Origin of the sequence: Wenxinia marina DSM 24838, from assembly GCF_000379485.1 — a bacterium.
In the GTDB taxonomy this organism is placed as follows: Bacteria; Pseudomonadota; Alphaproteobacteria; order Rhodobacterales; family Rhodobacteraceae; genus Wenxinia; species Wenxinia marina.
Genome location: NZ_KB902279.1, coordinates 55,585 through 137,670 on the forward strand (window position 1 = coordinate 55,585; position 82,086 = coordinate 137,670).

An 82,086-nucleotide genomic window follows, 5' to 3' on the forward strand; every position below is an offset into this window, starting at 1 on the left:
ACGTGAAGGCGATCCTCGCGACCGGCGAGCTCGGCACGCTGCGCAACGTGGCCCGCGCCAGCCTCGTCTGCATGATGGCCGGCGCCGACTTCATCAAGACCTCCACCGGCAAGGAGAGCGTGAACGCCACCCTGCCCGTCAGCCTGACGATGATCCGCGCGATCCGCGACTACGAGGCCCGCACCGGCGTGAAGGTCGGCTACAAGCCCGCCGGCGGCATCTCCAAGGCGAAGGACGCGCTGACGTACCTCACCCTCATCAAGGACGAGCTCGGCGACCGCTGGCTGCGCCCCGACCTCTTCCGCTTCGGCGCCTCGTCGCTGCTCGGCGACATCGAGCGGCAGCTGGAGCACCACGTCACAGGCGCCTATTCCGCCGGCTGGCGCCACGCGCTGGCATGAAGCGGAACGACACGCCGATGTCCCGCCCGGCGGAACGCCGGGCAGCCCCCGACCGCCCCCCCGGGCGGGGGCTTCTCCCCCGCCCGCGGCCGGGGGCCGCCCTCCGCACGAGGTCCTGCCCATGACCATAAAGGAAATCTTCGACAGCATGGAGTACGGCCCCGCCCCCGAAAGCGCAAAGGAAGCGCTCGCCTGGATCGAGGCGAAGGGCGGCATGGCCGGGCCGTTCGTGAACGGCAAGTGGGGCTCCTTGCGCGCCGACATAGAGAGCCGCAACCCCGCCACCGGCGAACGCCTCGCGGGCCTGACCAAATGCACCGCCGCCGAGGTGGACGCCGCGGTTAAGGCCGCCCGCAAGGCGCAGCCCGGCTGGTGGAAGGCCGGCGCCCATGCCCGCGCCCGCATCCTCTACGCCATCGCCCGCGGCATGCAGAAGCAGTCCCGCCTGCTGGCGGTCATCGAGACGCTCGACAACGGCAAGCCGATCCGCGAGAGCCGGGACATCGACGTCCCCCTCGCGATCCGGCACTTCTACCACCATGCCGGCCTCGCCCAGCTCCTGGAGTCCGAACGCCCCGGCATGGTCCCCCACGGCGTCTGCGGCCAGATCATCCCGTGGAACTTCCCGCTCCTCATGCTGGCGTGGAAGATCGCCCCGGCGCTGGCCGCCGGAAACACGGTCGTCCTGAAGCCGGCCGAATATACCTCCCTCTCCGCAATGGTCTTCGCCGAGATCTGCGCCGAGGCCGGCGTACCCCCCGGCGTCGTCAACATCGTCACCGGCGACGGCGAGACCGGCGCGGCCCTCGTCGCGGCGGAGGTCGACAAGATCGCCTTCACCGGCTCCACCGAGGTCGGCCGCCGCATCCGCGAGGCGACGGCGGGCCGCGGTATCCCGCTCACGCTCGAGCTGGGGGGCAAGTCGCCCTACATCGTCTTCGACGACGCCGACCTCGACAGCGCGGTCGAGGGCCTGGTCGACGCGATCTGGTTCAACCAGGGCCAGGTCTGCTGCGCCGGCTCGCGCCTGCTGGTGCAGGAGGGCGTGGCCGAACGGTTCTACGACAAGCTGACGACGCGCATGGACCGGCTGCGCGTCGGCGACCCGCTCGACAAGTGCATCGACGTGGGCGCGGTGGTCGACCCGGTGCAGCTGCGCGCGATCACCGAGATGGTCGACGCCAACACCGAAGGCGAGGTCCGCCGCGCCAACGTCCCGATGCCCGCGAACGGCTGCTACTACCCGCCGACGCTGATCACCGGCCTCAGCACCTCGTCCCCGCTGATGCAGGAGGAGATCTTCGGCCCGGTCCTCGTCTCCACCACCTTCCGCACCCCGGACGAGGCGGTGGAACTGGCGAACAACACCCGCTACGGCCTCGCCGCGACGCTGTGGAGCGAGAACGTCAACCTCGCCCTCGGCGTGGCGCCGCGGCTGAAGGCCGGGGTGGTCTGGGTGAACGGCACCAACATGTTCGACGCCGCCGCCCCGTTCGGCGGCATCCGCGAGAGCGGCTTCGGCCGCGAGGGCGGCTGGGAGGGGCTGGGCGCCTACCTGCGCCCCGACCGCCGGCCATCCCGCCTGAAGCCCGTCGCGCCCTACACCGGCGAAGGCGCGCCCCCGGCCGGCATCGACCGCACCGCCAAGCTCTACATCGGCGGCAAGCAGGCGCGCCCCGACGGCGGCTATTCCCGCGCCGTCCACGGCCCCAAGGGCGCCCTCCTCGGCCACGTGCCGCTGGCGAACCGCAAGGACGTGCGCAACGCGGTCGAGGCGGCGCACGCCGCGAAAGGCTGGTCCGGCACCACCGGGCACCTGCGGGCGCAGATCCTCTACTACCTGGCCGAGAACCTGTCGGCCCGGGCGGACGAGTTCGCGCGGCGGCTCAAGGACATGACCGGCGCGTCCGGCGAGGCCGAGGTCGAGGCGTCGGTCCGGCGCCTGTTCACCTGCGCCGCCTGGGCCGACAAATTCGATGGCGAGGCGAAGGGCGTCCCCCTCCGCGGTCTCGCGCTCGCCCTGCGCGAGCCGGTGGGCGCGATCGGGATGCTGTGCCCCGACGAGGCCCCCCTCCTCGGCCTCGTCTCGACGGTGGCCCCCGCGATCGCGATGGGCAACCGCGTCGTCGCGGTGGCAAGCGAGCCGTTTCCGCTCGCCGCCACCGACCTCTACCAGGTGCTGGAAACCTCCGACGTCCCCGCCGGCGTCGTGAACATCCTCACCGGCAGCCATGCCGAGCTGGCGCCGACCCTCGCCGGCCATCTGGAGGTCGACGCTGTCTGGAGCTTCTCCTCCACCGACCTGTCGGCCGGTATCGAGAAGGCCAGCGCCGGCAACCTCAAGCGGACCTGGGTCGATTACGGCCGCGCCCGCGACTGGAGCGGCCCCGAGGGCGAGGGCCGCGCCTTCCTGGACGCCGCGACCGAGGTGAAGACGGTCTGGGTCCCCTACGGCGAGTGATGCTTTCCGAAAGCGGAAAGCGCCTGCCCCCCGACCTCTGGTCTCCCGATGCCTGACGCCGCCCTCCACCTCGACGCGACCTTCCGCGCCCTCTCCGATCCCCGCCGCCGGGCGATGCTGGACCAGCTGGCGGCCGAGGGCCCGCGCACGGTCAGCGAGATCGCCGCCCCCGCCGGTCTGGCCCTGCCCTCGGCGGTCAAGCACCTGGCGCAGCTGCAGGAGGCTGGCCTGGTGGCGTCCGACAAGACCGGCCGGGTGCGCACCTTCCGCCTCTCGGCCACCGCCTTTGCCGACCTGGAGAGCTGGGTCGCGATCCGCCGCCGCCGGGTGGAGCGGCAGCTGGACCGGCTCAGCCAGATGCTGACCGAGGACGGGTCCGAATGACCGAGACCGCCCACCACACCTTTACCGTCCCGCGCCACCTGCCCGCGCCGCTCCCCCGCGCCTGGCGCGCCTTCGCGGATGCGGACACCAAACGCCGCTGGTTCGCCTGCCACGCCGACTGGCGGACGGTCGAGTACGCGCTCGACTGCCGCCCCGGCGGACACGAGCGCAGCCTGGTCGTGACCCCCGCGGGCGGCCGCCACCTGATGGAGGCGACCTACCTCGACGCCGTGCCGGAGGCGCGCATCGTCTACGCCCACGCGATGAGCGTGAACGACGCGCGCCTCTCCGCCTCGCTGGTCACCCTGACCTTCGAGGCCGAGGGCGCGGCGACCCGCCTCATCTGGACCGAACAGATCGTCCTGCTCGACGGCCGGCAGGACCTGGATGAGCGCATACACGGCACCCGCCTCGGGCTCGACGCTCTCGGCGCCTGGCTCGCCGCCTGACCGCCGCGTCCCCAAGACCCGCCCCGGAGTACCCCCGCCGCGATTCGACGGAGGGTCAAGGACGCGCGCAGCGCGCCGGCGAAGCCGGGACTCCTTGACGCTCCGGCGAATCGCACAAACCATCGAACAGGCGCGTTCAGGGCACACCTGCCCCTGAACCGCCTCCCCAGCAGAGTCCGGACACCCGCCCCCGGGGACCCGGCCGCGGCCGGAGCGCCCCGGAGGGGATGGCGGGCGGGGCGATGCGGGCGCCCGTCAGGCGCCCCGCGAGCGTCATCCGGCGTCCCCGCTCACCGACGCCGCCAGCTGCGCAGCCAGCTCTGCATGCCCGCCCGGCGCTCCGCCAGGGCGGCGTCCGCGTTGCGCAGGGACGGGTCGATCCGCGCCCGGCGGAGGCGCTTCCAGCGCACCCGGATCGCCCACCAGATCGCGATCAGCACCACGATGATCGCGATGTTCAGCCAGGGGATCAGCGTCACGTCCGGATCGTCGATCGGCCGGACGCCGACCGCGTTCGGGAACGCCGTCAGGAACGGGATGCGCCAGCCGTAATGGGTCATCACCACCCATTGCGGCGCGTCCCGGGTGGAGACGAGGTCGCGCGCCTCGGCCTGCAGGTTCGACGAATCGAACTTGAAGTAGGGCGGCCAGACCCCGGTATCCTCGTTGCGGTAGACCATCACGTCGCCGTCCCGCTGGACGGTGTCGATGAAGCGCACGTCCCGCTCCACCATGCCGCCGTCGGAGGCGGCGCCGCTGTCGGGGGAGGCCCAGAAGATCGAGTTCTCGCCGAACTGCTCCAGCTTGATCTCGACCCCGGTGACGTAGACGATGTCCCGCTGGGGCAGCGTGTAGTGCAGGAACAGCACCACGACGAGAAGGACCGCGAGCCGGATCGCCCACCAGATGTAACGCAGCATCAGGGCACTCCTCAGTAGTAGTTCACGAGATAGATGATCCCGGCGACCACCACGGCCGGCACCACGTAGATGCCGAGGATCAGGCGCTTCTTCAACGACCGGTCGTACTCGACCATGCCCGCCTTGACGAAACTGTCGCGGTCGCCGATGCGGCCGCGCTCCTCCCAGAGCAGCTCCAGCGTCTCGCGCCGGCGAGCGCGCGACCACAGCGAGACCGAGACGTAGATCACCGACAGCACGACGAGGCCGAGCGCGAAGAGCCGGACCAGAGCGAACATCTACCGCCTCCCTATCGCGCCCCACGGCCCCACGGCGGAGATCCGGGCGGCGAGGTCGTCCTGTCGTCCGGCCGGCGTCCCGCCCCACGGCGAGGGGGCGGCCCCGCCCGCGCCGGCGCGCAGCCGGTCGCCGCGCCCGTCGCCTGGATCGTCCATCCCCGGCTCGGCGCCGAAGAGGGCGCGGCGGGTGCCGGCCTTGTCCATCATGTATTCGTTCTGCAGGAACTGCGCCACATAGGTCTGCTTGCCGGCGGGCCAGCCGGCATAGGCGCGGTAGAACGCCTCCTTGTGGCAGATGAAGAGCTGCCGCACGTCGAGCGGCGCCAGCTCGGCCAGCAGCATGTTCACCAGGTCGCGGTCCGGCCCCGCGGCCCCGCGGAGGGTGTAGAAGTAGGCCGGATGCTCGGACGTGATCGTGGGCCACGCGCCATCCGCCCCGGCCCAGCGCGCGAGCGCGGCGAGGCCCTGCCATTCCTCGGGCAACGTGCCCGCGTGCCGCCGCGCCCAGGCGCGCAGGTCGCGCCGGGTGGCGCCGGTCAGGTCCTCGCCCGAGGCGGCGGCGACCTCGGCGACGATGAAGTCCATCTTCTGCTGCAGGATAGCGGCCGCGTCGATGCCGCGGGCGTCGACGATCCCCTCGACCAGCTGGTTCTCGATCAGCGTCCGGGCGATCCGCGTCCGGTCCTCGAAGCCCATCGCGCGGCCGAGCGGCAGCTCGCCCAGCGCCTCGGCGTCGCCGGGCGTGACCGCGAAGGGCCGCTGCGCCTTGCGGAACAGGTACAGGCCGCCGAAATGCGCGGTCCAGAAGTTCTCCTGCTCGAACGTCATCCGCTCCAGCGTCACCGGGTTGCGCGTCAGGTCTCCGGTCTCGCCTGCGAGCGAGATCATCTCGGCGATCAGCACGTCATCCCACCAGGCGTCCGGCTCGCGGCGGAAACGGGCGATGCGCTCCTCGAGCTGCCGGGCGCTGGCGACCGTGCCGGCGGCGGTGTCCGCCTCCACCGTGATCCGGCCGATCTTGAACAGGTCGGCGGGGCGGGCGACGCGGAACACGGTGTCCGCCAGCTCGCCCGCCACCGCGTCGCGGGCGGTCAGCCCGAACAGCTGCGCCTCGTTGCCTTCGATGAACTGCCGCAGGATGCCCCGTGAGGTGGAGAACTGCGCGTTCAGGAGCGGCGCGGACTGCTGCTCGGTCGTCAGCAGGATGAACTGCCGGTTCACGCCGCCCGGATTGAGGTAGAGGTCGTCCCCCAGCTCGTCCCCGATCTCGGGCGAGAAGCCGGAGATGTCGATGTGGAACTCGTCGAGCGCGGTGATCCGACCCGTGAGGTGCTGCATCGCCCGGCGGTAGCGCTCGACCAGCACGGGGCTGTCGATGCGCACCAGGTTGCCGAACATCAGCCCCTTCTCGACCAGCAGGCCCAGGCCCGTCGCCATCACCAGGTCTCCTTCGTCCAGGTCCGGGGGATGCCCGCGATCGACAGGAGCATGATCGGCGCCCAGATCAGCGCCGAGATCAGGCCGAGTCGCAGGAAGTGGAAGACGCCTGCCGCCGTCCCCTCCTCGAACAGCATCGCGAAGGGCACGCCCTGCCAGACATAGAGCGCGATGAAGTAGACCATGCCGAGGGCCAGCATGATCAGCGTGGCCACGAAGGCGAGGATGAACAGCGGCCGCACCCCCTCGGGCCAGACGAGGCTGAGCAGCTTGGGCACCAGCCAGCCGGTGAAGGCCAGCGCCACCGCGGGCCAGATGAGGCCGGAGGCGAAGGCGTCAGCCATGGATGTAGGGTGGGTGAAACCCACCGTCCGCGGCGGCGGTCGCGTGCGTCCATCCCGAGAGGCTCGCGCCCGGGACCGCGAGGTCCCGGGTCAGGCCCGGGACGGGATTGCGCCGGGGGCGACCCGCCGGCCATGAAAACCCGCCCCGGCCCCCGAGCCGGCCCGGGACGGGATTGCGCCGGGGGCGACCGGCCCGCCAAGAAAACCCGCCCCGGCCCCCGAGCCGGGGCCCCGACGGTTCCAGGTCCCGCGTCGGGACGTGGAGGATGCGGACCGCCCTCAACGTTCGCGCCCCCTCTGCGCCAGGTACCGCCGCTTCGCCTCTTCCGTCAGCCCGTACTCGCGAACCATCCGGGCGATGGCCTCCTCGTCCGACTTGTCGGCGTAGCGGAATTCGCTGTCGGCGTAGCGGTTGATCTCCTGGATCACCATCTCGGTCGTGATCGGCACCCGCAGGTCGGCGATCATGGCCTTCTTTGTGTCGTAGTCCTTGAAGAGGAAGAGGTCGGGCTTCTCCATCCACTCGTCCGGCAGCTCGAAGTCCATCGCCCGGACCTTGATCGCGTCGGTGATGTTCTTGATCGCGCGGCCGGTGAAGCGCCTGTCCGCCTCCTGGATCCCCTTCAGGTACGTGCCCAGCTTGGCGATCGTGTCGAGCGGGCCGACCTCCTGCGCCACCTTTTCGAACACCTTCACCAGCCCCTCCTCGTGGGGGCGGTTGTGGCTCTCGAACGAGGCCGCGACCGCCTTCTCGATCTGTTGGGCGGCGAACAGCTCGTGATCGCCGACCGGGATCGCATGGTTCTTCCCCATCAGGAGCGCCAGGATGTCGATGTAGTCCGCGCGGGTCTGCGGCCCGTCCACCAGGAACCGCCCCCCCGCGCGCTGGCGCAGGGCGTCGTCCACGTTCTCGGGGTAGTTGGAGAACATCCCGAACGTGCAGTTGCCGCGCACCACCGTGTTGGCGCCGGCGAAGGCGTCCATCAGGACGGCGGTGATCTCCAGCTGGCCCGCGCTCGACTGCCGGTCGCCGCGCTTGCCGGCGAGCATGTCGATGTCGTCCACGGTGCCGAAGCCGATGACGGTCGGGTCCATGACGTTGTCGATGAAGGCGCGGGCGTTCTGACCGGACTTGCCCTGGTAGCTGTCGATGTTGTCGGTGGACAGGTTCTGGTAGCGGAACGGGTAGCCCGCGTTCTCGCAATAGCCGTGGATCAGGCCGGCCATCATCTGGATCAGCGTCGTCTTGCCGGTGCCCGGTGCGCCGTCGCCCATGAAGGTGAAGATGAAGCCGCCGAGCTCGGCGAAGGGGTTCAGCCGGCGCTCGAAATCGTAGGCCATCAGCATCTTGGCGAGGCGCATCGCCTGGTACTTGGCGATGTGGTTGCCGACGACCTCGTGCGGCTTCTTGAAGGTCATGGTCAGCGTGCTGCCCTTGCCCTTCGTCGCCGGCTCGAAGCCGCGGATCGTCAGCCCGTCCGCCTCGACTTTCCACGCCGCCCCGGTGAACGGCGCCAGCCGCCCGGCGGTGGAGGCGCGGGCCGCGACGCGGCCCATCAGCGCCTCGGCGAAGGCGAGGACGGTCGCCGCCATCCGCGGCTCGGTCGTGCCGAAGGCCGCGAGATCCTTGTCCAGCTCCCACAGCGCGCCGTGCAGGGCGAGCTGGGCATTGTCGGTCAGCACCTCCTCGACCTCGCCGATCTCCACCTCTTCGCCGCCATGGGCGGACAGCAGGAACGCGGCGGCGTTGGCGAAGGTGTGGAGGACGGCGAGCGCCTCGGCGGTCAGCAGTTCGGAGAACTCGGTCTGCCTGTCGCCCGGCAGCCGCCCCTCGAGGTTGGCGCGCTTCAGATCCGACAGGCCCGTCCGCTCCGAGAACGCCTCGCCGATGGCGAGCGCGATGGCCAGCGCCCGGCGCAGCCCGGTCTGCACCGCGGCCAGCGTCGGAGTGACGAGGCCGTCCGAGCCCTCCACCGCCTCGATCCGCTCCAGCACGCGCACGCCCTCGGTCCGCACCTGCCGCCGGGTGACGAGGCCCGGCGTCGTCGACCGGAACGTCCGCCGCGTGCCGATCCCGGGCGAACGCTCCGCCACCGGCGCCGCCCCGCCCTTGGCGATCCGGGGCGCGTGGTCGAACCCCTCCAGCATGGCGAGCGCGGCGGGGTAGTGCTTGCGCACGTCCTCCTCGCGCAGTTCCATCAGGTCGGAGGTCTGGCTCATCGGGGCCTCTTTTCCTCGTGGCTCATTGCACCGTCTCCGAAACGACGACCCGCTGCCACGGCCGGCCGTGGGTCTGCATCCGCCAGACGAGCGCCTCGCCGTTTGCGCCCTCGCAGACGCGCACGACGTCGACGCCGAAGAGGGCGCCGCCGCGGGCCTTCTCGATGCAGGCGGCATCCGGCGCGGACCGAGGGCCGCCGAAGGCGGGGTCGAGCGGCTGGAAGGCCCGGGTCTGCAGCCACGTCGCGACGGCGGCGTAGCCCTCGTCGGCGCGGGCCGCGACTTCGGGCGCGGTCGGCTGGACGACGCCGACGCACCCGGCGAGCGCCAGGGGAAGGGCCAGCGCGCCCCTCACCGGTAACTCACCACGCGTCCCGAGGGCGCCACGACGAACTTGCGCACGTCGCGAAAGCCGGGCGGGTTCAGCCCCGCCAGCGCCTGGAACGGCCGCTCGGGCAGGATCACCGCCCGCTCCATCGAGGTCGCGCCGGTGTCGGCGCCGCGGCCCGCGAAGGGGTCGAGCGCGAAGATCTGTCGCTCCACGGTGCCGAACCAGCCCGAGCGCGCCTGCTCCACCCGTTCCGACACCAGCTCCTCGTCCGTCCAGACGAGCGCCCAGTCCTCGCCCTCCGGCGCCCGCGCGGCCGCGAGCACCTCGCGGATCGGCCCCTCCTGACGGGTGAAGGCGTGGGAATACATCGGGCCGATATGGATGCGGCGCAGCTTCTTGGGGTGCAGGTCGTCGAAATCCTCGTCGAAGCCCTTGGCGATGGTCAGCAGCTTCAGCCCGCCCACGGCCTGCGCCATCAGGTGCGCCTGGACCTCGGGCCAGCGCCTCTCGTCCTTGGGCAGGCCGACGCGGCCGGTATCCTCGACCTCCATCAGGTAGATCTCGGGCAGGTTCACCTGCCCGTCCCAGACCGCCCAGGTGATCAGGAACCGCCGCCGCTCCACGCCACCGGCCCCGTCGTTGCCCAGCCATTCGGCCGTCGGATCGTTCCGGGCGAGGAACAGGCCGCCCTTCACCAGCTCCTCGTAGTACAGGCGCTGGGACAGGGCGAACTGCAGCTTGGTCGGGATCTGCCGCTCGCCGACGATGGTGCGGACCATGTCGTCCTTCAGCTTCTCCACCGAGGGCATGGCGCGCAGGTGGCTCTCGGCCTGCAGCGTGTCGTTGGCGAGGACGAGGATCTCGGACAACACGGGAAACCCGCTCTCGATCCGGTCGAAGGTCAGCTTGCCGGCATGCGCCCAGCGGCCCGAGAAGTGGTACTTGTGCGCCAGCGCCCGGAAGGTGAGGTTCAGGCCGATCAGGTAGCGCGCGACCGCGGCGACCTCCTCACGGGTGAAGCGCCGCTCGGCCTCCATCCGCCCCGCGACGCGGCCGAGATGGCCGGTGATCGCGCGGAACTTCTCGAAGTACCGGCGGGTGACGCGGGTATCCTCGAGCTGGAAGTGGTCGAGCGGGCGGATCTCGGCGGGCACGTCTCAATCCTCGGACAGCGAAATCTGCGCAGGTTTCGCGGGCGGAAACTGCGCAGCTTCCGTTCCGGAAATCACGCGATTTCCGGGCACGATTTCCGCTTGGAAATCGCGGCGCGTGACCACCGCGCTCACGACGATCCGACGTCGCCCGTGCCGTAGGCGTTGGCGTCGTGCTTCTCGACGATCTTCTGGAACCGACGGGCGAAGCGCTCGTCCGCCTTGGCCTTGGCCTCCAGCACCTCGCGGGCGAAGACCATGTGGTCCTCGTGCGCCTCCATCATCTCGGCCATGCGGGTGTTGGTGGCGCTGCCGATCGCGGCCATCGCGGTCTGCGCCTCCTGGTCGGTCTTGACACCGATCTCGTTGATCCGGTGCGCCACGTCCTGCTGCTGCGCGGTCTTCAGCGACTTCGACAGCGCGTCGTACAGGACCACCCGCTGCTGGGTGTCGGTCTTCAGCTTGTTGATCAGGACCATCTGCGTCGCCGCCTGGTTCTGCAGGCTGTCGATCCAGGTCTTGCCCTTCTCGATGTAGCGCTCGAGCGTCTGGCTCTTGGCCAGCATCACCTGCTCGGCCTGCACCTTCTCGTTGTAGTCGGCATTCAGCTCGGCGAGCTGGGTCTCCAGCTTGGTCCGCGCGGCTGCGTCCTGCTCGACGCTGATCCTGTTCTCCAGCTCGATGATGCGCGGATCCATCGCGGTGATCTCGGCCCGGACCGCCTCCAGCTCGCCGACCGTGCTCTCGCGGTCCACCAGCGTCGACTGCAGGTTCGTCTCCACCCGCTCCTTCTGCTCGTTCAGGAGGGCGAGCTGGTTCTCCAGCAGCTTCACGATGATGTCGGACTTGCTGATCAGATCCTGCAGCTTGTCGTCGATGCTGGCGGTGCGCATCCGCTCCTGCCGCATCGAGTCGGCCTTGGCCTGGCTGAAGATGCCGATGAAGCTCTCGAGGCCGGTCTTGGACCGCATCTCGTCGAAGTCGCGGCTGAAGCCGGCGGTCACGTCGTCGAGGCCCATGATCAGCTCGGCGATGTTCGCGTTCATGAGGTCGGTATGCTGGTGCACCTCGTCGAGCGACGCGTTCTCGATGTCGATCGTCACGTCGGTGCCCTGCGCCATCTTGGTGCGCGCCGTCTCGATCCGGCTGGTCAGCTCGGCGATCTTGGACTGCGCCTCCGCCACCTGGGTCTGGCTCTCGCGGATCTGGGCATCTAGGTCGGCCATCTTGAAATCGCTCCCTCGCGGAAATCGCCTGTCTCGAACATGGGGGACCGTAGGCCAGTCTGCAAAGGGCGTTAAGGCCGAATCTGGCCGGCGGTGGGGAATTCCCGACCGGGGTCGCGGCCGTTGCCGAGCGCGTGGGCAGGGGCCATCCTGACGGCGCGCCGACTTCAGAGGACCCGCCGATGACCGACCGCCTCCTGCCCCTGACCACCGAAGCCGCCGAGCCCGAGACGTCGCGGCCCGACCGGTCCCGCGTGATCTCCGGTGACCCGGTTCACACGACATGGACGCTGGACGAGGGCGGCGGCCTCTATGCCGGTGTCTGGCGGTCCACCCCCGGCGCGTGGCGGGTGGTCTATGACGAGTGGGAATACTGCATCCTGCGCGAAGGGCGGTCGGTCGTCACCGGCGACGACGGCTCGGCCCTGCGGCTGGGCCCGGGCGACGCGGCGGTGCTGCGGCCGGGTTTCTCGGGTGTGTGGGAGGTGGTGGAGACGACGCTCAAGGATTTCGTCGTCCGGCTCCCCTGAATGTGCGAACCGCCCGCGCGGGGGGGGGCGCGGGCGGCTCGGGACCTCGCCGAAGGTCCGGTTACTGGCTGGCGAACGGGCTGGCGATCGCCGGCTGGGCCGCGGGCAGCGTCCCCGCGACGGGGGTCGCGCCGATCGGCTCGCCCTCCACGACGCCGTCGAAGATGTCGCCGTGGCGGGCGTTCTGCTGGGCCACCGCGGCGTACACGTCCTCGGGGTTCAGGCGGACCGGCGGCAGCGTGCGGCCGCGGTTGGCCAGCGCCTCTCCCTCGATCCGCACCGACTCCTCGTAGGTGCGCACGACGACGGTGGTGCCGTTCGGCACCCGCTCGTACAGGTCGATCACGTCGTGGTTGAACATGCGGATGCACCCGGCCGACCCGGAGTTCCCGATCGAGCTCATGTCGTTGGTGCCGTGGATGCGGTAGAACGTGTCGCGCCCGCCGCGGTACAGGTACAGCGCCCGCGCGCCGAGGGGCGAGGACAGGCCGCCCGGTATGCCGTTCCGGAACGGGCCGTACACGTCGGGCTCGCGCCGCAGCATGTTGGCCGTGGGCGTCCAGCCCGGCCACTCGGCCTTGCGCTGGATCGTCGTCGTGCCCGACATCCCGAGGCCCTCGCGGCCGACCGCGATCGGGTAGCGGATCGCCTGCCCGCCGGGCTGCACCCAGTACAGGAACTTGGCGTGGGGATCGATCTCGATCGTGCCCGGCGGCTGGGTGCCCGGATACTGCACGACGGCGCGGCGGTTCACCCCTTCAAGGTATTCCGGTGGCACCGGCGGCAGGCGGAATTCGCCGTCCTGCAGGACGCCGTAACCATCGACGATCTGGCTGAAGGGGATCCCGTTCACCGTCTCTTCGGCGACGGGCGCGTTCGAGACCGGGGCGGCGCCGCACGCGGCCAGCAGCGGCACGGCGAGCGCGATGAGCGAGAGGCGGACCCGGCGCGAGGCCGGGAGCAATTTATGGAACATGGGGCGGCAGCCTGAATGAAGTCTGTACGTTCGACGACAAGCGTTAACACATGGGCCCGGTTCCCGAAAGGCGACGACATCCGTACCGGCGAGGTGCCGCCGCCACCGTGTCGCGGCGGCGGCGAGGTGCGATGTGCGTCAGCTGGCCGAGCCGGTCTTGTCCGCGGTCGCGGTCTGGAAGTCTGACGCCGCGTGCCGCTCGCGCAGCTGCTCGGACGGCTCGCCCCATTGGCGATTGACCATCCTGCCGCGCTGCACGGCCGGCCGGGCGTCGATTTCCTTCGCCCAGCGCAGGACGTTCCCGTACTCGTGCACCGACAGGAACTCGGCCGCGTTGTAGGTCCGTCCGAGGACCAGGCTGCCGTACCACGGCCACGTCGCCATGTCGGCGATCGTGTACTCGTCGCCGGCGAGGTAGCGGCGGTCCTTCAGCTCCCGGTCGAGCACGTCGAGCTGGCGCTTGGCCTCCATCGCGAAGCGGTTGATCGGGTATTCGAACTTCTCGGGCGCGTAGGCGTAGAAGTGCCCGAAGCCGCCGCCGAGGTAGGGCGCGGAGCCCTGCAGCCAGAACAGCCAGTTCAGCACCTCGGTCCGCGCCGGGCCGGAGGCGGGCAGAAAGGCGCCGAACCGCTCGGCCAGGTGCACCAGGATCGACGCGCTCTCGAACACGCGGACCGGCTCCGGCCCCGAGCGGTCCATCATCGCGGGGATCTTGGAGTTCGGGTTCACCTCCACGAAGCCCGAGCCGAACTGGTCGCCCTTGCCGATGTCGATCAGCCAGGCGTCGTACTCGGCGTCGTGCCCGGCCTCCAGCAGCTCCTCGAACATCACGGTGACCTTCACCCCGTTCGGCGTCGCCAGCGAGTACAGCTGGAACGGATGCTCGCCGACCGGCAGCTCCTTGTCGTGGGTCGGCCCGGCGACGGGGCGGTTGGTCGAGGCGAATTGGCCGCCGTTCTCCTTGTCCCAGGTCCAGACGGCGGGGGGCGTGTAGGTGTCGGCCATGGCAAGTATCCTTCGGGTGTTGTCCGGCGCCAAGTGGTAGCGCCCGCCCGCCGGGGCGCAAGGCGCGGGAGCCGTGACAGGCGGCGGGCGCGCGGGCTAGGGTCGGGCGCATGAGACTGGACGGCAGGACCGCGATCGTCACCGGCGGCGGCTCGGGCTTCGGCGCCGGCATCGCCCGCGCCTTCGCGGCCGAGGGCGCGACGGTGCTGATCGCCGACCTGAACGGGGGCGCCGCCCGGACGGTCGCCGACGGGATCGGCGGCCACTGGACCGAGACCGACGTCGGCGAGGACGCGTCCGTCGCGCGGCTCGCCTTCGAGGCGTCGGACCGGCTGGGCGACGTCGATATTCTCGTCAACAACGCCGGCATCACTCATTTGCCCCAGCCGCTGGAGGAGGTGAGCGAGGACGACTTCGACCGCGTGCTGCGGGTGAACGCCAAGTCGGTCTACCTGACCGCCCGCCATTTCGTGCCGGCGATGAAGGCGCGGGGGGCCGGCGCGATCCTCAACATCGCGTCCACCGCCGGCCTGTCGCCGCGGCCGGGCCTCAACTGGTACAACGCCTCCAAGGGCTGGATGATCACCGCGACGAAGACGATGGCGGTGGAGCTGGCGCCGGCGGGCGTGCGGGTCAACGCGCTCTGCCCCGTGGCGGGCGAGACGCCGCTGCTGGCGTCGTTCATGGGCGGCGACACGCCGGAGAACCGCGAGCGGTTCCTCAGGACGATCCCGCTGGGGCGGTTCTCGACGCCGCAGGACATGGGAGCGGCGGCGGTGTTCCTGTGCTCGGACGAGGCGTCGATGATCACCGGCGCGGCGCTGGAGGTGGATGGCGGGCGCTGCATCTGAGGCGGCGCGCGGGCGGCGATGTCCGGCCGGAGTATTTGTCTGCAAGATAGGGGAGCAGGCGGGATGGAACCGGGGCCGAGGAACCTGATTACCGACGTCGCGGGGCTGCGGGTCGGTAATGCCTCTGATGCCGCGCTGAAGTCGGGCGTGACGGTGCTCACCGCCGACGCGCCGTTCGTGGCGTCGGTGCACGTGATGGGCGGGGCGCCGGGCACGCGGGAGACCGATCTGCTCGACCCCGACCGGACGGTGCAGGAGGTGGACGCGCTGGTCCTCTCCGGCGGATCGGCCTTCGGCCTCGGCGCGGCGGAGGGGGTGATGGCGGCGCTGCGCGCGGCGGGGCGCGGGGTGGCGGTCGGGCCGGCGCGGGTGCCGATCGTCCCGGCGGCGATCGTGTTCGACCTGCTGAATGGCGGCCGCAAAGACTGGACCGACAGCCCCTACCCCGCCCTCGGGCGGGCGGCGTTCGAGGCGGCGGAGGCGGACTTCGCCCTCGGCACCGCGGGCGCCGGGACCGGAGCGACGAGCGCGACGCTGAAGGGCGGGCTCGGCTCCGCCTCCTGCGTGCTGGCCTCGGGCGTGACGGTGGGGGCGTTGGTGGTGGCGAACCCGGTCGGGACGGTGACCGACACCGCCGGCCGGTTCTGGGCAGCGCCGTTCGAGGTGGCGGGCGAATTCGGCGGCCTCGGCGCGGCGGGGCCGGCGCCCACGATGCCGCCGACCAAGATGGGACCGGCGCAGAGCACCGTCATCGCCATCGTCGCCACCGACGCCCGGCTGACCAAGGCTGAGGCCCGCCGAGTCGCCGTCGCCGCCCATGACGGCATCGCCCGCGCCGTCCTGCCGTCGCATACGCCCGCCGACGGCGACCTCGTCTTCGCCCTCTCGACCGGCGCCACGGACCACCCCGCCGAGGCGCTGTGGGCGATCGGCCATGCCGCGGCGGTCTGCCTGTCCCGCGCCATCGCCCGCGGCGTCTGGCTGGCTGCGCCGGCGCCGGACGACCCGCTGCCGACGTGGACGGAGAGGTTCGGCGCTGGACGGGGAGCGGCGGGCGCTTAGGTTCGGCGGCAAAGCCTGAGGGAGATCCGCCATGCTCGACCAGACCACCGACCTTAAGGGTATGCTGTCCCGCCCCGACCTGCTGTGCGAGCGGGCGTTCCTCGGCGGCGAGTGGGTGACGGCGGAGAGCGGCAGGACCTTCGAGGTCCGCAATCCCGCCCGCGGCGACGTCATCGCCAACGTCCCCGACCTGTCCCGCGGCGAGATCGCGCGCGCCATCGACGCCGCCCACGCCGCGCAGAAGGACTGGGCCAGGAAGACCGGCAAGGCGCGCGCCGCGATCCTGCGCAAATGGTACGACCTGATGATGGCCAATCAGGAGGATCTGGCGATCCTGATGACCGCCGAGCAGGGTAAGCCGCTGGCCGAGAGCCGGGGCGAGGTCGCCTACGGCGCCGGCTTCGTCGAGTGGTTCGGCGAGGAGGCCAAGCGCGTCTACGGCGAGACGATCCCAGGCCACATGGAGGACAAGCGCATCCTCGTCCTGAAGCAGCCGATCGGCGTCGCGGCCGGGATCACGCCCTGGAACTTCCCCAACGCGATGATCGCCCGCAAGGTCGCCCCCGCCCTCGCCGCCGGCTGCGCGTTCGTCTCGCGGCCCGCCTCGCTGACGCCGCTGTCGGCCCTCGCCATGGCGAAGCTGGCCGAGGAGGCGGGCGTGCCGGCGGGCATCCTGTCGGTGGTGACGACGACCTCGTCGTCCGAGGCGGGCAAGGAGTTCTGCGAGAACCCCAAGGTGCGCAAGCTGACCTTCACCGGCTCGACCGAGGTGGGGCGCATCCTGCTGAGGCAGGCCGCCGAGCAGGTGATGAAATGCTCGATGGAGCTGGGCGGTAACGCGCCGTTCATCGTGTTCGACGACGCCGACCTCGACGAGGCGGTGAAGGGCGCCATCGCTTGCAAGTTCCGCAACAACGGCCAGACCTGCGTCTGCGCCAACCGCATCTATGTGCAGGCGGGCGTCTACGACGCCTTCGCGGAGAAGCTGAAGGCGGCGGTGGAAAAGCTGCACGTCGGCGACGGCCTGTCGGACGGCACCGACCTCGGCCCGCTGATCGAGCCCGCGGCGGTGGACAAGGTGCAGGAGCACCTGAAGGACGCCCTCGGCAAGGGCGCCGCGGTCCTCACCGGCGGCGACGTGCACGAGCTGGGCGGCCAGTTCTTCCAGCCCACCATCGTCACCGGTGCCACGCCGCAGATGAAGGTCGCGACCGAGGAGACGTTCGGCCCCTTCGCCCCGCTCTTCCGGTTCGAGGACGAGGACGACGTGATCCGGCAGGCCAACGACACGATCTTCGGCCTCGCGGCCTATTTCTACGCCCGCGACCTCTCCCGCGTGACGCGGGTGCAGGAGGCGCTGGAATACGGCATCGTCGGCGTGAACACCGGCCTGATCTCGACCGAGGTCGCGCCCTTCGGCGGGGTCAAGCAGTCGGGGCTGGGCCGCGAGGGCTCGCGCCACGGGATCGAGGACTACCTCGAGATGAAGTACGTCTGTCAGAGCGTGTGATGCAGGTCGGCCGCCCGACGCATCGTCGGCACATGCCGGCCCCCTGCCCGCTCAGGACCCGCGTGACGTTTCGCGGCCGCGGACCTATCTAGTCGGCCGTTGCGATTCGCCCGGGAGGCCCTCGTGGCCAAGAGACGCACCTTCGCCGTGATCGGCCTCGGCACCTTCGGCTCGGTCGTGGCGACCGAACTCATGCGGTTCGGCAACGACGTCATCGGCATCGACATCGACCGCAAGGTCGCGAGCGACCATGCCGAACAGCTGAGCCAGTCGCTGATCCTCGATTCCCGGGACGAGCAGGCGCTGCGCGAGGCGGGCGTGGGCGACTGCGACGCCGCGATCATCTCGATGGCGACCGACCTCGAGGCGTCGATCCTGACGGCGATGAACCTCAAGCTCGTCGGCGTGCCGGTGGTCTGGGCCAAGGCGCTGAACCGGACCCACCACCGCATCCTCGCCAAGCTCGGCGTTGACCGGATCATACATGCGGAAGAGGAAATGGGCCGCAACGTGGCCCAGATCCTGCACAATCCGTACATCCGTGACTATGCGGCCATCGGCAACGGCTTCCACGTCGTGAACTTCGACGTGCCCGACTCGCTGGAGGGCAAGACGCTGGCCGACATCGCGATGCTGAACCGCCACGACGTCCGCCCCATCGGCGTCATGCGCGGCACCGACTGGCTGGGCGCCGGCGACTGCGCGGCGCCCCTGCGCGAGGACGACCGCCTGATCCTCCTCGGCACGCGATCGAACCTGCGGGCCTTCGCCGAGACGCTCTGACATGGGCCGCGCCGCCAGCCGCCGGTCGATGCGCCGGCTGCCCCCGCCGGCCCTGCTGGCGCTGATGTACCTCACCGTCATCGCGATGGGCACGGTCCTGCTGTCGCTGCCGGTGGCGCAAGAGGTGCCCGTTAGCCTGCTGACCGCCTTCTTCACCTCGACCTCCGCCGTCACCGTGACCGGCCTCGTCACCGTCGACCCCGCCTCGACCTTCACGCTGTTCGGCGAGATCGTCATCGCGGTACTGATCCAGATCGGCGGCCTCGGCCTGATGACCTTCGCCGCGTTCCTGCTGCTGACGCTCGGCATCTCCATCGGGATGCCGCAGCGGGTGATCCTGTCCGAGGAGCTCGGCTCGGCCAGCCTCGAGGGGCTGATGCGGCTGGCCAAGCTGATCCTGACCGTGGCGCTGGTGGCCGAGGCGGCGGGCACGGCGATCCTGGCGACCGAGTTCGTGCCCGACCACGGCTGGGCGCACGGCCTGTGGCTGTCGCTGTTCCACACCATCTCGGCCTTCAACAACGCCGGCTTCGCGCTGTTTCCCGACAGCCTGATGGGCTACAACACGCACCCGGTCGTCTCGCTGTCCATCGCCGCGATGTTCATCCTCGGCGGCCTCGGCTTCGTCGTCCTCGGCGACATCGCGCAGGCCCGGTCGTGGCTGCGGCTGTCGCTGCATTCCAAGCTGATGCTGGTGGGGACGGCGTTCCTGCTGATCCTCGGCTTCGTGCTGATCGCGCTGCTGGAATGGAGCAACCCGCTGACGCTCGGCGGCCTCTCCCCCGCCGACCGGCTGGTCGCGGCGTTCTTCCAGTCGGCGACGACCCGCACCGCGGGCTTCAACTCCATCGACATCGGCGCGATGGGCAACGCCTCGACCGTGCTGATGATGGTGCTGATGTTCATCGGCGGCGGCTCCACCTCCACCGCCGGGGGGATCAAGGTCACGACGGCGATCGTGCTCCTGCTCGCCACGCGGGCGTTCTTCCGGCAGCGGCAGGAATTCGCGATCTTCGGCCGCTCCCTCGGCCTCGTCGAGGTGATGAAGGTGATGGCGCTGACGACCGTGTCGCTGGGCGTCGTGGCGCTGTCGATCTTCCTGATCGCGATCCACTGGCAGGGGTCGATGTTCGACCTGACGTTCGAGGTCGTCTCCGCCTTCGGCACCGTCGGCCTGTCGCGCGGCGCGACCTACGACCTGACGGCGCCGGGGCAGATCCTGATCTGCTTCGTGATGTTCGTGGGCCGGGTCGGGCCGCTGACGCTCGGCTTCTTCCTCGCGATGGCGGCGCAGCCGCGGGTCGCCTACCCCAAGGGGCAGATCTACCTCGGCTGACGTTGACCTTCTCCGCCCGCGCCGACAGGGTGGCGCCCGGCGCGACCTCCGCGCCTGCCGGAAAGCCCCCGATGACAGCCACCAGCCCGGCCGAGCGGTTCGGCCCCGAGGCCCGCACCACGCTCTACTACGCGACCATCCTGTCGACGATGGGCGTGGTCACCGGCTATGGCGCGATCTGGCTGGCGGCGCAGGGGCTGAGCTCGGCGCAGATCGGGTGGATCAACGCGGCGCCGGTCTTCGTGATCCTATGCCTGAACCTCGCCGTGGGGCGGATCGCCGACCGGGCGTCGGACTGGCGGGGCATCATCGTCGGCTGCGCGTGGGTCGCGGCGATCGTGCCGGTCGGCCTGTACCTCGTGGAGGGGTTCTGGCCGATCCTGCTGGTCTGGACGGCGACCAGCGTCGCCCTCGGCGTGTCGATGCCGGTCTCGGACGCCGCGACGCTGAAGATGACCCAGCGGCGGGGCACCGAATACGGGCCGATCCGCGCCGCCGGCACCGTCGGCTACCTCGTCGCGCTCGTCATCATCGGCTACGCGGCAGAGGCGTGGGGCACGGCGGCCTACCTGCCCGTCTTCCTCGCCTTCGCCCTCTCCCGCGCGCTGACCGCCCTTGCCCTGCCCCGCTTCCGCGCCGCCCCGGGCGAGGACATCCGCCCCGGGCCGAGCACGCTGCGGGAGATCCTGCGGCCCTGGTTCGTCCTGCCGCTCCTCGGCGCGTCGGTCGTCTTCGGCTCGCACATCATCCTCAACATCTTCCAGGCGCTGCTGTGGGAGCGGCAGGGCATCGCGCTCGGCACGATCGGGCTGCTGATCGCCTTCGGCGCGGTGTGCGAGACGCTGATGATGCTGTTCTGGGGCCGCGTCCGGCGGATGGCGCCTGCCCGTTGGCTGCTGGCCGGCGCCGGGACGGTGGCGGTGCTGCGCTGGATCGCGATGGCCTTCGCGCCCGAGGTGGCGTGGCTGTGGCCGCTGCAGGCGCTGCACGGGATCACCTTCGGGGTGACGCTGATGGCCTCGCTCGCCTTCGTGAACCAGCACACGACCGAGCGGATCGCGGCGCAGGCGCAGGGGTTCTTCATGATGCTGCAGCAGGGCATGTCGGTGCTGGCGCTGACCGGCTTCGGCGCTCTGGCCGACGCCTTCGGCGCGGCGAGCTACTTCGCCTCGGCGGTTTTCGCCTCGCTCGGCGTCTGCCTCGTCCTGATCTCGCTGAAGCTGCGGCCGCCCGCCGGCTGACGCTACAGCACCACCCGCGCCGGATGGCCGAGATGGCGCATCACCTCGCCCGCCACCGCCTCGCCCGACAGGCGGGCGCCGCCGCAGGTCTGGATCAGCGGGCCCGCCAGATGCTCGCCCGAGCACCACAGCCGCTCTCCGATGGACTGCGCCAGCACGCCCCGCGCCGCCGCCTTGCCCGGCCGCGCCGCGGCATAGGCGCCGCGCACCCAGCGCTCGCCCGACCAGTTGGTCATGTGGCCCGCCGTGACCGCCTTGCGCACGCCGGAGCCAAAGATCGCCGCCAGCCGGTCGGTCGCGAAGTCCACCGCCGCCGCCTTGCCCGCCGCCTCCACCTCCCAGGCGAAGTCGCCGCCGACGAAGCCGACCATGAGGTCGGTGTCGAAGGGAAAGCACAGGAAGAACACGTCGTGCCGCGCGTGCCGCTCGATCAGCAGGTCGTCGAAGGCCTGCAGGCCGAAGCGGTCTCCTTCGATGCGCAGCGGTATCTTCGTCAGCAGCCCCATCGGCAGGTCGAACGCGGCTTCCAGATGCGCGGGCGGCAGGCGCGGGGTGAAGAGGATTTCCTCGAACGCCAGCACGCCGGGCGAGACGGTCAGTATCGCCGCCCTGCCCCGGACGCTGCCCCACTCGCCCGCGACGCGCACCCCGGTCCCCGACCAGTCCACCTCCCGCACCGGACAGCCGGTCCGCACCGGCACGTCCGCGCCCCAGCGGGCGACGAGGGCGCCGAAGCCCTCCTTGGTGAAGTAGTTCGGGTCGAGGTCGGCCGCGGCGTTGAAGTCGGCGATCGAGATCTCGTCGTCGTCCTGCGCGAAATCCATCGGCCCGCCGAACGTCGCCGCCGCCCGCAGGGCGTGGCAGGCGTGGATGACCGAGGACAGCCGGTCGTCCGGCCCGTCATGGGCGGCGATGGCGGCGGCGAGCGCCTCCTCCGCCGCCTCCATCTCGGCGATCTCGGCCTCGCTCGCCCGCCGGTCGCCGAAGTACAGGTGATCGACGCCCATGTCGTGCACGAACAGCGTCCAGTCGTGGGCGTGGGCGTCGGCGAGGAAGGGATTGCGGTCGCCCGCATGGAGCCAGGCGCAGCCGATGTCGAAGGGCATCCCGAACCAGTCCGACGTCGTCCAGGCGCGGCCACCGATCCGGTCCATCGCCTCCAGCACCTGCACAGATTTCCCTTCGGCGATCAGCCGCTTCGCCGCCGCCAGCCCCGCCGCGCCCGCGCCGATCACCACGACATCCACGTCGGTCATGTGCGTCCCCCTGAAAATCGCCTGAACCAAGGAGGCGAAGGTGCCGCAGGGGAAGCGGTCTGCCAAGGGGTCTGAGGAGTTGGAGGGAGGGCAGCGGCTGGCCGGGGTCAGACACTCCTTTCAGCGCCCCTCCGCACGACGGTGATCGTCGCGCTGGTGGTGAAGAAGCGTCTGGCCGGGGGGCGGCCACACGCGGCCCGGGCCGCTGGCGCGGCTGTTCCGGGCGCAGCGGGGCGCAAGGGTCGAGCGAGGTCCCGGCTCGGAGCCGGGACGGGAATGTCGTGTTCGAACGCGCCAACAAGGGCTTGGGAAGTTTCCAAAGCAGACCCGCCCCGGCCCTGAGCCGGGGCCCCAACCGACCGGGCGGGACGCTACCGCCCCCTACCGCCGCCCTTCCCGGATCCACGCCGCCAGGATCAGAACCGACGCCACCAGCAGCCACGCCCAGGCCGGCAGGAACGGCCTCACCGACAGGTCGGCCGTGATGTAGGCGCCCCGCGGCGTCACGCCGATCCAGCCGCGGCCGGCGGCCGGCCGGCCCTCGCGGACCTCGCGCAGGTCGAACGCCCCGTCCGACAGCGTCAGGACGCCGCCGTTCGTCGCCTCGGCCACCGGCGTCAGCAGCGCGCCGTCCGCGATCGTCTGCTCGAACTCGCGGGGGGCAGCGGGGCCGAGGGCGATGACCGTCTCCTGCTCGCCGTCGGTCAGGCGGTAGAGGCCGATCTCCGGCGCCTCCCACAGCGCCTCGAACCGGCCGGGCGAGACCTCGTCCAGCGACAGGACCGTCTCGGTGCCGTCGGGATGGGTCACCGTCACGTCCGGCGCCTCGCCCGACAGGGTCCGGCGGATGATGCGCATGGTCTGTCCCACCGGCTCCACCCACAGCGCCTCTTCCTCCAGCTCCGGCTCCTTCATCATCCAGTGCGCGAGCCGCCGCAGCAGCTCCAGCTGCGGCCCGCCGCCCTCGTAGCCGCGGTCCCAGAGCCAGGAATGGTCGGACGCGAGCAGCGCCACCCGCCCCTCGCCCACCCGGTCGAGCACCAGGAGCGGCGCGTCGTCCCGGCCGGCCATCACCGTGGTCACGTCGGGGAGCAGCTCGAGGTCCACCTGCCGGAACCAGCGGCCCCAGCCGGGGGTGCCGTCCTCGGCGGGCGGGGTCGCGGCGAGGTCGGGCAGGCCTTCGGTCACCGGATGCCGCTCGCCGATGTCGGTGAGCGTGGGGGTGAAACCCTCTTCCACCACCCGCGCCGTGGGCATCGCCGGCAGGATCGCGGACAGGGGCGAGCGGTAGATCGATTCCGCGCTCGCGAACTCCGGCCCCGCGGCGACGAGCACGGCGCCGCCGTTGCGGACATACTCGGCGATGTTCTCGAGGTAGAGCGAGGGCAGGATGCCGCGCCGCCGGTAGCGGTCGAAGATGATGAGGTCGAACTCGTCGATCTTCTCGACGAACAGCTCGCGCGTCGGGAAGGCGATCAGCGACAGCTCGTCCACGGGGACGCCGTCCTGCTTCTCCGGCGGGCGCAGGATGGTGAAGTGCACCAGATCGACGCTCGCGTCCGACTTCAGCAGGTTCCGCCAGGTCCGCTCGCCCGGATGCGGCTCGCCCGAGACGAGGAGGACGCGCAGACGATCGCGCACGCCGTTGATCTGCACGACGGCGGCGTTGTTGCGGTCGGTCAGCTCGCCCTCGATCACCGGTGTCTCGAACTGCAGGACGTTCATGCCGCCGTGGGGCAGCGTCACCGGCAGCTCGATGTCCTCGTTCAGCGGCACCCGGAACGGGATCGGGTTGCCGCCGTCGATGGCGATGGTGAGGTCAGCCATCTCGCCGGTGCCGGGCGCGGCGCCCTGGTCCTCGATCCTGAGGGTCAGGCTGACGGGTTCGTTCAGGATCGCGAAGGCCGGCGCGTTGCGCACGACGAGGCGGCGGTCCCAGTCGTCGGGCTCGCCGGTCAGCAGGACGTGGGCCGGCGCCGGCAGCGGAGGCACGCGCTGGAGGTCGTGGATGCGGCCGTCGGTGATGAGGACCACGCCGGCGAGACGGCCCTGCGGTTCCTCCGCCAGCGCCTCGGCGAGGCCGGTCATCAGGAGCGTGCCGCCGTCGCCCTCCGCATCGCCGACGCGGACGACGCGCAGCTCGGCCGCGTCCATTGCGGCGACCTCGGCCTCCAGCCGCGCCAGCGCCGCCTCGGCCTGGTCGGGGCGGCCGGCAATGCGCTGGCTCGCGCTCTCGTCCACCACGGCGACGACGATGTTCGTCAGCGGCTCGCGGTCCTCCTGCTGCCAGGCGGGATTGGCGACGGCTAGGATCAGCGCGACGAGCGCGATGCCCCGCAGCCACCAGCCGGACAGGCGGCGCCACGCGGCGAACGCCACGAACAGCAGCGACGCGCCGGTCAGGACCCAGACTGCCAGCCACGGCAGCAGCGGATCGAAGATCACGCTGCCGCTCATGTCGAGGCCCCGATTTCCGCGCGGAAATCGTGCACGGAAACCGCGCGGTTTCCGTGGTCAGGCGTCCCCCGCCCGCTCACTGCCCCAGCCTTTCCAGCAGCGCCGGCACGTGGACCTGGTCGCTTTTGTAGTTGCCGGTCAGCACGTGCATGATGAGGTTCACGCCGAACCGGTAGGCCATCTCGCGCTGCCGCTCTCCCGCCATGCCGCGCCCCACCGGGAACAGCCACTGCCCCGACTCGTCCACCGCCCAGGCCGCGGCCCAGTCGTTGCCGCCGATGACCACCGGCGTCACTCCGTCGTTGAGCTCGCGGAACGGCATCCCTTCGGCCAGCGCGGCGTCGGCGGGCGCCGATTCGACCCAGATGTCGCGGCTGTTGAAACGGCCGGGAAAGGCCTGCAGCAGGTAGAAGGTGCGGGTCAGGACGTGATCCTCGGGCAGGGGCTCGATCGGGGGGATGTCCAGCGGCCGGGCCAGCGCCTGAAGGTGCCGCCCCTCGGGCGTGGACGAGCCGAAGCCGCCGAGGTCGGCGTCCCGCGTGTCGAACAGGATCATCCCGCCGCCGCGGAGGTAGCGGTTCAGGCGCTGGTAGGCCTCGCGGCTGGGGATCGGCTGATCCGCGGTGACCGGCCAGTAGAGGAAGGGGAAGAAGGCCAGCTCGTCGCGCTCGAGGTCGATGCCCATCGGCTCCGCCGGCTCGATCGACGTCCGGGCGTAGAGGACCCGGCCGAGGCCGCGCAGGCCCGCCTCGGCGGTCGCGTCCACCTCCGGATCGCCCGTCAGGACGTGGGCGAGGACGACGTTGCTCGTCGCCTCGATGGCGAAGGCGTCGAGGTCGGCGCTTGCCGTTTCAGAGTCCGGCGCCGCGGGCGCCTCGCCCTGCGCCCGCGCCGGCCCCGCCGGGGCCAGCATCAGCGCCAGCAGCACGACCGCCGCGCCGCCCGCCGCCCGCGGCCCGCGCAGGCGGCCCGACAGTGCCAGCGAGGCGAGGACGTCCAGCATCAGCAGCGCCGCGGCGCCGACCAGTAGCCAGCCCTTCAGTGGCAGCTCGCGCACCACCGCCAGCCCCTCGACCGCGATCCGCGCCGGCCAGGACGCCGGGCCCAGCGTCGCCTCGGGGCCGAGGACGTTGACCGCGATCCGCCGCTCCTCGCCGGCATAGAGGCCGGGCGGCAGGTCCGGCCCCGGCTCCGGTTCGGCCAGCAGCGCGCCGTCGATGCCGGGCATCGTGTCGGCGTCGAACAGGCGGCCGTAGGCGTCGAGCAGCTCCTCCGGCGTCCAGACGGTGCCCTCCAGGTCCTCCGCCGAGGGCCGGGCGCCGCGGGTCGAGATCGCCAGACGCTCCAGCATCTGCACGAAGAGGCCGGACAGCGGCAGGGTCGACCACTCGGCGTTGGCGGTGACGTGGAACAGGACGATCTGCCCCTCGCCCGCCGCCTCGCGGGTGACGAGGGGGGTGCCGTCGGTCAACTGCGCGATCACCCGCGCGGCGAGCGTCGGGTCGGGCTGCGCCATCACCTGCGCCGTCACCTCGACGTCGTCCGGGATGGGCAGGCCGAAGAACGGGCTCTCCTCCGGGAACGGGGCGAGCGTCTTGGGCTCCCCCCAGCTCATCGCGCCGCCGACGGAGCGGCCGCCGGCCCGCAGGCGCACGGGCATCAGCGGGTCTTCGGCCTCGCGGCCGACGTCGGACGAGGCGAGGCGCGGCCCGGCGAAACGGACGAGCAGGCCGCCCCCTTCGACCCACTCGCGCACCGCCTGCGCCTCGCCATCGGCGAGCTGGGCGACGTCGGCGAGGATGATCGCATCCGGATTGGCGGGCAGGATGTCGGTCAGCGGCCCCTCAATCAGGTCGGCCGTCGGCGCCAGCGCCTCGCGCAGGTAGTAGAGCGGCGACAAGAGCTCCAGCCCCTCGCGGTCCGAGCCGCCGTCGATCAGCGCGATCTCGCGCCGGCGCAGGCTGTCGTCGGCGAGCGTCACGGCGCCGGCGGAGCGCTGGCCGACGATCTCGAACCGGGTCACGCGGTTGCGCAGCTCGGGCGGCAGGTCGAAGGCAGCGTTCGCCACCGGCTCGCCGGGGGCGAAGTCGGCGGCCGCGGTCTCCAGCTGGCGCTCTATCCCGGCGGGGTCGAGGCCGAGGGCCGCGACCGTCACCTGCGCCTCGGGGCCGACCGGCGTGCGGATGACCGGCAGGTCTACCGTGCCCTCCTCGTGCAGCGCGGGCCGCAGGCCGAACGTGGTGCGCGGCGACTGGAAGACCCGGACGGCGCCGTGATCCTCGAACGCGGCGAGCAGCGCCTCGCGGCTGTCCCGCTCCAGCCCGTCGGACAGCCAGATCGTGTCGAAGTCGCCCTCCAGCGCCTCGGCCCACGCGGTGGCCGCGTCGCCGGGCGCCCACGGCGCGGGTTCGAGCCCCGCCAGCGTCTGCTGGGCGGCGCGGGCGTCGGTGAAGACCGGCGGCCCGGACGGCGGCTCCGTCAGGATCGCGACCGCGGCCGGCCGGCCGTCGGCGGCGGCCTCGTCCAGCAGCGTGGCGATCCGCTCGCGGCGGGAGGTCCAGTCGCGGGCATCGGCCCAGCTGCCGTCGGCGACGATCAGCACCGGCCCGGTGCCGCCGGCATCGGCGCGGGGGTTCAGGATCGGCCCGGCGAAGGCGAGGATGACCAGCGCGACGGCCAGCATCCGCAGGAGCAGCAGCCACCAGGGCGTGCGGTCCGACTGGCTGTCCTCGTCGCGGAGGCCGAGGAGCAGCGCGACGCCGGGAAACCGCCGCCGGATCGGCGCCGGCGGGACCGCGCGCAGGATCAGCCACAGGATCGGCAGCGCCGCGAGGCCGAGCAGCAGCCACGGCGCGGTTAAGCCCAGGGGGCCGAGCGTCAGCATGGGCGCGCCCCGCTCACCGCCGCCGCTCCAGCGCGTTGTAGATCCACAGAAGCGCCGACGCCGCGCTCTGGTCCGTGTGGTGCACCAGGACCTGCCAGCCTGTCACGCGGCCCAGCACCGTCATCCGGTCCTTCCGCTCGGCCAGCCGCTCCAGGTAGCGGCCCCGCAGGTCGCCCGCCTTCAGCGTCTCGTGCCGGATCGTGCCGCCCATCGATTCGAAGATCGTCCGCCCGTCGAAGGGGAACGCCTCCTCTGCCGGGTCGAGGACCATGACCAAAGCGCCCCGCACCTCGCGGTCGGCGGCGCGGCCCAGCGCCTCCTCCACCGGCTCTGGCGGGCCGAGGAAATCCGACAGGAACAGCGCGCGCGAGTGGGCCGGCGCGCTGCGGGTCTCGGGGACGCCGTATTCCCCCTCCCCCGCTTCGGCCAGCAGCGCGGCCATCCGCGCCACCTGCGCCTCGCCACGCCGCGGCGCCAGCTCGGGCCAGGCCAGCCCGACGCGCTCGCCCGCACGGCTCATCAGGATCGCGGCGGCCAGCGCCAGCGTCCGCGCGCGCGTCGCCTTGGTCGGCAGGTCCTTGCGGCTGGCGAAGTCCATCGACGCCGCGCCATCGGCCCAGACCATGACGGACTGCGCGATCTGCCATTCCTTGTCCTGCACGAAGGTCGTGTCGGACCGGGCCGAGCGGCGCCAGTCGATGGCGCGCGTCTCGTCGTGGTCCATCGCCGGGCGGTACTGCCAGAACGTATCGCCGAGGCCTGCCCGCCGCCGCCCGTGCTCGCCCAGGAGGACGGCCGCCGCCAGATGCTCGGCCTCGGCCAGCAGCGGCGGCAGCGGCGCGGCGAGCGTCTCGGCGCCGGCGCGAAGGGCGAGCGGGTCGCTCACGCGGCGGCCCTTGCCCTCGTCACCTCGCCCGCGATGCGATCGATCAGCTGCGGCAGGCTCTCGCCCCGCGCCCGCGCCGCAAAGGACAGCGCCATCCGATGCTGCAGGACCGGCCCGGCCAGCCGGAACACGTCCTCGGGCGACGGCGACAGCCGGCCCGAGATCAGCGCCTCGGCCCGGACGGTCAGCATCAGCGCCTGCGCCGCCCGCGGCCCCGGCCCCCAGCTGACGCTCTCGCGGACGTAGGCCGGCGCGGTCGGGTCGGACGGGCGGCAGGCGCGCACGAGGTCGAGGATCATCTCGACGATGGTGTCGCCGACCGGCATCCGCCGCAGCACCTGCTGAGCCTCGATCAGCTCGGCCCCGGTGAACACCGCCTCGGACCGTGCGTCCTCGGTGCCCGTCGTGGAAAGAAGGATGTCCCGCTCGGTCCCGCGCTCGGGGTACGGCACGTCGATCTGCACGAGGAAGCGGTCAAGCTGCGCCTCGGGCAGCGGATAGGTCCCCTCCTGCTCGATCGGGTTCTGGGTGGCGAGGACGTGGAACGGCGCGCCGAGGGGCCGGTGCTGCCCGGCGATCGTCACCTCGCGCTCCTGCATCGCCTGCAGGAGGGCCGACTGGGTGCGCGGGCTGGCGCGGTTGATCTCGTCCGCCATCAGGAGCTGGCAGAAGATCGGCCCCTCGATGAAGCGGAACGCGCGCGAGCCGTCGGCGGAGGTCTCGAGCACTTCGCTGCCAAGGATATCGGCCGGCATCAGGTCCGGCGTGAACTGGATTCGGTTCGCCGCCAGCCCCATCACGGTGCCGAGCGTGTCCACGAGTCGCGTCTTGCCGAGACCCGGCAGGCCGATCAGCAGGGCGTGCCCGCCCGAGACCAGCGCGGCCAGCGTCAGGTCGACCACCCGGTCCTGCCCGATGAAGCGCCGCGCGATGGACGCGCGGGCGGCGCTCAGCCTGTCGCCGAGCCCCTCGATGGACGCGACCAGATCGGCGTCGGACATGACACGGCTCCCGTTCCTGCTACCCTTGCGACGAGAGAAACAGATACAGACGCCCGCCACCATGGCAAAGACACCAAGCCGTGAGACATCCGCGACCACGGGCGCGACCGCCGACGGGATCGCCGCCGCCGCCCGAAAGGCAGGCCGCCGCGGCCCGCCGCCGGTGCACCTGTGGGATCCGCCCTTCTGCGGCGATCTGGACATGCGCATCGCGCGGGACGGCACCTGGTGCTACCTCGGCACGCCGATCGGGCGCGAAGGGCTGGTGCGGCTCTTCTCGTCGATCATCCGCAAGGACGGGGACGATTACTTCCTCGTGACCCCGGTTGAGAAGGTCGGGATCCAGGTGGAGGATGCGCCGTTCGTCGCGGTCGACTTCGAGCCGGTCCCGGACGGTCTGCAGTTCATGACGAACGTCGGCGACCGCGTGGTGGCAGGGCCGGACCACCCGATCCGCGTCGTGCGCGACGCGGCGACGGGGGAGCCCAGCCCCTACGTCCTGGTCCGCCACAACCTCGAGGCGCTGATCGACCGCAAGAGCTTCTACCGGCTGGTGGACCTCGGCGAGGTGCGACCCCATGACGGGGCCGACTGGTTCGGCGTGGTCTCGGGCGGAGTGTTCTTCCCGATCATCCCGGCGGACGAGCTGCCCTGATCCGTCCTGCACGGACTGCCGCTTTTCTCGCCGAACGTCGCCCTGCGCGAGGCACCGTCGCAGGACTTCGCCCACCTGCCGAGAGGCGAGGGCTGCGGCGGTTGCACCGCCGCGCGCGCCGCGGCAGGAATTGCGCCGCGTCTGGTGCGAGTTCCCATGAAGTTTGCTGCGAATCTGACCACCCTCTTCACCGAAACGCCCTTGCTCGAGCGGCCCGCGGCGGCGGCCGGGGCGGGGTTCGCGGGGGTGGAAATGCATGATCCCTACGGGGTGGCGGTGCAGGACCTGCGCGACCGGCTGGTCTGGGCCGGTCTGCCGGTCTGCCTCTTCAACGCGCCGCCGCCGAACTACACCGGGGGCGAGCGGGGCTGGGCCGCCGTTCCCGGTCTCGAGACGCGGTTCCGGCGCGATCTCGACCGCGCGCTGCGCGTCGCGCAGGTCCTGAAGTGCCCGCGCCTGCACCTGATGTGCGGCGCGGCGGAGGGCCCCGAGGCGCGGGCGACGCTGGTGCGAAACCTGCGCCACGCCGCTACCTCCGGGCGGGGCACGGCCTTCACGATCGAGGTCATCAATCGAACCGACCGCCCCGGCTGGTTCCTTGCCGACTTCGACCTCGCCCTCGACATCCTGGTCGAGGTCGGCGCACCGAATGTCGGGCTGCAGTTCGACACCTGGCATGCGCAGCGCATCACCGGCGACCTCGCCGCCACGTGGGAGAAGGTGCGTCCCGTCGCCACCCACGTGCAGATCGGCGCCACGACCGACCGGGGCGAGCCGGACGCGCCGGTGCTCGACTTCCTCCATGCCCTCGGCGCCGAGGGGTGGGACGGATGGGTCGGGGCGGAATACACGCCGCGCGGCGCGACCCGCGACGGCCTCGGCTGGATGAGCGGGTTCCACTGACGCATGCTGACATCACCCTGTCAGCGGGGGTGTGCGACGGTCTCTCATCGCCAGCCAAGGAGACGCGACATGGCCGCCTTCACCGCCGTCTGGACCGAGATCCCGGTCACCGACCTCGACGCCGCCGCCCGCTTCCACGAAGAGGTGTCATCTCGGCCTCGCGCTGCTGCAGGTAGGTGATCGCCTGGTCGCGGGTCTCCTGCATTCACCGCAGCGTTGGAGCGCCCGACCGCGCCCAGACGCTGCTCCGGGCCAAGAGGGACCGGACGTTGCGGGACTATTACGAGTGCGAGGGACGGCTCTGACGCGCGGTCAGGTCGCTTCGAAATCGACCGTCACGATGGTCCCGCGCAGCGCCCGGTTCACGTCGAGCGTGGCGCCCAGCGTCTTGGTCAGCGCGACGATGATGCTTCCGCCGACGCCCGAATGGGACTTGTCGCCCGTCGTGTCCAGCTCGCCGTCCTCGTGCTCCGCCCGCTCGCGCTGGCCCTCGACGCTCATCGATTCGTAGGGCCAGTTGCTGTCCTCGGGCAGGCCGACGCCGTCGTCCTCGACCGACAGGCGCACCCCCCCGCCGGTCAGCTTTTCGAACCGGACGCGGATGAAACCGCTCTCCCGTCCCTCGAAGGCATGTTCCAGCGCGTTGGTCAGCAGCTCCGACAGGAGCAGGCCGAGGCGGGCGGCCTTGTCGACGGGGAGGTCGATCTCCTCGCAATCGACGTTGACGCGGATCGCGCTGCGCCCCTCCAGTCCCGCGATGGCCGAGGCGATGCGGCTGAGATAGGCGCCGGTGTGGATCGTCTCCCCCGCCTGCGATGTGGAACTGGTGGCGAACAGCTCCTCGTACAGCAGGCTCAGCGCCTCCACCCGCCGGCCGACCGCCCGCAGGGACTCGGGCGTGACCTTCCGGGTCGCCTGGATGCGGATCATGCTGACGACCATCGACAGGTGGTTCTTCACCCGGTGCTGCAGCTCGCGCAGCAGGTCCAGCGACTGCCGGTCCTGCCCCGTGTCGTCGTCGATCAGACGCTGCACACCGAAGTGGGTGGTCACCTCGCCCGCGTCGTCGGTGATCGGCGAGATCAGGAGCTGGTTGCGGAACGCCGTCCCGTCGGCCTTGTGGTTGGTGATCTCGACCTGGAACTCCTCGCCCGTGCCGAGCTTGCGGCGGATGTCCTCCACCGCCTCGCGCTCGGTCCTCTCGCCCTGCAGGAAGCGGCAGTTCCGCCCGATGGCGAATTCGCGACTGTAGAGCGTGATGCGCTGGAAGCCGTCGTTCACGAAGGTGATGGGATTGTCCTCGGCCCGGGCGTCGGTGATCACGATCCCCAGTTGCGCGCAAGAGGCGCTTCGCGCCGCCTGGCTGGCCTGCTCTTCGTCCATCTCCGGTCTCCTCGCCCCGCGCGAAATGGAGGGGAAATTATGCCGTTGACGCATGAAAGAGCAACCTTGCGGTTCATCCGGAAACGTACAGACGTCGCTGCCGCAGGGGTAAGTCAGCGGCAGCTCTGGCGCGGCGGTGGCGAACGCGGCCGGCTAACGGGTCAGCGACTGCGCCAGGCGCATCAGCTGCACCGCCTCGGTGCGGTAGCCGAACGGGTCCTCGCCCCGGTTCGCGTTGGCCAGCGCGATGGCCTCGTCGTAGCCCCAGTCGCCCAGGTAGTCCGACCCGCGCAGCAGCTGGCCGAAGCCGGCGATGGCGGCGGCGAAGGCGGCCTCGGTGTCGGGCGCGGTCACGGCCTCTCCGATCGGCGTCTCCATAAGGCGGCTGACGTCCTCGCCCGGCGCCTTCCAGCGCAGCCGCAGGAAGCCGAGCTCGCCCTCGGCCCCCGCGACCTGCTCGGGCTGGTAGCGCAAGGGGTCGGACAGCCGGGCCGGCGAGCCGACCGGCGTCACTTCGTAGAGCGCCGTCACCGAGTGCCCCGCCCCCAACTCGCCCGCGTCCACCGCGTCGTTGTTGAAGTCCTCGCGCCGCAGCGCCCGGGTCTCGTAGCCGATCAGCCGGTACTCCGCGACCTCGGCCGGGTTCCACTCCACCTGCACCTTCACGTCGCCGGCGATCGGGAACAGCGCGCCGGTCAGCTGGTCCACCAGCACCTTCTGCGCCTCGTTCAGCGTGTCGATGTAGGCGGCCGTGCCGTTGCCGTTCTGCGCCAGCGCCTGCATCACGGCGTCGTCAAGGTTGCCGCGCCCGAAGCCGAGGACGCTGAGGTACGTGCCGCTGTCCCGCTGCCGCTCCACGTACTCCGTCAGGCCGCCCGGCTCGCTGACGCCGACGTTGAAGTCGCCGTCGGTGGCCAGGATCACGCGGGAGACCTCGCCCTCCGCCGCCATCTCCTCCGCCACCCGGTAGGCCTGCTCCAGCCCGCCCTGCCCGTTGGTGGAGCCGCCCGCCGCCAGCCGGTCGAGCGCGGCGAGGATCGTGGAACGTTCGCCCGCCGGCGTCGCCGGCAGCGCCAGGCCTGCCGAGCCGGCGTAGGTCACGATCGCCACCTCGTCCTCGGGGCGCAGGTTGTCCAGCATCAGACGGAAGGACTGCTTCAAGAGCGGCAGCTTGGACGGATCCTCCATCGAGCCGGACGTGTCGATCAGGAACACCAGGTTCAGCGGCGGCCGCTCGGCGACGGCCGGCATCTCGCCCTGCAGGCCGATGCGGACGAGCTGCGTGTCGGTGTTCCACGGCGTCTCGAACACGGTCACCGTGGGGCGGAAGGGCGTGTCCGCGTCCGCGTCCGGCGCGGGGTAGTCGTAGGGGAAGTAGTTCACCATCTCCTCGACCCGCACCGCGTCGCGCGGCGGCAGCTGGCCCCTCGTCAGCGAGTTGCGGACGATCGCCCAGGACGCCGTGTCGACGTCGATGGAGAAGGTCGAGACCGGCTCCTCCACCGTGATCTTCACCGGGTTCGGCGCCTCGTTCGCGAAAGGTTCGGTGTCGGGCCGGGGCGGCGGCGCCATCTCGGGCGCCGGCGCGACGAGGCCCGCCACTGCGTCGCCATCGGCCTGCGGGGCGGTGGTCATCGCCGCGCCGCCGGGGGGCGCGACGCGCTGCATCACCTGCGGCGCGGGCGCGACGGCCGGCGGCGGCGGGGCGACGTCGGCGAGGCTCTCCTCGGCCGCCTCCGCCTCGGGCATCCGACCTCGGGGGGCGGCCTCCGGCGCGGCCTCGTCGGCCGGCGACGGCTCCATCGCAACGACCGGCGCGTCGGCCGCATCGTCCGCTTCAGCGTGCGTCTGCGTCTGCGTCTGCGCCTCCGGCGCCGGCGGCGCGGCGGGATCGGGCTGCAGCACCAACTCCGGCGTCTGGGGCCCGCCCAGCACCCCGGGCGCCGGGCGCCACAGGTCCTGCCCGGCGGGCGTCAGCAGCAGCCCGCAGGCGACGAGGGCGGTGGTGGCGGTCAGCCTGCCCCGGGTGGTGATCGCGTTCAGCATCCGTCTCACTCCTGGCCAGGCCCCCGCGTTCGGGGCCTCGGCGGTGAGACGGGAGGGATCCCGCGATCCTTGGAGCCGGTCGAAATTCTCCTGCGCCAGCCGCAGATGCGCGGCCCGCACGGCCGGGTCGGGCCGCGGCGTCGCGTCCGCGACGGCATCCTTCAGCGCGTCCAGATCGAAGTCGTCGTCACCCGGAGGGCTCATGCCTGCTCCTCCTCCTTCATCCGCTTCAGGCGCTTCTTCGCCTCGGACACGCGCCAGCTGACCGTGCCCTCGCTGATCCCCAGCACCTCGCCCGCCTCGGCGTGGGTGAGGTCGTCCAGGATCAGCGCCAGCGTGTCGCGCAGGTCGTCCGGCAGGCGCCCCAGCGCCGCCATCAGCCAGTCGGTCCGCGCCGCCGCCTCGTCGTTGCCGGCGCGCCGGTTCAGCTCCCAGTCGCCCCAGCCCTCGGCGGCCTTCGCGTGGACCGTCCGGCGCCGCCGCCGGTCGTGCGCGGCGTTCACCATCACCCGCCACAGCCATGTGGTGACCTTCGCCGCCCCGCGGAAGGAGGCGAGCTTGGCCGGCAGCGCGGCGCAGACGTCCTGCGTGAGATCCTCGGCCTCGGCCCGGCTGCCGGTCAGCCGGAAGGCCAGCCGGAACAGGCGGTCGTAATGCCGCTCCAGCAGCGCGGCGAAGGCCGCGCGGTCCCCGCCGGCCGCCGCTCTGGCGAGGCTTTCGTCCGTGGTGTCCATCAGCATCACGGTTGGTGGGACGCCGGCCAGCCGTCAATCCTTGGCCACAAGCGCAAGAATTTGCATCCGGCCGATGTCGATTGCGCTTGAAAGGCCGGTCCCGCCGAATACAACTTATAGTTGTGTCACCCGCGGATGCCTCACCATGAAACACGCCGCCGCCCTTCTCGCCGTACTCGCCGTCATCATCCTGTCCGTGACGTTCTACGCCCGCGGCTATCCCGGTGCCCTCGGCCTCGGCCTGATCGCAATCGGCGCAGCGGCAATCTTCGCCGGCCTGAACACGCCGATGCGCGACGAAGAGGACGTCGCGGAAGAGGAGGTGCGCCCGATCCGCGCGATGGCGCGGTTCGACGGGAACGCCGCCCCCCGCCGCGCCCGTATGCGCCGGCTGGACATGATGTCCCGCCGCCGCGCCGCGCAGGAGCGGGCCCGCGGCCAGCCCCGGCGCGAGAGCGCCTGACACGTCCCTCCCGGCCGACGCTGCGGAACAAAGCTTGAACCTGCGCCGGCGCGTGGCATCTTCGCGCCCATGAGCGCCCTGCCCCCACGCTTCGCCGACTGGTTCGCCTCGAAGGGCTGGACGATCCACCCGCACCAGGCCGACATGCTGGCGCGCGCGGACGCGCCGTCGCTGATGCTGATCGCGCCGACCGGCGGCGGCAAGACGCTGGCCGGGTTCCTGCCGACGCTGGCCGAACTTGCGGACGGCGGTCACGAGGGGCTGCACACCCTCTACGTCTCGCCCCTGAAGGCGCTGGCCGCCGACATTCGCCGCAACCTGCGCACCCCGGTGGAGGAGATGGGCCTGCCGATCCGGATCGAGGACCGGACCGGCGACACCTCCGCCCACGCCAAGAGACGCCAGCGCGCCGACCCGCCGCACATCCTGCTGACCACGCCCGAGAGCCTGGCCCTCCTCATCAGCTACGAGGACGCGCCGCGGATGTTCGCCGGCCTGCAGCGCGTCATCGTCGACGAGATCCACGCCCTGGCCGAGAGCAAGCGGGGCGACCAGCTGATGCTGGCCCTGTCCCGGCTGGAGGCGCTGGCGCCGGGCCTGCGCCGCGTCGGCCTGTCCGCCACGGTCGAGGACCCCGCCGGCCTCGCCGCGCAGCTGGCGAAGGCGCCGGACCCGTGCGAGATCCTCTACGCCGACCCCGGCCCGCCGCCCGACATCTCGATGCTGGTCACGGAGGAGCGGCCGCCCTGGGCCGGCGGCGGTGCCGCCTACGCCATCCCCGCCGTGCTGGAGGAGGTGAAGCGCCACACCACGACGCTGATCTTCCACAACACCCGCGCCCAGGCCGAGATCTTCTTCCACCGCCTGTGGCTGGAGAACGAGGACGCGCTGCCCATCGGCATCCACCACGGCAGCCTCTCCCGCGTCGCCCGCGACCGGGTGGAGGCGGCGATGCTGGCGGGCGAGCTGCGCGCCATCGTCTGCACCGGCACGCTCGACCTCGGGATCGACTGGGGCGACGTGGATCTGGTGATCCAGATCGGCGCGCCGAAGAACGTCAAGAAGCTCGTCCAGCGCATCGGCCGCGCCAACCACCGCTACAACGCCCCGTCCAAGGCGCTGATCGTGCCCGCCAACCGCTTCGAGGTGATCGAGTGCGTCGCCGCGCTGGAGGCCGCGCGCGCGGGCGAGCTCGACGGCGAGCCACGGGGCCGCGGGCCGCAGGACGTCCTCTGCCAGCACATCCTGATCCGCGCCTGCGCCGGGCCGTTCCTTGCCGACGACCTCTATGCCGAGGTCCGCACCGCCGGCGCTTACGCCGACCTGACCCGGGCCGAGTTCGACGACTGTCTCGCCTTCGTCGCCACCGGCGGCTACGCGCTGCGCGCCTACGACCGCTGGCAGCGGCTGAAGCAGGGGCCGGACGGGACGTGGTCCCTCCGCGACCCCCGCGCGACCACGCGCATCCGCATGAACCTCGGCACGATCATCGACTACGACAACGTCGACGTGCGGATGCGCGGCTCGCGCCAGATGCTGGGCGAGATCGAGGAAGGCTTCGCCGCCACACTGCATCCCGGCGAGACGTTCCTGATCGGTGGCCAGGTCGTCCGCTACGAGGGCCTGAAGGAGATGATCGTCGAGGTCTCGCGCCGCGCCGACAAGGAGCCGCGGGTCGCGACCTACGGCGGCACCAAGTTCTCGACCACGACCGAGCTGCAGCACCGCATCCTCGCCCTCATCAATTCGGACGACTGGTCGGATCTGCCCGAGCACGTCCGCGACTGGCTGTGGCTGCAGCAGGACCGCAGCCAGATGCCGCAGGCCGACCGCATCCTGGTTGAGAGCTTCCCGTTCGAGGGGCGCGCCCACACCTGCCTGCATACCTTCGCCGGCCGCAACGCGCAGCAGACGCTGGGCCTCCTTTTGACTCACCGGATGGAGCAGGCGGGGCTGCATCCCTTGGGTTTTGTCGCGACGGACTACGCGACGCTGATCTGGGGGCTGGACGAGGTGACGGACCCCGCGCCGCTGCTGTCGCGGGAGGATCTGACGGACGGGCTGGAGACCTGGCTGTCGGGCAACGCGGTGATGAAGCGGACCTTCCGGAACGTCGGCATCATCGCCGGCCTGATCGAGCGCAACCTGCCGCAGTTGAAGAAATCAGGCCGGCAGGCCACGTTCTCCTCGGATATCCTCTACGACACGTTGCACAAATACGACCCCGACCATCTCCTCCTGCGGATCACCCGGGACGAGGCGCTGCGCGGTCTCGTCTCCTTTGGCCGGATCGAGGAGATGCTGGGCCGCACCGCCGGGCGGGTGGATCACGTGCGGCTCGAGGGGCCGTCCCCGCTCGCCGCGCCGATGCTGCTGGAGCGGGGGCGCGTGCCGATCGAGGGCGCCGGCAGGCAACGGCTGATGGAGGTCGAGGCGGACCGCCTGCTGCGCGAGTCCGGCCTCGGCGCGCTATAGGCGCAGGACCCTTGCCCTCCCCGGCCCTCCCGGCCTAGGAACGCAGCATGAACACGCTCGACTTCCCCTTCGCCGGCCGCACCCTCACGGCACTTCCCTCCGGGGCGCTGTGGGACCGGGCGGCGGGATGGCTCTGCGTGTCGGACCTGCACCTCGGCAAGTCCGACCGCGTCGCGCGGCGGCTGGGGCTGATGCTGCCGCCTTACGAGGTGGCCGAGACGCTGGACCGCCTCGCCGCCGACCTCGCCGCCACGGACGCCCGCACGCTGATCTGCCTCGGCGATTCCTTCGACGACCTCGCCGCGGCCGAGGCGCTGGACGAGACGGATCGCCTCCGCCTCCTCGGCCTGCAGGCCGGGCGGCGCTGGATCTGGATCGAGGGCAACCACGATCCGGGGCCGTCCGGTCTCTCGGGAGAGCACCGGGCGGAGCTGTCGGTGGATGGCCTGACCTTCCGCCACATCGCGACGCCCGCCGCCGGCCCGGAAGTCTCCGGCCACTACCACCCCAAGCACCGCGTCGGTCCCGAAAGCCGCCCCGCCTTCCTGTTCGACGCCGACCGGCTGATCCTGCCGGCCTACGGCACCTATACGGGGGGCCTGCGCGCCACCTGTGCCGAGCTGTCGGCCCTCTTCCCCGGCCCCAGCTTCGCGATCCTGACCGGCCCGCGCCCCGTGCTGGTGCCGGTCACCGCCGGCACCGCCCGCCGGCAGCACCCGCCCCGGGTCCGGCCGCTCCGCCGGGCGGGCTAGCGCGGACTAGGCGGTCAGCCCCTCGGGCTCCGGCAGGCCGTTCGACCGGCAGCACGCGGTCAGCGTATTCGCCAGCAGGCACGCGATCGTCATCGGCCCGACCCCGCCCGGCACCGGCGTGATCGCGCCCGCCACCTCGGCGCAGGAGGCGTAGTCGACGTCGCCGACCAGGACGTTCTTTCCGTCCCGCTCCACCCGGTTGATGCCGACGTCGATCACCGTCGCGCCCGGCTTGATCCAGTCGCCCGGCACCATCTCGGCCCGGCCGACCGCCGCCACCACGAGGTCCGCCCGCCGCACCACGTCGGCGAGGTCCTTCGTCCGCGAATGTGCCACCGTCACCGTGCAGCTGTCGCCGAGCAGCAGCTGCGCCATCGGCTTGCCGACGATGTTCGACCGCCCGATCACCACCGCGTCCATCCCCGACAAGGAGCCGTGCAGGTCGCGCAGCAGCATCAGGCATCCGAGCGGCGTGCAGGGCACCATCGCCTTCTGCCCCGTCGCCAGACGGCCGACGTTGAAGATGTGAAAGCCGTCCACGTCCTTGTCCGGGTCGATCGCTGTGATGACGTTCGATTCCGACATGTGCTTGGGTAGCGGCAGCTGCACCAGGATGCCGTGCACGGCCGGATCGGCGTTCAGCCGGCCCACCAGCTCCAGCAGCTCCGCCTCGGAGACCGAGGCGTCCAGCCGATGCTCGAACGAGGCCATCCCGACCTCCTTCGTCATCTTGCCTTTGGAGCGGACATAGACCTGGCTCGCCGGGTCCTCGCCGACCAGCACGACCGCCAGCCCCGGCACGATCCCGTGCTCCTCCTTCAGCCGCGCCACGTGCTCCGCCACGCGCCCGCGCACGTCCGCCGCGAAGGCCTTGCCGTCGATCACCCGAGCGCCCATCGCCCTGCCCCTCTCATGTTGCCTGAAATATCCCCGCCGGAGGCAGCCGGCGCCCGTGGCGCCGGCCGGTCGAGGGGGGCTCGATGTCCCCCGAGGCCGCCCTCGCTCAGAACAGGCCCTCGATCTGGCCCGCGTCGTTCAGCCGGATCGTCTCGGCCGACGGCACGCGGGGCAGGCCCGGCATGGTCATGATCTCGCCGCAGATCACCACGACGAAGCCCGCTCCCGCCGACAGCCGCACCTCGCGGACCGGCACCGAATGATGCTCCGGCGCGCCGCGGCGGTTGGGGTCGGTGGTGAAGGAATACTGCGTCTTGGCCATGCAGATCGGCAGGTTGCCATAGCCCTGCTCCTCCCACGCATGCAGCTGGTCCCGCACCTTCTGGTCGGCCAGCACCTCGTCGGCGTGGTAGATGCGGGTGGCGATGGTCTCGATCTTCTCGAACAGCGGCATCTCGTCGGGATAGAGCGGCGCGAACTGCGACGAGCCGGACTCCGCCAGCTGCACCACCTTCTTCGCGAGATCCTCGATCCCCTCGGACCCCTTGGCCCAGTGCTTGCACAGGATCGCCTCGGACCCCTGCGCCTTGACGTAGTCCTTCACCGCCTGCACCTCGGCGTCGGTGTCGCTGACGAAGTGGTTGATCCCGACGACCACGGGCACGCCGAAGGATTTCACATTCGCGATGTGGCGGCCGAGGTTGGCGCAGCCCTTCTTCACCGCCTCGACGTTCTCCTTGTTCAGGTCGGCCTTGCCCACCCCGCCGTTGGCCTTCAGCGCGCGGCAGGTGGCAACGATCACCACCGCGTCGGGCGCGAGGCCGGCCTTGCGGCACTTGATGTTCATGAACTTCTCGGCGCCGAGGTCCGCGCCGAAGCCGGCTTCCGTCACCACGTAGTCCGCCACCTTCAGCGCCGTCGTCGTCGCGATCACGCTGTTGCAGCCGTGGGCGATGTTGGCGAACGGGCCGCCATGGACGAAGGCGGGGTTGTTCTCCAGCGTCTGGACGAGGTTCGGCTGCATCGCGTCCTTGAGGAGCACCGTCATCGCGCCATCGGCCTTGAGATCGCGGGCGTAGACGGGCGTGCGGTCGCGGCGGTAGGCGACGATCATGTCGCCGAGGCGCTTCTGCAGGTCCTTCAGGTCGCGGGCGAGGCAGAGGATCGCCATGACCTCGGACGCGACCGTGATGTCGAAGCCGGCCTCGCGCGGGAAGCCGTTGGCGACGCCGCCGAGCGAGGCGGTGATCTGCCGCAGCGCCCGGTCGTTCATGTCGATCACGCGGCGCCAGACGATGCGCCGGACGTCGATGTCCTGCTCGTTGCCCCAGTAGACGTGGTTGTCGATCATCGCGGCCAGCAGGTTGTGGGCGCTGGTGATCGCGTGGAAGTCGCCGGTGAAGTGGAGGTTCATCTCCTCCATCGGCACGACCTGGGCGTAACCGCCGCCCGCCGCGCCGCCCTTCATCCCGAAGTTGGGCCCGAGCGAGGCCTCGCGGATGCAGATCGCCGCCTTCTTGCCGATCCGGTTCAGCCCGTCGCCGAGGCCCACGGTCGTCGTCGTCTTGCCCTCGCCCGCAGGCGTCGGATTGATCGCGGTGACGAGGATCAGCTTGCCGTTCGGCCGGTCCTGCACACCGTCGATGAAGGCCTGGCTGACCTTGGCCTTGTCGTGGCCGTAGGGCAGCAGGTCGTCCGACGGGATGCCCAGCTTGGCGCCGATCTCCTGGATCGGCCGCTTGGACGCCTCGCGTGCGATCTCGATGTCGGTCTTGTGGCTCATCGCTTCTCCCCTCGGCCCGCGCCGTCCGTTTGGCGGGTGTGATGCCCCGGTTTCTGCCCCCTTGGCGAGGGTGGAGAGGGCCGGATTGCGACGGTAATCGCGCCGGAATCGGCGGCCGCCGGGAAATCGCGGTTCCGATCGGAAACGGCGTCCCGGTCAGGACCGTACACACGCGATCCGACCCGCCCAGGTCCGGAACCCGCGTCCGCGACTGCGGTTGATTCCGCACACGGGCCGGCCGCGGCACCACGTGCGTGGCGGCCGGCAACTTCACACCAGACCCTTTCGGTCCGCTGCGGCGGATCGGACCGACCAGACGGGAGGACCGACCCCATGCACAAGACCCACACCACTGCCACCGCCCTCACCCTCGCCCTTGCCGCGACCGGCGCACTGGCGCAGTCGGCCGAGACGCCGGTGAGCCCGTTCTGCGAGGCCGCCTTCATCCAGGGCGACACTGATTCCGACGGCTACATCTCGCCCGAAGAAGCGGCCGCCATCGCCAGCGGCGCCTACGAGAACATCGACGCCGACGAGGACGGCACGATCACCCGCGACGAACTCGCCGCCTGCACCGAAGCTGCGGCCGAGGCGACGCTCGCCGCGACCGACGATCCCGCCGCGGGCTTCGACGAGATGGACAGCGACCGGAGCGGCCAGATCGAGAGCGGCGAGATCGTGGCGCAGCTGCGCAACCTCGAGGCCTCCGGCGGCGCGGCGACGACCGGCTGGGCCGAGGCGTTCGTCATGCTGCCGGGCGGCGACACGGCGGCGGCGGACGACGCCGGCGACGCCGGCACGGAGATGGCGGACGCCGGCGCCGAACAGACCGCAGACGCCTCCACCATGACCGACGGCACGACGATGCAGGCCGAGCAGATGGCCAGCCGCCTCGGCCAGGCCCTGCGCCTGCTGGACGCGAACAACGATCAGGGCCTCAGCCGCGAGGAATGGGAAGCGCGCGGCGCGGACCGCGAGCAGATGATCGAGGCCGAACTGGACCGCATGTTCGGCAGCCTCGACACCGACGCCTCGGGCGACATCAGCCGCGAGGAGTACATGAACGCCGCTGACGCCCGCATGGGCCGCGCGACCGAACAGACGGCCGCCGACGGCGGCGCCGAGGCCGGTGGCCCGATGCCGGTGATCTACTACTACGTCCTGCGCTGAGCGGCGGCGCGCGGCACCAGCGCGACGGCCCACACGAGGAGGAGGGCGAAGACGAACTCCGCCCCCTCCTCGACCAGCGACAGCGACTTCACGACCTCTGGCCCCAGCTCGATCCCGAGCGGGGCCAGTTTCCTGTCGGCGCCGTCGATGCTCTTCGATCCGACGCCGAGGACGATGGCGACCGCGAGGCACCACGCCCAGGCGCTCCCGGTGCGAAGGCCGGTGGCGAAGGCACGCCGTCCCCGCCGCACCCACCGCACGAACGCCCAAAGGGCTACGGCGACCACGACAAGGCCGATCGCCTTGTGGGCCAGCGGGTTCGGCCCCCGGTAGAGATCCGACTTGAGGATTCCGTCGGCGAGGAAGGCCTTGTCGAGGTCGAGCTCTCTCCCCGCGAGGCCGATCAGCAGCACCGTCACCGCCCATCCGGCGCCGAGCGCGTGGCTTGGCTCCCGTGCCACCCACAGCAGCAGCGTCGCGACCAGCGCGGCAAAGCTCGCCCGCTCCAGCGCCCCGGTCTCCGATGTCAGCGGATCGCCGAGGCCGAGCGCCGCGGCCCCGCCCACCCACAGGACGAGGACCAGCGTGAGCGCCGCCGCGGTCAGCCGCGCGGTCCGGTCGCTCACGGCTGCCACGCCCGCTGTGCCGGCACGTGCAGCCGCACGGCGTCGCCGACGCGAAGCGTTCCCGGCCGCTCCACCCACGCCGTCACGCCGCGGCGGCCCTTCGCCGCCGCCTTGAACGCCTTGCCCTGCCCGCCCGTGGCCTTCGTCATCGTCACCGCCGGCTCCTGGCAGGGCAGGTTCTCCATGTCGACAACGAGGGTCGCGCCATCCGGCCCCTGCAGGCGCGAGGACGGCGGCAGGTGCGTCAGATCCGGAATCCCCTCGATCACCACCGAGGCGCCGACCCAGGCATAGTCGATCCGCTCCATCCCCAGCTCCGCCGCGACGGCCGCCATCTCCTCGACCGAGACGACGCACAGCTGCCGGACGTTGGCGATCTCGGTGCCCCTCGGGTGCTGCGCCGTCACGCGGCTGCACGAGGGCCGGGTGACGCCGGCATGGACCTCTCCCTCGTAGCCGCCGAAGCCCAGCGGCATCTCGTCCAGCGGGGCGCCGGTGATGACGAGGTTCTCCACCGGCACCGGCTGATAGCCGAGCCAGGCGATGCGGCCGACATGGTCGGTGGGCTCCAGTGCGGGCATGGGGGCGACTCCTCGACGATCCGGCCGGCACACTGCGCGGACGGCCCGCGGGACGCAAGGCGGGGGCGGACCGGCAGCGCGCCCCGCGCGGCAGCGTCGTCGCGATGGAGCCGCCCGCGCCCGGCGGGGCCGATCGCGGCGATCTGCGCAAGGCCTGCACGAGCCGCGGCTTGTCCGGCTGCGACGCCGCGGTAGGCTGGGGCTCACGGACACCATCCTGACCGAGGCCCCGATGATGCAACGCACTCCCTTTCGTCCCTGGCTCTGGGGCGGGCTCGCCGGCCTGCTGCTGATCCCGCTCGCCGGGATGCAGCTGTCGGCGGAGGTCGACTGGACCGGGGCGGATTTCGCCCTCGCCGCCCTGCTCCTCGCCCTGCTCGGCCTCGCGATCGAGGCGGTGCTGCGCCTGCCGAGCGCCGCGCTGCGGGTCACGGCCGTCACCGGCGTCGTCGCCGGCTTCGCCGTCCTCTGGGGCTGGCTCGCCACGATGTAGCAACGACGAAGGGCCCGGCGCTATGCCGAGCCCCTCTGGTCGTGTCTCACCTGGCGATCAGGCCGTCGGTTCCGGCTCCAGCCCGCCGTCGCCGGCCTTCTTGCGACCGCCGGTCTTGGGAATTGCCGTGACCGAGGCGCCGGACGAGGGCGGCGGGGTCGGGTCGGCATCGTCGTCGCCGCGGTTCAGCGGCTCGCCCGCTATCACGCGGGTGATCTCGCTGCCGGTCAGCGTCTCGTATTCCAGCAGGCCCTGCGCCAGCCGCTCCAGGTCGTCGCGGCGGTCGGTCAGGATCTGCTTGGCCCGGGCGTAGCCCTCGTCGATGATCTCCTTCACCTTGTCGTCGATCATCTTCTGCGTCGCGGCCGAGTGGCTGGCGCCGCCCTGGTAGGAGCCGAGATAGCTCTGCTGCTCGTTCGCGTAGTCGACGTAGCCGAGCTCGGGCTCGAAGCCGAACTGCGTCACCATCGCGCGGGCGATCTTGGACACCTGCTGGATGTCGGACGCGGCGCCAGAGGTCACGTTGTCCTTGCCGAACACCAGCTCTTCCGCGACGCGTCCGCCCATCGCCATGGCGATCTTGGACTTGTACTTCTGCAGCGAAACCGACAGCTGGTCCCGCTCCGGCAGCGACAGCACGAGGCCGAGGGCGCGGCCGCGCGGGATGATCGTCGCCTTGTGGATCGGGTCGTGCTGCGGGACGTTCAGGCCGACGATGGCGTGGCCGGCCTCGTGGTAAGCGGTCAGCTTCTTCTCGTCCTCGGTCATGACCATGGACCGCCGCTCGGCCCCCATCATGACCTTGTCCTTGGCGTTCTCGAAATCGATCATCGTCACGAAGCGCCGGCCCACGCGGGCGGCCATCAGCGCAGCCTCGTTCACCAGGTTGGCGAGGTCGGCGCCCGAGAAACCGGGCGTGCCGCGGGCGATGATGCGCAGGTCGACGTCGGGGCCGAGCGGCACCTTGCGGGCGTGCACGCCGAGGATCTTCTCGCGGCCCTTGATGTCGGGGTTCGGCACCTGGACCTGGCGGTCGAAGCGGCCGGGGCGCAGGAGGGCAGGGTCGAGCACGTCGGGGCGGTTGGTCGCCGCGACGATGATGATGCCCTCGTTCGCCTCGAAGCCGTCCATCTCGACCAGCAGCTGGTTCAGCGTCTGCTCGCGCTCGTCGTTGCCGCCGCCGTAGCCGACGCCGCGCGAGCGGCCGACGGCGTCGATCTCGTCGATGAAGACGATGCAGGGCGCGTTCTTCTTGGCCTGCTCGAACATGTCGCGCACGCGGCTCGCGCCGACGCCGACGAACATCTCGACGAAGTCGGAGCCGGAGATGGTGAAGAACGGCACGCCCGCCTCGCCCGCGATGGCGCGCGCGAGCAGCGTCTTACCGGTTCCCGGCGGGCCGACCAGCAGCGCGCCCTTGGGGATCTTGCCGCCGAGGCGCGAGAACTTCTGCGGGTTGCGGAGGAACTCGACGATCTCCTCGAGCTCTTCCTTGGCCTCGTCGATGCCGGCGACGTCGTCGAAGGTCACGCGGCCATGCTTCTCGGTCAGCAGCTTGGCCCGGGACTTGCCGAAGCCCATGGCGCCGCCGCGGCCGCCGCCCTGCATCCGGTTCATGAAGTAGATCCAGACGCCGATCAGCAGCAGGAACGGCAGCAGCGACAGGATGAAGGTCGTGAAGGTCGACTGTTCCTGGCTGCGCGCCTGCACCGGAATGTTCTCGGCGATCAGCAGGTCGGTGATCTGCGCGTCCTCGGGCTTGATCGTCACGTAGTCCCGGCCGTCGGTGCCGCGATAGCGCACCTCCTCGCCGTCCAGGGTCACCTGCGCGACGTTCCCGCTCTCCACCGCCGCGACGAAGTCGGAGTAGCTGCGGGAGTTCGAGGCCATCGACGACTGGCCGCCGGAGAACAGGTTGAAGAGCGCCAGGATCAGGAGGAACAGGACCACCCAGAAGGCGATGTTGCGCGCGTTACCCAAAAGCTTGGCTCCCTCCGAAGGTTCACGCGCGGGGGACGGTCCGTCGTCTCCCGGCGCGGCTGGCCACAATGTAAGGATCGGGGCCCGATCTTCAATGCGATAGCAGCACGTCGGGAAAAGGGCCGCGCGGCGGCAGAAGCCGGACGATGTGCGCCGGGCCGTGGCCGAGGGGGGCGCAGGCGACGAGGCGGCCGCCGGCCCAGACGGACGGCAGTCCGCGGAGCGTCTCGCGGGGTGGCCGCACCACGGGGAGCGCGAGCTGCGCGAGGCCGGCCTCGCCGAGGGGGCGGACCTCCATCCCCCTGATTTCGCTGCCCGACAGGTGCCAGCGCCGGTCCCAGGTCGCGCCATCGTCGCCGACCGTCGCCACCTCGTCCGCCACCGCCTTCGGCTCCCGGCAGACGAAGAGGCGATCGCCGCGGGCGATGCCCATGCCGCCGTGCAGGACCACCGTCCCGCCGGCGAGCCAGCGGTCCGCCGCGTCCTCCAGAGCCGCTCCGCGCGGGCGGTACTCCGCCGACGCGACATGACCCAAGGCCGCGGCGAACAGACGCAGCCGCGTGTCGGCGTCGAGCGCCGCGAAGCCGTCGCGGTCGAAGACCAGCGTCCCCGCCGCCAGCGGATCGGGCCGCAGCAGCGCCCGCGCCGCCTCGACCGCCCGCCGCTCCAGCGCCTCACGGGCGCGGCCCATCCGGGCGGCGGTGGCGGCGAGCCCCTCGGCGGTCACCCCCTCCTCCGCCAGCATGGACAGGGCGCGGCGGACACGGACGCGGTCGTAAGCCGGATCCTCGTTGGTCGGGTCGTCGACGAAGGGGATGCGCAGGGCCTTGAGATAGTGCCGCAGCTCGGCCCGCGAGGTGTCGAGGAGGGGGCGGACCACCTCCCACCCTCCTTCCATAGTCGCGGGCCGCGGCGGTCCGGCCGGAACGTGGATCGGGTGCAGGCCCGTCGGCCCGGGCACCCGCCGCCGTGCCGCCATGCCCGACAGCCCCTCCACCCCCGAGCCGCGGGCGAGGCGCATCAGCACCGTCTCCGCCTGGTCGTCCCTCGTGTGGGCGAACAGCACGTGCCGACAGACGCCGCGCCAGCGCCCGATCAGCTCCAGCCGCGCGCGCCGGGCCCGGTCCATCAGGTTGCCGCCCGCCGGCCGGTCCTCCCATCGCAGCACCGCGTGCGGCAGGCCGAGGCCGCGGCACTCGTCCGCGACCAGCGCCGCCTCGGCCGCGCTCTCGTTCCTCAGGCCATGATTCACGGTCGCGACCCGCAGGCGGACGCCGTAGACGCGCGCCCATCCGGCGGCGAGGTGCAGCATCGCCATGGAATCGCCGCCGCCCGAGACGGCGAGGCCGATATCCTCGGGAAAGTCGGGGCCGAGAAGCGCGCCCATCGACCCGGCGAAGCGGCGCGGCAGGTCGATCCCGCCGCGGCCTGCCTCAGCCGCCACGGCGCCGGATCACGAGCAGGACAGGCTCGTCATCATCGCCTGCGCCTGCCCCTCGGCCGGGCTGCCGGGGAACCGGGTGCCCACCTCGTTGAGCGTGATGCAGGCGTCCTGCACCTGTCCAAGCTGCGCCAGAGTGGCGCCGAGCTTGTAGAGCGCGTCGGGCGCGGTCGAGCCGTCGGGCGCGCCGGAGAAGGCTTCGAGGTAGGCGCGTGCGGCGGTTGTCAGGTCGCCCGTCGCCTCCAGCGCCTGGCCGCGGAAGTAGAGGGCCTGCGCCGACAGCGGGCCGCCCGGATAGTTCGACACGAACTGGCCAAAGAGGTCCGCCGCCTCTGCCGAATTGCCCGCGTCGAGAGCGGCCTTGGCCGCATCGAAATCCGCCTGCTCGTTCACGGCGAGCGTCGGACCGTCCGACGGCGGCGGCGCCTCGGGCTGCGGGATCTGCGCCTCGATATCCACTCCGCCGAGGCTGGGCGTGTCGCCGAGGGCGCCGATTTCGCAGCCGGGCTCCAGCTCGCAGATGCGGAACTCGAGGTCGCCGATCCGGTTCGTCCCGTCGGTCACGACGCGGTTGATCCGGTAGTCCAGCTCCTCGGCGCGGCTGGTGAGTCGCTGCACCTGCGCCTCGAGCGCATCCAGCCGCTCGAGCGCCGTGTTGCCCGTCGCCCCGGCCTGCGGCGCGCCGGTCGTGTTCAGCTCGGACCGAAGGGACTGCAGGTCGGCGTACACGACCGCGAGCTGCTGGCGGATGTCGGCCAGCGTCGACTCCTGCGCCCGCGCCGCCAGCGGCAGCGCCAGCGCGGCGGACATCGAAAGCACCCCGAGGAGTCTCATCCGCCCGCCCGCCATCACGAGATCGTCGCGATGGAGATGACCGTGACCGCCCGGCGGTTCTGCGAATAGCAGCTTTCGTCCGAGCAGACGGCGACGGGCCGTTCCTTGCCATAGCTGACGGTGCGCAGCCGGTTCGCCGGGACGCCCTGCGAGATCAGGTACTCGCGCACCGCGTTTGCGCGGCGGTCGCCGAGGTTGATGTTGTATTCCCGCGTGCCCTGCTCGTCCGCGTGCCCCTCGATCACCGCGAGGTAGTCGGAGTTGGTGAGCAGCCACTGCGCCTGCTGGTTCAGCGTCGCGCGGGCCTGGTCGGTCAGCGTCGACTGGTCGACGACGAACAGGACCCGGTCGCCGATCGTCTGGTTGAAGTATTGCGGGCTGCGCGGATCGTTCGGGCCGAGGGCCGAGGGGTCGAGCGCACCATTGCCGCCCAGCGTCTCGACGCCGCCGGCGCCGGGGCCGCCGGCGCCGTCCGCGAACCGGTCGGGCCGGGTGCAGGCACTCAGTCCCATTCCCGCGATCAGCGCCGCCACAACCACGTATTTCATGCCCACCACCCTCTTTCGTTGGCCCGGTCTCGCCCCGGGAACAATGCTAGCACGCGCCTCCCGGCGCCGGAAGAATCACTTCGCCGTCAGTTCTGCAGCGGTCCCCAGGACGCGTCCGAGGCGAAGCCCGGCGTCGTCACCTGCCGCAGGTTCCGCCCCGAGATGTCGACCGAGTACAGCGACGGTCCGCCGCTCGCCCCTTGCGTCTCTCGCGTGAACATCAGGACCCGCCCGTTCGGCGCCCAGGTCGGGCTCTCGTCCAGGAACGAGGTCGTCAGCAACCGCTCTTCCGAGCCGTCGGTGCGCATCACGCCGATATGGAAGCGTCCGCCCTCTTGGTTGGTGAAGGCGATGAGGTCCCCTCGCGGCGACCAGACCGGGCTGCCGTAGCGCCCCGCGCCGAAGCTGATCCGCCGCGGCTCCCCGCCCGAGGCAGGCATGATGTAGAGTTGCTGGGAGCCCGAGCGGTCGCTCTCGAAGACGATCTGCGAGCCGTCGGGCGAGAAGGACGGCGACGTCTCGATCGACGCCGCGTCGGTCAGGCGCGTGTGCTGCCCGGTGGCGAGGTCGGTGATCCAGAGGTCCGAGTTGCCGCCCGACGAGGCGGAATAGATGACCCGGCTGCCGTCCCGGCTGAACCGCGCGGCGATGGCCAGCTCGCCCGGCGCGGTCGGTACGGCGCGGGCGCCCGGCGCCGCCACCTGCAGCAGGTTGATCGCCGGATTGCCGCTGGCGTAGCTGGTATACAGCACCCGGTCGCCCGAGGGCGAGAAGCGGGGGCTAAGCACGATCGACGAGGAGTCGGTCAGGTACTGCAGGTTCGCGCCGTCGTAATCCATGATCGCGAGGCGCCGGGCGCGGTCGTCCTTGGGCCCGCTCTCGGACACGAAGACGACGCGGCTGTCGAAGTAGCCGCTCTCGCCGGTGATGCGCGAATAGACCTGGTCGGCAACCTTGTGCGCCATCCGCCGCCAGCCGTCGACGGTGCCGGCCAGCTGCTGTCCGGCCCCCAGTTCGGCGCCCGAGAAGACGTCGTACAGGCGGAACTTCACGACGAGGCTGCCGCCGTTGACCGACACCGCCCCAGTGATCAGCGCCTGCGCGTTGATCGCCCGCCAGTCGGGATAGGCGACCGGAGTGGCAAAGCTCGCCGGGCTGGAGATGAAGGCCGAGGACGGGATCTCGCGGAACAGGCCGGTGTTCGCCAGGTCCTGCGCGACGAGGCGGCTGATGTCCGCGGCCACCTGCTCGGCCCCCGGCGTCTCGGCCTCGAAGACGGGCACGGCGAAGGGGATCGGTTCGATCACGCCGTCGGTGATCTCGATCCGCAGGGGACCGTCCTGCGCGGTCGCGGGCGCGGCGAGGAACGCCGCCGCGATCAGGGCCATCGCCAGGCTGGAAAGTCTCTTCAGCATCGTCGTCCTCGTCGCGGCCGGTTTCGGCGGCCTTATGGGTCGTTGCGGACAATACGCAAGCGCGTGCGGTTCGGGTCCGGCAAAGAGTCGCGCGGATGTGGACTGCGCGCTTTCGGCCACGCCGTTCCTCACCGGATCCGCATCTCGCTGGGGTTGAAGGTCATCTCGACCATGCGCCACTGCTCGAACTTCTCGGGCGGCAGCGGGAAGCCGTCGGCCTGGCAGCGCAGGATCGCGCGCCGGGCGGACTCGAACGCGGCGGTCGCGGCCGCGCCCGACTCGCTGGAACCGATCATCGCGATGGAGCCGTCCACGCGGCCGCTGCGGTCGAGCGCGAAGGCGACGGTCACCGTCACCCGCGACGCCTCGGACCCGACGTCCACGTTCCAGCAGCGCTGCACGGCGATGCGGAAGGCGTCGCGCTCGGCGCCGGTCATCGGCGGGCCGGGGTTTGTCGTCGGCGAGGCCGGCGCCTCGGCCTGCCCCGCCCCGGCGGCGAGCGCGTCGGCCAAGGCGTCGGCCACCGCATCCGCCGCGGCGTTCTCGGAACTGGCGGTCTCGGTCTCGGCCGGCGCGGCGGGCTCCGCCGGCGCCTCCGGTTCGGCCGGTGCCTCGGCGACGGCCGGGCGCTCGGGCCGGACCGGCGGGCGCGGCGCGATGGTGGGGGCGAGCGGCGGCGCCGACGCCGGCTCCTCGGCCTCGGTCACGATCTCGGTCGTCGCCTCCTCGGGGGCGGTCGGCTGCTCCACCGGCTCCTCGATCACCTCGGCAGGCTCCTCCGCCGGCTCGGCGGTCTCCTGCACCACCGGGTCGGGGGCGGCGTCGGGCGGCGGCGCGGGCGCGGCCTCGGGCGCGACGCGCGGCGCCGGGCGCGGCACGGGGCGCGCGGCGATCTGCGGCAGCGGCTCGGACGGCGGGACGGCCTCCTGCGGCTGCGGCGCGGGCGGGGCGGGATCGGGCGGCGGCGGGGTCAGCTCGGGCGGCGTGTCGACCACCTCGGCCGGCGGCTCCGGCGGCGCCGGCGGCTCGGGCGGCGGCAGCTCCTCGGCCGGGGCCTCGGGCGGCGGCTCGGGCGGGGGCGCCTCGGGCGGCGGGCTCTCGGCCTCGGGCGCGGGCGCCTCGGGCGCGGCCTCGGACGGCGGCGCGGCGAGCGCCTCCTCCGGCTCGGTCACCGGCTGCGGCGTGGTGGCGGCGACGAGCTGGGCGTATTCCTCGCCCGAAACGACCGAGACCTCGGTCACCTCGAAGTCCAGCGGCTCGTGCGACAGCCCCCAGCCCATCAGCAGCCAGCCGATGAGCCCGGCATGTCCGGCGCCGGAGATGTAGGTGCCGACGGTCGCCATGGCCCGCTCAGCCGTCCGTGGCCGGGGTCTCGAGATCCGTCACGAGGCCGATGTTGGTGAAGCCGCCGGCATTGAGCAGGCCCATGACCTTGGCCACGGTGTCCCACGAATTGTGCCCGTCGGCGCGCAGGAAGATCCGGTCCGACGTCCGCTCGGCGGCGATGGCGCGCAGCCGGTCGACCAGTTCGGCCTCGCCGACCTCGGTCGTCTGGATCAGCACCACGCCCTCACCGGTGACGGTCACGGTCAGCGGCTCTTCCTGATCCATCGGCAGCGCGTTGGCCTGGGTCTGCGGCAGTTCCACCGGCACGCCGACGGTCAGCAGCGGCGCCGCCACCATGAAGATGATCAGAAGCACCAGCATCACGTCGACGAACGGCGTGACGTTGATCTCGGCCATCGGCTGGCTGCGCCGGCGGCGCCGGCGGCGCTTGCCGCCCCCGTCGTCCGCCGCCTTCATCACGCCCGCGCCCATGTCAGCTGTCCAGCTGGCGCGAGAGAATGGTCGCGAACTCGTCCGCGAAGGCCTCGTAGCCCGAGACGATGCGGTCGCTGTCGGCCGACAGCTTGTTGTAGAAGATGACCGCCGGGATCGCCGCCAGCAGGCCGAGGCCGGTCGCCAGCAGCGCCTCGGCGATGCCGGGCGCGACGACGGCGAGGTTGGTGTTCTGCTGCTCGGCGATCTCGATGAAGGCGTTCATGATGCCCCAGACGGTGCCGAACAGGCCGACGAACGGCGCGGTGGAGCCGACGGTCGCCAGCACCGGCAGGCCGCGCTGCAGCCGTCCCGCCTCCTTGGCGATGGCGACGTCCATGGAGCGGTCGATCCGCGCCTGCGCCCCGGCGATCAGCCCGCCGTCCTGGCGATGCGAGCGCCGCCATTCCGTCATGCCCGAGGCGAAGATCTTCTGGCTGGACCCGGTCGGGTTCGGCCCGATCTCGTCGTACAGGCCGTCCAGCGGCTCGCCCGACCAGAAGGAGCGGTCGAACACCGCCGCCTCCCGGCGGGCGCGGCGATACTGGATAAGCTTGTCGACGATGACCGCCCAGCACCAGATCGAGGCGGCGATGAGAAGGATCATCACCAGCTTCACGGTGATCGTCGCGCGGGCGAAGAGCGCCCACATCGTGTAGTCTGCTGCTGCGTCCATGGCCTGCTCTGATACCGCGGGGCCTCTGGCGGGCCCGTTGCGGGGCTCAATACCGGAAGTCGCGCGGGAAATCCAATCCGCTCGCGTTCACGGACGCGTTTTGTCGCCGAGCCGCGGCGCCCCCGCCGCGGCCAGCGCCGCCGGCAGGCGCACCGGGCGCCCCGACGGGCCGAGGCAGGCGAGCGTCACCCGCGCCGCGAACAGCGTCCGGCCGCCGCGCAGCACCCTCTGCACCAGCACCGCCCGCGCCGGACCCACCGCCTCCGGCACCGTCTCCACCTCGAGGAGGTCGTCGTACCGCCCGGGTGCGACGTAGTCCGCCTCGATCCGGACCACGGCGAAGACCTGCCCGGCGGCGCGCAGCGCGACCTGGTCCACGCCGAGCGCGCGGACCCACTCGCTGCGGGCCCGCTCGATGAACTTGAGGTAGTTGGCGTGATAGACGATGCCGCCGACGTCGGTGTCCTCGTAATAGACGCGCAGCCCGAAGCGGTGGCTCATCCCGCCGTCACCCGCGCGGCGAGGCGGAGCGCGAAGGCCGGATCCCGCGCCGCCGGCGGCAGGACCGGATCGTAGGCGGCGCGGATCACCGCGGCGATCTCCGGCCGCAGCACCGTCCTCCCCTCCGGCGTCAGCGCCAGCGGCGAGACCTCGGCGAAGGCGCGGTCGGACCACAGCAGCGCCACCTGCACGGCCTGCCCCAGCCCCAGGTCCTCCGCCGGCTGCGCGGCCAGCGCGCCGTCCATCCGCAGGAAGACGAAGGCGGCGCGGATCGCGCCCGCCTCGTCGAAGCGGAACATCCGGTACTGGCTCGCCCCCGCCGCGCCCAGCCGGGCCACCAGCGCATCCAACCCGCCGACGAGGCGGTCGAGGTTCGGCACGCCGAGCAGCTCGTCCCAGTCGCGGCAGAAGAACACCATGAGGTTGGCGCCGAGCTCGGGATCGGTCCCGGCCATCGGATGCCCGGCGAGCGCGAACACCGCCTCGAGCGCGCCCTTCAGCACCGGCAGCGCCTCCTCCTCGACCCCGAACACGACCGGCGTCACCGGCCGCCCCCAGCGCGCGAAGAGGAAACCGCCCGCCTCGCCCGTGAACAGCCTCTCGATCTCGTCCGCCCCGACCATGCCCCCCGCCTAGTCCGCCCCGCCGCCGGGGTAAAGCGCCCCTGCCGCGCGGGCGGTGCGTGCCGATCTCCGGCGCGCCCCCCGAGGCCGGGCGCCCCTTCGCGATTCGGCGGAGGGTCAAGGACGCGCGTCAGCGCGCCGGCGAAGCCGGGCGAAGCTCCTTGACGCTCCGCCGAATCGCATGACGCTCGAGGGAGGCGCGTTCAGGGCACACCTGCCCCTGAACCGCTTCCCAAGCAAAGGCGGCCACCCCTCCACCAAAACGACGTCCGAGGCGAGTGCCCTGCAGCCGGGGACGGCGGGCGGGGCGATGCGGCGCCGAAGGCGGGCGCGAGCGCCGCACGGCGTCCCTACTCCTCGAACAGCGACCCCTGCCCCGGCGCGCGCGGCGCCTCCAGCCCCAGGTGACGCCAGGCGCCCTGTGTCAGCATCCGGCCGCGCGGCGTGCGCTGGATCAGGCCCTGCTGCAGGAGGTACGGCTCGATCACCTCCTCCAGCGCGTCGCGCGCCTCGCTGAGGGCTGCGGACAGCGTCTCGATCCCGACCGGCCCGCCGCCGTAGCTCTCGGCGATCAGCGTCAGGTACCGCCCGTCCGCCCCATCGAGGCCGATGGAATCGACCCCCAGCCGCGTCAGCGCCCGGTCCGCGATCTCGCGCGTCACCGTCCCGTCCCCTTCGACGATGGCGAAGTCCACCACGCGCCGCAGCAATCGGCCGGCGATCCGCGGCGTGCCGCGGGCGCGGGCGGCGATCTCGTGCGCGCCGTCGGGCGAGGCCGGCGCGCCGAGCAGGCGGGCGGCGCGGGTGACGATCTCGTGCAGCTCGCTCACCGTGTAGAACTGCAACCGCGTCGGGATGCCGAACCGGTCGCGCAGCGGCGTCGTCAGCAGGCCGAGGCGCGTCGTCGCGCCGACCAGAGTGAAGGGCTGCAGCTCGATCCGCACCGTCCGCGCCGCCGGCCCCTCGCCGATCACGAGATCGAGCTCGAAATCCTCGAGCGCGGGATACAGCACCTCCTCCACCGCCGGGTTCAGGCGGTGGATCTCGTCGATGAACAGCACGTCCCGCGCCTCGAGGTTGGTCAGGATCGCGGCGAGGTCGCCCGCCTTCGCAAGCACCGGCCCGCTGGTCATCCGGAAGTTCACCCCCAGCTCGCGCGCCATGATCTGGGCCAGCGTCGTCTTGCCCAGGCCGGGAGGCCCGAAGAACAGCGTGTGGTCCATCGCCTCGCCCCGCCGCCGGGCGCTCTCGATGAAGACCTTGAGGTTGGCGCGCGCCTCCGCCTGCCCGATGAACTCGTCGAGGGACTGGGGGCGCAGCGCCTTGTCGGCGCCATCGGCCTCCTGCGGCGCGGGAGAGACGGGGCGGTCGGACATGTCGGTCATGGCTTAGCTTCCCGCCGCCGCGAATGCCACGGCCTCATCCCTTCGGCGCCAGCAGGCGCAGGGCGGCGCGGATCAGCGCCGCGGTATCGGCGTCCGGGGCTGCGCCTGCCGCCTCGGCGACCGCGCCCGCCGCTTCGCCGGGGCCGTAGCCGAGGTTGGACAGCGCCGACAGCGCCTCGGCCTGCGCCGCGCCGCCGCCCTTCGCCGGGGCGGGCCGCGGCGGCGCCGGGGTCTCGACGAGGTCCGCCTCGGCGTCCGGCCGGGGCGCACGCGCCGCCGGTTCCAGCCCGCCCATGGCCATCACGCCCGGCGCCTTGTCCTTCAGCTCGTTCACCACCCGCTGCGCGGTCTTGGGCCCCACGCCCTTGGCTTTCGCGATCCCCGACCAGTCGCCCAGCGCGATCGCCCGTCCCACGCCGTCCGGCCCCAGGGCGCCGAGGATCGACAGCGAGGCCTTGGCGCCGATGCCCTGCACGCTCATCAGCAGGCGGTGCCATTCCTTCTCGACCAGCGTCGGAAAGCCGAACAGCTGCAGCAGGTCCTCGCGCACCAGAAGGTCGGTCCACAGCGACACCGCCTCGCCCACGCCCGGCAGCGCGGCCATCACCCGGTCCGAGACGAAGACGACGTAGCCGACGCCCCGCACGTCGATCAGCACGTGGTCGGTGCCCCGGTATTCCAGCCGCCCGGCGATCCGCCCGATCATCCGCCCGCCCTCAGGAGCGCGGCCGACAGGTGGCCCGCGGACTGCAGGTGGTGCGCGTGGCACAGCGCGATGGCGAGCGCGTCCGCCGCGTCCGGCCCGGCGATCCTCACCCCCGGCAGCTGAAGTTTCACCATGTGCTGGATCTGGCGCTTGTCCGCGTGGCCGACGCCGACCACGGCCTTCTTCACGGCGTTCGGCAGGTACTCCCCCACCGTGAGCCCCGCCTCGGCCGGCACCAGCAGCGCGACGCCCCGCGCCTGGCCCAGCTTCAGTGTGCCGACGGCGTCCTTGTTCACGAAGGTCTGCTCCACCGCCGCGGCGGTCGGCGCATGCTCGGCCAGCACGGCCTTGAGCTGGCGGTAGAGGGCGAGGAGGCGGACCGACAGGGGATCCGTCCCCTCGGACCGGCACAGGCCGTTCGCGACGTGCCGGATGCGGGGACCGTCGACGTCGATCACGCCCCAGCCGAGCTGCCTCAGCCCCGGGTCGATGCCCATCACCCGCATGCCTGTCCCTGCCCGGTGTTGCCCCGTTTGCGCCACGCTAGCACAAACCGCGAACATTCGGAAAGAGGCGAGTTTCCGACGCTTTGCGGGCGGGGAGCGTCAGGGTCGCGAACGGACGGCCGGAAAGCGACATTCCGGCCGCCGATGACGACACCGCCGGAGGCGGATTCCTGCAATGATTACGGCGGTTTGAGGCCCAAACGAGACATGCGTTTCCAGAATGGGAGGCATGCCGGAATCGCGCTTCTCAGGGCATCGCGCGCCATCTAGATGCGCGCAATCCCGCCATTGGGACGGACCGGTTCGCCGGTCCCTCCCGCCAGTATCAGGACAGCCGCCATGGCCCATATCGAGCTTCCCCGGAACATCGCCGTCTCCATCGCGGCCGGCCGCGCCGTACGCACCGCCTACGACCTTCTCGACCGTCTGGTCGAATCGAACGACGCCCGGATCACCCGCTCGGCGCTGTCGAAGCTTTCGGCCCACGAGCTCGACGACATCGGCCTGTGCCGGGGCGACATCGACGCCATCGCCGCCGCGTCCTCCCGCCGCTTCTGACCTCAGCTCGTCCCGGCCGGGGACGACAGAAGGGCCGCCCCGGAGATGTCCGGAGCGGCCCTTTCATGTTGACCGAGCGTGAGAGGCGCTTGAGGTCGGCGGCCTGCGCCGCCTTAGAGGAGGTCGGTGACGACGCCCGCGAGGGCCTGCGTCACCGGGTCGAGAGCCATGACCCAGGCTCCGCCCTTCTCGACGAGGGTCCCCGAGGCAAGGGCGTCGACGCGGGCGGTATATTCCTCGGTCCCGAGTGAAACCAGGAGGAAGGTCTTGAAGGCCAGCGCGGCGAGGATGACCCCGAGGAAGCCGCGCAGGGGAAAGGCGGGACCGCGCCGGCGCGGGACCATGACGACGAGACCGTCCCTGTTCATCCTGCCGGCATAGCCGTTCTGCCGGATCCGCGAATGCTTGCGGCTCAGGCTCTTCAGGCGCTGGTCGAATGTGACAGCAGACTCGTCCATCTTCGGTTCCGTCCGTCGAGGCCCCCACCTCTTGCCACGAGGGTATCCCGCCGAAATGTGGCGGATTTTGGGCGGAGGGCCCGATTCAGACCGCGTTTACCGCATTCATTCCGCATTTCTGACGAGGAGCAGCGTGGTCCAGTCGCCAATCTCCTCGCGCCGCGCCTCATTGAACCCTGCACGTGCATAAACCTGCAGAATCGACTCCGCCTGCTCGGTCAGCAGGCCGGACAATATGGCGAGGCCGCCGGGGGCGATGCGCCGCGCCATCGCCGGCGCCAGGGCGATCAGCGGGCCCTTGAGGATGTTGGCGAGGACGAGGTCGTAGGGCCCGCCCTCCGACAGGCGCGGTCCGTCGAAGCCGGCCGCCTCCTCGCACAGGACGCGCCCGACGAGGCCGTTCGCCGCCACGTTCGCCTCCGCCACCTCGACAGCGACCGGATCGACGTCGCCGGCGAGCACCGGCGCCGCGTCGGGCCAGACGGTCGCCGCCGCCATGGCGAGGACGGCGGTGCCGCAGCCGACGTCGGCGATGGCGCGGAATGCCCGCCCCTCCGCGGCCAGGCGATCGATGGCGCGCAGGCAGCCGAGGGTCGTGCCATGGTGGCCGGTCCCGAACGCCATCGACGCCTCGATCAGCAGCGGTACGACGCCGTCCGGCACCTTGTCCGCGTCGTGCGCGCCGTGAACGAAGAAGCGCCCGGCCGCGACCGGCGCCAGCTCGCGCCGGACGTGGGCGACCCAGTCGCGCTCGGGCACTTCCGACACGGCGAAGGGCCGCGCCCCGTTGGACGCCGCCAGCAGGTCGAGAGCCACCGCATCCGGCGCCTCCTCGAAGTGCAGGCCGACCTCGAACAGGCCGCGGCCGTCCTCGATCTCGAAGACGCCGACGCCGAACGGCTCCATCGCGTCCTCGGCCGCCTCGGCCAGGGCCTCGGCCGCCGCCTTGCCCGTCGTCGTGGTCGTCGCCGTCCAGCTCGCCATTCTCGTCTCCATCGATCTGCCCGGTCCTTGGGCCGGTCGGGCGGCGGCGTCAATCACGTCGCGGTGTGCGGGGAACGGGATGCGGCGCGGAACGTTCCGGGAACGAAATCCGATGGAGGATCAGATGTCCGACCAGACCGACCACAGCCAGGATCTGCCCGGCAACCCCGAGAAGCCCGTCGACGAATGGGTCACCGGCGACGAGCCGATGACCGGCGCGCAGGCGTCCTACCTGCGCACCCTCTGCCACGAGGCGGGAGAGGAGTTCGACCCCGACATGACCAAGGCCGCCGCGTCCGAGAAGATCGACGCCCTGCAGGAGCAGACGGGCCGCGGCACCTGACGGCCAGCCGGTCCCCGACGGCGCGCCGAGCGCCCGGGCCCCTTCCGCGGGGTCCTGCCGCCGCGTCCTCGCGGCAGGACCCTGCCCTCCGGGGAACAGCGCGACCCAGGGAACAGCGCGAGCGGCGGCACGCCGCAAACGCGCCTACCCCCCGGCCTGCAGCACGATCTCCACCTGCCGTTCGCCCTCGCCGCTCCGAAGCGTCATCTCGACGCTGTCGCCCACCGCGTGCCGGTCGATGACGGCCAGAAGGTCGTCCAGCGTCGGCACCGGCTCGCCGTCCACGGCCGTGATGACCTCGCCCGGGATCAGGCGGCCGTCGCGCGTCATCTGCGCCGGCTCCACGCCCGCACCCGCGGGCGCGTCGAGGATCAACACCCCGTCCAGCCCCTGCCGATTGGCGGCCGCGTTGATCCGCGCGTCGAACAGGAACCCGAGCGACGGCGGGCTGTAGCTGCCCGTCTCGATCAGCTGCGGCACGACGCGTATCACGGTTCCGACCGGCACCGCGAATCCGATCCCGGCATTGGCGCCCGAGGGCGAGAAGATTGCGGTGTTCACGCCCACCAGCTGCCCCTCGTTGTCCAGGAGGGGACCGCCGGAATTGCCCGGATTGATTGCCGCGTCGGTCTGGATCAGTCCGCGGATCACGATCCGCCCCTCACCGAGATCGCGGTCGAGGGCCGAGACGATGCCCCGCGTCAGCGTCCAGTCCAGCCCGAACGGATTGCCGATCGCCAGCACCCCCTGCCCGACCTCGAGCGATCCGCTCTCGCCGAGGGGGAGGGGCGCCGGCAGATCCTCGCCCTCGATCCGCAGAACCGCGAGGTCATGAGTTGGATCGCGGCCGACGAGGCGGGCGTCGAAGGTCCGCCCGTCGGCCAGTGCGACGACCGCCGCGCTCGCCCCCTCGATGACGTGGTTGTTCGTCACCACGTGGCCCCGGTCGTCCCAGAAGAAGCCGGAGCCGGACCCCAGGGGCTGCGTCCCCGTGCGCAGCGTGAACCGGTCGCGCACCGTCGCGCTGGTCGAGATCGAGACCACGCTGTCGCGGCGGGCGCGGAAAACGGCGATCGTCGCCGCCTCGGCCTCGGCGCCCTCGGGCCTCACGGCGATCGCGGCCGGCGGCGGCGGCGGCGGCGCGTCGGCCTCGCCCGGCAGCCGGCGCCCGATCTCGACGCCGAGCCCGAGGCCGAGTCCCAGCGCGATGATGGCGGCGAACGTGACGAGAGCGCGCTTCCAGGGGTGGGTCCGGGCCATCTGTTATCCTCTATCGACCGGCTCCGGTGTTACGCCGCGAGCGCACGAGCCGAAACCCTCCGCGCTGGATTCGCAGGACGCGGGTGCTAGGGTTTCGGCCAACCGATATTGGAGCACCAGATGACGCTTTTCCCCTGCCTCGCCCGAAAGATCGCCGCGCCCGCCCTGCTGGCCCTCCTCGCCGGCGGCGCGAGCGCGCAGCAATGCGGCAACGACGCCTCCGGCTTCGAGCGCTGGAAGGCCGAGTTCGCGCCCGTCGCCCAGGCCAGCGGCATCGGCCAGCGCGGGCTGCAGGCGCTGGCGAACGCGCGCTACAGCCAGGCGACGATCAACGCCGACCGCAACCAGCGCGGCGTGCGCTACGCGCTGGACGACTTCATCCGCATCCGCCTCGGCAGCCTCGACAGCTTCGCCGCCCAGGCCCGGCGCGAGCGCGACCGCAACCCCGGCTTCTACCAGCAGCTGGAAAGCATCTACGGCGTGCCCTCCGGCATCCTCCTCGCCATCCACGGGATGGAGACCGGCTTCGGCCGGATCACCGGCAACGAGAACGTCGTCTCCTCGATCCTGACCGTCGCGTACGATTGCCGCCGCTCCGACTTCTTCCGGCCGCACGCCATCGCCGCCCTGCGGCTGGTCGACCAGGGGATGAATCCCGGCCAGTCCGGCGCCGCCCACGGCGAGATCGGCCACATGCAGTTCCTGCCTGGCAACGTGCTGCAGTACGGTCAGGACGCCAACGGCGACGGCCGGGTCGACCCGACCAACCTGACCGACGCGATGGCGACGGCCGCCAACTTCCTGCGCCAGAAGGGCTGGCAGCCCGGCCAGCCGTACCAGGAAGGCACCGCCAACTTCCGCGTCCTGAACGAGTGGAACGCGGCGACCGTCTACCAGCAGGCGATCGCCCTCGCCGCCGCCCGCATCGACGGCTGAGCCGACGCGGGGGCGCCGCCCGGCGCCCCCGCTCCCCTCCGGCGGCCCGGTCATGGGTCGTGATCGCGCCGGGCCGGGATCCGTCCCCGGACTCCCGACCAATCCGCGCCGAGCCGGTCCGGCCCACTCCTCCTCCGCCCCCTCCCCCATTGCGCTGCCTCCGGTCCTGGTGTTCGTTGCGTCCGACCGAGGAGGAGGACACCCATGACCACCCGACTGACCCGTCGTGCCACGCTCGCCCTGGCCGCGGCCTTCGCCGCCGCGCCCGCCCTCGCGCAGGACGGCTGGCCGTCCGGCCCGCTGCACGTCTATGTCGGCTTTCCCGCCGGCTCCTCGCCCGACACGCTGGCCCGGATCGTCACCGAACCGCTGGCCGAGCGGCTGGGCCAGCCGGTCGTGATCGAGAACAAGCCCGGCGCGGGCGGCGTGATCGGCATCCAGCAGATGCTGGCCAATGCCGGCGACGGCCTGACCTTCGGCACCACGATCAACGGCCCGCTCACCACCGCGCAGCGCACGATGGACGACACCGGCTACGACGTGGACGCCGACATCGTGCCGGTCACGCTGATCGCGACCTCGCCGCTGGTGCTCGTCGTGAACGCGGAGTCGGACATCACCGACCTGCAGTCCTTCATCGACGCCGCCGGGGCCGAACCCGAGGCGCTGGCCTACGGGTCGGTCGGACAGGGGTCCGGCGCGCATCTCACGGCCGAGCTCTTCGCCGACGAGGCGGGGGTGACGATGCTGCACGTCCCCTTCACCAGCTACGCCGAGGTCACGACCTCGATCGCGGGCGGCGAGATCGACGCCGGCTTCATGGCGCCGTCCGCGGCGCTGCCGCTGGTCGACGGCGGGCAGCTGCGGATGCTGGGCATTACCTCGGCCGAGCCCTTCGCGCAGGTCCCCGACGTGCCGGTAATGGCCGGTCGGGCGGGCCTGCCCGAGGATTTCCGCGCCGAACTGTGGAACGGATTCGTCGCCCCCGCCGGCACCGACGCGGCGATCGTCGAGCGGCTGACGACCGAGATCAACGACATCCTCGCCGATCCGGCGGTGCAGGAGCAGCTTCTCGCCATCGGCTGGGTCGCGGCGCCGGGCACCCCGGCCGAGATGGAAGAGCGGATCGCGGCGGACACCGAGATGTGGGGCGGCGTGCTCGACCGCATCGAGGCCGCCGAATAGCGTAAAGCGCGACAGGTGAAGCGCGACTGGCCGGACATCTGGGGCGGGCTGGCGCTCGCCCTGGTCGGGCTCGCCGCGGCCGGCTGGGCGTGGGTCCACTACGACCCCGGCACCTTGAGACGGATGGGGCCGGGCGCGTTCCCGCTCGGCCTCGGCCTCGCGCTCGCCGGGCTGGGGGCCGCGATCGCCGTGCCGGCCCTGCGCCGTGCCGGCGCACCGGTGAAGCCCGAGCCGTGGGCCGCGGCCTGCGTCCTCGCCGCCATCCTCGTCTTCGGCCTCGGCCTGCGGCCCTTGGGCCTCGTGCTGGCGACGGCGTCGGCCGTGCTGATCTCGACCCTTCCCGCCCCGCGGCCGGGCGCGGTCTGGCGCCTCGTGCTGGCCGCTCTCGTCACGGCGCTGACGGTCGTCCTGTTCCACGTCGGACTGCAGATGACCCTGCCGCTCTGGCCGCGGCTCTGAGGTGAGTACCTGGGACGGCCTTCTGACGGGCTTTGCCTTCGCGCTGCAGCCGGGCGTCCTGATCTACTGCCTGCTGGGCGTCACGCTCGGCACCTTCATCGGCGTCCTGCCCGGGATCGGGGCGATGGCCGCGATCTCGCTGCTGCTGCCGATCACCTACTACATCAGCGCCGAGGCGGCGCTCATCATGCTCGCCGGCGTCTACTACGGCGCCCAGTACGGCGGGGCGGTCTCGTCGATCCTGCTGCGGCTGCCGGGGACGCCGCAATCGGCGGTGACCGCGCTCGACGGCTACCCCCTCGCCCGGCAGGGCCGCGCCGGGGTCGCGCTCTTCACCTCGATGATCTCGTCCTTCGCCGGCTCGGTGATCGGGATCGTGGTGCTGGTCCTCCTCGCCGGGTGGCTGAGCCGGGCGGCAGTCGCGTTCGGCGCGGCGGACTACGCGGCGATGATGGTCCTCGGCCTCGTCGCCGCCTCCACCATCGGCAGCGCGCATCCGGCCAAGGGCTTCGCGATGATCGTCTTCGGCATGCTGCTGGGCTGCATCGGGACGGACGTCAATTCCGGCGTGCAGCGCTTCGTCATGGGACGGACCGAGATGCTGGACGGGATCAACCTCGTCGCGCTGGCGATGGGCCTGTTCGGCGTGGCCGAGGTGATCGGCAACGTCCGCGACCCCGACCGCCAGGCCGTCGCCGGACGGATCGGCCTGCGGGCCATGGCGCCGGAGCGCGACGACCTGAAACGCATGCCCCTGCCGGTCCTGCGGGGCAGCGCGCTGGGCAGCTTCTTCGGCGCGCTGCCGGGGACCGGCTCCACCCTGTCCTCCTTCCTCGCCTATGCGGTGGAGCGGCGCGTCGCCCGCCGGCCCGAGCGCTTCGGCCAAGGCGCGATCGAGGGCGTCGCCGGCCCGGAGGCCGCCAACAACTCGGCCTCCATCACCGCCTTCGTGCCGACGCTGACGCTGGGCATTCCGGGCGATCCGATCATGGCGCTGATGCTGGGCGCGCTGGTGATCCACGGCGTGCAGCCGGGGCCGATGATGCTGGAGACGCGGCCCGAGATGTTCTGGGGCCTCGTCGCCAGCTTCGGCATCGGCAACCTGCTGCTACTGATCCTGAACCTGCCGCTGATCGGCATCTGGGTGTCGCTGCTGCGGATCCCGTTCCGCTGGCTCTACCCGGCGATCCTGATCTTCGTCTGCCTCGGGGTCTGGTCGGTGCGCGGTCTGACCTTCGACATCGTGATGGTCGCCGGCATCGGCCTCGCCGGCTACCTGCTGGCGCTCGCCCGCTTCAACCCGGCGCTGCTCCTGCTGGGCTTCGTCCTCGGCCCGCTGATCGAGACCAACCTGCGCCGCGCCCTGCTGATCTCGCGCGGGGACCCGATGGTCTTTCTGGAGCGTCCGATCTCGGCCTTCTTCGTCGTCGCGACGGCGGGGCTTCTGGTCTATTCGGCGATCCAGGCCTGGCGGCGGCGGGAGACACCCGAACCGGGCGGGGCCAGCGCCGACGGGCCGTGACGTGCCGCGACGCTCGGATACTGGTGCCCGCGGCCGGACTCGAACCGGCACGGCCGAAGCCAGGGAATTTTAAGTTCCCGGTGTCTACCATTCCACCACGCGGGCGGGCCCGTCCGCGATAGCATGGCGGCGCCCGGCGCGGCCAGCGGTTCAGATGTCCTCGCCGGGCAGTTCGATCAGCATCGCCCGCTCGCCCAGCCACGGGTTCAGCGCCAGCGCGGCGCGCAGCGCCGCCTGCCCCTCGTCCATCCGGCCGAGGCCCATCAGCGTCAGCGCCCTGCCCGACAGCGCCGCCACGTGGTCCGGGTTGAGCGCGAGAGCGGTGTCGAGGTCGTCCAGCGCCGCCTCGTAATCCTGCACCAGGAAGGCCGCGAAGGCGCGCTGGTTGTAACCCTCGGCGTAGTCGGGACAGTAGTCGACGAGCCTGCCGAACAGCGCGCGCGCGGCGAGGAAATCGTAGGACTCGCGCCGCTCCATCCCGTCGTCGAGAAGCGCCTGCGCGGCCTCGTCCGGCGCGGCGGTCCAGAGCCGCCACAGCTCGTCCATCAGCACCCGCGCCTCGGCCTCGTCCGGCGCGACGGCCAGCCGTTCCAGCAGCGGCGCCGCGTCCGCGGTCAGGTCGGAGGCCGGCGGACACTCGGCGAGGGCCGGGGCGGCGAGGACGCAGAGGGCGAGGACGAGGCGCATGACGGAAAGTCTGTACGCCGCTGACCCTCCGTCAAGTCACGCCCCGGTGAGAGGCGCCGGCGCCCCGCCCTCCTTCACCGCCTGCATCGCCACGTAGGTCGAGGTCCCCGACACGTGCGGCAGGGTCGAGATCCGCTCGGCCAGCAGGCGCCGGTAGGCGGTCATCGACGGCGTGCGCACCTTCAGGAGGTAGTCGAACGCGCCCGCGATGAGATGGCACTCCTCGATCTCCGGCGTCTTCGTCACCGCCGCGTCGAAGGCGGCCAGCGCCGCCTCGCGGGTGTCCGACAGCCTGACCTCGACGAACGCCACGTGATCGCGGCCCAGCGCGATCGGATCGACGATGGCGCGGTAGCCGCGGATCACGCCCGCCTTCTCCAGCCGTCGCAGCCTCGCCTGGGTCGGCGACTTCGACAGCCCGATCCGCCGCGCCAGCTCGGTCGCGCTGATCCGGCCGTCGGCGGCGAGCGCGTCGAGAATCCGGCGGTCGAAGGCGTCGAGCTCGAGAGGTCGTTCGGCCAATTTCACTTCCCATTTCGGTTCGATCGGGCCGCCGTGCGCGAATGAGAGGGCAGATCGCCCGCCCGATCCCGCGTATCATAGTCCGACCCGCCAGCCAGGGACCAGCCCGAGGGACCGACACATGCCCCGCGATGCCGACTACGACCTCCGCGCCCTCGTCGACGCCCACACCCTCGCCGACGAGACGGCATGTCTCGACCGGCTGACCGGGGAGGCGGACCTCGACGCGGATGCCCGCGCCGCCATCACCGCCCACGGCGCCGACCTCGTCCGCCGCATCCGCGCGAACAGCCGCCCGGGCCTGATGGAGGTGTTCCTCGCCGAGTACGGCCTCTCCACCGACGAGGGCATCGCGCTGATGTGCCTCGCCGAGGCGCTGCTGCGGGTGCCCGACGCCGAGACGATCGACGCGCTGATCGAGGACAAGATCGCGCCGTCCGACTGGGGCCGTCACCTCGGCCATTCCTCCTCGTCCCTCGTCAACGCTTCCACCTGGGCGCTGATGCTCACGGGGCGCGTGCTGGACGAGGACCGCCCCGCCCCGTTCCGCGCGCTGCGCGGTGCCGTCCGGCGGCTGGGCGAGCCGGTGATCCGCGCCGCCGTGGGCCGGGCGATGCGCGAGATGGGCCGCCAGTTCGTCCTCGGCGAGGATATCGGCCGCGCGATGACCCGCGCGAGCGCGATGGAGGCGAAGGGCTACACCTACTCCTACGACATGCTGGGCGAGGCCGCCCGCACCGAAGCGGACGCCCGCGCCTACCACCTCGCCTATTCCCGCGCGATCTCGGCCATCGCCGGCGCCGCCACCCACGGCTCGGTCGCCGCGAATGCCGGCATCTCGGTCAAGCTCTCCGCCCTGCACCCCCGCTACGAGGTGGCGCAGAAGGCCCGCGTGATGGACGAGCTGGTGCCGCGCCTCTCTGCCCTCGCCGGCCTCGCCCGCGCCGCCGGCATCGGCCTCAACGTCGACGCCGAGGAGGCGGACCGCCTGTCGCTGTCTCTCGACGTGATCGAGGCGGTGCTGGCCGATCGCGGCCTCCGCGGCTGGGACGGGTTCGGCGTCGTGGTGCAGGCCTACGGCCAGCGCGCGCCCTTCGTCATCGACTGGCTGCACGCCACGGCCGGACGGCTGGACCGCCGCATCATGCTGCGCCTCGTCAAGGGCGCCTACTGGGACGCCGAAGTGAAGCGCGCGCAGGTCGAGGGGCTGGACGGCTTCCCCGTCTACACCTCCAAGCCCGCGACCGACGTCAGCTACCTCGGCTGCGCCCGCAAGCTGCTGCGCATGACCGACCGCATCTACCCGCAGTTCGCCACCCACAACGCCCACACGGTTGCGGCCGTCCTGCACATGGCGCAGGCCGAGGGCGTGAGCAGGGACTCGTTCGAGTTCCAGCGCCTGCACGGCATGGGCGAGACGCTGCATCAATTGGTCCGCGACGCCGAAGGCACCCGCTGCCGCATCTACGCCCCCGTCGGCGCCCACGAGGACCTGCTCGCCTACCTCGTCCGGCGCCTGCTGGAGAACGGCGCGAACTCGTCCTTCGTGAACCAGATCGTGGACGAGGACGTGCCGGCCGAGGCGGTCGCCGCCGACCCGTGGGAGGCTCTGGGCCGCCCGCGCCCCTTCCCGGCCGGGCCGGACCTCTTCGGCACGCGCCGCAACTCCGCCGGCTGGGACCTGACACACGCGCCGACGCTGGCGGCGCTGGACGAGGCCCGCGGTCCGTGGCTTGCGGCCCGCTGGGACGCGGCGCCGGTCCTGGCGACCGGCGCACAGGATCATCCCGCCCCGGCCTCCGAGCCGCGGCCCCGGCCGATCGGGGCACCGGGTCGGGCCCGGGGCGGGGACACCGAGGACGCCGGAGAAACACCCGCCCCGGCCTCAGATCCGGGACCCCGGCCGGGCGAGGCCCCGGGTCAGGCCCGGGGCGGGGACACCGACGACGCCGGAGAAACGCCCGCCCCGGCCCCCGAGCCGGGGCCCCGCGCGGTCGTAGCGCCAACACCCGTCTTCTCCCCCACCGACGGCACAAAGGTCGGCACCGTCCGCACCGCCACCCCCGCCGACGTCTCCGCCGCCTACGCCGCCGCCCGCACCTGGGATGCCCCCGTCGCCACCCGCGCCCGCATCCTGCGCGCCGCCTCCGACGCCTACGAGGCGCACGCGCCCGAGCTCTTCGCCCTCCTCGCCCGCGAGGCCGGCAAGACCCTGCCCGACGGCGTCGGCGAGGTGCGCGAGGCCGTCGATTTCCTGCGCTACTACGCCGCCGAGGCCGAACGGGCCGGCGACCGTCCCGCCCGCGGCGCCTGGGCCTGCATCAGCCCCTGGAACTTCCCCCTCGCCATCTTCACCGGCCAGATCGCCGCGGCGCTGGCCGCCGGCAACGCCGTCCTCGCCAAGCCCGCCGGCCAGACCCCGCTGATCGCCGCCCGCGCCGTCGCCCTGCTCCACGAGGCCGGCGTCCCGCGTGACGCCCTCCAGCTCCTCCCCGGCGGCCCCGACGTCGGCGCAGCCCTGACCTCCGACCCCCGCGTCGCCGGGGTCGCCTTCACCGGCTCCACCGCCACCGCGCTGAAGATCCGCGCCGCCCTGGCCGACTACGCCGCCCCCGGCACCCCGCTCATCGCCGAGACGGGCGGCATCAACGCGATGATCGTCGATTCCACCGCCCTGCCCGAGCACGCCGTCCGCGACATCGTCGCCTCCGCCTTCCGCTCCGCCGGCCAGCGCTGCTCGGCGTTGCGCTGCCTGTACGTGCAGGAGGACATCGCGCCGAAGCTGCTGACGATGCTGAAGGGCGCGATGAACGAACTGGCGCTCGGCGATCCGTGGGATCTGTCGACCGACGTCGGCCCGGTGATCGACGCCGCCGCGAAGGCCGGCATCGACGAGTGGGTCGCCCGCGCCCGCGCCGAGGGCCGCGTGATCCACGAGCTGCCGGCGCCCGTCGCCGGCACCTTCGTCGCCCCCGTGGCGATCCGCGTGCCCGGCATCGCCGCGCTGGAGCGCGAGGTCTTCGGTCCGGTCCTTCACGTCGCGACCTTCCGGGCGGAGGAGCTGCCGCGCGTCGTCCGCGACATCAACGCCACCGGCTACGGCCTGACCTTCGGCCTGCATACCCGGATCGACGACCGGGTGCAGGAGATCGTGGACAGCGTGGAGGCCGGCAACCTCTACGTGAACCGCAACCAGATCGGCGCCGTCGTCGGCAGCCAGCCCTTCGGCGGCGAAGGCCTGTCCGGCACCGGCCCCAAGGCCGGCGGCCCGCACTACCTCCCCCGTTTCGCCGCGCCCGCCCCCGCCGGCGCCGCCGCTGCATGGGACGACCCCGCCGACCCGGCCAACCTGAACGCCCGCCTCGCCGCCGCCGCGGCACGGCCAGCGCCCGAGACCGTCCCCGTCACCCTTCCCGGCCCCACGGGCGAATCGAACCGTCTCTCGACCCACCCCCGGCTGCCCCTGCTCTGCCTCGGCCCCGGCGCCGCGGCGGCCGAGGCGCAGGCGACCGCGGTCGAGGCCCTCGGCGGGCGGGCCGTCCGCGCCGGCGGGACGATCCCCGCAGAGGTGCTGACCGATCTCGTCCCCCTCGGCGGTGTCCTCTACTGGGGGGCCGAACCCGAGGCCCGCGCGTTCGAGCAGGCGCTCGCCCGCCGCGATGGCCCGATCGTCCCCTTGATCACCGCCATGCCCGACGCCGCCCACGCCCTGCTGGAGCGGCACGTCTGCATCGACACCACCGCCGCCGGCGGGAACGCCGCCCTGCTCGCCGAGGTCTCCGCCCCCGCCTGACGCAAGGGCGGCCGGGGCGGAGCGTCGGCCGCCGGCCCCGGAGGAGCAGGCGCGGGACCGGCACCCCTCGCACCCTCCGCACGATCGCGACGCCGTCCTCTCCCTCCGTCCCGAGCGGCCGCCAGGTCGGGGGCGACACGGTCTCCCGACGCTCCGGTGGCACCGCCGGGACCGGCCCGGGTATCCCCTGCTCCCCGCGCCCGGTGGCATCGGACTCCCAGCCCGGCCGCCCCCCGGCCGCCCCCCGGCCGACCGCCTCGGCCCGTCCGCCTTGCGTCCCGCCCCGAATGCCTCGTCTCCCCCCGGCGCCTCGGCCAGAGGCTCCATGCAACCGACCGGCTTCGCCCCTGCTGGCTCCTATCTTGCCCCAAATACCTCCGGGGTCCGGGGCAGCGCCCCGGGTCTCTCCGCCCGCGCGACCCTCCGGCACACGGCGCCGTCGCAATCGCTGGACAGAGCCCCCCCTTCCGGCGAAGGTCCGGGCCATGTTCCCGATCCGCGACCACAACCCGTCGAGCCGCTTCCCGTTCGTCACGGTCGCGCTGATCGCCATCAACGTCGTCGTCTGGCTGTGGACCGTTGCGGTCTTCACCGACGACCGGGCGCTGTGGGGTCTGTACCGGGACTACGCGCTGATCCCGGCGCTCCTGTCGAACGGCGAGGGCTGGCTCGGCCTCGTCACCTCGACCTTCCTGCATGCAGGGTTCTGGCACCTCGCCGGCAACATGCTGTTCCTGTGGATCTTCGGCGACAACCTCGAGGACGAGTTCGGCCATGTCGGCTTCCTCGCCTTCTACCTCGCCGTCGGCGTCGCGGCGGGGCTGGCGCAGTGGCTGTCCGAGAGGTGGTCGCCGATCCCGACGGTCGGCGCGTCCGGCGCCATCGCGGGGGTCATGGGCGCCTACCTGCTGTTCTTCCCGAAGGCCAAGGTCGACGTCCTGATCATCCTCGTCATCATCTTCCGGATCATCCCGGTCCCGGCCTGGCTGATGCTGGCGATCTGGTTCGGCATCCAGTTGCTCGGCGGCTTCGGCGCGCAGGCGGAATCGGGCGGCGTCGCCTACTGGGCGCACGCGGGCGGGTTCGTGGCGGGATTCGTGCTGGCCCTGCCGATCTGGCTGCGCCTCGGCGGGCCCGGCTTCTGGAGCCGGACGGAGGGGCACCCTCCGCACCCGGACGCGACCTACCCGGCGTCGAACATCCCCGTCGTGCGGCGCCGCCGCTGAGCCGTCAGGCGTCGCGGGCGCGGATCACCCCGGCGAAGCCCTCGAAGATCTCGGGGTTGGCGCACAGGATCGTGCCCGAGCCGATGGGGTCGTCGCCCTTGCGCACCGCCTCGACGTAGCCGCCCGCCTCCTGCACGATCAGCAGGCCCGCGGCGATGTCCCACGCGTTCAGCTCGCGCTCCCAGTAGCCATCGTACCGCCCCGCGGCCACGTAGGCGAGGTCGAGCGCCGCCGCCCCCCAGCGCCGCACGCCCGCGCATTCCGGCATCAGCCGCGCCAGGTCGGACAGGGACGCCGGCAGCGTCCGCTTGCCGGCGAAGGGGATGCCGGTCGCGAAGATGCCCTCGATCATCCGCCGCCGCCCCGACACGCGCAGGCGCCGGTCGTTCATCCAGGCGCCCTGACCCTTCTCGGCCCAGAACAGCTCGTCCTTGGCCGGGTCGTAGACCACGCCCGAGACGATCTGGCCCTTGTGCTCCAGCGCGATCGACACGGCCCAGTGCGGGAGGCCGTGCAGGAAATTGGTGGTCCCGTCGAGCGGGTCGACGATCCAGCGGCGCGTCGGGTCCTCGCCGTCGACCGGGCCGCCCTCCTCGCCGAGAAAGCCGTAGGAGGGGCGCGCCTCCATCAGCATCTCGCGGATCACCTCCTCGGCGCGGCGGTCGGCGCGGCTGACGAAGTCGCCGGGGCCCTTCGACGAGACCTGCAGGTTCTCGACCTCGCCGAAGTCCTTGACGAGGCCCCGGCCGGCGCGGCGCGCGGCCTTCATCATCACGTTGAGGTTCGCACTGGCGGCCATGCTCGTCGTCCCGTCGGAAGGTCAGGCGCGCCGTATAGGGGCTGGGCAGGGGGCGGGCAAGGGCGGGGCGCGGGGGGCCCTGCGGCGCGGGCGTCCGCCTGCCGGGAGCCGGGCGAGCGCCGGCCCGCGGGGTGGCGCTCCCGACGGCGCGGTCGTGGCACTCTATCGCGCCGCCCCGGACAACCTCGACCGTCTCGCAGGGGGCGAGGTAGCGCCGGCCCGGGGGGCGGGCCGGCGCCCGCCCGGCGGCTTCGCCTCGGTTCCGGGCGGCGAGCGCTGGCGGCGGCCCTGCAGCGACACCGTCGGCGCGGTCGCAGAACGTCCGTCGAGACGTATCGCCCCTCACCCCACCCCTGCCGGCGCCCTCTGCAGCTTCACCGCCTCCTGCCGGGCCAGGCGGATCAGGTGCGCCATGAACGGCCGTCCGGTATCCTCGGCCCGCGTCGCCACGTACAGCCGCCGCGTCAGCCCCCCGTCCGTCAGCCGCCGCGTCACGTAGTCGCCCGACGCCCGCACCTGCCGCAGCACCCAGTCCGGCAGCACGCTGACTCCGCGATTGGACGCGACCAGCAGCAGGATCACCGCCGTCAGCTCCACCTGCCGCACCGCCGCCGGCTCCACCTTGGCGGGCGTCAGCAGCTCGGTGAAGACGTCCAGCCGCGCCCGGTCGACCGGGTAGGTGATCAGCGTCTCGCCGCGGAAGTCCTCGGCCGCGATCCACTCCTTCCGCGCCAGCGGATGCGACGCGGCCGAGACGAAGGTCGGCTCGTAGTCGAAGAGCGGCGTGAAGTCGGTGTCCGGCAGGTCCTCGGGGTCCGACGACACGACCAGATCCACCTCCTCGCGCCGCAGCGCCGGCAGCGCGTCGAAGGCGAGGCCGGGACGGATGTCGATGTCGACGTCGGGCCAGGATTGGCGGAACCGCTCCAGCACCGGGAACAGCCATTCGAAGCAGGCATGGCACTCGATCGCGATGTGCAGCCGCCCGGTCTTGCCGGTGCGCAGGCCCGCGAACTCGGCCTCCAGCGCCGCCACCTGAGGCAGGATGCGCTCCGCCGCGTCCAGGAGGCGCCGCCCCGCCGCCGACAGCTTGAGCGGCTTGGACCGCCGCACGAACAGCTCCACCCCCGCCTGCTCCTCGATCCCCTTCACCTGATGCGACAGCGCCGACTGGGTGATGTTCAGCACGTCCGCCGCGGCGCTGAGGCTGCCAGTGTCGTGTATCGCCTTGATCGTGCGCAGGTGCCGGAACTCCAGATGCATCTTGCGGTACGCCTCATGATCGTCGTGAAGTTTATGAGTTTGTCTCACGCTGCACTGCATGAAACAAGTCGGCAACGCCCGGCGTTCGCCGGCAGACCCCCGATGCAGGTGCCCGCCATGACCCGACCCGCCCTCTCGTTCGAGTTCTTCCCGCCGAAGAACATCGAGGGCTCGTTCCGCCTCTGGACCTGCGTGCAGACGCTGGCGCCGCTGGCGCCCGAGTTCGTCTCCGTCACCTACGGCGCCGGCGGCACGACGCGGGAGCTGACCCACGACGCGGTCACCGCGATCCGCCGCACCACCGGCCTCAACGTCGCGGCGCACCTGACCTGCGTCGACGCGACGAAGGACGAGACGCTCGCCATCGCCAACAACTACGCCGAAGCGGGCGTGACCGAGATCGTGGCGCTCCGCGGCGACCCGCCGAAGGGCTCCGGCGGCTTCGCCGCCCACCTCGAAGGCTTCTCCGGCTCGGTCGAGCTGATCGAGGCGCTCGCCGCCACCGGCCGGTTCACCCTGCGCGTCGGCGCCTACCCCGAGAAGCACCCCGAGGCCGCGGACCTGAAGGCCGACGTGGAGCATCTCAAGCGCAAGATCGACGCCGGCGCCTCGGCCGCGATCACCCAGTTCTTCTTCCAGGCGGACACGTTCCTGCGGTTCCGCGACGCCTGCGACGCCGCCGGCATCCGCGCCCCGATCCTCCCCGGCATCCTGCCGGTCGAGAACTGGTCGGGCGCCCGCCGCTTCGCCGCCGCCTGTGGCACCTCGATCCCGCCGTTGATCGCCGAGGGCTTCGACCGGGCCGAGGCGCAGGGCGCTGCCGACCTCTACGCCACCGCCGTGGCGACGCAGCTGTGCGACAACCTCCTGACGGAAGGCGTGGAGCACCTGCACTTCTACACGCTCAACCGGCCCGAGCTGACGCGCGACATCTGCCACGCCCTCGGCATCGTCCCGAAGGTGGAGCTGCAGCGCGTCGCCTGATGCCGCCCCTCCCTCTCATCGAGCCATAAATATCCCGGGGGGGAGCGCGGCACGCGCGTCGGGGGGCAGCGCCCCCCGCGGCTCCGGCCGGACCGGCCGGAGCCGACGCCTCGACCGGTCCCCCGGCTTGCGGGTCGCCGGCGGGCCGGCCACAGTCGGCGCGAGCCACAGGAGCCCCGCCATGACGCGCCCGATCGGCACCCTCGCCCCCGAGGAACGGGCCGCGATGAGCGGCCTCGACTTCATGCGCGCCGTCGTGGACGGCACCGCGCCGCAGGTGCCGATGCACGTCCATCTCGGCTTCACCCTCGTCCGTGCCGACCCCGGTCTCGCCGGGTTCGTCGGCGCGGCGACCGAGGAGTGCCTCAACCCGATGGGCGGCGTTCACGGCGGCTGGTACGCCAGCCTCCTCGACAGCGCGATGGGCTGCGCGCTGATGACGACGCTGCCGCAGGGCACGTCCTTCACCACGCTGGAATTCAAGCTGAACATGATGCGGGCCGTCCGGCCGGGAGACCCGGTGACCGCCGAGGGTCGCGTCATCCACGGCGGCCGCCGCACCGCCGTCGTGGCGGCGGAAATCACGGCCGAGGGCCGCACCGTCGCGGCGGCCACCGGCACCTGCCTGATCCTGAGCTGACCGTCCCGCCCAGGGGGCGGGCGCGGCCGACCGTCAGGCCGCCGCCTCGTTCAGCAGCGACCAGACCCGCAGCGGCGTCAGCGGCATCGCCACCTTGCCGGCGAGGCCCCGCGCCGCCACCGCGTCGGCGACCGCGTTCGCGACCGCCGCCATCGCGCCGACCGTTCCCGCCTCGCCGCAGCCCTTCATGCCCATGACGTTGTAGACCGACGGCACGGGCACCGAGTGGAAGGCGACCCAGGGCATGTCGTCCGACCGCGGCATCGCGTAGTCCATGAAGGTCGCGGTCAGAAGCTGCCCGGTCTCGTCGTAGACCCCGTGCTCCATCAGCACCTGGCCAAGGCCCTGCGCGACCCCGCCATGCACCTGACCTTCGGCCAGCATCGGGTTGATGAGATTGCCGAAATCGTCGACGACGGTATAGCGCTCGACGGTGACGACGCCGGTCTCCGGATCGATCTCGACCTCGGCCACGTGGGCGCCGTTGGGGAACGAGCGGGCCTCCAGCTTGCCGACCGCTGTCTGCGTCAGCAGCTCCTCGCGCCCCCTGGCGCGGGCCATGTCGGCCACGTCCAGCATCGTCGGCGTCAGGTTCGAGCCGGGGATGCGGAAGCGCTCGTCGTCGAAGGTGATCTCGCCCGCATCCACGCCCTCCTCCTCGGCGAGGAAGGCCGAGAATTCGCGCACCATCTTGTCGACCGTCACCAGCGTCGCGTTGTTCTGCACGGTGACCGAGCGCGAGCCGCCGGTGCCGCCGCCGGTCGGGATCAGGTCGGAATCGCCCTGCACCACGCGGATCCGCTCCATCGGGATGCCGGTATGATCGGCGAGGAAGCGGGCATAGACCGTCTCGTGCCCCTGCCCGTTCGACTGGGTGCCGACTCGGATCTCCACCCCGTCCTCGCCGAAGACGACGGTCGAGGTCTCGGACGGATCGCCGAGAATCGACTCGATGTAGTAGCTAAGGCCGACGCCCCGCAGCCGCCCCCGCGCCTCGGACGCGGAGCGGCGCTGATCGAGCCCGGCCAGGTCCGCCTCCTCCCGGGCGCGGTCGAGGAGGCGCGAGAACTCGCCCACGTCGTAGGTGGTGCCGGTGGCGGAGGTATAGGGAAACTGGTCGGGGCGGATGAAGTTGGTCCGCCGCAGCTCCCACGGGTCGACGCCGAGCTCGCGGGCGGCGTTGTCCATCGACCGCTCCAGCACGTAGATCGCCTCGGGCCGGCCGGCGCCGCGATAGGCGTCCACCGGCGCGGTGTTGGTGTAGACGCCCGTCACCTCCAGCCGCGCGAGCGGGATGTCGTAGGTGCCGGGCATCACCTTGGAGAACAGCTCGGTCTGGATCATCTGTGCGTAGTTGGAGTTGTAGGCGCCGATATTCGACACCGATTCAACCTTGTAGGCGACGATCCTGTTGTTCTCGTCGAAGGCGAGGGTGGAGGTCGAGGTGAGGTCGCGGCCGCCGTTGTCGGTCAGCATCGCCTCGGTCCGGTCGGACATCCAGCGCACCGGGCGGCCGACCTTTTCGGCCGCGAAGGCGACGAGGAACATCTCGGGATAGGGCGAGCCCTTCATGCCGAAGCCGCCGCCGACGTCGGGCGTGGTCACGCGGAACTGCTCGGGGTCGCGGCCGAACCACTTGGCGAGATCGCCCTTCGGCCCCCAGACGCCCTGCCCGTTGACGCAGACATGGATCCGCCCGTCCGCCGCCTCGGCCCAGACGCCCCGCGGCTCCATCGAGTTGACGATGATCCGGTGGTCGGGGACGTCGAAGCGCACCACGCGGGCGGCGCCCGCGATGGCGGCCTCGACCGCGTCCTTGTCGCCGAGGCCGTAGGTGAAGGCGCGGTTCTGCGGCGCCTCGTCGTGCAGCTCCTCGCCCCCGGTGGCGAGGGCGACGTGGGCGGGCAGCTCGTCGATGTCGAGCTCGATCAGCTCGGCCGCGTCCTTGGCGGCGATCAGGCTGTCGGCGACGACCAGCGCGATCGCCTCGCCGACGTGGCGCACCTTGCCCTCGGCCAGCATCGGCCGCTTGGGATCCGCGCCGCGGGTGCCGTCGGGCTGCCTGACCTTGGTCGCGCCGATGCCGCCGGTCAGGCCCGCCTCGGTCAGGTCCGACGCGGTGACGATCAGATGCACGCCGGGAGACTCGGCCGCGGCGGAGGTGTCGATGCCGTTGATCCGGCCGTGGCCCACTGTCGAGCGAAGGACATAGGCGAACAGCGCGTCCGCCGGCGCCATGTCGTCGATGTAGCGACCGGCCCCGGTGAGGAACCGCGAATCCTCGACCCGGCTGACCGGCTGTCCCCGACCGAACTTCTCCATGACACCCTCGCTCCCGTCCTTCGCGTCCGGGGCGGAGCCTAGCGGCCGGGGCCGGACTGTCCAGACGCCTTCGGCGGCGTCAGAGCCGGTCGACCTCGACCGTGCGGCGGGCGCCGTAGCCGTTGAAGGTGGTGGTGACGCCGTTGAGGTACGCCCCCATCCCGTCGAACAGCAGCCAGTCGCCCTCGGCGAGATCCCCGGGCAGCGTCACCTCGCCCGGGATCCGGTCGAGGCTGTCGCAGGTCGGGCCCCAGACGGTGCGGGGCCGCGGCGGAGCGGTGCGGAGCGCGCCGCCCGGCGCGACGACGCGGATGCGGGGCAGCGCGAACGAGACGAACTCCGACAGCCCGCCATAGATGCCGTCGGCGAGGTAGATTGCCGAGCCGCGCACCGATTTCACCTCCACCCCGTAGGCGAAGGCGTCGGCGACGAGGCCGCGGCCCGGCTCGCAGACCAGCGCAGGGGACGTGTCGAAGGCCGCCGCGCCCCGGCGGATCGCGGCGAAGAACGGGGCAAGGTCGGGCGCGCCGCCGTCGCGGGCGGCCGGAAAACCCCCACCCACGTTCACCCGTCCGGGCCGCACGCCGGCCCGGCGGGCGATGTCGGCTGCGGCCGTGAGGTAGGTCTCCCACGCCCCGGGATCGGTGTTCTGCGTGCCGACATGGAAGGTCAGCGCCGGGCCGTAGCCGCGTGCCGCGACCACGGCGAGCAACTCGGCCGCCTCCTCCGGCTCCGCCCCGAACTTGGCGCCGAAATCGTAGGCCGCGCCCGCGACGGGCAGCTTGAACCGCACCGCGATCTCGGCGCCCTGCGGGAGCAAGTCCGTCAGCTTGTCCAGCTCACCCGCGCAGTCGACCGACCACGAGGCGACGCCGGCCGCGAGCCCGGCCGCAATCTCTCCACGGCTGCGGACCGGATTGTTGTAGTGCAGCGCCGCGCCCGGGCACAGGCGGCGGACCAGCGCGATCTCCTCGGGCGAGGCGACGTCGAACGCCGTCATTCCGCCCGCGCAGAGTCGTGCGATCACCTGCTCGTCGGGGTTCGCCTTCACCGCGTAGGTGACGAGGCCGGGAAAGCCGCTTCCGAACGACGCGAGCCGCCGGTCCAGCGCGGCCGGCGAGAAGTAGTGCACCGGCACGTCGCCGGCGCCGGCCGCCATGTGGGCCACGGGATCGCGGGGGATCGGAGCGTCGAACATCTGCCGGCCTCGTGCGGAGCGTCTCCGGGAAAAGCGTAAGGCCGGCCGATGTCGGATCGGCCCGGCAGACCGGCGAATCCGACTCCAACTTTCGGCGATCAGGCGATAGGACGGGCGACATGACGGACCTCGACCCCCTCGACCGCCAGCTCCTGACCCTGCTCGCCGCCAATGCGCGGGCCCCCGTCGCGCGCCTCGCGGCGAAGCTCGGCATCGCCCGGACCACCGCGCAGGCCCGGCTGGAGCGGCTGGAGCGGTCGGGCATCATCGAGGGCTACACCGTCCGCCTCTCCGACGACGCCCGCCGCAGCGTGATCCGTGCGACGGTGCTGATCTCGCTGACCCCCTCGGCGCAGGGGCCGGTGCTGGCGCAGCTGAAGAAGCTGCCGCAGGTGGAGCGGGTGCACACCACCTCCGGCCGGTTCGACCTCGCCTGCCAGCTCGCCTGTCCGTCCACGCTCGACCTCGACCAGACGCTCGACCGGATCGGCGAGATCGACGGCGTGCAGGACATGGAGAGTCTGATCCACCTGTCGACGCGGATCGACCGGGGGGCCTGAACACGAAAACCACGCGGTTTCCGCGCACGATTTCCGCGCGGAAATCGTGCTGCGGGGCGCAACCCCTGCACTTCCCCTCTCCTCTGGCCCGCGTTAGACCGCGCTGGCCCGCGAGAGGACACGAAAAATGCCGATGGAAAAGACCTTCGACGCCGCCGAGGCCGAACCGCGCCTCTACCGCCGGTGGGAGGAGTCCGGCGCCTTCCGCGCCGGCGCAAACGCCCGCGCTGGCGCCAACAGCTTCACCATCATGATCCCGCCGCCGAACGTGACCGGCGCGCTGCACCTCGGCCACGCGTTCAACAACACGCTGCAGGACATCCTCGTCCGCTGGCACCGGATGCGGGGCTTCGACACCCTCTGGCAGCCCGGGCAGGACCATGCCGGCATCGCCACCCAGCTGCAGGTCGAGAAGCAGCTGGCCGCGACGCAGCAGCCCGGCCGGCGCGAGCTGGGCCGCGATGCTTTCCTGCAGAAGGTCTGGGCCTGGAAGCAGGAGAAGGGCGGCACGATCATCGGTCAGCTCAAGCGCCTCGGCGCGTCCTGCGACTGGTCGCGCAACGCCTTTACCATGGCCGGCGCGCCGGGTGCGCCCGAGGGCGAGGAGGGCAACTTCCACGACGCCGTCATCAAGGTCTTCGTCGATCTCTACGACAAGGGCCTCATCACCCGCGGCAAGCGTCTGGTGAACTGGGACCCGCATTTCGAGACGGCGATCTCCGACCTCGAGGTCGAGAACGTCGAGGTGCCGGGCCACATGTGGCACTTCAAGTACCCGCTCGCGGGCGGCGCGACCTACACCTACGTCGAGAAGGACGCGGACGGCACCGTGCTCTTCGAGGAGGAGCGCGACTACATCTCGATCGCTACCACGCGGCCCGAGACGATGCTGGGCGACGGCGCCGTCGCGGTGCATCCGTCGGACGAGCGCTACGCGCCGATCGTGGGCCAGCTGTGCGAGATCCCGGTCGGGCCGAAGGAACATCGCCGCCTGATCCCGATCATCACCGATCCCTACCCCGACCCCGCCTTCGGCTCGGGCGCGGTCAAGATCACCGGCGCGCACGATTTCAACGACTACGCGGTGGCCAAGCGGGCGGGCATTCCGATGTACCGCCTGATGGACACCGCCGGCCGGATGCGGGACGATGGCGTTCCCTACGCCGAGGCGGCCGAGGTCGCGCAGTCCGCCGCCCGCGCCTGGCTGATCCGCAACGGCCACGCCACCGTCGGCTTCGCCGAGCAGCCGGTCTCGCTGTCCGAGGCCGAGGCCGACGCCCTCAACCTCGTCCCCGACCACCTGCGCGGCCTGGACCGCTTCGAGGCGCGGGCGAAGGTGGTGGAGGAGATCACCGCCGAGGGCCTCGCCGTGATGACCGAGGCGACGGACCCGCGCCTCGGCGCGCCGAAGGGCAAACCCGCCCCGGCCCCCGAGCCGGGGCCCCGCGCCGCAGGGCAGACCGCCGAGGTCCCGGATCAGGCCCGGGACGGGACTCCTCCGCTGGAACCCGAGGAAGGCGGCGAGGCCCGCGACGAGGCGGCCCAGCTGGTGCCGCTGGTCGAGGCCAAGCCGATCATGCAGCCGTTCGGCGACCGCTCCGGCGTCGTCATCGAGCCGATGCTCACCGACCAGTGGTTCGTCGACAGCGCCGCCATCGTCGGCCCCGCCCTCGACGCGGTCCGCGAGGGCCGCACCCGCATCCTGCCGGAGAGCGGCGAGCGCACCTATTACCACTGGCTGGAGAACATCGAGCCGTGGTGCATCTCCCGCCAGCTCTGGTGGGGCCACCGGATCCCGGTCTGGTACGCGCCGGACCCGATCGCCGACGACGACGATCGCTGGGCGCCGATCTGCGCCCCGACGGAGGAGGAGGCGCTGGCCCATGTCCGCGCCGGCCACGGCGAGGACGCCGACATCGTCGTGGTGGAGACCGAGGCCGAGGCCGACGCGATCCTGCGCGAAACGCTGGCGACCCTCGACACCGCGACCGAGGGGCGCATCCGCCAGGCGCAGGGGCCGATCCGCATCCCCGTCTGGCGCGACCCCGACGTCCTCGACACCTGGTTCTCGTCCGGCCTCTGGCCGATCGGCACCCTCGGCTGGCCGGAAGAGACGGAGGAGCTGAAGCGCTACTTTCCGACCGACGTCCTCGTCACCGGGCAGGACATCCTGTTCTTCTGGGTCGCCCGGATGATGATGATGCAGCTCGCCGTCACCGGACAGGAGCCGTTCCACACGGTCTACCTGCACGGCCTCGTCCGGGACGAGAAGGGCAAGAAGATGTCCAAGACGACGGGCAACGTGATCGACCCGCTCGACGTCATCGACGAATACGGCGCCGACGCGCTGCGCTTCGCGAACACCTCGATGGCCTCCATCGGCGGCGTGCTGAAGTTCAGCCTCGACCGGATCAAGGGCTACCGCAACTTCGGCACCAAGCTGTGGAACGCCTGCCGCTTCGCCGAGATGAACGGCGTGTTCGAGGCCCGCGGCGCCGGCGTGCCGCGCCCGCAGGCGACGGTGAACCGCTGGATCGTGGGCGAGACGGCGCGGGTGCGCGAAGAGGTCGACGCCGCGCTCGCCGCCTACCGCTTCAACGACGCCGCGAACGCGCTCTACGCCTTCGTTTGGGGCGTGGTCTGCGACTGGTACGTGGAGTTCTCCAAGCCGCTGCTGCTGGACGGCGCGGGCGAGGAGACGCGCGAGACGCAGGAGACGATGGCCTGGGTCCTCGACCAGTGCCTGATCCTGCTGCACCCGATCATGCCCTTCATCACCGAAGAGCTGTGGGGCCTGACCGGGGAGCGGGCGAAGTTGCTCGTCCACGCGGACTGGCCCGACTACACCGCCGCCGATCTGGTGGACGAGGCGGCGGAGGCCGAGATGCGCTGGGCGATCTCGCTGATCGAGGGCGTCCGCTCGGCCCGGGCGCAGATGAACGTGCCGGCGGGCCTGTACGTGCCCCTGGTCATGGAGCAGGCGGACGAGGCGGCGCGCACGGCGCTGGCGCGGAACGACGTCCTGATCAAGCGTCTCGCCCGGATCGGCGAGTTCTCCGAAGGCGCCCCGCCGCGCGGCTCCCTCGCGGTGCCGGTGCGCGGCGCCTCCTTCGCGCTGCCGCTGGCCGACATCATCGACGTCGGTGCCGAGAAGGAGCGGATCGGCAAGGCCCTCGGCAAGCTCGGCAAGGAGCTGGGGGGCCTGCGCGGGCGGCTGAACAATCCCAACTTCGCCGCCTCCGCGCCCGAGGAGGTGGTCGAGGAGGCGAAGGCGAACCTCGCCCTGCGCGAGGAGGAGGAAACACAGCTGAAGGCCGCGCTGGCGCGGCTGGAGGAGATCGGGTGACGGGGGGACGTGCGGAGAGATCCTGGGGCCCGGTGATGCAGGAAGACCCGCCTCGGGCCTGACCCGGGGCCCCGCAGGGCCGTCGCGCCGGGTAGTTCGAGGTCACGGCGCAAGGCCGGGACGGATGCCGCCCAGCGACTCAGGAGACCCCGCCCCGGGCTTGACCCGGGGCCTCGCGGAGCCGTCCCGCGGGGTGGATCGAGGTCCCTGTCTAACGAAATCATGTCAATGTGCTGGTGGCGGACGGCATCCCGTGAGGTCCCAGGG

General features: G+C 71.9%; 75 protein-coding genes and 1 tRNA gene (1 of these 76 only partly in view). 30 read left to right on the plus strand and 46 right to left on the minus strand.

Annotated features, from left to right (window positions below):
• The 4 genes from deoC to A37W_RS0104455 all read left to right on the plus strand — a co-directional run.
• Nucleotides 1-401, plus strand: partial view of a deoxyribose-phosphate aldolase gene (gene deoC, locus A37W_RS0104440; protein ID WP_018301819.1) — the 3' end only. The gene continues 607 nt to the left of window position 1, outside the view; only the last 401 of its 1,008 coding nucleotides appear in the window; its start codon lies beyond the left edge, outside the window; it ends in the stop codon at nt 399-401.
• 121 nt (nt 402-522) lie between these two features.
• Complete coding sequence (locus A37W_RS0104445) at nt 523-2,862, plus strand: aldehyde dehydrogenase family protein (protein WP_018301820.1); 2,340 nt, start codon at nt 523-525, stop codon at nt 2,860-2,862.
• Between the two features lie 48 nt (nt 2,863-2,910).
• The gene (locus A37W_RS0104450; protein ID WP_018301821.1) at nt 2,911-3,246 is read left to right on the plus strand and encodes an ArsR/SmtB family transcription factor; all 336 of its coding nucleotides are present in this window, start codon (nt 2,911-2,913) and stop codon (nt 3,244-3,246) included.
• Nucleotides 3,243-3,695 carry an SRPBCC family protein gene (locus tag A37W_RS0104455; protein WP_018301822.1) on the plus strand — a complete coding sequence of 151 codons (453 nt, stop codon included), beginning with the start codon at nt 3,243-3,245 and terminating at the stop codon, nt 3,693-3,695. Before A37W_RS0104450 ends, A37W_RS0104455 begins: the two co-directional genes overlap by 4 nt.
• A gap of 290 nt (nt 3,696-3,985) precedes the next feature.
• On the opposite strand, the gene A37W_RS0104460 is transcribed toward A37W_RS0104455, so the two are convergent.
• The 9 genes from A37W_RS0104460 to A37W_RS0104495 all read right to left on the minus strand — a co-directional run bounded on the left by A37W_RS0104460 (nt 3,986) and on the right by A37W_RS0104495 (nt 11,602).
• Nucleotides 3,986-4,615, minus strand: a complete 630-nt coding sequence (locus A37W_RS0104460; protein WP_018301823.1) for a DUF1523 family protein — start codon at nt 4,613-4,615, stop codon at nt 3,986-3,988.
• 11 nt (nt 4,616-4,626) lie between these two features.
• Nucleotides 4,627-4,893: a hypothetical protein gene (locus tag A37W_RS0104465; RefSeq protein WP_018301824.1), complete on the minus strand. Its 267-nt coding sequence runs from the start codon at nt 4,891-4,893 to the stop codon at nt 4,627-4,629.
• Nucleotides 4,894-6,318 (minus strand): DUF6638 family protein, encoded by a 1,425-nt coding sequence (locus tag A37W_RS0104470; RefSeq protein ID WP_157236465.1) that lies wholly within the window; start codon nt 6,316-6,318, stop codon nt 4,894-4,896.
• Nucleotides 6,319-6,329: 11 nt separating this feature from the next.
• Nucleotides 6,330-6,674 (minus strand): hypothetical protein, encoded by a 345-nt coding sequence (locus A37W_RS0104475; RefSeq protein WP_018301826.1) that lies wholly within the window; start codon nt 6,672-6,674, stop codon nt 6,330-6,332.
• 279 nt (nt 6,675-6,953) lie between these two features.
• Entirely contained in the window at nt 6,954-8,894 is a 1,941-nt protein-coding gene (locus A37W_RS0104480) for an AAA family ATPase (RefSeq protein ID WP_018301827.1), read from the minus strand.
• 22 nt (nt 8,895-8,916) lie between these two features.
• Nucleotides 8,917-9,249, minus strand: coding sequence for a hypothetical protein (locus A37W_RS0104485; protein ID WP_018301828.1), 333 nt, complete (start codon nt 9,247-9,249; stop codon nt 8,917-8,919).
• Nucleotides 9,246-10,379 (minus strand): hypothetical protein, encoded by a 1,134-nt coding sequence (locus A37W_RS0104490; RefSeq protein ID WP_018301829.1) that lies wholly within the window; start codon nt 10,377-10,379, stop codon nt 9,246-9,248. Before A37W_RS0104490 ends, A37W_RS0104485 begins: the two co-directional genes overlap by 4 nt.
• A 3-nt stretch (nt 10,380-10,382) precedes the next feature.
• Nucleotides 10,383-10,511 (minus strand): hypothetical protein, encoded by a 129-nt coding sequence (locus A37W_RS24505; protein WP_268237587.1) that lies wholly within the window; start codon nt 10,509-10,511, stop codon nt 10,383-10,385.
• Nucleotides 10,508-11,602, minus strand: a complete 1,095-nt coding sequence (locus A37W_RS0104495; protein WP_018301830.1) for a coiled-coil domain-containing protein — start codon at nt 11,600-11,602, stop codon at nt 10,508-10,510. The genes A37W_RS24505 and A37W_RS0104495 overlap by 4 nt, the downstream gene beginning before the upstream one ends.
• A 182-nt stretch (nt 11,603-11,784) precedes the next feature.
• Between A37W_RS0104495 and A37W_RS0104500 the strand changes: the two genes are divergently transcribed.
• Nucleotides 11,785-12,132 carry a cupin domain-containing protein gene (locus tag A37W_RS0104500; protein WP_018301831.1) on the plus strand — a complete coding sequence of 116 codons (348 nt, stop codon included), beginning with the start codon at nt 11,785-11,787 and terminating at the stop codon, nt 12,130-12,132.
• 61 nt (nt 12,133-12,193) lie between these two features.
• Here A37W_RS0104500 and A37W_RS0104505 read toward each other — a convergent pair whose 3' ends face one another.
• Both A37W_RS0104505 and yghU read right to left on the minus strand, forming a co-directional pair.
• Nucleotides 12,194-13,108: a L,D-transpeptidase gene (locus A37W_RS0104505; protein ID WP_040753480.1), complete on the minus strand. Its 915-nt coding sequence runs from the start codon at nt 13,106-13,108 to the stop codon at nt 12,194-12,196.
• 138 nt (nt 13,109-13,246) lie between these two features.
• Nucleotides 13,247-14,113 (minus strand): glutathione-dependent disulfide-bond oxidoreductase, encoded by an 867-nt coding sequence (gene yghU, locus A37W_RS0104510; protein WP_018301833.1) that lies wholly within the window; start codon nt 14,111-14,113, stop codon nt 13,247-13,249.
• 110 nt (nt 14,114-14,223) lie between these two features.
• Here yghU and A37W_RS0104515 point away from each other — a divergent pair, with 110 nt between their 5' ends.
• From A37W_RS0104515 to A37W_RS0104540, 6 genes are all read left to right on the plus strand, one after another.
• Nucleotides 14,224-14,964 carry a glucose 1-dehydrogenase gene (locus A37W_RS0104515; RefSeq protein WP_018301834.1) on the plus strand — a complete coding sequence of 247 codons (741 nt, stop codon included), beginning with the start codon at nt 14,224-14,226 and terminating at the stop codon, nt 14,962-14,964.
• A gap of 63 nt (nt 14,965-15,027) precedes the next feature.
• The gene (locus A37W_RS0104520) at nt 15,028-16,026 is read left to right on the plus strand and encodes a P1 family peptidase (RefSeq protein ID WP_018301835.1); all 999 of its coding nucleotides are present in this window, start codon (nt 15,028-15,030) and stop codon (nt 16,024-16,026) included.
• A gap of 31 nt (nt 16,027-16,057) precedes the next feature.
• On the plus strand, nt 16,058-17,536 hold the full coding sequence (locus tag A37W_RS0104525) for an NAD-dependent succinate-semialdehyde dehydrogenase (protein WP_018301836.1): 1,479 nt from the start codon (nt 16,058-16,060) through the stop codon (nt 17,534-17,536).
• A gap of 123 nt (nt 17,537-17,659) precedes the next feature.
• Nucleotides 17,660-18,319 (plus strand): potassium channel family protein, encoded by a 660-nt coding sequence (locus A37W_RS0104530; RefSeq protein ID WP_018301837.1) that lies wholly within the window; start codon nt 17,660-17,662, stop codon nt 18,317-18,319.
• Between the two features lies 1 nt (nt 18,320).
• Nucleotides 18,321-19,655, plus strand: coding sequence for a TrkH family potassium uptake protein (locus A37W_RS0104535; protein ID WP_018301838.1), 1,335 nt, complete (start codon nt 18,321-18,323; stop codon nt 19,653-19,655).
• A 71-nt stretch (nt 19,656-19,726) separates the two neighbouring features.
• Nucleotides 19,727-20,896, plus strand: a complete 1,170-nt coding sequence (locus A37W_RS0104540) for an MFS transporter (RefSeq protein ID WP_018301839.1) — start codon at nt 19,727-19,729, stop codon at nt 20,894-20,896.
• Nucleotides 20,897-20,898: 2 nt separating this feature from the next.
• Here the strand turns inward: A37W_RS0104540 and A37W_RS0104545 are convergent, their stop codons facing one another.
• The 5 genes from A37W_RS0104545 to A37W_RS0104565 all read right to left on the minus strand — a co-directional run bounded on the left by A37W_RS0104545 (nt 20,899) and on the right by A37W_RS0104565 (nt 29,380).
• Nucleotides 20,899-22,152, minus strand: coding sequence for a flavin monoamine oxidase family protein (locus A37W_RS0104545; protein ID WP_018301840.1), 1,254 nt, complete (start codon nt 22,150-22,152; stop codon nt 20,899-20,901).
• A 381-nt stretch (nt 22,153-22,533) separates the two neighbouring features.
• Complete coding sequence (locus A37W_RS0104550) at nt 22,534-24,609, minus strand: hypothetical protein (RefSeq protein ID WP_018301841.1); 2,076 nt, start codon at nt 24,607-24,609, stop codon at nt 22,534-22,536.
• A 76-nt stretch (nt 24,610-24,685) separates the two neighbouring features.
• Nucleotides 24,686-27,493 (minus strand): DUF4159 domain-containing protein, encoded by a 2,808-nt coding sequence (locus A37W_RS0104555; RefSeq protein WP_018301842.1) that lies wholly within the window; start codon nt 27,491-27,493, stop codon nt 24,686-24,688.
• 13 nt (nt 27,494-27,506) lie between these two features.
• Nucleotides 27,507-28,379 (minus strand): DUF58 domain-containing protein, encoded by an 873-nt coding sequence (locus A37W_RS0104560; RefSeq protein ID WP_018301843.1) that lies wholly within the window; start codon nt 28,377-28,379, stop codon nt 27,507-27,509.
• Nucleotides 28,376-29,380, minus strand: coding sequence for an AAA family ATPase (locus A37W_RS0104565; protein WP_018301844.1), 1,005 nt, complete (start codon nt 29,378-29,380; stop codon nt 28,376-28,378). The genes A37W_RS0104560 and A37W_RS0104565 overlap by 4 nt, the downstream gene beginning before the upstream one ends.
• A 61-nt stretch (nt 29,381-29,441) precedes the next feature.
• On the opposite strand from A37W_RS0104565, the gene A37W_RS0104570 reads away from it, so the two are divergent.
• Together A37W_RS0104570 and A37W_RS0104575 are read left to right on the plus strand one after the other, a co-directional pair.
• Entirely contained in the window at nt 29,442-30,035 is a 594-nt protein-coding gene (locus A37W_RS0104570; protein ID WP_026198293.1) for a DUF1285 domain-containing protein, read from the plus strand.
• 156 nt (nt 30,036-30,191) lie between these two features.
• A complete protein-coding gene (locus tag A37W_RS0104575) occupies nt 30,192-30,938 on the plus strand; it encodes a hydroxypyruvate isomerase family protein (protein WP_018301846.1) in 747 nt (248 codons plus the stop codon).
• A gap of 312 nt (nt 30,939-31,250) precedes the next feature.
• On the opposite strand, the gene A37W_RS0104585 is transcribed toward A37W_RS0104575, so the two are convergent.
• From A37W_RS0104585 to A37W_RS0104595, 3 genes are all read right to left on the minus strand, one after another.
• Nucleotides 31,251-32,321, minus strand: a complete 1,071-nt coding sequence (locus tag A37W_RS0104585; protein ID WP_018301848.1) for a PAS domain-containing protein — start codon at nt 32,319-32,321, stop codon at nt 31,251-31,253.
• 153 nt (nt 32,322-32,474) lie between these two features.
• A complete protein-coding gene (locus tag A37W_RS0104590) occupies nt 32,475-34,571 on the minus strand; it encodes a vWA domain-containing protein (protein ID WP_018301849.1) in 2,097 nt (698 codons plus the stop codon).
• Complete coding sequence (locus A37W_RS0104595) at nt 34,568-35,107, minus strand: RNA polymerase sigma factor (protein WP_018301850.1); 540 nt, start codon at nt 35,105-35,107, stop codon at nt 34,568-34,570. Before A37W_RS0104595 ends, A37W_RS0104590 begins: the two co-directional genes overlap by 4 nt.
• 139 nt (nt 35,108-35,246) lie before the next feature.
• On the opposite strand from A37W_RS0104595, the gene A37W_RS0104600 reads away from it, so the two are divergent.
• The 3 genes from A37W_RS0104600 to pdeM all read left to right on the plus strand — a co-directional run bounded on the left by A37W_RS0104600 (nt 35,247) and on the right by pdeM (nt 38,791).
• A complete protein-coding gene (locus tag A37W_RS0104600; RefSeq protein ID WP_018301851.1) occupies nt 35,247-35,564 on the plus strand; it encodes a hypothetical protein in 318 nt (105 codons plus the stop codon).
• Between the two features lie 69 nt (nt 35,565-35,633).
• Nucleotides 35,634-38,039 carry a ligase-associated DNA damage response DEXH box helicase gene (locus A37W_RS0104605; protein ID WP_018301852.1) on the plus strand — a complete coding sequence of 802 codons (2,406 nt, stop codon included), beginning with the start codon at nt 35,634-35,636 and terminating at the stop codon, nt 38,037-38,039.
• A gap of 47 nt (nt 38,040-38,086) precedes the next feature.
• The gene (pdeM, locus tag A37W_RS0104610) at nt 38,087-38,791 is read left to right on the plus strand and encodes a ligase-associated DNA damage response endonuclease PdeM (RefSeq protein ID WP_018301853.1); all 705 of its coding nucleotides are present in this window, start codon (nt 38,087-38,089) and stop codon (nt 38,789-38,791) included.
• Nucleotides 38,792-38,797: 6 nt separating this feature from the next.
• Here pdeM and folD read toward each other — a convergent pair whose 3' ends face one another.
• Both folD and A37W_RS0104620 read right to left on the minus strand, forming a co-directional pair.
• Nucleotides 38,798-39,688 (minus strand): bifunctional methylenetetrahydrofolate dehydrogenase/methenyltetrahydrofolate cyclohydrolase FolD, encoded by an 891-nt coding sequence (folD, locus tag A37W_RS0104615; RefSeq protein WP_018301854.1) that lies wholly within the window; start codon nt 39,686-39,688, stop codon nt 38,798-38,800.
• A gap of 106 nt (nt 39,689-39,794) precedes the next feature.
• On the minus strand, nt 39,795-41,471 hold the full coding sequence (locus A37W_RS0104620; protein WP_018301855.1) for a formate--tetrahydrofolate ligase: 1,677 nt from the start codon (nt 41,469-41,471) through the stop codon (nt 39,795-39,797).
• Between the two features lie 333 nt (nt 41,472-41,804).
• Here A37W_RS0104620 and A37W_RS22700 point away from each other — a divergent pair, with 333 nt between their 5' ends.
• Nucleotides 41,805-42,641, plus strand: coding sequence for an EF-hand domain-containing protein (locus A37W_RS22700; protein WP_018301856.1), 837 nt, complete (start codon nt 41,805-41,807; stop codon nt 42,639-42,641).
• On the opposite strand, the gene A37W_RS20980 is transcribed toward A37W_RS22700, so the two are convergent.
• A complete protein-coding gene (locus A37W_RS20980) occupies nt 42,626-43,267 on the minus strand; it encodes a hypothetical protein (protein WP_018301857.1) in 642 nt (213 codons plus the stop codon). The genes A37W_RS22700 and A37W_RS20980 overlap by 16 nt on opposite strands.
• Nucleotides 43,264-43,848, minus strand: a complete 585-nt coding sequence (locus tag A37W_RS0104635; protein WP_018301858.1) for an MOSC domain-containing protein — start codon at nt 43,846-43,848, stop codon at nt 43,264-43,266. The genes A37W_RS20980 and A37W_RS0104635 overlap by 4 nt, the downstream gene beginning before the upstream one ends.
• 235 nt (nt 43,849-44,083) lie before the next feature.
• Between A37W_RS0104635 and A37W_RS0104640 the strand changes: the two genes are divergently transcribed.
• Nucleotides 44,084-44,341, plus strand: coding sequence for a hypothetical protein (locus tag A37W_RS0104640; protein ID WP_156169414.1), 258 nt, complete (start codon nt 44,084-44,086; stop codon nt 44,339-44,341).
• 57 nt (nt 44,342-44,398) lie between these two features.
• On the opposite strand, the gene ftsH is transcribed toward A37W_RS0104640, so the two are convergent.
• The 13 genes from ftsH to ruvC form a co-directional block, all read right to left on the minus strand.
• The gene (gene ftsH / locus A37W_RS0104645) at nt 44,399-46,321 is read right to left on the minus strand and encodes an ATP-dependent zinc metalloprotease FtsH (RefSeq protein ID WP_018301860.1); all 1,923 of its coding nucleotides are present in this window, start codon (nt 46,319-46,321) and stop codon (nt 44,399-44,401) included.
• Nucleotides 46,322-46,412: 91 nt separating this feature from the next.
• A complete protein-coding gene (gene tilS, locus A37W_RS0104650; protein ID WP_018301861.1) occupies nt 46,413-47,765 on the minus strand; it encodes a tRNA lysidine(34) synthetase TilS in 1,353 nt (450 codons plus the stop codon).
• A gap of 9 nt (nt 47,766-47,774) precedes the next feature.
• A complete protein-coding gene (ybgF, locus tag A37W_RS0104655) occupies nt 47,775-48,596 on the minus strand; it encodes a tol-pal system protein YbgF (protein ID WP_026198295.1) in 822 nt (273 codons plus the stop codon).
• 14 nt (nt 48,597-48,610) lie between these two features.
• Entirely contained in the window at nt 48,611-49,144 is a 534-nt protein-coding gene (pal, locus tag A37W_RS0104660; protein WP_018301863.1) for a peptidoglycan-associated lipoprotein Pal, read from the minus strand.
• Nucleotides 49,145-49,230: 86 nt separating this feature from the next.
• Nucleotides 49,231-50,559, minus strand: a complete 1,329-nt coding sequence (tolB, locus tag A37W_RS0104665) for a Tol-Pal system beta propeller repeat protein TolB (RefSeq protein ID WP_018301864.1) — start codon at nt 50,557-50,559, stop codon at nt 49,231-49,233.
• A 128-nt stretch (nt 50,560-50,687) separates the two neighbouring features.
• A complete protein-coding gene (gene tolA / locus A37W_RS0104670) occupies nt 50,688-51,902 on the minus strand; it encodes a cell envelope integrity protein TolA (protein WP_018301865.1) in 1,215 nt (404 codons plus the stop codon).
• Between the two features lie 7 nt (nt 51,903-51,909).
• The gene (locus A37W_RS0104675) at nt 51,910-52,377 is read right to left on the minus strand and encodes an ExbD/TolR family protein (protein WP_018301866.1); all 468 of its coding nucleotides are present in this window, start codon (nt 52,375-52,377) and stop codon (nt 51,910-51,912) included.
• A gap of 1 nt (nt 52,378) precedes the next feature.
• Nucleotides 52,379-53,053, minus strand: coding sequence for a protein TolQ (gene tolQ, locus A37W_RS0104680; RefSeq protein WP_026198296.1), 675 nt, complete (start codon nt 53,051-53,053; stop codon nt 52,379-52,381).
• A gap of 87 nt (nt 53,054-53,140) precedes the next feature.
• A complete protein-coding gene (ybgC, locus tag A37W_RS0104685; RefSeq protein WP_018301868.1) occupies nt 53,141-53,554 on the minus strand; it encodes a tol-pal system-associated acyl-CoA thioesterase in 414 nt (137 codons plus the stop codon).
• Nucleotides 53,551-54,177 carry a hypothetical protein gene (locus A37W_RS0104690; protein ID WP_018301869.1) on the minus strand — a complete coding sequence of 209 codons (627 nt, stop codon included), beginning with the start codon at nt 54,175-54,177 and terminating at the stop codon, nt 53,551-53,553. The genes ybgC and A37W_RS0104690 overlap by 4 nt, the downstream gene beginning before the upstream one ends.
• Nucleotides 54,178-54,527: 350 nt before the next feature.
• Nucleotides 54,528-55,562: a Holliday junction branch migration DNA helicase RuvB gene (gene ruvB, locus A37W_RS0104695; RefSeq protein WP_018301870.1), complete on the minus strand. Its 1,035-nt coding sequence runs from the start codon at nt 55,560-55,562 to the stop codon at nt 54,528-54,530.
• A 34-nt stretch (nt 55,563-55,596) separates the two neighbouring features.
• Nucleotides 55,597-56,268 carry a Holliday junction branch migration protein RuvA gene (gene ruvA / locus A37W_RS0104700; RefSeq protein WP_018301871.1) on the minus strand — a complete coding sequence of 224 codons (672 nt, stop codon included), beginning with the start codon at nt 56,266-56,268 and terminating at the stop codon, nt 55,597-55,599.
• Entirely contained in the window at nt 56,265-56,774 is a 510-nt protein-coding gene (gene ruvC / locus A37W_RS0104705) for a crossover junction endodeoxyribonuclease RuvC (protein WP_018301872.1), read from the minus strand. The genes ruvA and ruvC overlap by 4 nt, the downstream gene beginning before the upstream one ends.
• Nucleotides 56,775-57,113: 339 nt before the next feature.
• On the opposite strand from ruvC, the gene A37W_RS0104710 reads away from it, so the two are divergent.
• Nucleotides 57,114-57,332: a DUF1127 domain-containing protein gene (locus A37W_RS0104710; protein ID WP_018301873.1), complete on the plus strand. Its 219-nt coding sequence runs from the start codon at nt 57,114-57,116 to the stop codon at nt 57,330-57,332.
• A 113-nt stretch (nt 57,333-57,445) separates the two neighbouring features.
• On the opposite strand, the gene A37W_RS0104715 is transcribed toward A37W_RS0104710, so the two are convergent.
• Together A37W_RS0104715 and A37W_RS0104720 are read right to left on the minus strand one after the other, a co-directional pair.
• On the minus strand, nt 57,446-57,790 hold the full coding sequence (locus A37W_RS0104715; RefSeq protein WP_018301874.1) for a hypothetical protein: 345 nt from the start codon (nt 57,788-57,790) through the stop codon (nt 57,446-57,448).
• 105 nt (nt 57,791-57,895) lie between these two features.
• Nucleotides 57,896-58,774: a 50S ribosomal protein L11 methyltransferase gene (locus tag A37W_RS0104720; protein ID WP_018301875.1), complete on the minus strand. Its 879-nt coding sequence runs from the start codon at nt 58,772-58,774 to the stop codon at nt 57,896-57,898.
• Between the two features lie 124 nt (nt 58,775-58,898).
• Here A37W_RS0104720 and A37W_RS0104725 point away from each other — a divergent pair, with 124 nt between their 5' ends.
• Nucleotides 58,899-59,117, plus strand: coding sequence for a DUF3072 domain-containing protein (locus A37W_RS0104725; protein ID WP_026198297.1), 219 nt, complete (start codon nt 58,899-58,901; stop codon nt 59,115-59,117).
• Nucleotides 59,118-59,261: 144 nt separating this feature from the next.
• Here the strand turns inward: A37W_RS0104725 and A37W_RS0104730 are convergent, their stop codons facing one another.
• Nucleotides 59,262-60,377 (minus strand): S1C family serine protease, encoded by a 1,116-nt coding sequence (locus A37W_RS0104730; RefSeq protein WP_018301877.1) that lies wholly within the window; start codon nt 60,375-60,377, stop codon nt 59,262-59,264.
• A gap of 120 nt (nt 60,378-60,497) precedes the next feature.
• Between A37W_RS0104730 and A37W_RS0104735 the strand changes: the two genes are divergently transcribed.
• The 4 genes from A37W_RS0104735 to A37W_RS0104750 all read left to right on the plus strand — a co-directional run bounded on the left by A37W_RS0104735 (nt 60,498) and on the right by A37W_RS0104750 (nt 64,479).
• Entirely contained in the window at nt 60,498-61,313 is an 816-nt protein-coding gene (locus A37W_RS0104735; RefSeq protein ID WP_026198298.1) for a lytic murein transglycosylase, read from the plus strand.
• Between the two features lie 204 nt (nt 61,314-61,517).
• Nucleotides 61,518-62,498: a Bug family tripartite tricarboxylate transporter substrate binding protein gene (locus tag A37W_RS0104740; protein WP_018301879.1), complete on the plus strand. Its 981-nt coding sequence runs from the start codon at nt 61,518-61,520 to the stop codon at nt 62,496-62,498.
• 15 nt (nt 62,499-62,513) lie between these two features.
• Nucleotides 62,514-62,957 (plus strand): tripartite tricarboxylate transporter TctB family protein, encoded by a 444-nt coding sequence (locus A37W_RS0104745; protein WP_018301880.1) that lies wholly within the window; start codon nt 62,514-62,516, stop codon nt 62,955-62,957.
• 1 nt (nt 62,958) lies between these two features.
• Nucleotides 62,959-64,479, plus strand: coding sequence for a tripartite tricarboxylate transporter permease (locus tag A37W_RS0104750; protein ID WP_018301881.1), 1,521 nt, complete (start codon nt 62,959-62,961; stop codon nt 64,477-64,479).
• 21 nt (nt 64,480-64,500) lie between these two features.
• Here A37W_RS0104750 and A37W_RS0104755 read toward each other — a convergent pair.
• The 3 genes from A37W_RS0104755 to A37W_RS0104765 form a co-directional block, all read right to left on the minus strand.
• Nucleotides 64,501-64,584: transfer RNA gene (locus A37W_RS0104755), tRNA-Leu, on the minus strand.
• A gap of 45 nt (nt 64,585-64,629) precedes the next feature.
• Nucleotides 64,630-65,166, minus strand: a complete 537-nt coding sequence (locus A37W_RS0104760; RefSeq protein WP_018301882.1) for a tetratricopeptide repeat protein — start codon at nt 65,164-65,166, stop codon at nt 64,630-64,632.
• 36 nt (nt 65,167-65,202) lie between these two features.
• Complete coding sequence (locus A37W_RS0104765) at nt 65,203-65,688, minus strand: Lrp/AsnC family transcriptional regulator (protein ID WP_018301883.1); 486 nt, start codon at nt 65,686-65,688, stop codon at nt 65,203-65,205.
• Nucleotides 65,689-65,809: 121 nt separating this feature from the next.
• Between A37W_RS0104765 and A37W_RS0104770 the strand changes: the two genes are divergently transcribed.
• Together A37W_RS0104770 and A37W_RS0104775 are read left to right on the plus strand one after the other, a co-directional pair.
• The gene (locus A37W_RS0104770; RefSeq protein WP_018301884.1) at nt 65,810-69,481 is read left to right on the plus strand and encodes an L-glutamate gamma-semialdehyde dehydrogenase; all 3,672 of its coding nucleotides are present in this window, start codon (nt 65,810-65,812) and stop codon (nt 69,479-69,481) included.
• 485 nt (nt 69,482-69,966) lie between these two features.
• Nucleotides 69,967-70,707 carry a rhomboid family intramembrane serine protease gene (locus A37W_RS0104775; protein ID WP_018301885.1) on the plus strand — a complete coding sequence of 247 codons (741 nt, stop codon included), beginning with the start codon at nt 69,967-69,969 and terminating at the stop codon, nt 70,705-70,707.
• 4 nt (nt 70,708-70,711) lie between these two features.
• Here A37W_RS0104775 and A37W_RS0104780 read toward each other — a convergent pair whose 3' ends face one another.
• Both A37W_RS0104780 and A37W_RS0104785 read right to left on the minus strand, forming a co-directional pair.
• Complete coding sequence (locus A37W_RS0104780) at nt 70,712-71,506, minus strand: inositol monophosphatase family protein (RefSeq protein ID WP_018301886.1); 795 nt, start codon at nt 71,504-71,506, stop codon at nt 70,712-70,714.
• Nucleotides 71,507-71,848: 342 nt separating this feature from the next.
• Nucleotides 71,849-72,769, minus strand: coding sequence for a LysR family transcriptional regulator (locus A37W_RS0104785; protein ID WP_018301887.1), 921 nt, complete (start codon nt 72,767-72,769; stop codon nt 71,849-71,851).
• Between the two features lie 117 nt (nt 72,770-72,886).
• Here A37W_RS0104785 and metF point away from each other — a divergent pair, with 117 nt between their 5' ends.
• A complete protein-coding gene (metF, locus tag A37W_RS0104790; protein WP_026198300.1) occupies nt 72,887-73,753 on the plus strand; it encodes a methylenetetrahydrofolate reductase [NAD(P)H] in 867 nt (288 codons plus the stop codon).
• Nucleotides 73,754-73,934: 181 nt separating this feature from the next.
• Nucleotides 73,935-74,393 carry a PaaI family thioesterase gene (locus tag A37W_RS0104795; RefSeq protein ID WP_018301889.1) on the plus strand — a complete coding sequence of 153 codons (459 nt, stop codon included), beginning with the start codon at nt 73,935-73,937 and terminating at the stop codon, nt 74,391-74,393.
• A gap of 33 nt (nt 74,394-74,426) precedes the next feature.
• Here A37W_RS0104795 and A37W_RS0104800 read toward each other — a convergent pair whose 3' ends face one another.
• Together A37W_RS0104800 and A37W_RS0104805 are read right to left on the minus strand one after the other, a co-directional pair.
• Nucleotides 74,427-76,715, minus strand: coding sequence for a xanthine dehydrogenase family protein molybdopterin-binding subunit (locus A37W_RS0104800; protein WP_018301890.1), 2,289 nt, complete (start codon nt 76,713-76,715; stop codon nt 74,427-74,429).
• Between the two features lie 79 nt (nt 76,716-76,794).
• Nucleotides 76,795-77,913, minus strand: coding sequence for a type III PLP-dependent enzyme domain-containing protein (locus A37W_RS0104805; protein ID WP_018301891.1), 1,119 nt, complete (start codon nt 77,911-77,913; stop codon nt 76,795-76,797).
• A gap of 119 nt (nt 77,914-78,032) precedes the next feature.
• Here A37W_RS0104805 and A37W_RS0104810 point away from each other — a divergent pair, with 119 nt between their 5' ends.
• Together A37W_RS0104810 and A37W_RS0104815 are read left to right on the plus strand one after the other, a co-directional pair.
• Complete coding sequence (locus A37W_RS0104810) at nt 78,033-78,473, plus strand: Lrp/AsnC family transcriptional regulator (RefSeq protein ID WP_018301892.1); 441 nt, start codon at nt 78,033-78,035, stop codon at nt 78,471-78,473.
• A gap of 127 nt (nt 78,474-78,600) precedes the next feature.
• Entirely contained in the window at nt 78,601-81,819 is a 3,219-nt protein-coding gene (locus A37W_RS0104815; protein WP_018301893.1) for a valine--tRNA ligase, read from the plus strand.
• Nucleotides 81,820-82,086 lie beyond the last annotated feature (267 nt).

Bases quoted from the DNA above. Each gene is read 5' to 3' on its own strand.
- A37W_RS0104445 (WP_018301820.1), top strand. From the start codon at position 523: ATGACCATAAAGGAAATCTTCGACAGCATGGAGTACGGCCCCGCCCCC.
- A37W_RS0104450 (WP_018301821.1), top strand. From the start codon at position 2,911: ATGCCTGACGCCGCCCTCCACCTCGACGCGACCTTCCGCGCCCTCTCC.
- A37W_RS0104455 (WP_018301822.1), top strand. From the start codon at position 3,243: ATGACCGAGACCGCCCACCACACCTTTACCGTCCCGCGCCACCTGCCC.
- A37W_RS0104460 (WP_018301823.1), bottom strand. From the start codon at position 4,615: ATGCTGCGTTACATCTGGTGGGCGATCCGGCTCGCGGTCCTTCTCGTC.
- A37W_RS0104465 (WP_018301824.1), bottom strand. From the start codon at position 4,893: ATGTTCGCTCTGGTCCGGCTCTTCGCGCTCGGCCTCGTCGTGCTGTCG.
- A37W_RS0104475 (WP_018301826.1), bottom strand. From the start codon at position 6,674: ATGGCTGACGCCTTCGCCTCCGGCCTCATCTGGCCCGCGGTGGCGCTG.
- A37W_RS0104480 (WP_018301827.1), bottom strand. From the start codon at position 8,894: ATGAGCCAGACCTCCGACCTGATGGAACTGCGCGAGGAGGACGTGCGC.
- A37W_RS0104495 (WP_018301830.1), bottom strand. From the start codon at position 11,602: ATGGCCGACCTAGATGCCCAGATCCGCGAGAGCCAGACCCAGGTGGCG.
- A37W_RS0104500 (WP_018301831.1), top strand. From the start codon at position 11,785: ATGACCGACCGCCTCCTGCCCCTGACCACCGAAGCCGCCGAGCCCGAG.
- A37W_RS0104505 (WP_040753480.1), bottom strand. From the start codon at position 13,108: ATGTTCCATAAATTGCTCCCGGCCTCGCGCCGGGTCCGCCTCTCGCTC.
- yghU (WP_018301833.1), bottom strand. From the start codon at position 14,113: ATGGCCGACACCTACACGCCCCCCGCCGTCTGGACCTGGGACAAGGAG.
- A37W_RS0104515 (WP_018301834.1), top strand. From the start codon at position 14,224: ATGAGACTGGACGGCAGGACCGCGATCGTCACCGGCGGCGGCTCGGGC.
- A37W_RS0104520 (WP_018301835.1), top strand. From the start codon at position 15,028: ATGGAACCGGGGCCGAGGAACCTGATTACCGACGTCGCGGGGCTGCGG.
- A37W_RS0104525 (WP_018301836.1), top strand. From the start codon at position 16,058: ATGCTCGACCAGACCACCGACCTTAAGGGTATGCTGTCCCGCCCCGAC.
- A37W_RS0104535 (WP_018301838.1), top strand. From the start codon at position 18,321: ATGGGCCGCGCCGCCAGCCGCCGGTCGATGCGCCGGCTGCCCCCGCCG.
- A37W_RS0104540 (WP_018301839.1), top strand. From the start codon at position 19,727: ATGACAGCCACCAGCCCGGCCGAGCGGTTCGGCCCCGAGGCCCGCACC.
- A37W_RS0104545 (WP_018301840.1), bottom strand. From the start codon at position 22,152: ATGACCGACGTGGATGTCGTGGTGATCGGCGCGGGCGCGGCGGGGCTG.
- A37W_RS0104550 (WP_018301841.1), bottom strand. From the start codon at position 24,609: ATGAGCGGCAGCGTGATCTTCGATCCGCTGCTGCCGTGGCTGGCAGTC.
- A37W_RS0104555 (WP_018301842.1), bottom strand. From the start codon at position 27,493: ATGCTGACGCTCGGCCCCCTGGGCTTAACCGCGCCGTGGCTGCTGCTC.
- A37W_RS0104565 (WP_018301844.1), bottom strand. From the start codon at position 29,380: ATGTCCGACGCCGATCTGGTCGCGTCCATCGAGGGGCTCGGCGACAGG.
- A37W_RS0104570 (WP_026198293.1), top strand. From the start codon at position 29,442: ATGGCAAAGACACCAAGCCGTGAGACATCCGCGACCACGGGCGCGACC.
- A37W_RS0104575 (WP_018301846.1), top strand. From the start codon at position 30,192: ATGAAGTTTGCTGCGAATCTGACCACCCTCTTCACCGAAACGCCCTTG.
- A37W_RS0104585 (WP_018301848.1), bottom strand. From the start codon at position 32,321: ATGGACGAAGAGCAGGCCAGCCAGGCGGCGCGAAGCGCCTCTTGCGCG.
- A37W_RS0104590 (WP_018301849.1), bottom strand. From the start codon at position 34,571: ATGAGCCCTCCGGGTGACGACGACTTCGATCTGGACGCGCTGAAGGAT.
- A37W_RS0104595 (WP_018301850.1), bottom strand. From the start codon at position 35,107: ATGCTGATGGACACCACGGACGAAAGCCTCGCCAGAGCGGCGGCCGGC.
- A37W_RS0104600 (WP_018301851.1), top strand. From the start codon at position 35,247: ATGAAACACGCCGCCGCCCTTCTCGCCGTACTCGCCGTCATCATCCTG.
- A37W_RS0104605 (WP_018301852.1), top strand. From the start codon at position 35,634: ATGAGCGCCCTGCCCCCACGCTTCGCCGACTGGTTCGCCTCGAAGGGC.
- pdeM (WP_018301853.1), top strand. From the start codon at position 38,087: ATGAACACGCTCGACTTCCCCTTCGCCGGCCGCACCCTCACGGCACTT.
- folD (WP_018301854.1), bottom strand. From the start codon at position 39,688: ATGGGCGCTCGGGTGATCGACGGCAAGGCCTTCGCGGCGGACGTGCGC.
- A37W_RS0104620 (WP_018301855.1), bottom strand. From the start codon at position 41,471: ATGAGCCACAAGACCGACATCGAGATCGCACGCGAGGCGTCCAAGCGG.
- A37W_RS22700 (WP_018301856.1), top strand. From the start codon at position 41,805: ATGCACAAGACCCACACCACTGCCACCGCCCTCACCCTCGCCCTTGCC.
- A37W_RS0104635 (WP_018301858.1), bottom strand. From the start codon at position 43,848: ATGCCCGCACTGGAGCCCACCGACCATGTCGGCCGCATCGCCTGGCTC.
- A37W_RS0104640 (WP_156169414.1), top strand. From the start codon at position 44,084: ATGCAACGCACTCCCTTTCGTCCCTGGCTCTGGGGCGGGCTCGCCGGC.
- ybgF (WP_026198295.1), bottom strand. From the start codon at position 48,596: ATGAGACTCCTCGGGGTGCTTTCGATGTCCGCCGCGCTGGCGCTGCCG.
- pal (WP_018301863.1), bottom strand. From the start codon at position 49,144: ATGAAATACGTGGTTGTGGCGGCGCTGATCGCGGGAATGGGACTGAGT.
- tolB (WP_018301864.1), bottom strand. From the start codon at position 50,559: ATGCTGAAGAGACTTTCCAGCCTGGCGATGGCCCTGATCGCGGCGGCG.
- tolA (WP_018301865.1), bottom strand. From the start codon at position 51,902: ATGGCGACCGTCGGCACCTACATCTCCGGCGCCGGACATGCCGGGCTC.
- A37W_RS0104675 (WP_018301866.1), bottom strand. From the start codon at position 52,377: ATGGGCGCGGGCGTGATGAAGGCGGCGGACGACGGGGGCGGCAAGCGC.
- tolQ (WP_026198296.1), bottom strand. From the start codon at position 53,053: ATGGACGCAGCAGCAGACTACACGATGTGGGCGCTCTTCGCCCGCGCG.
- ybgC (WP_018301868.1), bottom strand. From the start codon at position 53,554: ATGAGCCACCGCTTCGGGCTGCGCGTCTATTACGAGGACACCGACGTC.
- A37W_RS0104690 (WP_018301869.1), bottom strand. From the start codon at position 54,177: ATGGTCGGGGCGGACGAGATCGAGAGGCTGTTCACGGGCGAGGCGGGC.
- ruvB (WP_018301870.1), bottom strand. From the start codon at position 55,562: ATGACCGACATGTCCGACCGCCCCGTCTCTCCCGCGCCGCAGGAGGCC.
- ruvA (WP_018301871.1), bottom strand. From the start codon at position 56,268: ATGATCGGGCGGATCGCCGGGCGGCTGGAATACCGGGGCACCGACCAC.
- ruvC (WP_018301872.1), bottom strand. From the start codon at position 56,774: ATGCGGGTGATGGGCATCGACCCGGGGCTGAGGCAGCTCGGCTGGGGC.
- A37W_RS0104710 (WP_018301873.1), top strand. From the start codon at position 57,114: ATGGCCCATATCGAGCTTCCCCGGAACATCGCCGTCTCCATCGCGGCC.
- A37W_RS0104715 (WP_018301874.1), bottom strand. From the start codon at position 57,790: ATGGACGAGTCTGCTGTCACATTCGACCAGCGCCTGAAGAGCCTGAGC.
- A37W_RS0104720 (WP_018301875.1), bottom strand. From the start codon at position 58,774: ATGGCGAGCTGGACGGCGACGACCACGACGACGGGCAAGGCGGCGGCC.
- A37W_RS0104725 (WP_026198297.1), top strand. From the start codon at position 58,899: ATGTCCGACCAGACCGACCACAGCCAGGATCTGCCCGGCAACCCCGAG.
- A37W_RS0104730 (WP_018301877.1), bottom strand. From the start codon at position 60,377: ATGGCCCGGACCCACCCCTGGAAGCGCGCTCTCGTCACGTTCGCCGCC.
- A37W_RS0104735 (WP_026198298.1), top strand. From the start codon at position 60,498: ATGACGCTTTTCCCCTGCCTCGCCCGAAAGATCGCCGCGCCCGCCCTG.
- A37W_RS0104740 (WP_018301879.1), top strand. From the start codon at position 61,518: ATGACCACCCGACTGACCCGTCGTGCCACGCTCGCCCTGGCCGCGGCC.
- A37W_RS0104760 (WP_018301882.1), bottom strand. From the start codon at position 65,166: ATGCGCCTCGTCCTCGCCCTCTGCGTCCTCGCCGCCCCGGCCCTCGCC.
- A37W_RS0104770 (WP_018301884.1), top strand. From the start codon at position 65,810: ATGCCCCGCGATGCCGACTACGACCTCCGCGCCCTCGTCGACGCCCAC.
- A37W_RS0104775 (WP_018301885.1), top strand. From the start codon at position 69,967: ATGTTCCCGATCCGCGACCACAACCCGTCGAGCCGCTTCCCGTTCGTC.
- A37W_RS0104780 (WP_018301886.1), bottom strand. From the start codon at position 71,506: ATGGCCGCCAGTGCGAACCTCAACGTGATGATGAAGGCCGCGCGCCGC.
- A37W_RS0104785 (WP_018301887.1), bottom strand. From the start codon at position 72,769: ATGCATCTGGAGTTCCGGCACCTGCGCACGATCAAGGCGATACACGAC.
- metF (WP_026198300.1), top strand. From the start codon at position 72,887: ATGACCCGACCCGCCCTCTCGTTCGAGTTCTTCCCGCCGAAGAACATC.
- A37W_RS0104795 (WP_018301889.1), top strand. From the start codon at position 73,935: ATGACGCGCCCGATCGGCACCCTCGCCCCCGAGGAACGGGCCGCGATG.
- A37W_RS0104800 (WP_018301890.1), bottom strand. From the start codon at position 76,715: ATGGAGAAGTTCGGTCGGGGACAGCCGGTCAGCCGGGTCGAGGATTCG.
- A37W_RS0104805 (WP_018301891.1), bottom strand. From the start codon at position 77,913: ATGTTCGACGCTCCGATCCCCCGCGATCCCGTGGCCCACATGGCGGCC.
- A37W_RS0104810 (WP_018301892.1), top strand. From the start codon at position 78,033: ATGACGGACCTCGACCCCCTCGACCGCCAGCTCCTGACCCTGCTCGCC.
- A37W_RS0104815 (WP_018301893.1), top strand. From the start codon at position 78,601: ATGCCGATGGAAAAGACCTTCGACGCCGCCGAGGCCGAACCGCGCCTC.